Annotated in this window: 114 protein-coding genes and 2 riboswitches (2 of these 116 running past the window's edge); of the genes, 77 read left to right on the top strand and 37 right to left on the bottom strand. The window is 52.0% G+C overall.

Annotated features, from left to right (window positions below):
- Positions 1-314: the 3' portion of a 50S ribosomal protein L13 gene (gene rplM, locus HCN83_RS00355; protein ID WP_168004325.1), read on the top strand. The gene continues 124 nt to the left of window position 1, outside the view; 314 of the gene's 438 nt are visible here — the last part of the coding sequence; its start codon lies beyond the left edge, outside the window; the stop codon is at positions 312-314.
- Positions 315-334: 20 nt separating this feature from the next.
- Positions 335-727 (top strand): 30S ribosomal protein S9, encoded by a 393-nt coding sequence (rpsI, locus tag HCN83_RS00360; protein ID WP_168004326.1) that lies wholly within the window; start codon positions 335-337, stop codon positions 725-727.
- A gap of 276 nt (positions 728-1,003) precedes the next feature.
- Here rpsI and HCN83_RS00365 read toward each other — a convergent pair whose 3' ends face one another.
- Positions 1,004-2,170, bottom strand: coding sequence for a hypothetical protein (locus tag HCN83_RS00365; RefSeq protein WP_168004327.1), 1,167 nt, complete (start codon positions 2,168-2,170; stop codon positions 1,004-1,006).
- Positions 2,171-2,509: 339 nt separating this feature from the next.
- On the opposite strand from HCN83_RS00365, the gene HCN83_RS00370 reads away from it, so the two are divergent.
- Complete coding sequence (locus HCN83_RS00370) at positions 2,510-2,980, top strand: GIY-YIG nuclease family protein (RefSeq protein ID WP_168004328.1); 471 nt, start codon at positions 2,510-2,512, stop codon at positions 2,978-2,980.
- A 122-nt stretch (positions 2,981-3,102) separates the two neighbouring features.
- Positions 3,103-3,459, top strand: coding sequence for a hypothetical protein (locus HCN83_RS00375; RefSeq protein WP_168004329.1), 357 nt, complete (start codon positions 3,103-3,105; stop codon positions 3,457-3,459).
- Positions 3,460-3,549: 90 nt separating this feature from the next.
- Here HCN83_RS00375 and HCN83_RS00380 read toward each other — a convergent pair whose 3' ends face one another.
- Complete coding sequence (locus tag HCN83_RS00380) at positions 3,550-4,902, bottom strand: amino acid permease (RefSeq protein WP_168004330.1); 1,353 nt, start codon at positions 4,900-4,902, stop codon at positions 3,550-3,552.
- 406 nt (positions 4,903-5,308) lie between these two features.
- Positions 5,309-5,414, top strand: a riboswitch (guanidine-I (ykkC/yxkD leader).
- Between the two features lie 53 nt (positions 5,415-5,467).
- On the opposite strand from HCN83_RS00380, the gene HCN83_RS00385 reads away from it, so the two are divergent.
- The 6 genes from HCN83_RS00385 (at position 5,468) to HCN83_RS00410 (ending at position 12,868) form a co-directional block, all read left to right on the top strand.
- Positions 5,468-6,187, top strand: a complete 720-nt coding sequence (locus tag HCN83_RS00385) for an urea amidolyase associated protein UAAP1 (RefSeq protein ID WP_168004331.1) — start codon at positions 5,468-5,470, stop codon at positions 6,185-6,187.
- A complete protein-coding gene (locus HCN83_RS00390) occupies positions 6,184-6,819 on the top strand; it encodes an urea amidolyase associated protein UAAP2 (protein WP_168004332.1) in 636 nt (211 codons plus the stop codon). Before HCN83_RS00385 ends, HCN83_RS00390 begins: the two co-directional genes overlap by 4 nt.
- A 25-nt stretch (positions 6,820-6,844) precedes the next feature.
- Positions 6,845-10,456, top strand: coding sequence for an urea carboxylase (gene uca, locus HCN83_RS00395; RefSeq protein WP_168004333.1), 3,612 nt, complete (start codon positions 6,845-6,847; stop codon positions 10,454-10,456).
- Positions 10,453-12,183, top strand: a complete 1,731-nt coding sequence (locus tag HCN83_RS00400; protein ID WP_168004334.1) for an allophanate hydrolase — start codon at positions 10,453-10,455, stop codon at positions 12,181-12,183. The genes uca and HCN83_RS00400 overlap by 4 nt, the downstream gene beginning before the upstream one ends.
- 176 nt (positions 12,184-12,359) lie before the next feature.
- A complete protein-coding gene (relB, locus tag HCN83_RS00405) occupies positions 12,360-12,590 on the top strand; it encodes a type II toxin-antitoxin system RelB family antitoxin (protein ID WP_168004335.1) in 231 nt (76 codons plus the stop codon).
- Entirely contained in the window at positions 12,587-12,868 is a 282-nt protein-coding gene (locus tag HCN83_RS00410) for a type II toxin-antitoxin system RelE family toxin (RefSeq protein ID WP_168004336.1), read from the top strand. Before relB ends, HCN83_RS00410 begins: the two co-directional genes overlap by 4 nt.
- 109 nt (positions 12,869-12,977) lie before the next feature.
- Here HCN83_RS00410 and HCN83_RS00415 read toward each other — a convergent pair whose 3' ends face one another.
- The 5 genes from HCN83_RS00415 to HCN83_RS00435 all read right to left on the bottom strand — a co-directional run bounded on the left by HCN83_RS00415 (position 12,978) and on the right by HCN83_RS00435 (position 16,390).
- Positions 12,978-13,538, bottom strand: coding sequence for a TetR/AcrR family transcriptional regulator (locus tag HCN83_RS00415; protein ID WP_168004337.1), 561 nt, complete (start codon positions 13,536-13,538; stop codon positions 12,978-12,980).
- Entirely contained in the window at positions 13,535-13,735 is a 201-nt protein-coding gene (locus HCN83_RS00420; RefSeq protein WP_168004338.1) for a hypothetical protein, read from the bottom strand. Before HCN83_RS00420 ends, HCN83_RS00415 begins: the two co-directional genes overlap by 4 nt.
- Before the next feature lie 152 nt (positions 13,736-13,887).
- A riboswitch (cobalamin riboswitch) is annotated at positions 13,888-14,087 on the bottom strand.
- Between the two features lie 71 nt (positions 14,088-14,158).
- Positions 14,159-14,338 carry a hypothetical protein gene (locus HCN83_RS00425; RefSeq protein ID WP_168004339.1) on the bottom strand — a complete coding sequence of 60 codons (180 nt, stop codon included), beginning with the start codon at positions 14,336-14,338 and terminating at the stop codon, positions 14,159-14,161.
- Between the two features lie 351 nt (positions 14,339-14,689).
- Positions 14,690-15,730 (bottom strand): NAD(P)-dependent alcohol dehydrogenase, encoded by a 1,041-nt coding sequence (locus tag HCN83_RS00430; protein ID WP_168004340.1) that lies wholly within the window; start codon positions 15,728-15,730, stop codon positions 14,690-14,692.
- A 120-nt stretch (positions 15,731-15,850) separates the two neighbouring features.
- Positions 15,851-16,390 (bottom strand): cupin domain-containing protein, encoded by a 540-nt coding sequence (locus tag HCN83_RS00435; RefSeq protein ID WP_168004341.1) that lies wholly within the window; start codon positions 16,388-16,390, stop codon positions 15,851-15,853.
- Positions 16,391-16,576: 186 nt separating this feature from the next.
- On the opposite strand from HCN83_RS00435, the gene HCN83_RS00440 reads away from it, so the two are divergent.
- The 8 genes from HCN83_RS00440 to HCN83_RS00465 all read left to right on the top strand — a co-directional run bounded on the left by HCN83_RS00440 (position 16,577) and on the right by HCN83_RS00465 (position 21,225).
- The gene (locus HCN83_RS00440) at positions 16,577-16,879 is read left to right on the top strand and encodes an alpha/beta hydrolase (RefSeq protein WP_168004342.1); all 303 of its coding nucleotides are present in this window, start codon (positions 16,577-16,579) and stop codon (positions 16,877-16,879) included.
- Complete coding sequence (locus HCN83_RS00445; RefSeq protein ID WP_281351663.1) at positions 16,880-17,224, top strand: alpha/beta hydrolase; 345 nt, start codon at positions 16,880-16,882, stop codon at positions 17,222-17,224.
- A complete protein-coding gene (locus HCN83_RS00450) occupies positions 17,205-17,939 on the top strand; it encodes a GTP cyclohydrolase II (protein WP_168004343.1) in 735 nt (244 codons plus the stop codon). The genes HCN83_RS00445 and HCN83_RS00450 overlap by 20 nt, the downstream gene beginning before the upstream one ends.
- A gap of 55 nt (positions 17,940-17,994) precedes the next feature.
- Entirely contained in the window at positions 17,995-18,819 is an 825-nt protein-coding gene (locus tag HCN83_RS00455) for a VOC family protein (RefSeq protein ID WP_343033620.1), read from the top strand.
- 273 nt (positions 18,820-19,092) lie between these two features.
- A complete protein-coding gene (locus HCN83_RS18210; RefSeq protein ID WP_205774427.1) occupies positions 19,093-19,359 on the top strand; it encodes a GmrSD restriction endonuclease domain-containing protein in 267 nt (88 codons plus the stop codon).
- The gene (locus HCN83_RS18215; RefSeq protein ID WP_205774428.1) at positions 19,360-19,656 is read left to right on the top strand and encodes a hypothetical protein; all 297 of its coding nucleotides are present in this window, start codon (positions 19,360-19,362) and stop codon (positions 19,654-19,656) included.
- A gap of 296 nt (positions 19,657-19,952) precedes the next feature.
- A complete protein-coding gene (locus HCN83_RS18220; protein WP_205774429.1) occupies positions 19,953-20,963 on the top strand; it encodes a hypothetical protein in 1,011 nt (336 codons plus the stop codon).
- A 115-nt stretch (positions 20,964-21,078) separates the two neighbouring features.
- Positions 21,079-21,225 (top strand): hypothetical protein, encoded by a 147-nt coding sequence (locus tag HCN83_RS00465; protein ID WP_168004345.1) that lies wholly within the window; start codon positions 21,079-21,081, stop codon positions 21,223-21,225.
- A 62-nt stretch (positions 21,226-21,287) separates the two neighbouring features.
- Here HCN83_RS00465 and HCN83_RS00470 read toward each other — a convergent pair whose 3' ends face one another.
- The 4 genes from HCN83_RS00470 to HCN83_RS00485 are packed head-to-tail and all read right to left on the bottom strand — an operon-like array spanning position 21,288 to position 26,023.
- Positions 21,288-22,310, bottom strand: coding sequence for an HNH endonuclease domain-containing protein (locus tag HCN83_RS00470; RefSeq protein ID WP_246238040.1), 1,023 nt, complete (start codon positions 22,308-22,310; stop codon positions 21,288-21,290).
- 53 nt (positions 22,311-22,363) lie between these two features.
- Positions 22,364-23,704 (bottom strand): GntP family permease, encoded by a 1,341-nt coding sequence (locus HCN83_RS00475; RefSeq protein WP_168004346.1) that lies wholly within the window; start codon positions 23,702-23,704, stop codon positions 22,364-22,366.
- A 22-nt stretch (positions 23,705-23,726) separates the two neighbouring features.
- Positions 23,727-25,148 (bottom strand): four-carbon acid sugar kinase family protein, encoded by a 1,422-nt coding sequence (locus tag HCN83_RS00480; RefSeq protein ID WP_168004347.1) that lies wholly within the window; start codon positions 25,146-25,148, stop codon positions 23,727-23,729.
- On the bottom strand, positions 25,145-26,023 hold the full coding sequence (locus HCN83_RS00485) for an NAD(P)-binding domain-containing protein (RefSeq protein WP_425483574.1): 879 nt from the start codon (positions 26,021-26,023) through the stop codon (positions 25,145-25,147). Before HCN83_RS00485 ends, HCN83_RS00480 begins: the two co-directional genes overlap by 4 nt.
- 188 nt (positions 26,024-26,211) lie before the next feature.
- Between HCN83_RS00485 and HCN83_RS00490 the strand changes: the two genes are divergently transcribed.
- Positions 26,212-26,817, top strand: coding sequence for a GntR family transcriptional regulator (locus HCN83_RS00490; protein ID WP_168004348.1), 606 nt, complete (start codon positions 26,212-26,214; stop codon positions 26,815-26,817).
- Between the two features lie 15 nt (positions 26,818-26,832).
- Here HCN83_RS00490 and HCN83_RS00495 read toward each other — a convergent pair whose 3' ends face one another.
- The 3 genes from HCN83_RS00495 to HCN83_RS00505 all read right to left on the bottom strand — a co-directional run bounded on the left by HCN83_RS00495 (position 26,833) and on the right by HCN83_RS00505 (position 29,788).
- Positions 26,833-27,288 carry a GNAT family N-acetyltransferase gene (locus tag HCN83_RS00495; protein WP_168004349.1) on the bottom strand — a complete coding sequence of 152 codons (456 nt, stop codon included), beginning with the start codon at positions 27,286-27,288 and terminating at the stop codon, positions 26,833-26,835.
- Positions 27,289-27,369: 81 nt separating this feature from the next.
- The gene (locus tag HCN83_RS00500; protein ID WP_343033622.1) at positions 27,370-28,905 is read right to left on the bottom strand and encodes a gluconokinase; all 1,536 of its coding nucleotides are present in this window, start codon (positions 28,903-28,905) and stop codon (positions 27,370-27,372) included.
- A gap of 25 nt (positions 28,906-28,930) precedes the next feature.
- A complete protein-coding gene (locus tag HCN83_RS00505) occupies positions 28,931-29,788 on the bottom strand; it encodes a MurR/RpiR family transcriptional regulator (protein ID WP_168004350.1) in 858 nt (285 codons plus the stop codon).
- A gap of 168 nt (positions 29,789-29,956) precedes the next feature.
- On the opposite strand from HCN83_RS00505, the gene gnd reads away from it, so the two are divergent.
- From gnd to HCN83_RS00555, 10 genes are all read left to right on the top strand, one after another.
- Positions 29,957-30,853, top strand: a complete 897-nt coding sequence (gnd, locus tag HCN83_RS00510) for a phosphogluconate dehydrogenase (NAD(+)-dependent, decarboxylating) (RefSeq protein WP_168004351.1) — start codon at positions 29,957-29,959, stop codon at positions 30,851-30,853.
- 54 nt (positions 30,854-30,907) lie between these two features.
- Entirely contained in the window at positions 30,908-32,038 is a 1,131-nt protein-coding gene (locus tag HCN83_RS00515; RefSeq protein ID WP_246238042.1) for a TRAP transporter substrate-binding protein, read from the top strand.
- A gap of 171 nt (positions 32,039-32,209) precedes the next feature.
- The gene (locus tag HCN83_RS00520) at positions 32,210-32,785 is read left to right on the top strand and encodes a TRAP transporter small permease (RefSeq protein ID WP_168004352.1); all 576 of its coding nucleotides are present in this window, start codon (positions 32,210-32,212) and stop codon (positions 32,783-32,785) included.
- A gap of 13 nt (positions 32,786-32,798) precedes the next feature.
- Positions 32,799-34,079: a TRAP transporter large permease subunit gene (locus tag HCN83_RS00525; RefSeq protein WP_168004353.1), complete on the top strand. Its 1,281-nt coding sequence runs from the start codon at positions 32,799-32,801 to the stop codon at positions 34,077-34,079.
- 75 nt (positions 34,080-34,154) lie between these two features.
- The gene (locus tag HCN83_RS00530) at positions 34,155-34,412 is read left to right on the top strand and encodes an HPr family phosphocarrier protein (protein ID WP_168004354.1); all 258 of its coding nucleotides are present in this window, start codon (positions 34,155-34,157) and stop codon (positions 34,410-34,412) included.
- 11 nt (positions 34,413-34,423) lie between these two features.
- Complete coding sequence (gene dgoD / locus HCN83_RS00535) at positions 34,424-35,572, top strand: galactonate dehydratase (protein ID WP_168004355.1); 1,149 nt, start codon at positions 34,424-34,426, stop codon at positions 35,570-35,572.
- Positions 35,573-35,586: 14 nt separating this feature from the next.
- Positions 35,587-36,564: a sugar kinase gene (locus HCN83_RS00540; RefSeq protein WP_168004356.1), complete on the top strand. Its 978-nt coding sequence runs from the start codon at positions 35,587-35,589 to the stop codon at positions 36,562-36,564.
- A gap of 15 nt (positions 36,565-36,579) precedes the next feature.
- A complete protein-coding gene (locus HCN83_RS00545; protein ID WP_343033623.1) occupies positions 36,580-37,212 on the top strand; it encodes a bifunctional 4-hydroxy-2-oxoglutarate aldolase/2-dehydro-3-deoxy-phosphogluconate aldolase in 633 nt (210 codons plus the stop codon).
- Complete coding sequence (rpiA, locus tag HCN83_RS00550; protein WP_168004357.1) at positions 37,209-37,889, top strand: ribose-5-phosphate isomerase RpiA; 681 nt, start codon at positions 37,209-37,211, stop codon at positions 37,887-37,889. Before HCN83_RS00545 ends, rpiA begins: the two co-directional genes overlap by 4 nt.
- A 12-nt stretch (positions 37,890-37,901) precedes the next feature.
- The gene (locus tag HCN83_RS00555; RefSeq protein ID WP_168004358.1) at positions 37,902-38,897 is read left to right on the top strand and encodes a C-terminal binding protein; all 996 of its coding nucleotides are present in this window, start codon (positions 37,902-37,904) and stop codon (positions 38,895-38,897) included.
- A gap of 94 nt (positions 38,898-38,991) precedes the next feature.
- Here HCN83_RS00555 and HCN83_RS00560 read toward each other — a convergent pair whose 3' ends face one another.
- Positions 38,992-40,149 carry an ROK family protein gene (locus tag HCN83_RS00560; protein WP_168004359.1) on the bottom strand — a complete coding sequence of 386 codons (1,158 nt, stop codon included), beginning with the start codon at positions 40,147-40,149 and terminating at the stop codon, positions 38,992-38,994.
- 256 nt (positions 40,150-40,405) lie between these two features.
- On the opposite strand from HCN83_RS00560, the gene HCN83_RS00565 reads away from it, so the two are divergent.
- Genes HCN83_RS00565 through HCN83_RS00600 form a run of 8 tightly spaced genes read left to right on the top strand, consistent with a single transcriptional unit; the run spans position 40,406 to position 48,325 of the window.
- Positions 40,406-41,455: a TRAP transporter substrate-binding protein gene (locus HCN83_RS00565; protein WP_168004360.1), complete on the top strand. Its 1,050-nt coding sequence runs from the start codon at positions 40,406-40,408 to the stop codon at positions 41,453-41,455.
- 51 nt (positions 41,456-41,506) lie between these two features.
- Complete coding sequence (locus HCN83_RS00570) at positions 41,507-42,010, top strand: TRAP transporter small permease (RefSeq protein ID WP_168004361.1); 504 nt, start codon at positions 41,507-41,509, stop codon at positions 42,008-42,010.
- 5 nt (positions 42,011-42,015) lie between these two features.
- Complete coding sequence (locus HCN83_RS00575) at positions 42,016-43,296, top strand: TRAP transporter large permease (protein WP_168004362.1); 1,281 nt, start codon at positions 42,016-42,018, stop codon at positions 43,294-43,296.
- Between the two features lie 55 nt (positions 43,297-43,351).
- Complete coding sequence (gene uxaC, locus HCN83_RS00580) at positions 43,352-44,764, top strand: glucuronate isomerase (RefSeq protein ID WP_205774433.1); 1,413 nt, start codon at positions 43,352-43,354, stop codon at positions 44,762-44,764.
- A gap of 17 nt (positions 44,765-44,781) precedes the next feature.
- On the top strand, positions 44,782-45,819 hold the full coding sequence (gene uxuA, locus HCN83_RS00585) for a mannonate dehydratase (protein WP_168004363.1): 1,038 nt from the start codon (positions 44,782-44,784) through the stop codon (positions 45,817-45,819).
- Positions 45,820-45,833: 14 nt separating this feature from the next.
- Positions 45,834-46,682, top strand: a complete 849-nt coding sequence (locus HCN83_RS00590) for an SDR family oxidoreductase (protein WP_168004364.1) — start codon at positions 45,834-45,836, stop codon at positions 46,680-46,682.
- Between the two features lie 9 nt (positions 46,683-46,691).
- Positions 46,692-47,324, top strand: a complete 633-nt coding sequence (locus HCN83_RS00595; RefSeq protein ID WP_168004365.1) for a bifunctional 2-keto-4-hydroxyglutarate aldolase/2-keto-3-deoxy-6-phosphogluconate aldolase — start codon at positions 46,692-46,694, stop codon at positions 47,322-47,324.
- Positions 47,321-48,325, top strand: a complete 1,005-nt coding sequence (locus HCN83_RS00600) for a sugar kinase (RefSeq protein WP_168004366.1) — start codon at positions 47,321-47,323, stop codon at positions 48,323-48,325. Before HCN83_RS00595 ends, HCN83_RS00600 begins: the two co-directional genes overlap by 4 nt.
- A gap of 106 nt (positions 48,326-48,431) precedes the next feature.
- Here HCN83_RS00600 and HCN83_RS00605 read toward each other — a convergent pair whose 3' ends face one another.
- Entirely contained in the window at positions 48,432-49,751 is a 1,320-nt protein-coding gene (locus HCN83_RS00605; RefSeq protein WP_168004367.1) for a S8 family serine peptidase, read from the bottom strand.
- A 297-nt stretch (positions 49,752-50,048) separates the two neighbouring features.
- On the opposite strand from HCN83_RS00605, the gene HCN83_RS00610 reads away from it, so the two are divergent.
- The 7 genes from HCN83_RS00610 (at position 50,049) to HCN83_RS00640 (ending at position 58,454) form a co-directional block, all read left to right on the top strand.
- Positions 50,049-51,413 (top strand): aspartate aminotransferase family protein, encoded by a 1,365-nt coding sequence (locus HCN83_RS00610; RefSeq protein ID WP_168004368.1) that lies wholly within the window; start codon positions 50,049-50,051, stop codon positions 51,411-51,413.
- 416 nt (positions 51,414-51,829) lie between these two features.
- Positions 51,830-53,284: an NADP-dependent isocitrate dehydrogenase gene (locus HCN83_RS00615; RefSeq protein WP_168004369.1), complete on the top strand. Its 1,455-nt coding sequence runs from the start codon at positions 51,830-51,832 to the stop codon at positions 53,282-53,284.
- Positions 53,285-53,843: 559 nt separating this feature from the next.
- Positions 53,844-54,056: a hypothetical protein gene (locus tag HCN83_RS00620; RefSeq protein ID WP_168004370.1), complete on the top strand. Its 213-nt coding sequence runs from the start codon at positions 53,844-53,846 to the stop codon at positions 54,054-54,056.
- Positions 54,057-54,085: 29 nt separating this feature from the next.
- The gene (locus HCN83_RS00625; RefSeq protein ID WP_168004371.1) at positions 54,086-54,631 is read left to right on the top strand and encodes a hypothetical protein; all 546 of its coding nucleotides are present in this window, start codon (positions 54,086-54,088) and stop codon (positions 54,629-54,631) included.
- A gap of 42 nt (positions 54,632-54,673) precedes the next feature.
- Positions 54,674-56,326, top strand: a complete 1,653-nt coding sequence (locus HCN83_RS00630) for a sensor histidine kinase (RefSeq protein WP_343033626.1) — start codon at positions 54,674-54,676, stop codon at positions 56,324-56,326.
- Positions 56,319-56,996 (top strand): response regulator, encoded by a 678-nt coding sequence (locus HCN83_RS00635; protein ID WP_168004372.1) that lies wholly within the window; start codon positions 56,319-56,321, stop codon positions 56,994-56,996. The genes HCN83_RS00630 and HCN83_RS00635 overlap by 8 nt, the downstream gene beginning before the upstream one ends.
- A 132-nt stretch (positions 56,997-57,128) precedes the next feature.
- Complete coding sequence (locus HCN83_RS00640) at positions 57,129-58,454, top strand: CitMHS family transporter (RefSeq protein WP_168004373.1); 1,326 nt, start codon at positions 57,129-57,131, stop codon at positions 58,452-58,454.
- Positions 58,455-58,513: 59 nt separating this feature from the next.
- On the opposite strand, the gene HCN83_RS00645 is transcribed toward HCN83_RS00640, so the two are convergent.
- Together HCN83_RS00645 and HCN83_RS00650 are read right to left on the bottom strand one after the other, a co-directional pair.
- Positions 58,514-59,161, bottom strand: coding sequence for a hypothetical protein (locus HCN83_RS00645; RefSeq protein ID WP_168004374.1), 648 nt, complete (start codon positions 59,159-59,161; stop codon positions 58,514-58,516).
- Positions 59,162-59,275: 114 nt separating this feature from the next.
- The gene (locus tag HCN83_RS00650; RefSeq protein WP_168004375.1) at positions 59,276-60,088 is read right to left on the bottom strand and encodes a hypothetical protein; all 813 of its coding nucleotides are present in this window, start codon (positions 60,086-60,088) and stop codon (positions 59,276-59,278) included.
- Between the two features lie 155 nt (positions 60,089-60,243).
- Between HCN83_RS00650 and HCN83_RS00655 the strand changes: the two genes are divergently transcribed.
- Positions 60,244-61,005, top strand: coding sequence for a hypothetical protein (locus tag HCN83_RS00655; RefSeq protein WP_168004376.1), 762 nt, complete (start codon positions 60,244-60,246; stop codon positions 61,003-61,005).
- Between the two features lie 177 nt (positions 61,006-61,182).
- Here HCN83_RS00655 and phnE read toward each other — a convergent pair whose 3' ends face one another.
- The 3 genes from phnE to HCN83_RS00670 are packed head-to-tail and all read right to left on the bottom strand — an operon-like array spanning position 61,183 to position 63,669.
- Positions 61,183-61,971, bottom strand: a complete 789-nt coding sequence (gene phnE, locus HCN83_RS00660; protein WP_168004377.1) for a phosphonate ABC transporter, permease protein PhnE — start codon at positions 61,969-61,971, stop codon at positions 61,183-61,185.
- Positions 61,968-62,774, bottom strand: a complete 807-nt coding sequence (phnC, locus tag HCN83_RS00665; RefSeq protein WP_246238043.1) for a phosphonate ABC transporter ATP-binding protein — start codon at positions 62,772-62,774, stop codon at positions 61,968-61,970. Before phnC ends, phnE begins: the two co-directional genes overlap by 4 nt.
- Complete coding sequence (locus HCN83_RS00670; RefSeq protein WP_168004378.1) at positions 62,740-63,669, bottom strand: phosphate/phosphite/phosphonate ABC transporter substrate-binding protein; 930 nt, start codon at positions 63,667-63,669, stop codon at positions 62,740-62,742. Before HCN83_RS00670 ends, phnC begins: the two co-directional genes overlap by 35 nt.
- 330 nt (positions 63,670-63,999) lie before the next feature.
- Between HCN83_RS00670 and HCN83_RS00675 the strand changes: the two genes are divergently transcribed.
- The 3 genes from HCN83_RS00675 (at position 64,000) to HCN83_RS00685 (ending at position 67,622) form a co-directional block, all read left to right on the top strand.
- Positions 64,000-65,349, top strand: coding sequence for a hemolysin family protein (locus HCN83_RS00675; RefSeq protein WP_168004379.1), 1,350 nt, complete (start codon positions 64,000-64,002; stop codon positions 65,347-65,349).
- Positions 65,350-65,615: 266 nt separating this feature from the next.
- A complete protein-coding gene (locus HCN83_RS00680) occupies positions 65,616-66,533 on the top strand; it encodes a YusW family protein (RefSeq protein WP_168004380.1) in 918 nt (305 codons plus the stop codon).
- 198 nt (positions 66,534-66,731) lie between these two features.
- Positions 66,732-67,622 carry a metal ABC transporter solute-binding protein, Zn/Mn family gene (locus tag HCN83_RS00685; RefSeq protein WP_168004381.1) on the top strand — a complete coding sequence of 297 codons (891 nt, stop codon included), beginning with the start codon at positions 66,732-66,734 and terminating at the stop codon, positions 67,620-67,622.
- A 43-nt stretch (positions 67,623-67,665) separates the two neighbouring features.
- On the opposite strand, the gene HCN83_RS00690 is transcribed toward HCN83_RS00685, so the two are convergent.
- Positions 67,666-68,844, bottom strand: coding sequence for a pyridoxal phosphate-dependent aminotransferase (locus HCN83_RS00690; protein ID WP_168004382.1), 1,179 nt, complete (start codon positions 68,842-68,844; stop codon positions 67,666-67,668).
- Between the two features lie 166 nt (positions 68,845-69,010).
- Between HCN83_RS00690 and HCN83_RS00695 the strand changes: the two genes are divergently transcribed.
- Positions 69,011-70,411, top strand: a complete 1,401-nt coding sequence (locus HCN83_RS00695; protein WP_168004383.1) for an MDR family MFS transporter — start codon at positions 69,011-69,013, stop codon at positions 70,409-70,411.
- Between the two features lie 728 nt (positions 70,412-71,139).
- A complete protein-coding gene (locus HCN83_RS00700; RefSeq protein ID WP_168004384.1) occupies positions 71,140-72,648 on the top strand; it encodes an alpha-amylase in 1,509 nt (502 codons plus the stop codon).
- 81 nt (positions 72,649-72,729) lie between these two features.
- Here HCN83_RS00700 and HCN83_RS00705 read toward each other — a convergent pair whose 3' ends face one another.
- Together HCN83_RS00705 and HCN83_RS18705 are read right to left on the bottom strand one after the other, a co-directional pair.
- The gene (locus HCN83_RS00705) at positions 72,730-73,542 is read right to left on the bottom strand and encodes an STAS domain-containing protein (protein ID WP_168004385.1); all 813 of its coding nucleotides are present in this window, start codon (positions 73,540-73,542) and stop codon (positions 72,730-72,732) included.
- 76 nt (positions 73,543-73,618) lie between these two features.
- Positions 73,619-74,626, bottom strand: coding sequence for a diguanylate cyclase domain-containing protein (locus HCN83_RS18705; protein WP_168004386.1), 1,008 nt, complete (start codon positions 74,624-74,626; stop codon positions 73,619-73,621).
- 231 nt (positions 74,627-74,857) lie between these two features.
- Between HCN83_RS18705 and HCN83_RS00715 the strand changes: the two genes are divergently transcribed.
- The 7 genes from HCN83_RS00715 (at position 74,858) to HCN83_RS00745 (ending at position 81,364) form a co-directional block, all read left to right on the top strand.
- Positions 74,858-75,826, top strand: coding sequence for a S8 family peptidase (locus tag HCN83_RS00715; protein WP_168004387.1), 969 nt, complete (start codon positions 74,858-74,860; stop codon positions 75,824-75,826).
- 18 nt (positions 75,827-75,844) lie between these two features.
- Complete coding sequence (locus HCN83_RS00720) at positions 75,845-76,708, top strand: alpha/beta fold hydrolase (protein WP_168004388.1); 864 nt, start codon at positions 75,845-75,847, stop codon at positions 76,706-76,708.
- Between the two features lie 141 nt (positions 76,709-76,849).
- A complete protein-coding gene (locus HCN83_RS00725; protein ID WP_168004389.1) occupies positions 76,850-78,538 on the top strand; it encodes a methyl-accepting chemotaxis protein in 1,689 nt (562 codons plus the stop codon).
- Between the two features lie 271 nt (positions 78,539-78,809).
- Positions 78,810-79,727, top strand: a complete 918-nt coding sequence (locus HCN83_RS00730; RefSeq protein WP_168004390.1) for a transporter substrate-binding domain-containing protein — start codon at positions 78,810-78,812, stop codon at positions 79,725-79,727.
- A gap of 73 nt (positions 79,728-79,800) precedes the next feature.
- Positions 79,801-80,472: an amino acid ABC transporter permease gene (locus HCN83_RS00735; RefSeq protein WP_168004391.1), complete on the top strand. Its 672-nt coding sequence runs from the start codon at positions 79,801-79,803 to the stop codon at positions 80,470-80,472.
- Positions 80,472-81,194, top strand: a complete 723-nt coding sequence (locus tag HCN83_RS00740) for an amino acid ABC transporter ATP-binding protein (protein ID WP_168004392.1) — start codon at positions 80,472-80,474, stop codon at positions 81,192-81,194. Before HCN83_RS00735 ends, HCN83_RS00740 begins: the two co-directional genes overlap by 1 nt.
- Positions 81,195-81,199: 5 nt before the next feature.
- On the top strand, positions 81,200-81,364 hold the full coding sequence (locus HCN83_RS00745) for a hypothetical protein (RefSeq protein WP_168004393.1): 165 nt from the start codon (positions 81,200-81,202) through the stop codon (positions 81,362-81,364).
- Positions 81,365-81,569: 205 nt separating this feature from the next.
- Here HCN83_RS00745 and HCN83_RS00750 read toward each other — a convergent pair whose 3' ends face one another.
- Positions 81,570-82,556 carry a 3'-5' exoribonuclease YhaM family protein gene (locus HCN83_RS00750; RefSeq protein ID WP_168004394.1) on the bottom strand — a complete coding sequence of 329 codons (987 nt, stop codon included), beginning with the start codon at positions 82,554-82,556 and terminating at the stop codon, positions 81,570-81,572.
- Positions 82,557-82,657: 101 nt separating this feature from the next.
- Here HCN83_RS00750 and HCN83_RS00755 point away from each other — a divergent pair, with 101 nt between their 5' ends.
- From HCN83_RS00755 to HCN83_RS00765, 3 genes are all read left to right on the top strand, one after another.
- Positions 82,658-83,338 (top strand): response regulator transcription factor, encoded by a 681-nt coding sequence (locus HCN83_RS00755; RefSeq protein ID WP_343033628.1) that lies wholly within the window; start codon positions 82,658-82,660, stop codon positions 83,336-83,338.
- The gene (locus HCN83_RS00760; RefSeq protein ID WP_168004395.1) at positions 83,335-84,615 is read left to right on the top strand and encodes a sensor histidine kinase; all 1,281 of its coding nucleotides are present in this window, start codon (positions 83,335-83,337) and stop codon (positions 84,613-84,615) included. Before HCN83_RS00755 ends, HCN83_RS00760 begins: the two co-directional genes overlap by 4 nt.
- 73 nt (positions 84,616-84,688) lie before the next feature.
- The gene (locus HCN83_RS00765; protein ID WP_168004396.1) at positions 84,689-85,132 is read left to right on the top strand and encodes a hypothetical protein; all 444 of its coding nucleotides are present in this window, start codon (positions 84,689-84,691) and stop codon (positions 85,130-85,132) included.
- On the opposite strand, the gene HCN83_RS00770 is transcribed toward HCN83_RS00765, so the two are convergent.
- Both HCN83_RS00770 and HCN83_RS00775 read right to left on the bottom strand, forming a co-directional pair.
- Positions 85,129-86,106, bottom strand: a complete 978-nt coding sequence (locus HCN83_RS00770) for a quinone oxidoreductase family protein (protein WP_168004397.1) — start codon at positions 86,104-86,106, stop codon at positions 85,129-85,131. The genes HCN83_RS00765 and HCN83_RS00770 overlap by 4 nt on opposite strands.
- Positions 86,107-86,224: 118 nt before the next feature.
- Positions 86,225-86,401 carry a CsbD family protein gene (locus HCN83_RS00775; protein ID WP_168004398.1) on the bottom strand — a complete coding sequence of 59 codons (177 nt, stop codon included), beginning with the start codon at positions 86,399-86,401 and terminating at the stop codon, positions 86,225-86,227.
- Between the two features lie 140 nt (positions 86,402-86,541).
- Here HCN83_RS00775 and HCN83_RS00780 point away from each other — a divergent pair, with 140 nt between their 5' ends.
- Entirely contained in the window at positions 86,542-87,954 is a 1,413-nt protein-coding gene (locus HCN83_RS00780; RefSeq protein WP_168004399.1) for an MBL fold metallo-hydrolase, read from the top strand.
- Positions 87,955-88,027: 73 nt separating this feature from the next.
- Here the strand turns inward: HCN83_RS00780 and HCN83_RS00785 are convergent, their stop codons facing one another.
- Genes HCN83_RS00785 through HCN83_RS00795 form a run of 3 tightly spaced genes read right to left on the bottom strand, consistent with a single transcriptional unit; the run spans position 88,028 to position 90,092 of the window.
- A complete protein-coding gene (locus HCN83_RS00785; protein WP_168004400.1) occupies positions 88,028-88,735 on the bottom strand; it encodes a response regulator transcription factor in 708 nt (235 codons plus the stop codon).
- A 21-nt stretch (positions 88,736-88,756) separates the two neighbouring features.
- Positions 88,757-89,341 (bottom strand): peroxiredoxin family protein, encoded by a 585-nt coding sequence (locus HCN83_RS00790; protein ID WP_168004401.1) that lies wholly within the window; start codon positions 89,339-89,341, stop codon positions 88,757-88,759.
- A 16-nt stretch (positions 89,342-89,357) separates the two neighbouring features.
- Positions 89,358-90,092 carry a cytochrome c biogenesis CcdA family protein gene (locus HCN83_RS00795; protein ID WP_205774435.1) on the bottom strand — a complete coding sequence of 245 codons (735 nt, stop codon included), beginning with the start codon at positions 90,090-90,092 and terminating at the stop codon, positions 89,358-89,360.
- Positions 90,093-90,184: 92 nt separating this feature from the next.
- Between HCN83_RS00795 and HCN83_RS00800 the strand changes: the two genes are divergently transcribed.
- The 5 genes from HCN83_RS00800 to nagB all read left to right on the top strand — a co-directional run bounded on the left by HCN83_RS00800 (position 90,185) and on the right by nagB (position 94,149).
- The gene (locus HCN83_RS00800; RefSeq protein WP_168004402.1) at positions 90,185-90,676 is read left to right on the top strand and encodes an NUDIX hydrolase; all 492 of its coding nucleotides are present in this window, start codon (positions 90,185-90,187) and stop codon (positions 90,674-90,676) included.
- An 84-nt stretch (positions 90,677-90,760) separates the two neighbouring features.
- The gene (locus tag HCN83_RS00805) at positions 90,761-91,498 is read left to right on the top strand and encodes a GntR family transcriptional regulator (RefSeq protein ID WP_168004403.1); all 738 of its coding nucleotides are present in this window, start codon (positions 90,761-90,763) and stop codon (positions 91,496-91,498) included.
- Position 91,499: 1 nt separating this feature from the next.
- A complete protein-coding gene (locus tag HCN83_RS00810; protein ID WP_168004404.1) occupies positions 91,500-92,246 on the top strand; it encodes an SIS domain-containing protein in 747 nt (248 codons plus the stop codon).
- Positions 92,243-93,403, top strand: a complete 1,161-nt coding sequence (gene nagA / locus HCN83_RS00815) for an N-acetylglucosamine-6-phosphate deacetylase (protein WP_168004405.1) — start codon at positions 92,243-92,245, stop codon at positions 93,401-93,403. Before HCN83_RS00810 ends, nagA begins: the two co-directional genes overlap by 4 nt.
- Complete coding sequence (nagB, locus tag HCN83_RS00820; protein WP_168004406.1) at positions 93,400-94,149, top strand: glucosamine-6-phosphate deaminase; 750 nt, start codon at positions 93,400-93,402, stop codon at positions 94,147-94,149. Before nagA ends, nagB begins: the two co-directional genes overlap by 4 nt.
- On the opposite strand, the gene HCN83_RS00825 is transcribed toward nagB, so the two are convergent.
- Positions 94,150-94,836 (bottom strand): SDR family oxidoreductase, encoded by a 687-nt coding sequence (locus HCN83_RS00825; protein ID WP_168004407.1) that lies wholly within the window; start codon positions 94,834-94,836, stop codon positions 94,150-94,152.
- Between the two features lie 57 nt (positions 94,837-94,893).
- Here HCN83_RS00825 and HCN83_RS00830 point away from each other — a divergent pair, with 57 nt between their 5' ends.
- A complete protein-coding gene (locus HCN83_RS00830) occupies positions 94,894-95,580 on the top strand; it encodes a DUF1349 domain-containing protein (RefSeq protein ID WP_168004408.1) in 687 nt (228 codons plus the stop codon).
- Here HCN83_RS00830 and HCN83_RS00835 read toward each other — a convergent pair.
- Positions 95,571-95,924: a hypothetical protein gene (locus tag HCN83_RS00835; protein ID WP_168004409.1), complete on the bottom strand. Its 354-nt coding sequence runs from the start codon at positions 95,922-95,924 to the stop codon at positions 95,571-95,573. The two genes, HCN83_RS00830 and HCN83_RS00835, sit on opposite strands and share 10 nt — an antisense overlap.
- 155 nt (positions 95,925-96,079) lie before the next feature.
- Between HCN83_RS00835 and HCN83_RS00840 the strand changes: the two genes are divergently transcribed.
- The 4 genes from HCN83_RS00840 to pruA (HCN83_RS00855) all read left to right on the top strand — a co-directional run bounded on the left by HCN83_RS00840 (position 96,080) and on the right by pruA (HCN83_RS00855) (position 102,042).
- Positions 96,080-97,207: an NADH-dependent flavin oxidoreductase gene (locus HCN83_RS00840; RefSeq protein WP_168004550.1), complete on the top strand. Its 1,128-nt coding sequence runs from the start codon at positions 96,080-96,082 to the stop codon at positions 97,205-97,207.
- A 514-nt stretch (positions 97,208-97,721) separates the two neighbouring features.
- Entirely contained in the window at positions 97,722-99,071 is a 1,350-nt protein-coding gene (locus HCN83_RS00845) for a sigma-54 interaction domain-containing protein (RefSeq protein WP_168004551.1), read from the top strand.
- A gap of 185 nt (positions 99,072-99,256) precedes the next feature.
- The gene (locus HCN83_RS00850; RefSeq protein ID WP_168004410.1) at positions 99,257-100,459 is read left to right on the top strand and encodes an ornithine--oxo-acid transaminase; all 1,203 of its coding nucleotides are present in this window, start codon (positions 99,257-99,259) and stop codon (positions 100,457-100,459) included.
- A 35-nt stretch (positions 100,460-100,494) separates the two neighbouring features.
- Complete coding sequence (pruA, locus tag HCN83_RS00855) at positions 100,495-102,042, top strand: L-glutamate gamma-semialdehyde dehydrogenase (RefSeq protein WP_168004411.1); 1,548 nt, start codon at positions 100,495-100,497, stop codon at positions 102,040-102,042.
- A gap of 440 nt (positions 102,043-102,482) precedes the next feature.
- On the opposite strand, the gene HCN83_RS00860 is transcribed toward pruA (HCN83_RS00855), so the two are convergent.
- The 5 genes from HCN83_RS00860 to HCN83_RS00880 all read right to left on the bottom strand — a co-directional run bounded on the left by HCN83_RS00860 (position 102,483) and on the right by HCN83_RS00880 (position 109,211).
- Entirely contained in the window at positions 102,483-104,891 is a 2,409-nt protein-coding gene (locus HCN83_RS00860) for a S8 family serine peptidase (RefSeq protein WP_168004412.1), read from the bottom strand.
- A gap of 438 nt (positions 104,892-105,329) precedes the next feature.
- Positions 105,330-105,989, bottom strand: coding sequence for a hypothetical protein (locus HCN83_RS00865; RefSeq protein WP_168004413.1), 660 nt, complete (start codon positions 105,987-105,989; stop codon positions 105,330-105,332).
- Positions 105,990-106,125: 136 nt separating this feature from the next.
- Positions 106,126-107,529 (bottom strand): mechanosensitive ion channel, encoded by a 1,404-nt coding sequence (locus tag HCN83_RS00870; protein ID WP_168004414.1) that lies wholly within the window; start codon positions 107,527-107,529, stop codon positions 106,126-106,128.
- A 260-nt stretch (positions 107,530-107,789) separates the two neighbouring features.
- Positions 107,790-107,957, bottom strand: coding sequence for a hypothetical protein (locus HCN83_RS00875; RefSeq protein WP_168004415.1), 168 nt, complete (start codon positions 107,955-107,957; stop codon positions 107,790-107,792).
- A 108-nt stretch (positions 107,958-108,065) separates the two neighbouring features.
- On the bottom strand, positions 108,066-109,211 hold the full coding sequence (locus HCN83_RS00880; RefSeq protein ID WP_168004416.1) for an amidase: 1,146 nt from the start codon (positions 109,209-109,211) through the stop codon (positions 108,066-108,068).
- 290 nt (positions 109,212-109,501) lie between these two features.
- On the opposite strand from HCN83_RS00880, the gene HCN83_RS00885 reads away from it, so the two are divergent.
- From HCN83_RS00885 to HCN83_RS00910, 6 genes are all read left to right on the top strand, one after another.
- Positions 109,502-110,353, top strand: a complete 852-nt coding sequence (locus HCN83_RS00885) for an FAD binding domain-containing protein (RefSeq protein WP_168004417.1) — start codon at positions 109,502-109,504, stop codon at positions 110,351-110,353.
- Positions 110,331-110,756 carry a hydroxyisourate hydrolase gene (gene uraH, locus HCN83_RS00890; protein ID WP_168004418.1) on the top strand — a complete coding sequence of 142 codons (426 nt, stop codon included), beginning with the start codon at positions 110,331-110,333 and terminating at the stop codon, positions 110,754-110,756. The genes HCN83_RS00885 and uraH overlap by 23 nt, the downstream gene beginning before the upstream one ends.
- A gap of 99 nt (positions 110,757-110,855) precedes the next feature.
- On the top strand, positions 110,856-112,403 hold the full coding sequence (pruA, locus tag HCN83_RS00895; RefSeq protein WP_168004411.1) for an L-glutamate gamma-semialdehyde dehydrogenase: 1,548 nt from the start codon (positions 110,856-110,858) through the stop codon (positions 112,401-112,403).
- 279 nt (positions 112,404-112,682) lie between these two features.
- Positions 112,683-113,489: an alpha/beta hydrolase gene (locus tag HCN83_RS00900; RefSeq protein ID WP_168004419.1), complete on the top strand. Its 807-nt coding sequence runs from the start codon at positions 112,683-112,685 to the stop codon at positions 113,487-113,489.
- 365 nt (positions 113,490-113,854) lie between these two features.
- Positions 113,855-114,370 carry a signal peptidase I gene (lepB, locus tag HCN83_RS00905; protein WP_168004420.1) on the top strand — a complete coding sequence of 172 codons (516 nt, stop codon included), beginning with the start codon at positions 113,855-113,857 and terminating at the stop codon, positions 114,368-114,370.
- A 147-nt stretch (positions 114,371-114,517) separates the two neighbouring features.
- Positions 114,518-115,343, top strand: partial view of an Mrp/NBP35 family ATP-binding protein gene (locus HCN83_RS00910; RefSeq protein ID WP_168004552.1) — the 5' portion only. Its footprint extends 230 nt past the window's final position; 826 of the gene's 1,056 nt are visible here — the first part of the coding sequence; its start codon is at positions 114,518-114,520; its stop codon lies off the right edge, out of view.

Genomic DNA, 115,343 nt, shown 5'->3' on the forward strand with positions numbered 1-115,343 from the left:
AGCCAACATTCACCCCGCACATCGATACTGGTGACAATGTCATCATCATCAATGCTGACAAGATCCACCTGACAGGTAACAAGCTGCAGGACAAGTACTACTACCGTCACAGCCGTTACCCAGGTTCCCTGAAGGCGACTTCTGCAGGCGACATGCGTGCGAACAAGCCGGAGCGTCTGCTTGAGCTTTCCATCAAAGGAATGCTTCCAAAAGGCCCGCTCGGCCGTCAGACAGGAAAGAAACTGCACGTGTATGCTGGAAGCGAGCACCCACACGCAGCACAACAACCAGAAGCGTACGAGCTACGCGGATAATTTAAAGGGAGGGAATTTTCTTGGCACAAGTTCAATACAATGGAACAGGTCGTCGTAAAAACTCCGTTGCCCGCGTGCGTCTCGTACCAGGTGATGGTACGATCGTGATCAACAAGCGCAGCATCGATGACTACTTCGACCTCGAAACACTCAAAGTAATCGTAAAGCAGCCACTGGCTGAAACTCAAACAGAAGGCACGTACGACATTCACGTGACTGTAAACGGCGGCGGCTACACAGGCCAGGCCGGTGCAATCCGTCACGGTGTTGCACGCGCACTGCTTCAAGCAGATCCGGAATTCCGTCCGGCTCTGAAGAAAGCTGGCTACCTGACTCGTGATGCACGAATGAAAGAGCGTAAGAAATACGGTCTTAAAGCAGCACGTCGTGCACCTCAGTTCTCGAAGCGATAATTTCAATCAACAGCGGCTGGGCGCCTGTGGACGGCGCCCAACTCGTCAAAACCCTCTGCTACCAACCCGGCAGAGGGTTTTTTGTAGTTTGGTAGTAGGTGTTGAGGTGCTTACATCGTACGGTATAAAAAACGCGCAGAGCCTTTATTCGGTTTCTTGTGAATTTCAAGAAAGGAAGAGACACTGCGCGTTGTTTGATTAGTTAATGAAGAGTAGAAACGTGATAACTGTTGGAATGGAATGCATATGAAATAGTTAAATTTATAGAGGCTCGACTTAATTCTTAATATCATAACCTCCGAACATTTTAGGAGAGGCTAAATCTGCGCCATATTCGTCTTTGAAGTAAACTCCTACAGATCGTTGCTCTGGGTAGGCATTTAAAATCATATTCTCTACGGTGCTTCCTATTTGTTCTGCAAACCGCTCTTTTTCATAATCTGGACTGTAATACCAATCGTCACTGACGATAACATACGCCACCTCTCTTTCGTCTCCAATAAGTTCAACGTCTACGACTATTCCCTCGGTAATCTCAATTAACTCGGTGATCGATTCATTCAGAAGCTCAGCCGATTTTTCGGCAACGGCTTCTTCATCAGGAAAAGCAAATTGATTATGTTCCACTACTCCGTTATATCCGCCAAGATTGTTCTCATGAGCGAGAGAGCCAGACATGTTTTCACCTGTTTCCCCATAGCGATCAAGAATATGTTCAGGCTGTGGTTCGTCATCTAAATTGAAGCGAAACTGGACTAATGTAGACAGATATCCAGTGTGAAAATTTTCTGTAGAAAAGCGTTCTTCAATGACGCCATTCTCAATTGCGACAAAGGAACTTTCTACATTTAATTCATTGTCCAAAATGGCTACTTCAAAAATCCCTCCATCCGGCACATTAGAAGTGACAGTTACTACTATCTCATCGTTATGCACCTCGACCTCTGTTTCACCTTCGAATTCTAATACTTCCTTCTCTCTTTCTAGAGCAGCATTTTCTTCCTGGAGACTCCAGAATTCGTCAGCAGCCTTTGATAGCGAACCTGCTTCTAAAGATTCTGTATTCAATTCGTCTATGGTGGAAGTGGAGAAAGAATACGTAAGAATATGCTCTGCTTCATTCATGATAATGAAATTTGTATCCAGAACGGCTTCTAGTTCCTGATAGGATGAAATAAGTTCAATTAAGTCTTCTTCTAACTTTTCTTTTGTGCTTTCATAACGAAATAAATAACTCATTTCTACTTCTATAGTAACCGTATCATCTTCTTCATAATTAATTAAGTCATCTCCTAATACAGCGTTGGTTGCTTCTTGCTGATTCAGAGGCTCTAACTCTTCATTGTTCTCGTTATGGTTTGCAGTTGCTTCATCTCGATCAGTCTCAACCTCGTTGTTATATTCTTCAGCGGCAGCTTCTCCTTCCTCACTTACATAACTCATCCTCATCTTCTGAGATGATCATACTTAGGATGACGACTGAGACTAACGAAATAAACCACCAACGCTTAAAAAACGGCTTTTTTGTTTTTTTCTCTTGAGCTTCCATCATTTCTATCCCCCTCATAAGTGTTAATTACATATGATAAAATCTTAAAGTGAACCAGAGTGACATATTATAGTAAAAGAACACATAATGTCATATTCAAAGACACTTCTTATGTAAGTTTTTGTTTCAAAAATATTACAATTTATCTAATCATATCATATACTTTAATAAGTACTAGAGAAACAATCATGATTAATCGTTTTAAATACATGATACTCAGAGGGAGGTTCATGATGAATAATTGGGACCAAGTTAAAGCATTTGCTGATGAAACGGGATTATTGCCCACTAGTAATAAGAATTGGGTCGAAGTATACATAGTGCTGTTTTCAACATCACCTCTAAACGAATATATGGAGCTAAAAAAACGAATTTTACATGAACTGCAGCCAAAGAAAAGCGGGATTTACGTTATTTTGAAAGATGAGAGAGTGTTATATATAGGAGAAAGCAAAGACATTGGAAAACGATTGTTAAGACACCTTGCTAAAATTTACGTAAGAAAAGATGGGAGAGCTGAGTTCTTTAAACAAACAGAGAATCAAGGAAAACTTTCTATACGTTATTTAAGCTTAAATTCAACTGAAGTATCTATACGGTTAAGCATTGAAAATATTTTGACATACATATTAGAGCCTGAATATGAGCTGTGGAAAACACAAAAAAGCATGCAAAACGTAAAGAATATTCGGCTGTTTCCTTAGAGGTCACTTGATCAATAGGCATACCCCATCAAACGAAACCCTTGAAGGAATACTAGCTTCAGGCTAGAAGAAGGAAGGGACAGGAAGAGATTGACAACAAAAATGGAGAGGTGTTTCTGTAAATGGGTTTTGTGCGATTCATAGCAGGTTTAAGCTTACTGTTGGTGCTGGGTGCTTGTTCTTCTGATCAGGGGAACTTGGTCTATCAGGAGCTGCTGGCGGACAGTGAAGGGGAGTACGCCGTCTTTGCGATCGGGGAACCGGAGGCAGTTGATTTTGTTGAAGCTGAAGTGTATGAAGAAGAGACAGCGATTCGCGTGTTTCGAGCCAATCGTGATCCAGATCCGGATAACCTTGATTATCCAGGACTCGATTACGAGGAGCTGCCGGCATTTTTCTTGTTCGATCATGAGGAGGTTATTCTGGAGTCCCATGATCCAGATGATTTTGAGGAACAAGTGCAGTCCTATCTGGAATAAAGAGCGTTTCCGAAATCCAAAGAAACTTGCAAAAAACACCCCCTTCCTGCTTTCCTGCAGTGAGGGGGTGTTATCGTCGTATAGCATTTTCTACTCGGGCTGTGCTTTTCGGCTGATCTGCGGGAGCGGCTTGGAGAAGACGTTGGTCATGTAGAGCAGATAGCCGACGCCGACTGCGGTCCAGATGAGACCGACCAGAACGGCCGATGGCTCGATCATCATGATGAGCAGCAGCATAAACGCTGCTCCGCCAAGCGGTACATAGAGATTAGCGAGCTGATATTTAAAGCTGTTGTTGTACGATGTTTTCTCCTTCAAATACAGGTTGATCACGGAAATATTGACGAATAAAAACGTCGTCAGAGCGCCGAAGTTGACGAACAGCATGGCGGTATCGAGCGGGATAAACAGAGCGCCAAAAGATAATACAGAAATAATAAGAATGTTGTTTACCGGTGTTTTCCGCTTCGGGTGCAGCTTAGCAAAAATCTGCTTCGGCAGAATTTCATCCCGGCCCATGACAAACAGCAGGCGGGAGGCGGCTGTGACAGAGGCGAGTCCCTGGGCAAAGATTGCTGCGATCAGCACGGTGATGAATACGGCGGAGAGTGCTGAGCCGCCAACGACCATCATCAGCTCCATCGCTGCCGAATCCGGATTCGCAAACGTGAAGGCCGGATAGGCGAGATGTCCGAAGTAGGAAATGCCGACGTGCGTCGTCCCGACGATGCCGATCATGATAAAAATCGCACGAGGGATCGTCCTTTTGGAATCGATCGTTTCTTCCGATAAGGTCGTCATTGTATCAAAGCCGAGGAACGAGAACACGACAACCGACGCGCCGGCAACAGCCATCGGAATCGTCAGCTCCGGACTCAGAAACGGGGCTGCGGAAAGCAGCGTGCCGGAACCGGTGCCCTGCGTCAGCTGTACGATAAGAATGCCAATAAACGCGACTAGAAAGACAAGCTGCGAGAGTACGATGACGCGGCTCACGTTCGCCGAGGAGCGGATGCCCATGATCGCAATGAAGGCGAGTGCACCGACGAGCAGTGCCACCCATGCGATCGTCGGAACGGCCGGAAACTGGGCGCCGAGAAAGATACCGAACGTGATGGCTGCGATGATCGGGGCAAACAAGTAGTTCAGCAGCAGCACCCAGCCGACGAGAAAGCCGACGTTTGGGTGAATGGCCTTCTTCGCGAAGGTGTAGGCCGATCCGGAAATCGGTATTTTCTTTGCCATCACCGCATAGCTTGCTCCGGTTAAGAGCACTGCAAGCACGGCAAGCGTGTAGGCCGGCGTTAAATAGCCGCTCGATCCCTCCACTGCCACTCCGTATACGGAAAAATAGATCATCGGTGTATTCCAGGCCATCCCCAGAAACACCACCTGCCATAATGTTAACGTTCGCTTCAAACCGGGTTCATTCGTCGATGCCACGTTTGTCTCCTCCTCAAAATGGTAAAATCAGAATTTTCTGTTTCGAGCTACGTTGCCCATTGTTAGGGAGGAAACCGACAAAAAACAACAAGTTCGTCACGAAACCTGACAACGTTTTTCGATTTCCAGCGCGCAAAAAAGCACGCTGAACCTGCGTCAGAAGCGCGCTAGCAGCATGATCAAACAAAACGGACTTTATTTGTAAAAATATAGGTGGTGGCGCACAGTTGCTCTGAAAAACGGTGGTTGAGGAAAAAAAGGAAGGTCAGAATAGTCAGAAACCTTGTCGCATTTTCTGACAAGGTTGTAGATACGCCCGGAGCAGCACGGTACACTACGACTCATAGCCAATCGCATACTGGTCTTTTCTCACTCACACTACGCCGATTGACAACGGGGAGAGATCAAAATAGCTTTCTAGGGTTCCGCCGCTGATGCGTCAGCGGGGCAGGTCCGAGAGAAAGCGTGCAGATTCGTTTCTGCATACACGGAGGGATAAAAGCCCGGGAGGTCACATTGCTGATCTTCCGGGCTTTTTTATATTTTTTTAAAGGAGAGATAGTCGATGTATGAACATACGCTGAGTCCAGGAGCCAAATGGTCCGAGAAGATCGCAGCCGGAAAACAGGTGACGCTCCGTGCAGAAGGAGACGGCGCCAACGTAAGCGCCCTGCTATACGCGGCAGCTCATCCGTTTGCGGAGCGCTACAACATGCCGGATACGTTAAAGGCACAGCACACGTCCCACCTGACAGCGGAACACCAGCTCATGAGCGACAACGGCCGCACGATGGCGGTGCTGACGCATGACTCCGTCGGATGGCACGATCCGATCGGCGGCTACTCGACAAGAGAAGCGGTCAATACGCACTACGGCACGACGTCCTACCAGGATCACTTAAACGACTGGCTTCGCTGCGGCGAGGAAAACCTGCAGGTCGAGCTGTTCCGTCACGGATTGACGGCACGGGATCTGGTTCCAAACATCAACTTCTTTTCCAAAGTGCAGGTGCAGGAAGATGGGAAGATGCAGTTCGTTCCCGGCCACAGCCGGACAGGCGACGAGGTGACCTTCGTTACGGAAATGGACGTGATTCTCATTCTTTCCAATACGCCGCACCCGTTTGATCCGGCAGAAACCTATCCGTCCCAGCCGGTGACGCTGACCGTCGCCGATGCGCCGGCGTCAGAAAAGCCGGAGCCGCTCGGCGAAAACAAGCGCGCAAGGGAAAACACCGCAGCCTATCACGAGCTGCAGCGAAAAAACAAGGAGGTACTCGCATGACAACCCACACGATTCGACGAGAAGCCGATGCCGTTTATCAGTATGATCTCCCGGCAGGGGAAGGCTGGATGCACGACCTGAAACCGGGTCAGTATTTCCGCATCGTGGATGTGGAAGGCAACCAGGCAGCGGACACGCTCTTTTATCCGACGAATCAGCCGGACGACCGCTACAGTGCGATCCAGACGATTGCCTCCCAGGAAAACGTTTATTTATCGACGGGAAGCGTGCTGAAGTCCGAAGTAGGACGCAGCCTGCTGGAAATCGTCGATGACACGGTCGGGCGCCACGACACGCTCGGCGGAGCCTGCTCAGCGCAGAGCAACACCGTCCGCTACGATCACGACCGGCTCGACATGCACAACTGCCGCGATACCTTCATGTACGAGCTCAGCAAGCGCGGCGACTACACGAAGCGGGACCTGGCACCGAACATTAACTTCTTTATGAACGTGCCGGTCAGTCCGGAAGGCGGCCTCGCTTTTGCAGACGGCTTAAGCGGACCGGGAAAATACGTGGAGATGAAAGCATTGGAAGAGGTCACCGTTCTCATCAGCAACTGCCCGCAGCTGAACAACCCATGCAGCGGCTATAATCCAACCGTGCTCAGACTGCTCGTCTGGGACGCCTAAACCATCATTCGGAAGGAGCTCGACTATGTTTCAGAAAGTACTCATTGCCAACCGCGGTGCGATTGCGTGCCGAATTGAAAGAACGCTGAAAAACATGCAGATCGGATCCGTCGCCGTTTATGCCCAGGCAGATGAAGACAGCCTGCACGTGAGCGGTGCAGACGAAGCGGTCTTTCTCGGAAAGGGGACGGCGCAGGAAACGTATTTAAACCAGGATGCCGTGATCAACGCGGCGAAGGAGACCGGCGCAGAAGCGATTCACCCGGGGTACGGCTTTCTCAGTGAACATGCGGGCTTCGCCGAACGGTGTCGACAGGAAGGGATTGTCTTTATCGGCCCTGATCCAGAGCACATGAACCTCTTCGGCAAAAAGCATTCGGCGCGGGAGCTCGCCGCTAAAGCGGACGTCCCGCTGCTGGAAGGCACCGATCTGCTTCAGAGTAAAGAGGAGGCAGTGCGGCTTGCGAAAGAGGTCGGCTATCCGCTCATGCTGAAAAGTACCGCCGGCGGAGGCGGCATCGGCATGCGCGTCTGCTACAGCGAGCAGGAGCTCTTGGACGCGTACGACAGCGTGCTGCACCTGGCGGAAAGCAACTTTTCCGACGGCGGCATGTTTTTAGAAGCCTACATTGAAAAGGCCCGCCACATTGAAGTACAGATCTTCGGGACAAAATCGGAGACGATTTCACTTTTGGAGCGGGACTGCTCGACGCAGCGCCGCAACCAGAAGGTGATTGAGGAAACGCCGGCGCCGGGACTGTCAGAAGACGTGCGCGCCCGGATGCTGGAGAGCGCAGAAACGCTCGCCCGCACAGCAGGCTACCGTTCTGCAGGGACAGTCGAATTTTTATATGACGACAGCCGCGGGCAGTTTTACTTTTTGGAGATGAACACGCGGCTGCAGGTGGAGCACGGCGTCACGGAAGAAATTTTCGGCGTCGATCTCGTGCAGTGGATGATTGAAGAAGCAGCCGGCACGCTGACAAACCTGAAAAACCGTCGTCCAGAGCCGTCCGGTCACAGCATTCAGGCGCGCGTGTATGCAGAAGACTGCCAGCACGATTTCCGTCCGAGTGCGGGGCTTGTGGACCGCGTTGTCTTTTCCAAGCGCTCGCGTAATGAGACGTGGCTCACAGACGGTGTGGAGGTGACGACGCTGTATGACCCGATGCTCGCGAAAGTTATCGTGACCGGCAAGAGCCGCGACGAAGCGCTGGAAAAGCTGGACGAGGCGCTTTCGGAAACGAAAATCTACGGGATTACGACAAACATTGCCTATATCCGCCACGTGCTGCAAGATGAGCGGTTTACGGCCGGAAGCGTTTTTACGAAGCTGCTCGATACGGTAGAGCACGAGGAGCCGGCACTTGAAGTCATCGACGGCGGCGTGCAGACGACGATTCAGGATTACCCGGGCCGTACCGGCTACTGGGGAGTCGGCGTCCCTCCGTCCGGTGCGATGGATCCGCTCGCTTTTCGGATCGGCAATGCGCTGCTCGGCAATACCGATGAGGCACCGGGTATGGAAATGACGCTTGAAGGCGGCACGTACCGCTTCCGTACCGACGTCACCGCTGTCGTGACCGGGGCTGATATGCAGGCGGAGCTGGACGGGGAAAATGTAGCCCCGTATACCCCGTTTAGCGCCAAAGCCGGGAGCATGTTAAAACTGAAAAAAAGCGCATCCGGCATGCGTACGTATCTACTCGTTACAGGCGGCTTTGACGTTCCGAAAACGCTCGGAAGCGCTTCGACCTTCACGCTTGGCCAGTTCGGCGGTCACAGCGGCCGGGCGCTTCGTACCGGTGACGTCATCGGACTCGCAGCTCCTTCTATTGAAAAGAAGGCGCCGCTCGCCGAGACAGCGCAGCCGCAGACGACAAAGACGTGGACGATCGGCGTCATTCCCGGACCGCACTGCACAGCAGAATTTTTAGAGCCGGCGTACTTGAAGCAGCTGGAGGAAACGGAATACGAAGTACACTTTAACAGCTCGCGCACCGGCGTCCGTCTTATGGGACCCGCTCCGCTCTGGGCACGGGATGACGGCGGCGAAGCCGGACTGCATCCATCGAATATCCACGACAACGCCTACGCCGTCGGCACGCTGGATTTGACCGGTGACATGCCGATTCTGCTCGGGCCGGACGGGCCAAGCCTCGGCGGTTTCGTCTGCCCGGTGACGACCGCATCGGCAGAGTTCTGGAAGCTAGGGCAGCTAGCACCGGGAGACAAGGTCCGCTTTCAGCTCATGACGCTGGAAGAGGCAGAGCAGCTCCGTCTCGATCAGGAAGCTTTTCTTCAGGCGCTTCCGGAGCGAGTGTCCATGCCAATGCTGGAACCGTCGACGGAAGCGCTCAAGCCGGACTATCCGCTGCTCGTACAGGAAACCGACGGACGTCGTTTTCCGATGACGATCCGGGCCAGCGGCGACCGCTACCTGCTCGTCGAATACGGCGACATGGAGCTAGATCTGAAGCTCCGCTTTCAGGCGCATGCCCTCATGCAGGCCGTTGAAAACGAAGCTTCATCTGCTGTCGTGGAGCTCACCCCGGGCATTCGTTCGCTGCAGATCGGGATCGATCCGCTTCAGACGTCTGTTAAGGAAACAGCCGCCTGGCTGCAGGAGCTGGATCATTCGCTCCCGCCGCTTGAAGACATTCAGATTCAATCACGGATCGTTCGCCTGCCGCTCTCGTGGGACGACCCGCAGACGCAGCTTGCGACCGAGCGCTACGCGAAAAACGTACGTCCGGATGCCCCGTGGTGCCCGGATAACCTGGAATTTATCCGCCGCATAAACGGACTGGATTCCATTGAAGACGTGAAAAACATCGTCTTCGACGCGAAGTATCTCGTCATGGGGCTTGGAGACGTTTACCTCGGCGCACCGGTAGCCGTGCCGGTCGATCCGCGTCAGCGGCTTGTGACAACAAAGTACAACCCGGCCCGGACGTGGACGCCGGAAAACGCCGTCGGTATCGGGGGATCGTACCTCTGCATTTACGGCATGGAAGGACCCGGCGGCTATCAGTTTGTCGGGCGCACCGTGCAGATGTGGAACCGCTACCGACAGACGGACAGCTTCCGCGACGGCAAACCGTGGCTGCTTCGCTTTTTTGATCAGATTGAATTTTATCCGGTAAGCTCCGACGACCTGATGCAGATGCGCGAGGATTTTCCACGAGGCCGCATGGACGTGGAGATTGAAGCGACGAGCTTTGCCTTAAAAGACTACCTTGCCTTCGTCGACGCACACGAAGAAGGCATTGCTTCCTTTAAACAGCATCGAAACGACGCGTTTCAGGCAGAGCGGATGAGCTGGAAGAAGCAGGGCATTGCCGAGTACGTCTCGGAACAGCCGGAGACAGAAGAAAAGCCAGAGAACACGATACCGGACGGCGCAGAAGCCGTGCGCAGCTCGATGCCGGGCAGCATCTGGAAGGTGGAAGTCGCTGCCGGCGACGTTGTGGCTGAAGGTGACGTGATTGCGATTCAGGAAAGCATGAAGATGGAATTTCCGGTATACGCCCCAGCGGCAGGAACGATCGTCCAATTGGAAGTAAAGCCTGGAGATGAAGTGCAGCCGGGGCAGTTAATCGGAGCGGTAGCAAAAGAGGAGGTGCCCGTACCATGACGGCACATACGATTGCAGTATTACGTGCACAGTATATAGAAGGAACTCGCACACCGGAAGAGGTGATCGACGAGCTCGTGCAGGCAGCGGCGGACGATCCGGGCAACATTTGGATTGATCCTCCAAAGATGGAGGCGCTGCAGCCGTATCTTGACGCGCTTCACGAGCTGAACCCGGAAGAGGCACCGCTCTGGGGCATCCCGTTTGCGGTAAAAGATAACATTGATGTAGGAGGTATGCCGACGACAGCGGGGGCGCCGGCCTACGCTTACACCCCGGCCGAGCACGCACCGGTTGTCGCCGATCTGATCCGGGCTGGCGCGATTCCCGTCGGCAAAACGAACCTGGATCAATTTGCGACCGGTCTCGTCGGTACGCGCAGTCCTTACGGGGAAACGCATAACACCCTGAAGCCGGAGTTGATCAGCGGCGGGTCAAGCTCCGGGTCGGCCGCAGCTGTTGCAAGCGGACAGGTGCCGTTTGCACTCGGCACCGATACCGCAGGCTCCGGCCGCATTCCGGCTGCGCTTAACGGACTGTACGGCTGGAAAGCGTCGCTTGGCGCCTGGTCGACACGAGGCGTGGTGCCGGCGTGTGAAAGCCTCGACTGTGTGACGGCCTTTGCCCGCACAATGGAGGATGTGACGCGGATTGATCACGTCGTGCGCCGCTACGATCCGGAACACGCCTGGAGCCGGCCGCTTGCCGACCCTGCTGTCAAGAAGCCGGAGCGGATTTTTGTGCCGGAAGAAGCGCCGAGTTTTTTCGGACCGTATGCAGACGCCTACCGAAAGGCGTGGGAGCGTGCGCTGAAGCAGGCGGAAACGCTCGGGATACCGGTTGAAACGCTCGATACGTCCGGTATGGAAGCCGTCGCAGAAGAGCTGTACAGCGGTCCGTTTGTTGCGGAGCGATGGGCGGCGCTCGGTGCGTTTACCGAGCAGCATCCGGGAGCGGTGCACGAGGTGACAGAAGCCGTTCTCCGCACCGGTGAAGACGAAAAGCACAGCGCCGCTTCCCTGTTTCAGGCACAGCACCGGACGGAAAAGGAGAAGGCGAAAACGAAGCAGGCACTCAGCAAGTCCGTGCTCATGCTGCCGACGGCTGGCGGAACGTGGAGCCGGGACGAGGTGCGTCAAAATCCGATCAGCACCAATTCGCAGATGGGTGCGTACACGAATCACTGCAACCTGCTCGACTTAAGCGCGATTGCGCTTCCGGCAGGAGAAGCGGCCGCCGACGTTCCGTTCGGCGTCACCTTTTTTGCGACAGCGGAAGAGGAGGGGCTCCTGTTTGCAGTCGGTCAAGCGTGGGAAAATGCCAAAGCGGACACGATGGACCTCATCGTCTGCGGGCTGCACATGCGCGGCTACCCGCTTGCCTCGCAGCTGGAAGAGCTCGGCGGCACGTTCGTCGAAGAAGTGACGACCGCACCGGCCTATCAGCTGTATAAGCTTCCGACAGAGCCCGCAAAGCCGGGACTCATCCGCAGTGAACAAAACGGCTCGGCAATTGAGGCCGAGCGCTGGCGACTGCCCGTTGACCGGTTCGGGGAGCTGCTCGCTCACATTCCGGCACCGCTCGGCATCGGCAGCATCACCTTAAACGACGAATCGACAGCTCCCGGATTTCTTTGCGAAGCATACGCTGCAAAGGGCGCAGAAGACATCACAACGCTAGGCTCGTGGCACCGGGTCACCCAGAAAGGGTATCTATCAACGAAATAGAGAAAAACCAGCTGTTACATGCAGCTGGTTTTTTGTGCAGGTTCACGGTAAACGGGTTGCAATAGAACAGAGTCCGCTTGGTTCCTCGTATTGATTTCGCTTTTAGAATGAGCGGATTGACGAATAACATGATTTGTATTACAATGTATTACAAACAGAAAGGGAGGCGATGAAAAATGGCTGCATTGTCTTTGCGTGTGAGTAAAGAGGAAGAAAAAGTCATCAGGGAGTACGCCAAAAACAAAAATTTATCGTTATCAGACTTGGTTCGTTCCGCTGTATTCGAACAAATTGAAAATGAAATTGATCTTCGATTGTTTAACGAAGCAAAAGCGGAACATGAATCAGAGCCTCATGATATATCATTTGAAGAAATGCTGGATGAATTGAATGATGGCGAAACATGACAGATGAAAAAAAGAAATATGAAGTCCGATTTGAGAAACGAGCAAGAAAAGCATTAAAAAAAATGGATGCTTCTCAATCACGTTTCATCATGGCATGGATCAAAAAGAACCTTCACCATACAACCGATCCAAGATCCAAAGGAAAGGGGTTAACAGGTGATCGATCAGGAGCGTGGCGTTACCGCGTAGGGGATTATCGATTAATTGCAGAGGTCCAGGACAAGAAAATAGTCATTTTAGTATTGGAAATAGGGCACCGAAAAGATATCTACGGATAAAACGTTACGTATATAAGTCGGTATGATGTCAACTTCTCGCGCCCGGTGCAGAAGCGGTAAGCTGAATTGTGAGAATGCAGCCTTCCCAATCGGAAAGGCTGCTCTTTTTTTACTTGATCCCGTGCACCATCGACGTGATAATCTCGCGATGCATGCAGGTTTCCCTGTTTTTTTGTGTGCTTCCGAGTGCAGTAAAGGAAGCGTGCAGGGCGAGAATGATGCTTTCTATCGGCAGCGACTGCCGGAACTCGCCGCGCTGGATGCCCTCGCGGAGAACGCTCTCAAACATCATATACTCCGGGCGGATCAGCGTAAACACGCTCTCTTTTGCAGAGGCCGCTGCGAGGTACTCCGGGATCACGTTCGAAAGGGAACGGTGTGCGTGCGTTTTGTAATAGTCACCGAGCAGATACAGCTTGTCGGTCGCGTGCTCGGCCTCGTGAGACAGGGCCAGCCAATCTTCATACATATCACGCGTAGTTGTTTTCACGCAGGCAAGGAACAGCGCCTCTTTGCTTGTAAAGTGGTAATACAGCGTGCCTTTGCTGACGTCTGCCAGCATGCGGATGTCGTCCATCGAAGCCGCCGCATAGCCCTTTTCAACAAACGCCTCGTGAGCGGCAGTCAGAATTTCCTGTCTGGTCGTGTTTCGCTGCTTCAGCCCGGTCATGTCGTCTGCCTGCTTCCGGCGATGTGCTGCAGCACGAGTTGATAGGCAGCCTCCAAATGCTGCTTTTCGGACGCATCCAGCTCCTGCTGCAGATGCTCGACGTGTTCTCGCAGGGAGGCGGTGTTTTCCAGGTAAAGCGTTTGATACATGAAAAATGACGTCAGCTGCTCCTCATAGTGTTCGATTCGCTCGTTCATACGTGCCCTCCTTGTCATCACAATAAAAAAACAACTCCCTTGAGGAAGCTGTTAAGAAGAGCGCACGCTTAACTAAGCGCTGGAGCGGCGCAGCAAGGCGCACGGGTCCATACGGTATACTCACACTTAACATCTCCTATCCTCGTAGGTACGAATGTCTGTTGAAACAGGCAGGTCTCCTGGCTTACGCTCATCGCTTCCCGGCTCCTTCCCATCTCCGCTCTCAGCAGAAACAGTGGCAACTCCGGGTCGCTCACGAATACAGTTGCGGGACAGCATCGGACTCTTCACCGATTTCCCTTTTAAGCAGCAAAGCAGAACGCCTCGCTGCACCTGAATCACATACTTATGCAGTTGTCTGATACATGGAACATCATTACTATAGCACGACTAACAGCGGCAGTGCTACGATGAGCCAGCGTATCAGCCTTCCGTCTGCTTTTGACGCGGTTTCGTCAAATAGCGCCCAGCAAACGTGAACAGGACGACGAAACTTAATACTGCGATGCTGTCGATCAGCGTATACGATCCGCCCGTCCACTGACTCATGGCAGTCAGAAACGGAACGCCGATAACGAACAGCAGTACTGTTTTCCAAAGCATCGTTCCACCTCCAATAAAGGTCGGTTACCTGTAGTGTAGCACGTGCAAATTTTCCATGAAGAGGGAAGTAAAAAGATAAGACGATGGTCATATAGCTGTTTTTCTGCCAGGGGGCTATGCTGAATGTACGAACGCAATGTGGGAAAGGAGCAGGAAGATGGAACCTGTCATGTTCATCATCATTGCTGCAGTGCTGGTTGCTGTTCTCATGTACGGCCTGCGAAAGAAGAAGGATTAACGAGGCTCTTTGTATACAGGAGCCATGAGAAAGAGGACGTCCGGTCCCTTTGTCAGCTCCATACGCTAAGTAAGCCCTCTGCATTTTCTCGCAGAGGGCTCCTTTTTTATCAATTAAAGCGTGCTAGTATCAATGACAAAGCGATATTTGACGTCTGATTTCTGGACGCGTTCGTAAGCGTCGTCGATGTCGTCTGCGGAGATGACTTCGATTTCCGGCATGATCTCGTGCTTGGCGCAGAAGTCGAGCATTTCCTGCGTTTCACGGATGCCGCCGATCAGCGAGCCGGCAAAGGAGCGGCGCTGCGGAATCAGGGAAAAGACGTGCACATCAAGCGGCTCTGCCGGAGCACCGACGTTGACGAGCGTTTCGTCCAGGCGGAGCAGGGAGAGGTAGTCGTTGATGTTGATTTTCGCGCTCACGGTGTTGATGATCAGATCAAACTGTCCGGCGAGTGTATTAAACGTCTCTTCATCCTTCGTTGCATAATAGGCGCTTGCACCAAAGCGGAGTCCGTCATCCTGCTTGTTCAGCGTCTGAGAGAGCACTGTTACATCGGCGCCCATCGCATGCGCGATTTTGACGGCCATGTGCCCGAGCCCGCCGAGTCCGACGACGGCTACTTTTTTGCCTGGTCCGGCCTGCCAGCGGTTCAGCGGAGAAAAGGTCGTGATGCCCGCACAGAGAAGTGGCGCAGCAGCATCGAGCGGCAGGTTTTCCGGAATGTGGAGGACGAAATCCTCTGTCACGACGATGTGCGTCGAGTAGCCGCCCTGCGTTGGCTCCCCGTATTTATCAACGCCGTCATAGGTTAGCGTATTGCCTTTTAAGCAGTACTGCTCTTCCCCTGCTTCACAGTTCTCGCACGATCCGCATGATTCGACCATGCAGCCGACGCCGGCGCGGTCACCCGGTTGGAACTTTGTGACGTCAGAGCCGACTTCTTTGACGATGCCGGCGATTTCATGACCGGGAACGAGCGGGTAGTGGGCCTCGCCCCAATCGCCGTGTGCCGTATGAATGTCAGAGTGACAGATGCCGGCATAGTGGATCTCCAGTAATACATCGTGCTTGTCGAGCTCGCGGCGCTGGATGTCCGCCTTGCGAAACGACTGATGCGGTCCGTCCATCGCGCGTGCTTTTGCCATGACCATACGTATAACGCCTCCTTCAGAATAACGAAGAGCCGAAAGAGCTCCCTATTCGCTATCATAATATGGCAGAGGGACACGGCGCCAAGAATCCGGCTCGTTAAAGAGGCAGCGCACCTTCTCTTACAGCACGTCGATCAGCTCCGTATCGGTATAGATCGCAATGTACACAACAGCTTTTTCGTCACCGACGTTTTGCACGAAGTGGGGGACGCTTGCGTTCCAGCTGAAGGAGTCGCCCGGTTCAACGATGAACGAGTCTTCGCCTTGTTCGGCGAGAAGCTTCCCTTCCAGTACAAAGTGAGATTCCTCTCCTTCGTGGGAGTGGGGCTCGCCGATCGATCCGCCGGGCGGGATTTCCACGATCATCGTGCGCAGCCCGCCTTTTGAGGCGAGATGTTCGATGGTTAACCCTCTGTACTCGGAATGACGCCGTTCGCTCTGGCGTACGACGCGCATGTGGTCATTTTTCTCCAGCAGCAGGTACGGTAGCGGCACCTTCAAAAATGCTGCAATGGTCTGCAGGGTGGCGATGGAAGGAGAAGTGTTGTTGTTTTCCACGTTGCTGATAAAGCCTTTGGAGAGGCCGGTGCTCTCACTCATCTGCGCGATCGTAATCCGCTTTCGGTTGCGGATGGCCCGTATTTTTGATCCGATTTCCACAGCTGTTCACCTCAGATTATTCTAATAAGAAACTTAGTTTTATATTAACAAACAATTTCTTGACAAACCAGCGGGAAGGGCGTATCTTAAAAGTAATAAATCACTTACTAAAAGTATGTGTATTTTTTTGGTGGATTGTTTTCTTATATGAATATTAGTTTCTCAAAAGAAAAAAGGAGTGGTGTTATGACATTCACCTACAAGCTGCGAAAACCGGCCGCACCGGCCGAAGCAAATCCGGTCGTATTTTTGCTGCACGGGATGGGGAGCAATGAACAGGACATGTTAGCACTTGGGGAGGAGTTGAGTGACCGTTTTTACGTGTTCAGCCTGCGGGGGCACCTGCCACATCCGCCGGGATATGCGTATTTTACAGTCGAGGAGTTCGGCAAGCCGCACCACGATGTGTTCGCGGATGCAATGGAGCGGTTGACAGAGTTTATAGAAGACAGTTTAAACAAGCATCCGATCGATCCGGAACATGTGTAGCTGGCCGGATTCAGCCAGGGGGCAATTGCATCTCTCTCGCTCGGACTGATGCATCAAGAACAGATCCGCGGTGTCGGAGCGCTGAGCTGCTACCTACCAGCATTTATGCACGAGCATGCCGCCGCGCATCTCTCCGTTTATATGGCACACGGTACAGCCGATCCGGTGCTGCCGTATGCATGGGGAGAAGAGGCGCATCACCGTCTCGAACAGGGCGGCGTTGACGTACAGTTTACAGCGTTTGACGGCGGACATGCCGTACCGGCTGATATTAAGCAGGGCTTTCAGCAGTGGATCCGTGCTATGGTCGAAGGAGGACAACAGGATGCTTTCAAGCATAAGTAAAGACGTTTACAGTCTCCTCGACAGTAAGATACAGCTGATCGAGCGAGATGGAGAGGCGATGTATCTTGTTGGCCCGGTCCGCATGCCGGTCCATCTCGACGGCAGAACGGTTACCTTTCAGTGGTATTCCTGGCTGACGTGCAGCGAGGCCGCTGTAAACTATGAAAAGCTGCTCGAGCAGCTTGCCCAGGCCGACCTGGCAAACCTGCAGCAGTCGAGTGTACTCGTCTACGGGGATTTTGCTGAAGCAGAAGATGCGGTGACCCGTATGCACTCCATCTGCCACACGGGGGATATTTTCGGCAGCAAGCGCTGTGACTGCGGCTTTCAGCTGAAGCAGTCGATGCGTATGATTGCCGACCGTGGAGCAGGAGCACTCTTTTACCTCGCAAACCATGAAGGAAGAGGGATTGTACTGTTCAGCAAAGCAATGGCGTACCTCCTGCAGGAGAACGGCTTTGATACGATCGATGCCAATCATGCGCTCGGCTTTGCTGATGATGCGAGAAGCTACGAGGAAGCCGTCTTGGTGCTGAAGAGCCTCCGATCCAAGCCGGTGACACTTCTTACAAACAATCCGAACAAGATCGAGGCTCTTACGCGGGCCGGAATAACCCTGACAGAGCGCCAGTCGATCTGGGGCGGTGTTTCCAAGTTTAACGAAGCCTATTTGCAGACGAAAAGAACTCGCTCCGGGCATCTGGAGCAGCTGTAATCATAAACGAAAGGAACGATAAATCATGTATTTTCACCGTAAACCTGTTACACACGTGAGTCATGTCTCTCTGAAAGTAGAGGATTTAGAAAGGGCGCTCCGTTTTTACACGACCGTAATCGGCTTTCAAGTGGCCGACCAGACAGCTCGCACAGCGGAACTTACGGCAGGCGGCGCTGTACTTCTAACGCTCGAGCAGCCGGAGGACGTCATGCCGAAGCAGCCGCGCACGACCGGCCTGTTTCACTTTGCGCTGCTTGTACCGGATCGTGCCGACGTCGGCCGCTTTATCAAGCACTCGGTCAAGCACGGAAACGTGATTCAGGGGGCATCGGATCACCGGGTCAGTGAAGCGCTGTACCTAACGGATCCGGACGGGAACGGCATTGAAATCTACGCCGACCGCGATCCGTCCAGCTGGCCGTGGACGAATGATCAGGTCGGCATGGTCACCGAACCACTCGATGTGGAAAGTCTTTTGGAAGCAGCGGGTGACACCGAGTGGAACGGGCTTCCGGAGGGGACCGTGATGGGCCACATCCACCTGCACGTATCCGATATGGAGCGGGATACCGCCTTTTATACAGACGTTCTAGGCCTTGCCGTCGTCAGCTCCTACGGCGGACAGGCAAACTTCCTTTCCGACAGCCGCTATCACCACCACGTGGCCCTGAACGTCTGGAACGGCCGCAACATTCCCGCACCGGCCGAGAACAGCGTCGGCCTCCGGCACTATACGATTGCCTTTCCGAATGAAGACGCGCGTCAAAACGTGCTCTCCCGCCTTGAGCAAACGGAAGCCGCTATCACCCGTGAAAAAGACGCTATCGTCACCGCCGACCCGGCAGGCAACCGAATTCAGCTGGTGGTGGAAGGATAATATTAGAAAAACACGTGCCTCTGTTGTCTGCTGGATAACAGAGGCTTTTGAGCACGATAATTGCTTCTATGAATGTTCGAGTAAGGATAGTAAAAGAATAGAGGGTACGACATTCTACAAAGTAGTATTAAAAAATGTGCTCATATAGCTTAATGAAGATCATATTATCACAATCAAGAATAAATAGAATGAAGGCTGTTAGATTCCATTTACATTCCAATATAAAAAGCGTAAAATCATAGTAAATATAGACTGCTTTAGTAATTAATAAAAATGTATTTACTCAAACTTCCCAGTATTTTGCAAAGTTCAAAGAAATACAAGATTAATCTTGAAGGAGCCGGTGATTTGTCGAATTATCAAGTAAACAATACAAGTGTGAATATTCTGCTTAACTGGATTGAGGAAGGTATAGTTGCTATCCCAGAAATTCAACGTCCGTTTGTCTGGAAAGCAACAAAAGTGAGAGATCTATTAGATTCTTTGTACAATGATTATCCAGTTGGATACATCATTACCTGGCAAAACCCAGATGCATGATTGAAAGATGGATCTCTTTCTCAGGGGAAGCGAATTTTAATTGATGGGCAGCAGCGCGTTACCGCCTTAATGGCTGCAATTAGTGGAAAAGAAGTAGTCACTAACAATTATAGTAAACGAAAGATCAACATTGCGTTTAACCCAATTGAGCAAACGTTTGAAGTTCAAAACCCAGCTATATTAAAAGACAAAAGATGGATACCAGATATAGCTGAACTGTTTAACCCTCAGTTTAATACATTTGAGTTTATTAAACTTATTGTGAATCAAATGAAGAAGTTTCCAATAACGAGTTAAATCAAGTTATTCAAAAACTGATAAGCATCCGGCACAGTTCGTTAGGTGTTATTGAACTAGCGCACACGCTGGATATAGAAAAAGTAACAGAGATTTTTATTAGAATTAATTCAGCTGGAGTTAATTTGAGTCAGGCTGACTTTGCTATGTCTAAGGTCTCTGTAAATGACACATATGATGGACCTGCTATAAGAAAAACCGTAGATTACTTTTGCAATTTAATACGGAATCCGGCGGTATATGAGAACATTCTTGAGAATGATCAAGAGTTCTCTGCTTCGGAGAATTTTTCAAAGATGAAATGGTTAAAGCACTATAATACAAACATTTATGAGCCGAGCTATTCTGATCTCTTACGTGTGGCATTTACTTATAAATTTTTGAGGGGTAGGCTTTCTAACCTGGTAAGCCTTTTATCAGGTAGAGATTTTGAAACGAGAGAGTACAAGGAAGAAATAATTAAAGAATCGTTTGAAAAGCTTTATGATGGAGTGCACCGCTTTATAAACGAAACCAATTTTAAACGATTTATCGTTATTTTAAAGTCAGCAGGGGTTATTAATTCGAAGCTAGTTAGATCGCAAAATGCGTTGAACTTTGCTTATGCATTATATTTGTTACTAAGAGAAAAAGGGGTCAAAGAAGCTACAATTAACCAAGTAGTTCGAAAATGGTTAGTAGCATCTATATTAACGGAACGGTATTCTTCTTCACCTGAATCTATGTTTGATTTTGATATTAAGCGTTTTGCTCAACATGATGATCCCGTGGCCTACGTTGATAAAATGGAGGCTGGTGAATTGTCGGAAGCGTATTGGGATAATATAATGCCTACAAATCTCGATACATCTGTTACGAGCAGCCCTTATTTCAATCTCTATGTCATGGCTCAAATTTACGATAAAGACTATGCTTTTTTATCTAAATCAGTAACAGTTCAGCAACTGATTGAAGAACGTGGAGACGTACATCACGTGTTTCCTAAAAAATACCTTCAAAATAATGGCTACAACAACAAAAGTCAATACAATCAAATTGCAAATTATGTTTACACGGAGCAAACTGTAAATTTAACAATTAAAGCGACACCGCCCTCATCGTATATGCAGGAAGTTCAACATCAGATTGAGGATCAAACATTTAGAATTGGTGAGATTACAGATAAACAAAAATTAGCTGAGAACATGCGTATGAACTGTGTTCCAGACTCTATTAACTGGATGGACGATTCAAACTATCAAGACTTTCTAAATGAACGAAGAGAACTTATTACAGAGAAGATCAGAACGTATTATAAAAGTTTATAGCTTTAAGTCCATTGTTGATTAATACACTTTGAGAGTGATTTGTAACTTTCTCCTCCTGTTTACCGTATATATAAACAGCACTCTGCAGGTATACATGCAGGAGAGGGGGATACATGTGGATCCGATAACGTTAGTATTAGTCGTCGTGCTGGTCATCTTTTTCTTTCCACTGATCATGCGCGGCGTCGGATGCTTAATCCGGTCACTTGCGACAATTATACTCATCGTGGTGGCAGTTGCTTTAGTCATGCAGCTGTTGTAGCGGATGATAAATAAAACCTGCTGGTCTATCTTTTGGACCAGCAGGTTCTTTTTATTTTCGGGTTACGTAGCCGGTGGCACCCAGATATCGTTATACCCATTTTTAATGGAATATTGATACATCTGTCGCAGTTTGGCAGGGGCGTAAACGTCGAAATCAGCAATCTCTGCCTGTTCCTGTAATGCCTCATTTCGGTCCAGGAGCTTATCCAGATAAAAAGGCTTTGCCAGCTTGTCGGACTTGGAGCTGTTGCACGTCTGACAGCTGAGCACCAGGTTCCAAACCTGATCAGACTGCACGAACGACCAAGGGATAAAATGATCCACGTGCGTGCTTCGTTTGCCGGTGGAGACGTCTTTTCCGCAGTAAAAGCAGGATGCATCCATGTAGTGAAGCAGTATTTTTTCAAACGGCTTCAGGTTTTCCCGCTTGGACAGATCCTCCACTTTCAAAAGCAGGCCGGAAGCGGTACCGTTCAGCTTCTCGATCATACGTGCCAGGTGGAAATTGGTCAGCTGAACGAGCAGAAGCTGATACTTCAGCAGAAACGTATAAACGTTAGGATGAAAGCGGAGCTTTTCCTGCTGATGGCTGAATTCGTAAAAGGTCTCTTCCGTATCACCAAACAGCGCACCAAATACGTTTGTTTTCATCGCCTGCTTCACTTTGTGGACGATCTCCACCTGATTTGCGTCCGGCACCTTATCGAATTTCCAGCCGGGAGGAGTGGCATGTGCGGCCTGATAGTCCAAAATGATCGTCGCTGCTTTCGCATTTGCTCCCGTATTGTGCTGCGTGATCCCGTTTCCGACCACCATGTTCCAGAACATTTTGGCAAAGCTGTAAGCGAGCTGATCGTAGTTCACCTCGAGTCGGTCGTTTACGTTGTACAGATTCTCAATCAGCGACTTAAACAGCACGAACTTATACGTGGAGGATTTTGTGGATTTCGTCGACATCACCCGTGAGAAAATCCGCCAGATCTCTTCGTCTGTTATGTACGCATGCTTTAATTCGCCTTCTCGGAGCTTATGATACATCGCTGTCACCGCCCACTGGTAGTTATGTTCCAGTATAGCAGACATACATACAAAGTTGAAAAAGCAGTCCGACCGCAATAGGTTTGGACTGCTTTTTCTTATAGTCCGGGAAGAACACCGGAGAAAAGACTTAATATAAATACCATTGCAAGTGCTGTTAGACCGGCGATGAAGCCGCCGAGGCTCCAGGCAAGCAGCGTCTGCGGAATGGTGAGTCGTCCGAATTTGTTGACGACCCAGAAGCCTGAATCGTTCGGCAGTGAGAGACCGATGGCACCGGCGCAGATAGCAAGGCCGAGCAGTACAGGAGAGGTCCCCAGTTCAACGGTCAGCGGTCCAAGGATGCTGGACGTCGTGACGAGTGCTACAGTAGCAGAACCGAGAGAAGCCCGGAGGATCTGTGCGAAAATGAAGGCAAGCAGGATTACTGGAATGGCCCATCCTTGCATCGTCGTGATCAGGTGATCACCGATACCGCTTTCATTTATGACCGCTCCATATGCACCACCGGCACCGGTAACGAGAATGATCAAGCCGGCGGAGCTGATCGCATCGGCGTACATTTTCTGCTTTGGCACCGTAATATATGGGTGCAGAACGATGATGGCGACAATGACACTGATAAAGAGGGCGACGTTCTTATCTCCAATAAAGCCGAGAACCGAAGCCGCTGTATTATCAGCAAGAAACAGCTGGGACACGGTATTGGAGAGAATGAGAAGGATCGGAAGCAGCAGGATGCTGATAGAAAGCGCAGTGCTGATTTCCTTCTTCGGAGCCGGAATGTCGGATTGATCGAGCTCCCCGGTTTCTCCAGAATGATGAATGTGTTTACCGATAAACATGCCGTACAGGTAACCCCCGACAATAGTGGCCGGGATTGCTGCGATCAGCCCGTAGATGATGAACAGGCCAAGATCGGCCCCGGTGTTCTCAGCTACGATTAACGGGCCGGGAGTAGGCGCGATCATGCTGTGGGAAACAATTAACCCGACCCCCAGTGCTGTAACGAAGCTGATGATGGAGATGCCTGTCTTCTTTGACAGGCTTTTAACGAGACCGCTCAGGATAACGAATGCTGCATCAAAGAATACCGAAATGGATACGGCGCTTCCTGTCAGCCCGAGGCCCAGCGGAGAACGCTGCACGCCAAAGACGCGAAGGACTGCCTGAGCGATCTTTTCAATCGCGCCTGAAGCAGCGAGAAATTGACCGAACATGACGCCGAGACCGATTAGAATCCCGACTCCAACTAATGTATTTCCGAAGCCGCCGGCGACGATGTCCGGGGCATCGGCCAGTGGAATCCCAACGACCACAGCGGTAGTCAGAGCCACGGCGATGAGCGCGAGAAATGGTTCAAGCTTTACTTTTAAAATCAGAAAAAAGAGTACGGCAAGTGAAAGTAGAAAAATGAGCAGCAGTATGTTGCCTTCCATATTGTTGACCCCCCTGAATGAATTATAAAAGCTCGGAAATGATATCTTTGAGCGTATCCTGGCTGCCGACATTACCTGGAAAAATAATATATGGCAGGCCTGCATACTTACTTTCACGACCAGTCGTCCAGACTGGGATACCTGGTGCGATCTGTCCGGCCACCATGGCTTTTTTTACGCTAAGACCTCTTGTGCCGATATCGCTTGAGGTAATACCGCCTTTGGCAATAATAAAAGCAGGACGTTCACTGAAGTCGGTGACAACATCTGTGAGAGCATTGGCAATCTTGACAGAAACGGCTAGTGCTTGATCCGGATCATCATCCGGGATCGTAACGAGCTCCCGCCGGGTATAAATCACCGCTGTCTTCCCGCCTGCGACAGCCTGTTCGGCAAGTGTCCGGATACGTGTTTGTTCTTCGGCAAACGCCTTCTCATCAAACACCAGGTGACAGTCGAATTCAATAAATTCGGGCTGGTCCAGCTGCATTAAAGCTTCCAGCTGTTCGCTGGTTTTTCGAACGTGTGATCCAACGATGACGAGACCGCCGGCATCCGATTCTTCCGGGCGGACATCCTCTCGAGTCAATAATGCCTGACTCGGAATGCTGCCAATCAGTTTTGTAAAAGAAGCACCGGTGCGGAACAAGTAATGCTTACCTTGCTGCAGAGCTTGAACGAGGGCCAGGTTAAACGCAGCCACGTCCTCTTCAGAGACAGCGTTTACAATAATCTTTTGAAAGTCAGAAGCGTTCACCAGTTTATCCGTGATCGACTGCGTAGGACCGGTGCGGAGCTCTTCAATAGAAATCGTGATAACATCGGATTTGGATACAGCTCCATTCGTTTTTTCTTCCACGTATTCGGTCAGATCACTTGCCGAAAAGCCAAATGACGCATCGTTTGCAAACTCCGTTTCACCTACCGGCAGCAAGTCGTTCTCCTGCTTTACATAATGAATATTTCCGATCGTCCAGCGTCCGCCCTGCTCAAAGAATGGCATGATGATTTCGCCGTCAATCGAATAGGAGTGCGCTTCTTCAAGTGTTTTCCGCAGCACGTCCGTCTCCAGGGGATAATGGCCGCGCAGGGTGGAATCCCCCCGGCTGATTAAGAGGTAGGGAGTGTCGCGTTTCTGGCTTGCTGCTGCAATTCGATTTGCAATTTTTCTATGCTCTTCTTCCGTTTTAGCAGCAGAGAAAGAGCGGGAGTTCGTTAAAATAAAAACAAGCTGGCTGGAATCGTCAAAAACGTTATCAATGGTAGAAGGCTCCCAGTCGGTATACACCGGCACATGATTGACTGTCTGAACGCCGGTTGGATCATCATCCAGAACGATTATTTTATGGTGAAACGATTCGGCGGTCCGGCCCCAGCTCTCAAGAGGGGATCCCTGATGAGCGGGCAGACTCGCCAGTGTTTCGTCTGCGAGTAACGGATTCATGATGTTTCCTCCTTGCCGGGCGTATGCTTTTCATAGTATTTGATTAAACCTGCGTGATCGAGCTGTGCATGCCCATCTTCAATTAATTCCGTAAACATATCGAGCACCTGATTTGTCAGCGGAAGCGGCACGCCGAACGATTCGCCGGCTTCCACTACGTTGGTCAGATCCTTTGCGTTAATATCGATTCGGCCGCCTGCCTTCAAGTTCTGTTCAATTAACAGCGGCACTTTTGCTTCCATCACAGCGCTGCCGGCAAGTCCGCCGCGAATGGCTTCGAATACATTGGCAATATCAAGACCTGCCTGCTGGGACAGGTTAACAGCTTCTGATAAAGCAGCAATGTTTGCGTTTACAATTATTTGATTGGCAAGTTTTGTCGTTGTTCCCGCTCCGCTCGGTCCTACGAGGACAAGAGAAGAAGCGAAACAGTCTATAACAGGCTTTACACGTGCAAAAGCAGACTCTGAGCCGCCAGCCATGATAGATAGAGTACCGTCGATTGCTTTCGGTTCGCCGCCGCTTACTGGAGCATCGATAAATTCTCCACTTTTAGCCGCCAGATCCATCGCAAGCTTTCGTGACATAACGGGTGAGATTGAACTTAAATCGACTACTGTGCTTCCATCTCTGATTTCCGTAAGCATCGCAGCGACGACTTCTTCCACATGTTCCGAGTTTGGCAGCATGGTGAAAAGAATGTCACATGCGGCGGCTACCTGTTTAGGTCCCTCAGCAGCAACTGCTCCTTCATCTGCGAGCTGGTTTACTGCTTCTGTATTAATATCAAATACGACTGTATCGTACCCGGACTTCATCAAATTACGTACGATCGGCCGTCCCATAATCCCTAAACCAATAAATCCAATTTTCACGATCTAACACCCTTTCGTCAAAATGATAAGGCTTTCATAAATGGAATTGTACACAATATTTATAAAAATGTATACATTAAATTATAAAATGTATACATTTTTATTTGTGCAGTTGTTCTGTGAGGCGTGAACGTATAGTATGAAAAGAGGGAAACAGACATCAGGTGATTCATGGAAGGAGCAGGTCCATGCTGAAAAAAGGATCCGCCTCACAAAAGGCATATGAACATATTCGCGATAAAATTTTGAACGGCGACTACGAGAAAGGGAAAAAGCTGACAGAGGTTATGCTGGCTGAGGATTTGGGCGTCAGCCGAACGCCGATCAGAGAGGCCTTGAAAAAGCTCGAGGAAGAGGGATTGCTCGTAAACAAGCGTGTGATCAATCCGTCAGAAAAAGATTTGATTAACACGTTTGATGTACGAATTCTGTTGGAAGCGCATGCCTGCAGATGCGCGGCTTCTTTTATGGATGCGTCAGAGTTGCAAGAGCTTTCTGCATGTATTCATGAGGCCAGGACGGGGAGCAATGAAGAAATCATGGCTGCGAATAAGCGGTTTCATGACTTAATTGTCCATTCAAGCCGAAATAAGGTATTGATTGAAACGATTGAACGCATGCAGTCGATCATCTTTCTTTTTAGACGCACCGTTGTCTACCACAAACGTCCGCACTTAATTGATGAACACGAAGAAATATTTCAAGCTATAGAAGCGCGGGATCCAGCTCTGGCAGAACAGCTGATGAAGGACCATCTGCGAGCAGATTTAGAATTCTCTCTCCATGCCTGGTAGGATGGAGAGAGTTTTTTAATGACAGGAGAAGACAAACATCTCTTCCCCATCTTCCGGATTTACTCGCTCCAGATCCACAAACCCGTGCTTTTCATAAAATTTCTTTGCGGGTTCGTTCTCGGGGATGACGCTCAGCACGATTTCGTTCACGTTGTGCGTGTCGCGGATGAAGCGGATCGCTTCGTGGAGAAAGGCGCCGCCGAGTCCACGACCCTGAAAGCGGTGGTCAATCATGAAGCGGTCGAGCCAGATGTAGGAATCGTCGCTGCTTTTGGCGCCGATCATAATAAAGCCGGCGGGGGTGTCATCAGTGTAAAGGCCGTAGCACTGATAATCGTGCTCGTCATCGTAGACGGCTTCGAGCATCGAGAAGGCGTTTGCTTCGATAAACGGTTCTTGTGACGGGTGCGGTGCAAGCTCGGCGATTGCACGCCAGTTGTCGGCCGTTACAGGTCGGATGGAAAGGGTCATCGTCATCGCTCCTTTGGCTTTAGTGTAGCATGAGACATAGAAAAAACGCCTCCTTTCCAATAGTGGAAGGAGGCGTTTTGCTTACCGCTTGGAAGCGGAGGCCATTGTCGTATCGGTGGAGAGGGCGTGCAGCTCGTGAAACGTCGGGCGCAGCGCCTCGTACAATCCGGAGAAAACCGGATAGAGCCTGCTGTACACGGCGTGCACGTCTGCTCTCGGCGCGACGGAGTCACGCATCGGAATGTGCGCTTTGATCGAGGCGAGGTCATCGACTTCACCGATCGCATAGAGGCTGATCCACGCTGCTCCCCAGGCCGAACTCTGATGGGAGAGGGGCAGGTGAATGTCTTCGCCGAACATGTTCGCAAGCATTTGCACCCAGACGTCTGAGCGGGCGAAGCCGCCGCTTGCGTAGATGATGCCGGCTTCGCCAGTGAGGCGCTCGAGCGACTTAGAGATGCTCTGAATGCTGAAGAGCACGCCCTCCAGCCCGGCCCGCGTCATATGGGCGTCGGTGTGGCTTACGGTCAGGCCGACGTAGGCGCCTTTTGCGGCCGCATCCCAGTACGGGGCACGCTCGCCGTTTAAGCACGGCAGGAAGAGAAGGTTATCGGCGCCAGGTGCGACGTGCTCGATGTCGGTGAACAACGCCTCGTACGGATCCTTCGTGCCGGCTTCTGCTGTGTGGATGTGCTGCTTGATCCACTCGAGCACGTTGCCGCCGTTGTTCGTCGGACCGCCTAAAATCCACAAGTCATCGGTGAAGGCGTAGCAAAACACTTCCTGGCGGCTGTCGGTGCGCGGGGCGGACGCCATCTGGCGGATCGCGCCGCTCGTGCCGATCGTAATCGCGGCTTCTCCGGCGTTGATTGCGCCGATTCCAAGGTTCGCAAGCGGCCCGTCGCTGCCGCCGGCCGCAAACGGGGTATCGGCTTTAATCCCGATCGCTTCAGCCTTTTCCGGATCGAGTCCGCGGAAAACAAAATGGGGCGGTACCGGTTCAGACAGCTGCGCTTCCGTAATGCCGGCCGCTTCCAGCGCGAGCGGCTCCCACGTGCGCTCGTGAATGTTAAAGAGCCCGGAGGCGGAGGCGACGGAATAGTCGACGTGGTATACGCCGAACCAGCGCGCCGTGATCCATTCCTTTACGGATAGAAAGCGGGCTGCCTGTTTATATGGCGCGTAGCCGGTGTCACGCATCCAGCTGAGCTTGACGAGCGGTGACATCGGATGAATCGGTGTGCCGGTGCGCAGGTAGATCTCCGTTCCGGCCGAGGATTCTTTCAGCGCGTCAGCCTGGCTGCTGCTGCGGCAGTCGGCCCACGTAATCGCAGGAGAGAGGGGCATGGCGTCAGCGTCGGCGCAGATGAGTGAATGCATCGCGGACGAGAGGCCGACCGAAAGCAGCTCGCCGGGACCGGCGTCAGCGACCGCTTCTTTCAGTGCTTTGACAGCGGCCGCTTCAATCGCAAACGGATCCTGTTCCGCCCAGCCCGGCTGTGGGTGCTGGACCGGATAGCTGCATTCTGCTTCACCGGCGACTTCACCGGCTTTCGTAAATAGAACAGCCTTGGCGCTCGTTGTTCCGAGATCCAGGCCGGCAGTAAACTGTGTCACGATCAAACGACTCCTTTATGAACGGTTAAATTCTCGTGCGGGCGATGGCTTCGCGCATTTTTTTCGTGGAATGCTGCACCTGCTCTTTTTTCTGCATGCTAACGTTTACATAAAGCGCGTCGATAAAGCTGAGCTGCGCAAGTCTGGATGATAGTGCTTCTGAGCGGTACTCGGTTTCTTCGGACACGGTAAACAGCGCCACATCGACCCGTTCGCTGAGCGGCGACTTGGCGATCGTTGTGATCCCGATCGTCGGGATGCCTGCGCTCTGCACAATATCGACGGCTTCTAATATGTTATGGTTCGTTCCGGAATGCGAGATGAACACGACCGCATCCTCCGGCGTCAGCTGAGACGCAGACATGAGCTGCAGGTGCGAGTCGCTGTAGGCAGCAGTCGGAATACCGGTGCGGATAAACTTATGGTGCGCATCCATCGCCACAATCCCGGAGCCGCCGTTTCCGTAGAACTCGATCCGGCGAGCGCCGACGAGAATGTCGACCGCCTGCTTCATCTTTCCTTCATCAATGACGGAGAGCGTATCTTCTAATGTACGGGTGTTTGCCTTGAACATTTTTTCGGCGATCGTTTTTTCGTCGTCGCCCTCCTGAATCGTTTCGTGAATGTCTTTCACGCCTTTGACGAGTTCGGAGGCGAGGGCAATTTTCATCGCCTGGTAGCCTTTAAAGCCGATCCGCTTGCAGAAGCGGAACACGGTCGCTTCGGCGACGTGCAAGTTATCTGCCACCTGGCTGATCGTCGAGTGAATAATCTCTTCCGGATGTTCTAAAATGTAATCTGCAATGACTTTTTCCTTCGCGCGAAACTCGTTATAGGATGCGCGGATGCGATGTTTACAATGCCCCTGTGCGAGCTGCTGCATGTCACTGCCTCCTTTGTCAAAGTGGTGTGGTATGAGACCAGTATAAACCATTTTAGAAAATAAAAAAATATTTTTTCTTAATTAGCTATTGAAAAAGAAATTTTTTATCTTATAATAGGATACAGGAAGAAAACATATTTCTTTTTTGTTTTCGGAAGGAGTGGCTGTATGAAGATAGGGTTTATCGGCCTTGGAAAAATGGGCTACAACCTGGCATTGAATTTAATGGACCACCAGCACGAGGTTGTTGCAAATGACGTGAATACCGAACAGATCCGTGCACTGGCAGGTGAAGGAGCAGAGCCGGCCTGGAGCTTGGAAGAGGTCGTGCAGAAGCTGGAAGCACCGAGAACGGTCTGGCTGATGGTACCGGCTGGAGAAATCACCGGTACGCTGATTGATCAGCTGGCAGAACTGCTCGAGCCGGGTGATACCGTGATCGATGGAGGAAACTCCAACTATAAAGAATCCCTTGCACGAAATGAGAAGCTGCGCGGACTTGGCATGCACTTTGTTGATGTCGGAACGAGCGGCGGCGTGGAAGGTGCGAGAGATGGCGCCTGCATGATGGTCGGCGGCGATGAGGAGATTATCAGCCGCATTGAACCGATTTTTACCGACACCACAATTGAAAACGGTTACCTGCATGCAGGGGCGCCGGGCAGCGGTCATTTCCTGAAAATGATCCATAACGGAATTGAGTACGGCATGATGCAGTCGATCGCAGAAGGGTTCGACATTCTCGAGAAAAGCCAGTTTGACTACGACTACGAGCAGGTAGCGAAGCTGTGGAACCACGGATCGGTTATCCGCTCCTGGCTCATGGAACTGACGCAGAACGCGTTTTCCAAGGATCCAAAGCTCGACGGCATCCGCGGCGTGATGAACTCGTCCGGTGAAGGCAAGTGGACGGTGGAATCGGCACTGGATCTGGAAGTACCGGCACCGGTCATCGCCCTTTCCCTGATGATGCGCCACCGGTCCCAGGAAGACGACACGTTCACAGGCAAGGTAGTGGCAGCGCTCCGAAACGAATTCGGCGGCCACGAAGTTGTAAAGAAGTAGGCATCACGAGGGGAGCGTGCTCCCCTCCAACTATAAAAAAGAGGTGACGTATTCATGAAAAAGAAAACATTTCTCTCCGTAACGATGGCGTTTGGTCTTATAGCAGTGCTTGCAGCTTGCGGCGATGCGGAAAACAACAATGGCGGCGCGGACAATGGTGCGGACAACGGCGCAAATAATACAGAAGAAAATGTAAGCGATAACAACGAAGCCGATGCAGCGAACTCCGAGTACTCCAGCGGCGATGCCTCCTACGTCATCGAAGCCGGCATCGGGCTGAACAATCAGCACCCGCAGTACGAAGGGCTTCTCCGCTTTAAGGAAATCGTAGAAGAAGAGACGGACGGCGATGTGTACGTTGAGACGTACCACAGCTCCCAGCTTGGTGACGACCGTGAAATGATGGAGGCACTGCAGCTTGGCAGCCAGGAAGTGACCATTCCGTCCACGGCACCAGTGACCAACTTCGTCGATGAGTATGCGATTCTCGACTTCCCATTCCTGTTTGCCAATGAAGAAGTGGCGATGGAAGTATTAAACGGCGAGATGGGCGACGAACTGCTTGATTCTCTTGAGGATCAGGAAATGGTCGGACTTGCTTGGTGGGAGAACGGCTACCGTGATCTGACGAACAGCACACAGCCGGTTGAAACGGCGGAAGATTTCCAGGGTCTGACGATCCGCACGATGGAAAACGAAGTGCACCTGGAAGCCTTCTCCGAGCTTGGAGCGAACCCGACACCAATGGCGTTCGGTGAACTGTTTACCGGTATGCAGCAGGGAACGGTAGACGGCCAGGAGAACCCGCTTGCGACAATTTACCTGGAAGGGTTCTATGAAGTGCAGGATTACTATTCCGATACGAACCACGTTTACAGCCCGTTCGTCTTCCTTATGAGCAAGTCGTTCTATGATTCCCTTCCGGATGACTACCAGGAGCTCGTAGGTGATGCCGCTCAGGAAGCCGGTGAATTCCAGATTGAACAGAACCGTGCCCAGAACGAAGAGATGCTGGAATCCTTAATTGATGAAGGTATGGAGCATTCCGAAGTAACGGATGAAGCCCGTGAAGAAATGGCGGAAATCGTTCAGCCGGTTAACGACCAGTTTGCAGAGCAGCTGGATCAGGACTTCGTAGAGCGCTTTTTCCAGGCAGTTGAAGATGCAGAGGAAATGCATCAGTAAGCGAGGAAGCCGGAGTGTGTTGCACTCCTGACATATTCCGCCCCTACCCCCTTGGGGCGGCTTTCCAGCACGAGCAAAGCCGGACGCCGCTGAGGCGGCGCCCGGAACTGGCCGTGCTCCATTTATTTAGTCGTACTTAAGCTTGGCTTTGTATATAAAGGCGGTGGAAGCATGCGTATTATCCGATGGCTGGACGAACATATCGAGGAAGCACTGCTCGTCGTTTTTTCCAGTATTATGATCATTATTATCGCTCTCCAGGTATTCATGCGCTACGTAATCGGCGATTCGCTGGCATGGTCGGAAGAGCTCGCCCGATTTTCGTTTATCTGGCTTGTCTATATCGGGATCAGCTACGGGATTAAAAAGCAGCGGCACATCAAAGTGGATGTGATGCTGATTGTCTTCAAGCACCGTGGCAAAATCATCCTTAACATGATCTCCAATCTGATTTTCCTTGGGTTTGCGGTCGTGGTGATTTATTACGGCACCGATATCGCTACGCGGATTCTGGAGCTTGGTCAGCGTTCACCGGGTCTCGGTGTGCCGATGGGGCTTGTCTACATGGCGACGCCGGTCGGAATGGGGCTGACGGTCATTCGCCTTCTGCAGCAGCTGTACCAGCAGGGACGGGCACTGGCAGGCAAGGGCGACTTCTCCGTGGAGCTTGAGCATGACAAAGCGCTCGACACCCAGGAGGACCTGATTGAGAAAAACGAAGAAGACCAACCGAAGGTAGACAGGTAGGAGGGATGTAGCCGTGACAGAAGCGATATTATTTATTAGTTTTGCCGTACTGCTCCTTTTGAGCGTGCCGGTCGGGATCGCACTCGGTGTGGCGACCCTGCTTACCATTGTGTTTGCCGACGTGCAGACGATCGATTTCCTCGTGCAGGCGATGGTCACCTCGATTGACTCCTTTCCGCTGATGGCCGTCCCGTTCTTCATCATTGCCGGTGAAATCATGGGACGCGGCGGGATCACGGAACGATTGTTTGGCGTCGCCAACTCGCTTGTCGGGAATAAAACAGGCGGTTTTGCGATTGCGACGATCGTGACCGCACTCTTTTTTGCCGCGATTTCCGGCTCCGCTCCGGCGACGGTTGCCGCGATCGGCGGGATGATGATCCCGGCGATGGTCAGCCTCGGCTATGATAAACGGTTTGCGACAGCGACGGTCGCAGCAGCCGGGTCCCTCGGCGTCATGATTCCGCCGAGTATCCCGATGGTCATGTATGGGGTGACAGGTTCCACGTCCATTGGGGACATGTTTATCGCCGGTATTATTCCAGGCTTCATCGTCGCCGGGTTCCTGATTGCGTTTGCCTATTTCTATTCGAAGAAAATGGGCTATAAAGGTGACTCGGAAGAGCCGTTTACGTTTAAGCGGTTCGGGGCGGAGTGCTGGAGAGCGAAGTGGGCGCTCTTGATTCCGATCATCATTTTAGGTGGTATTTACGGAGGAATCTTCACGCCGACAGAAGCTGCCGTTATCGCCGTCGTCTACGGGATTCTGATCAGCGTGTTCGTTTACCGCGAACTGCCGATTAAAAAGCTGCCGAGCGTACTCGCAGCCGGGTCGCTCACAACCGCAACGGTGCTCATCGTGGTTGGCTCTGCTACCGCGTTCGGCCAGCTGCTGACGCGTCAGCAGGTACCGACACGTATCGCAGAAGCAATGGTGCAGGTGTCGGAGAATCCGGTTATCATCATGCTGCTCATCATCGTGCTGCTTTTGATCGTCGGCTGTTTTATGGACACGCTCGCATCGATCATCATTCTGACGCCGCTGCTGCTTCCGGTAGCCATCGAATTCGGCTACGATCCGGTGCACTTCGGGATGGTCATGATCATCACGCTTGCCATCGGCTTTATTACACCGCCGCTTGGGGTTAACCTGTTCGTCAGCTCCGGTATATCCGGACTGCCGATCATGACGATCGCCCGCGGCGTGATTCCGTACTTCTTTATGATGCTGATCGCACTGCTGATCATCACCTTTATTCCGCAGCTTTCGCTTTACCTGCCGTCGTTCAGGTAGCGATCTGACAAAAGCCGTCCAACCAGCTTTTGGACGGTTTTTCTTTATCATTATGTAACGAGGAGTGCTGTAGATATGGAGATTGCCAAACAGGATATTACGATCCGCCTGGATGAAACCCAGACGATTGTCGAACTGACGAATCTGCTGACACCGTATGAATCGGACATTTATATCGTGAACCGCTCCGGCGGCAACGTGATCGAGGCAAACGTCAAAAGCCTGCTCGGGCTCGTCAGCCTGCGTATCGGCAACGGAGACCGGGTCTCGGTCAGGGCAGAAGGAACAGACGCAGAGGCGGCACTCGAGGCCGTCGTCCAATTTTTAACGTAGGAGGAATCACGATGAAGGTTACGTCTATGGAATGTTTTATCGTACCGCCGAGGTGGTGCTTTCTGAAGGTGGAAACAGACGAGGGAATCACCGGCTGGGGCGAACCGGTCGTGGAAGGACGTGCCGCTACGGTGAAGGCGGCAGTGGAGGAACTGAAGGAATACGTCATCGGCCGGGATCCGCGGCTGATTGAAGATACATGGAACATGCTTTACCGGAGCGGCTTTTACCGCGGCGGACCGGTGCACATGAGTGCACTGGCGGGTATCGATCAGGCGCTCTGGGACATTAAAGGCAAGTTTCACGGCGTGCCGGTCTATGAGCTGCTTGGCGGAGCGTGCCGCGAAAAAATGCGTGTCTATTCGTGGATCGGCGGCGACCGCCCGGACGACGTCGCAGAACACGTGAAACAGCAGCTCGCACAGGGCTTTACCGCGGTCAAAATGAATGCGACTAACGAGATGCAGTACATTGATTCCTATAAAAAGGTCGATGAAGCGGTGGATCGGATTGCAGCAATACGCGACGCCGTCGGGCAGGATGTGGAAGTCGGGCTCGATTTTCACGGAAGGGTGCATAAACCGATGGCAAAAGTGCTCGCAAAAGCACTGGAGCCATACCGGCCGATGTTTCTGGAGGAGCCGGTGCTGCCGGAAAACAATGAGGCGCTTGCGGAAATTGCACGCAGCACGTCGATCCCGATTGCGACCGGAGAGCGGATGTATTCGAGATGGGATTTTAAGCCGCTGCTTGAAGGCGGCTACGCTGACATCATCCAGCCGGATCTCTCGCACGCGGGCGGCATCACCGAATGCCGGAAAATCGCAGCGATGGCGGAAGCGTACGATGTGGCGCTCGCACCGCACTGTCCACTGGGGCCGGTTGCACTCGCTTCGTGCCTGCAGGTGGACGCCGTCTCGCACAACGCGTTTATTCAGGAGCAGAGCTTTGGGATTCACTACAACGTTGGCAATGACTTGAATGACTACTTAAAGGATACGTCGGTTTTTGCGTTTGAAGACGGATTTGTTCATCTGCCGAAGGGACCGGGTCTTGGTGTAGAGATGGATGAAGATAAAATCCGCCGCGCTGCAGACGATGCGTTTGCGTGGAAAAACCCGGTCTGGCGCCACGCAGATGGCAGCATTGCAGAATGGTAAGGAGGAGAAGCGATATGACGTCACCGGAAGTGATAACGATGGGGGAAACGATGGTGATCATGAACCCCCAGCAGGATCTGCCGCTTGAATATGTGGATACCTTCCGCAAGCAAATCGGCGGCGCGGAATCGAACGTGGCGGTTGGTGTGGCAAGGCTCGGACATACGAGCGGCTGGATCAGCCGAGTAGGCGACGATCCGTTCGGCACGTATATTGAGAAAACACTCCGCGGGGAAGGGATTGATCTGTCACACGTGGCACGGGATACGCAGGCGCCGACGGGATTCTTTTTTAAAGAACGCCGCCGCGCAGACAGCGTTAACGTGTACTACTACCGGGCCGGTTCGGCAGCTAGCAGGCTGCAGCCGGGTGATGTGGACCCGGATTACGTGGCCGGCGCGAAGCTCGTGCACGTGTCCGGGATTCTGCCGGCGCTTAGCATCGACTGCCGTCACGCAGCCGATCAGCTGTTGGAAACCGCGAAAAACGCAGCTGTTCCGGTTGTATTTGACCCGAATGTACGCATGAAGCTGTGGAACAGCCGCGAGGAAGCGGCTGAGATCTTAAACCGCTATGCGCTTGCAAGCGACTACGTGCTGATCGGTCAGTCAGAAGGGGAACTTCTCGCAGATGAACGCGAACCAGAGGCGATCGCCTCGTTTTACCAGCGACAGAATCCGGAGCTGACGGTCGTAGTCAAGCTCGGAGAAGACGGAGCGTTCGTCTCGGCACCTGATGAGCAGTTTCACGCCGCCGGCTACCCCGTTCAAACCGTGACTGATCCAATCGGAGCAGGCGATGCGTTTGCGGCTGCCTTTATGAGCGGACTGCTGCACGGAGAAACGCTCCCGCGATCGGTGCAGCTTGGTAACGCTGCTGGAGCATGTACGGTTCAGGCAGCAGGCGATATTGAAGGATTCCCATCTCGACAGGAGCTGGAGGCGCTTCTTCAGGCCGAAGGAAAACGGCCCGCTGAAGACGTGAACCGGTAACAAGGAGGAAAAGCTGTGCATACATTTCCAATGTTTGAAACGTCACCGATTATTGCCGTGATTCGCAAACCGCCGAAGGAGCACGTGTTTTCGCTCGTTGAAGCGCTGCTGAAAGGCGGGGTTACGAATTTGGAGCTGACAATGCAGGAGCATGATTCTGCTGATACGATACATGAACTCGTGCACCGCTACGGGAAGGAAGCCTGGATCGGCGCCGGCACCGTGATTGACGAAGCGCAGGCTGCAGCTGCTGTGCAGGCGGGAGCCTCGTTTATTTTTTCACCGAACATGGACAGGCGCGTGATTCAAACGGCGAAAAAGCTTGGTGCAGTCTCGATTCCCGGCGTACTGACACCGACAGAAGCGCTGCAGGCGGTGGAGGCTGGCGCTGACTGTGTCAAAGTCTTTCCGGCGTCCGCATTCGGACCGCGCTACATCAAGGAGCTGAAAGGGCCACTTCCGCATGTGCCGATCATTCCGACAGGCGGCATCGACCGGACGAACATCGCGGACTTCCGCGAAGCAGGAGCAATAGCCTGCGGACTTGGAGGCTCGCTCGTCGACCGGAAGCTGATCGACTCTGGAAACTTTTCCGAACTGACGAGCCGTGCAGAAGAGCTGGTGGCACTTGCCGGAGGCCATTCATGAGCCGGGAGCGGGAAAAAGAACTCGCGGCTTGGACTGCCGTCGACTGGGTGAAAGACGGAATGACGATCGGTCTCGGCTCGGGCAGCACGATGAACGTCTTTATTGAAAAGCTTGGCGAACGGGTGCAGCAGGGGCTGTCAGTTGAAGCGGTTTCCTCGTCGGTGAAGTCTGCCCGGCTGGCTGAACAGCACGGCATTCGCGTTCGTGCAATGGAAGAGGCGACTGCCGTCGAGCTTGCTGTTGACGGCGCCGATGAAGTGACGACGAAAGGACTGCTCGTTAAAGGCGGGGGCGGATCGCTGCTGCGGGAGAAACTCGTACTGGAAGCTGCAGAGAAGCGGCTGATCCTGATTGATGCAGGGAAATACGTGCAGGCAGCCGGAGCCTTTCCGCTGCCGGTGGAAATTGTTCCGTTTGCATACAGGCAGACGATGGAGCGGATCCGCCGGACGGGCCTTGAGCCGGAGCTGCGTGTACGTAAAGACGAGCCGTTTGTGACGGACAATGGCCTTTGGATCGTGGACTGTCAGACGAAAGGCGTCACGGTGAATGAATCGCTGCACGAACAGCTGAAGCAGCTGACGGGCGTCGTTGAAACTGGTATTTTCGCGGCGATGGCAGACGATGTGCTGATTGGCAAAACAGATAAGGTTGAGCACCTGACATTTTCGAGGTAGGAGGAGATTCACATGACACAATGGACAATTGCCGTTACCGACTATGACTATACGACATTTGAACCGGAGCAGAGCGTGATAGACGATCAGAATATAAAGCTGGAGCTGCATCAGTGCAAAACAGAAGCAGAGGTCATTGAGGCGTGTCAGCATGCGGACGCGCTCTTGAATCAGTATGCACCGATTACACGACACGTATTGGAACAGCTGCCGAATGTAAAGGTGGTCGCCCGGTACGGGATCGGAGTGAATACGATTGATGTCGAAGCTGCAACGGACCATGACGTGCTCGTCTGCAACGTCACCGATTACTGTCTGGATGAAGTTGCGGATCATACGATGGCTTTTGTACTGGAGCACGCCAGAAAGCTTGTCACCCTGCGCGACTCGGTCCGCAAAGGCGAATGGCACTTTCAAAAGGCGGCACCGATTCCGAGGCTCCGAAAACAGACGCTCGGATTAGCCGGATTCGGCAACATACCGAGAAACGTAGCGGAAAAAGCGAAGCCGTTCGGCCTGCGCGTGCTGGCCTATGATCCGTTCGTCGACGAAGCAACGGCCGCAGCAGCAGGAGTCAAGCTCGTTTCGTTTGAAACCCTCTGCCGCGAGTCGGACTTCCTTTCGGTACACCTGCCGCAGACGAACGAAACTGAAGGAATCTTCAACAAGGAAGCATTTCAGCAGATGAAGGAGAATGCGCTGATTATCAACACATCACGCGGACCGGTGATCGATGAACATGCGCTGATCCACGCGCTGAAACAAGGAGAAATCGCCGCAGCGTCTCTGGACGTGCTGGAGCAGGAGCCGGCAGCTGCCGACCACCCGTTCCGCACGATGGATAACGTCATTCTGACACCGCACTCCGCCTTCTATTCAGAAGAATCCGTGATTGAGCTGAAACAAAAGACCGCTCAAAACGCGGTGGACGTCCTCCAAGGCCGGTTTCCCGCTTACATCGTGAACCGGGATGTGAAAGAAAAGCTGGCGCTTGCGGAGCGATCTTAAAAAACATTTTGGCAAAAAAAGAAACCGAGCTATTTATTGAATCTCTTACCAGAGTTTCATTCATAGTTCGGTTTCTTTAGTTTCGTAGTCTGATTTAGTTACTCAATGTTAAGTGAGAGATATTCAAAAACGTTTGAATGGAGAGGGCGCAGGCTCCCAGTACGCAGGAATTGCCGCCTAAGCGTGAAAGGCAGATTTCTTCACATGTGCTGACGTTTGATACGAGATTATCTTTAATTCGCTCTATTGCCCGGGGACACCAGGAGAGGACGTCACTGTTGAGAACGAGAGTTTCCGGATTATACAGATTTATAACGTTGTTTAAGCCAATCGAAACGTTCCGGATGAAGCTGTCCATATGCTTTTGTGCAGTAGAGTTACCATCTTCTAACAGCTGTTGCACGTCAGGAGCTGTCAGACGGGATTCCCCAAGTTCTTCAGCCAGGTGGTCAAAGAAACTAGACTCCGAGGCATACCGTTCCCAGCAGCCTGAGTTGCCGCATTTACAAGGTCTGCCTTCCGGATAAATAATCATGTGTCCCATTTCGCCGGCATATCCATGATGACCCTTCTCCAGTTCGCCATGGATAATCATACCTGAACCAATGCCTGAAGATAAAATGACTGTCATCAAGTGATCGCTTTGCTGATGTGAAAAGACACGCTCAGCATAAGCTGATAAATTAGCATTATTTTCAAAAGTGAGTGGAATCGAAACTCGCGTCTGCAGATCAGACTTGATAGATTTTCTTCTCCATCCTAGTTTTGGAACGAACAGAATTTCTTCGTCATTGGAAACAGTACCATGGATGCCGATTGTTGCCCGAATCAATCCATACGTGGCCTCAGCGAATCGGGAAGTATACATTTCAATATCGGCTGCAAGAATACCTAAAACAGCTTCATAGTCCTCTGTCTCTATAATTTTCTTTTCGTTAAGAACCGTGTTTCCAGCAAGGTCAGACACGTGATATAAAATCGCACCTTTATCCAAATCCGCTCCAAGCACGTAGCCTGCTTTTTCATTAATGGAAAGCATGATCGGTCTGCGTCCGACGGCATAATGCTCTGCTTCTGTTTCATAAATCAGCTCTTCTTCAAGAAGCTGAGCAACCTGTGCTGAGATCGTCGCTTTATTCAAACCAGTTACTTTGGATAGGGCAGCGCGTGATATTTTTTTTTGATCGCTGATCTCCCGGAGCAGCAGTCCGCGGTTTAACTGCTTAATGTAAGCCGCATCGCCTGTAATCATATGCATCCTCCTGATGTACCCAATTAGTTTAGTAAGTAAATTATATACTATATGGACGTGGAAGCAATAGTGCTAAGGTTTATAAAGCGGAAAACAAATGACTGGTCGATTAAATTCTGAAAAATAGCAAAAAGGGATTGAATATTTAAGCGCTTTCATTTATGATATAGCTATTCAGTTAATTTGTTTGGCAAACAAATTAATTAGTAAGCGGATTTTGAATTCTTCATTATAAACAGGAGAAAGGGGTAGTATCATGAAGAAAATGAACTGGCGACTCGTATCAGTAGCGCTGCTTGGAGGCACGCTGCTTGCCGCGTGCGGAAACGATGAAGATGGTGGTAATGATGGTCTGAACGGCAACGGAAATGGAGAAGAAAGCGCAGAAGCAGAAGAGTCAGATGCAGATACAACAACTTTGCGACTCGCAGAAAACCACCCGGATGATTATCCAACCACAATCGGCAACGAGGCTTTTGCAGAAAACGTTTATGAATACACGGATGGCCGATACGAGGTTGAAGTATATGCAGGAGGACAGCTTGGAGAAGAATCAGAAGTCATTGAGCAACTTCAGCTGGGGAGCTTGGAGATTGCCCGTGTCAATTCGGTCCCGCTAACAGAATTCTCAGATGACATCGGTGTTCTGCTCATGCCTTTCCTCTTTGAAGACGAAGAGCAAAAATGGGACCACCTGCTTGGAGACGCAGGTGATGATCTGCTGGACACCCTTGACGGTTCGGGCCTCGTCGGTCTGACATACTATGATTCCGGTGAACGAAGCTTTTATAACTCGGAACGACCAGTCTCTTCCCCATCAGATATGGAAGGGTTACAGATTCGCGTTCAATCTTCGGATCTCGCTATTGCGATCGTAGAAGCACTTGGAGCGGAAGCAACCCCGATGGAATATGGCGAAGTATATTCAGCGCTGCAAACGGGTGTTATTGACGGAGCTGAAAACAATTTCCCAAGCTACTACACGTCCAATCACTATGAAGTAGCAGAATACTTTACGCTTGCGGGCTATCAGGGAGTACCGGAAGTAGTGATCGCTTCAGAAGATTTCTGGCAGGACTTAAGTGAAGAAGATCAGGAAGCCTTTGAGCAGGCTGCTAGGGATTCTGTAGATGTTCAGAGAGAAGCATGGGCAGAACTGACAGAGGAATCCAGAGAAGCAGTTATAGAAAACGGCAATGAGCTGATTGAAGTGGATGACCTTGGTGAATGGCAGGATGCGGTAGAACCAGTTTACGATGAGTTCGGAGACGAATACAGTGAATGGATCGAACGGTTTCAGCAATAGGAATTGAGGGGGGAGGAGGTTGCCTCCCTTCTTTTATAAGAGGTGATGTCCATGAAAGAGTCGATCCTGAAGGTGAAGCGGGGGATGGATAAGAGTCTGTTGGTGCTCTCTCTTCTCATGCTTTTATTGACCGTGCTCGTTATTTTGTATCAGGTGTTTTCAAGACAAGTCCTTGGGACGAGCCCTGCCTGGACGGAAGCCCTGTCTAGAGTTTTATTCGTATGGGTTGGTTTTCTCGGGATAGCCTACGGGTTTAAAGCAAAGCTTCATATCGGTGTCAGCATTTTTGTGAAGCAGCTTCCGGTATCTTGGCAGAACGGTCTTGAGTTTTTCTCTAAGCTGCTCGTGATCACGCTCGGGGGTATTCTGCTTTACTACGGAACGACCTATACAGTACTGATGTGGAATTCCAACATAGCAGGTCTAGGTATTCCTTCTAGCTTTTTGTATGCTGTTCTGCCGATCACCGGTTTCTATGTGCTTCTGAATGGCATTGAACTGCTGTTCACAAAAGGAATGCACCAGGAATACGGGATGGACGAAGGGAGGGCCTGACGAATATGGAAATTGCACTGCTGATTGGCAGCTTCGTGCTGTTTTTAATTATTCGAGTTCCAATTGCCCTGGCACTCATTTTTTCGTCCCTTATCACTGGTGTCTATATGGATTTGAGTCTGTCTGCCTTAATTCAGCGCATGGTTGCAGGGTTGAATTCGTTTACGCTGCTGGCCATCCCGTTTTTTATTCTGGCAGGTGAAATTATGAACGCAGGCGGAGTGACAAGGCGGCTGATTAATCTTGCAAATGTAATCATCGGCAAGATCCGCGGAGGGCTTGCGATGGTAAATGTACTTGCGAGTACGCTGTTTGGCGGTATTTCAGGCTCTGCGCTGGCGGATACATCAGCTGTCGGTTCTGTGATGATTCCAATGATGAAAAAGAACAACTATCATGCTGATTATTCGGTATCAGTTACCATTTCCAGTGCGGCTCAAGGAGTGCTTATTCCACCTAGTCATAACATGATTATTTATTCAACCGCTGCAGGCGGTATTTCGGTCGGCGCCCTGTTTATGGGCGGGCTGCTTCCGGGGCTTCTGCTGGGACTGGCATTAATGGTTCTTGCGTATGTAATTGCTGTAAAGCGCAATTACCCAAAAGGTGACGTTGTAGAAGCAAAGGATATTCCGCGCATTGTATGGGAAGGGCTGCTTGGTCTTTTCACCGTGGTGATCATCATCGGTGGTATTGTGAGCGGCTTTTTCACAGCAACAGAATCCGCGGCTATCGGTGCTCTTTATGCGTTTATCATTACGTTTTTTGTCTACCGTGAAATCCCGTTGAAAGCGATGGCCGGCATTCTTCATTCGACCTTTAAAACGCTGTCGATGGTTTTGTTTTTAATCGCTGCTTCATCTTCGTTCGGCTGGCTGCTCTCGCTGCTGCAGATTCCAATGCTTGTATCTGAAGCACTTATCAGTATTTCACCGAACGATATTGTAACTATTCTGCTCATTATCTTGATTTTACTTGTACTCGGTATGTTTATGGATATGGCACCGCTGATTTTGATTGCAACGCCGATTCTGCTGCCTGTTGCTGTTACTGTCGGCATGGACCCTGTACATTTTGGAGTGCTTATGATGCTGTGTCTCGCCATTGGATTGGTGACGCCACCAGTAGGCTCAGTACTTTTTGTCGGCTCTGCGATTGGCGAGCTTACGATCGAGAAAGTTTCGAAGGCGATGCTTCCATTTTATGGAGCCATGTTGGTCGTAGTTCTCTTAGTTGCTTTTTTTCCGGATCTTGTTCTATGGCTGCCGGGCGTTTTTGACCAATAACCGTGCGTATCCTTTTCTGAAATGAGAAAAGATGCGCGAGGAGTGAGGGATAGACATGTTTACGAATGATTTCCTGCTTCGTACCGAAGCATCGAAAAAATTGTATCACCAATTTGCGGAGGCAATGCCGATCATTGACTACCATAATCACCTCAGTGCCAAAGATATCTGGGAAGATCGGAATTATCAGAATATGACTGAGATTTGGCTGGAAGGAGACCACTATAAGTGGCGGGCAATGCGAGCAAATGGCATAAAGGAGCATTTCATTACCGGAGAAGCAACAGATAAAGAGAAATTTGACGCTTGGGCAGAGACCGTGCCGAACTTGTTTGGCAATCCGCTCTATCACTGGACGCATCTGGAGTTGTCCAGATTCTTTGGAATCGAGAAACCGCTGAACGGAGACACAAAAGATGAAATCTGGGAAGAAGGAAATAAAACGCTGGCTTCTGGGGACCTTTCTGTGCGAAGCATGCTGAAGATGCAGAATGTGGCTTTTGTTGGTACTACAGACGATCCAATCGACAATCTGGAGTTTCATCGAAAGCTGCAGCAGGATCGGTTTCCTGTTACGGTAGCTCCCTCTTTTCGCCCCGACCGCGGACTGAATCTGGATCATCCCGATTTTCTAGACTGGGTCGGTGAACTCGCAGTAGCTGCAGAACGTGACATCGCTTCTTATGATCAACTGCTTAACGCATTAGATGACCGTATAGCATTCTTTCACGAATGCGGCTGCAGAGCATCCGATCATGGGATTAATGAAATGTATCACGTGCCGGCTTCTGAAAAGGATGCGGCTGCCGTGTTCCAAAAACGAATGGAAGGCTCTCCTGTGACAGGAGAAGAAGTGCTTCAGTATAAAACTGTCACCCTGCAAAAACTGGCGGAGATGTATTACGTAAAAGGATGGGCGATGCAGCTGCATATCGGACCGCTGCGTAACAATTTTACAGCTATGCACGAACAGGTCGGCCCGGATGCAGGATTCGATTCAATGAATGACGCTCCGGTTGCAGAACCACTGAACCGTATGCTGGACGAAATGGCGAGCGCAGGCAGACTTCCAAAAACAGTGCTGTATACGCTCAATCCTCAGGATAATATCATTATGGCAACTGCCGCTGGCAATTTTCAGAGCGCGGAGGAACCGGGACGGATACAGTTCGGGACTGCATGGTGGTTCAATGACCATCTGGACGGCATGCTGGATCAGATGAGAACGCTGGCTAATGTCGGTGTTCTGCGCCATTTTATCGGAATGCTGACCGACTCAAGAAGCTTTCTCTCCCTAACGCGACACGAGTATTTCAGAAGGATTCTCTGCCGCATGCTCGGCGAATGGGTGGAAGAAGGCATGGTGCCGGAAGACTGGAAGCTGTTGCAGGAGTATGTAGAAGGCATTTGTTATCAAAATGCCGAACGCTATTTTCAATTGCAGCCGAAGCATTCATCAACACTATAAGGCAGGAGGATACTGGCATGGAAATGAGTTTCCGATGGTACGGTGAAAGCGATCCGGTGACACTGGACTACATTCGCCAAATTCCGGCGATGAAAGGGATCGTATCCGCGATTTACGATATTCCGGCAGGTGAAGTTTGGCCGGTTGAAGATATTATCAAACTGAAACAACAAATCGAATCCATGAACCTGCGATTAAACGTGATCGAGAGCGTCCCGGTTCACGAAGAGATTAAACTCGGTCGCCCCACTCGAGACAAGTGGATTGCGAATTATAAAAAGACGCTGCAAAATCTTGCGGAAGCAGGGGTGTATACGGTCTGCTATAATTTTATGCCAGTGTTCGACTGGACTCGCTCAGAGCTTGATGCGCCACTGCCCGACGGATCAAATTCACTGAAATATAATGAGAAAACGGTGACTACTCTTGACCCGCTGAGCGGCGAACTGACGCTTCCTGGCTGGGATCTCTCTTACCAGACAGATGAACTGCAGCAAATTATGGAAGAGTACCGTGGCATATCCGAAGCTCAGCTGATGGATAATTTAATTTACTTTCTTGAAGAGGTTATTCCCACTGCGACAGCAGCAGGAGTCAAGATGGCGATTCATCCTGACGATCCGCCCTGGGGGATCTTCGGCCTGCCTCGCGTTGTTACAAATGTGGACAGCGTGAGAAAAATTCTCTCTGCTGTTGACGCAGATGAAAACGGGATTACATTTTGTACAGGATCGTACGGCGCAGATCCGGCAAATGATTTGCATGAGATTGTGAAGGCGGCCGCTGGACGTATTCATTTCGTCCATGCTCGAAACGTAAAATGGACAGGAGAGAAATCGTTTCAGGAAACGTCTCATTCCATTCATGACGGGTCTCTCGATATGGTCGGTGTTATGCAGACGCTCATACAAGAGGGATACAGCGGGCCTATTCGTCCTGATCACGGCAGAATGATCTGGGGAGAAACCGGCAGACCGGGGTACGGTTTGTACGATCGAGCTCTCGGTGCAGCTTATTTGAACGGCATCATGGATACAATTCACCACAAGCAGTGAAGGAGGCGGATGGCATGTCAGTCCCGTTTGAGGTAGATGTAAAAGATAAAGTGGTCGTCATCACAGGAGGGTCCGGAGTGCTGGGCTCAGCGATGAGCCTCGCAATGGCACAGCTTGGAGCGAAAGTAGCTGTGTTGTCATTAAGGCGTGAAAAAAGCGCGAAAGTAGTAGATGAAATTCGAGAGGCAGGGGGTAGAGCTCAAGGCTTCAGCGTTGATGTTCTCGACAGGCAGGCCCTGGAGAAAGTCAGGCTGGAAATTACCGATACGTTCGGCACATGCGACATCTTAATCAATGGAGCCGGCGGAAATCACCCGAAAGCGACAACGTCGGATGAAAAGCTGACGGTCGAATGGTCGGAAGAAGGATTGGACCGGACTTTTTTCGATCTTGATCCTGAAGCAGTAGAATGGCTGTTCAGACTTAATTTCATCGGAACACTTCTTCCTACCCAGGTTTTTGCACAAGACATGGTTGGGAAAAAGCATGCTTCGATTATAAATATTTCGTCAATGAATGCGTTTCGCCCCCTCACAAAAATACCGGCATACAGCGGAGCTAAAGCAGCTGTCAGTAATTTTACACAGTGGTTATCTACGTATTTTGCCGATACAGGTATTCGCGTCAATGCGATCGCACCCGGCTTTTTTCTTACTGCGCAAAATGAGGAGCTGCTGTTGAATAAGGACGGCAGTTATACAGATCGCGCCGAAAAAATCATAAGCCAGACTCCGCAGGGCAGGTTCGGGGAGCCGAAAGAACTGATTGGTACGCTGCTTTGGCTCGTAGATGAGTCATCCAGTTTTATTAACGGCATTGTCGTGCCAGTAGACGGCGGTTTCTCAGCTTATTCAGGAGTATAGGAGGAGACTATGCAGCTACTTTCTACCGTGCAGGATATGACTAACGAGAAGCTGGCAGTCGTGATCCGGGGAGATTCGGCTGAACAGGCGGAACAAACAGGAGCGGCCTGCTACGCGGGTGGTGTAAAGGTTCTGGAAGTAACCTTTACTGTCGATGGTGCAGAGAACGTTATCCGACGGCTGAAACAGCGGTTTTCTGATGCGATTGTCGGAGCTGGAACAGTCCTTGATGCAGAAACGGCACGAATTGCGATCCTGGCAGGTGCTGCCTTTATTGTAAGCCCGGGATTCGATAAGCAAACGGCTTTGTTGTGCAACAGGTATCAGGTGCCTTACTTACCTGGTTGCATGACGATTACGGAAATGATAACGGCAATGGAATACGGTGCTCAAGTTGTGAAATTATTCCCCGGTGGAACGTTCGGTCCTCCTTTTTTGAGCGCGGTGAAAGGTCCGCTCCCTCACGTGAATATTATGCCGAGCGGCGGTATTACAGTCGATAATACAGCAGAATGGCTCGAAGCTGGGGCGGTCATGGTAGGAGTAGGCGGAGACATGACAAAAGGGGCTAAAAACGGCGATTTTGATGCTGTAACAGCAGAAGCAAGGCGTTTTATGCAGGCGGCAGGTGGCGTCCAATGAGTCGAATTGTCACGATCGGTGAAATGCTGGTCCGCTATCAGACAGCAGACAACAATCCTTTGTCACAATCATCCAGACTTGACGCTTATTATGGGGGAGCTGAAGCGAACACAGCGGTCACCCTTGGTTATCTGGGACACGATGTTCATTATGTAACGGCGCTGCCGCATGAACATCCACTCACGAAGGCTATGAAGAAGCACCTCCGTCAGGCAGGAGTTCATACGGATATGATCTATGCTTCTGAAGGAAGGATTGGCACTTATTATTTGGAGAAGCCGGTTTCTGTGAAACAAGCCGAGGTCTACTATGATCGAAGCGGTGCCTCTGTTTTAGGCCTTCCGGAATTGCCGATCAACTGGGAGAAACTGTTTTCAGAAAAAGACTGGCTGCATGTAACCGGAATTACATCTGCCTTGTCCTCTGAGCTTCGTTCCTTAGTAAAGGAAGCACTTCAGCAAGCGCGCCATTACGGCGTAAAGACGAGTTTTGATTTCAATTTCCGAGGCAAGCTCTGGACACCAGAAGAGGCTGCTGAGGCTTTCCGGGAAGTGCTTCCGCTTGTTGATCACTGTTTTGCAGGCTGGAAAGATTTCGCCTGGCTCTTTAACTGGGAGAAACAAGGAAGCAGCTATGAAGAAGAGCTGACTCACTTTTACCAAAGACTGCATCACGAGTTCGGCGTTGCTTCTGCTGCATCCACTAAACGGGAATTGCTGGAAGATGGCTCGCATCGGCTGACAGGTTATTATTTCGATGGAGAGAGTCTGTCGGCTAGCTTACCAGCTTCGTTTAAACCTCTCGACAGAGTAGGCGGCGGGGATGCATTTGCTTCCGGTGTACTTCACGGCACAATGACGAATATGCCTGTTGATGAACTGCTTGCATTTAGCATCGCCTGCAGCACCCTGACCCATCTAGTTCAAGGAGACCAGGGGGACTACGAAGTACAAGACATCCTTCGCTTTATGCAGAACCAGCGGCAGGACGTATCCCGCTGAAAAAACAAGTACGGGATCACATGGAATAGTTTAGCAAGAAGGTGTAAAATCTCGCTGTTCAAAAAACGTCCGCTCTCCTTCTCGGGGAGCGGACGTTTTTAATGGTCTAGCGCAGTGCTTCATACACGTCGACAATGCCGTGGCCGAATTCGTTGCTGCGGCCGTTGCCGTCCACCTGATCAGCTGTCTGCTGCAGGTGCGTGATCACGCGCGGGCGCTGCATGTTCGGGTTTTCTACTTTCACGAGCGCAGCAGCTGCGGCTACTTTCGGAGCAGCCATGCTCGTACCCATCGCCCAGCCGTAGGAGCCCTGATCAACCGGGATCGTGCTGTAGGCGCGGGATTCCTCTTCCAGCAGCGACTGATCCTGCTCCGGGTTCGGCCAGTTTGGACCGTAGTCACCGCCTGGAGCAGCGAGGCTCACGTTGGACGTGCCGTAGTTGGAATAGTAGGCGAGCGTATCACGGTCGGTGGACGCAGATACGCTGATCACGCCCGGAATATCTGTAAACGTGTCAAACAGTGGTCCGTACTGGCGGCCTTCGCCCGGAACGGTATGAACGGCTTTTCCGAGATCGAGTCCGTCATTGCCGTTTGCACCGACGATAATCATGCCTTCTCGATGTGCATACTGTACAGCGCGCTTGGACGACAGGTGAAGCAGGCGGTCTGCTTCTTCATTGATAAAGCTGTACGTGCCAAGGCTCAGGTTAGCAACGTCGACACCGTCATCTGCGGCGGTCGTAATTGCATCCAGAATGCCGGTCCAGTTCATGCGTCCCTGATCATTCGTGACGCGGTACGAGGCGATGCCGAGCTCCGGTCCGACACCGAGCACCCGTCCGTTACCGGCAATCGAGCCGGCCACGTGCGTTCCGTGCATACCGGAGTCTTCGTAGGCATCTTCCGGAGATGAATCCGGGTGGAACGTTTTACCGTACAGCAGGTTGTCTTCTAAGTCTGGATGGGAAAAATCAACGCCGGTATCAATCACACCGACGACAACGGAGTGATCCCCCTTCGTCACATCCCACGCTGCGCCGTCGTTTGTGACGCGTTTAATATCCCACTGATACTGCTCAAACAAATCTGCCTCTGCTGCTTCATCCGGAACCACTTCATCGGCTTCCAGCACGAGGTCTTTCGTTTCAATTCGTACGTCTTCGACAGCTGAAGCGGCGATTCCGCTCGCTTCCACATCTTCTAAAAAGCTTTCTCCAGCAGCCACATGCACGAGTCCGATCGCTTCCGCATCGGCGACGACCTCAGCCCCGAGTGCTTCCAGTTCTGCCGTGCCTTCCTCGATACTCACATTTCCATTTAACAGCACCATATAGTCGGCTTCTTCTTCAGCTGAAGCGGCTCCAGCAAATGCTCCTGCGCCGATCAGTCCCGCTGCAGATACGATAAACAACTGCTTTTTCATCGATTGTTTCCTCCCCTTTTGTTTTCTTTCGGATGACGAATAAAATCAGCATAGCATATCCAATTATCTGAATAGTTAAAATGAGGCAGGTTCACGAAAAGGTACCAGTTACATTTGTTTACAATTTATTCCTTGCAGGCAATTAGTATGCCAAACAGGCAGGACTTTTTAAAGCGAGGGGTGACTTTCGCATTAATTTCCAAGAAACTGTCCACATTTGATGTATTTACTCCATTTTTAATATAAAATGGAGTAAATAATTCATTTTGAATAAAAACATGGAGGAATGGCTCACGAATGGAAAACGTAACGGAAACCGCAGCGGAAGTCAGTACAGCGAAATCACAGGCGCTTTTTGAAGAAGCGATGGACGTGATGCCAGGGGGCGTAACGGCAAATATTAAATATTTTAAGCCGCACCCGATTGTCATGGAGGAAGGGCACGGAAGCAGGCTGTATGACGTGGACGGCAATGAATACATTGACTACCTGCTCTGCTACGGGGCACTCATGACCGGTCACGGCCATCCGGCTGTCTATACGGCAGTAACCGAGCAGATGTATTCCAAAGGCACGACGATCTTTGGCGCGCCGCACCGGCTGGAGATCACGATGGCGCAGAAGCTGCGCGATCTTTACCGCGGCATTGACCAGGTCCGCTTCTGCAACTCTGGGATGGAGGCGACGCTTCTAGCGGTGAGGCTCGCTGCTGCTTACACCGGACGGCACAAGATCGCGAAATTTGAAGGACACTACCACGGCGGCTACGATCAAGTGCTGATGAGTGTGAACCCGGATGAAACAGAAGAAGGAACAGCGGAGAATCCTGCGTGTGTTCCGGATTCGAGCGGAGTGTCGAGCGAATGCGTAGCTAACACGGTCGTCCTTCCATTTAACGACATCACCGCATGTGAAACGATTTTGCGAAAGCAGGCGGACGACGTTTCCTGTGTGATTATGGAGCCGATTCAGTCCGGTTTCATTCCGGCTTCACCTGATTTCATGAAGCAGCTGCGTGCGCTCACAGAGGAGCTTGGCATCGTGCTCATTTACGACGAGGTCAAAACTGGCTTTCGGGTCTCCCTCGGCGGAGCGCAGGAAATCTACGGCATTAAGCCGGATTTGACGACGCTTGGAAAAGTGCTCGGCGGCGGTTTCCCGGTCGGCGCACTCGGCGGAAAACGCGAGATCATGGAGCTCTGTTCACCGGCATCCGGGCGTGACATTCTCACAGCAGGCACATCGGGATCAGAAAAAGCATTCTTCCACAGCGGCACATACAACGGACACCCGACAACACTTGCTGCGGGGCTCGCGACGATTCAGCTGCTGGAAAAGCGTGGCGGCATTGCAGATGTTTTTCGGAAAACCGAGCAGCTAAAGCGCGGTTTGACAGAGCTGTATCAAGAATTTAACGTGCCAATGCAGGCGATGGGGGTAGGCAGTATTTTTAACATTGTATTGACGGATGAGCCGATCCGCAACTTGCGCGACATGCGTAAAGCCGACACCGATCTGCGCCGCCGTATTGATGAAGCGCTGCTGACGCTCGGCATCTACTCCAAGCCGATGAACCGCTACTCGATGTCGACAGCACATGACGAAGCAGATATTGAAAAGACGATCGACGCCCATCGCAAGGCGCTGGAACGCGTCCTGTAGGCGTAAAGGGAAGCTTCCGGCTGAGTGTCGGGAGCTTTTTTACGGGACTCGTCAGGTGTGATAACTTGGGAGGTCATCATGAAAAGTTTGATGCAGCAAATGATCAGATTTTCGCTATCGAGAACGCCACGTGATAACACGTATAAGCTTCTTCCTGACAATGATAAGTTCTAGCAGTTTGATGAAAACTTCTGCCCTGCAAATGAAACGTTATCGAAGCAGAATCATAACGTTAGAGCAAAAATCGAACAGACAAATAAAACCTCAGGCAGCCATCCGTTCGTTCTTAAAGCCGTAAGCTGTCAGTAACGATTCAACCGCCACCCCCGGTGGTTTTTTTCGTGAAATCAATGATTAGCGTCTCCTGTTAAAGGGGTATGGGAAAAAGAGTCAATTATACAGGAGGAGGCGGAACAATGGGCAGAACACCAGTCACAGTTGCGCGCGGAGACGGGATCGGGCCGGAAATTATGGATGCTGTCCTGCGCATATTGGAAGCGGCAGATGCACCAATTGAACCAGAATACATCGATATCGGGAAAGAAGCTTACTTAAACGGGTGGACGACGGGTATCACAGATGATGCCTGGAAGTCGCTCAACCGCACGAAGCTATTTTTAAAAGCACCGATTACAACACCGCAGGGCGGCGGCTATAAAAGCCTGAACGTGACGATCCGCACGACGCTCGGACTGTATGCAAACGTGCGGCCGACGATGTCGCTTGCTCCGTTTGTGAAAACGAAGCATCCGGAGATGGATCTCGTCGTGATCCGTGAGAACGAAGAGGATTTGTACACGGGCATCGAGTACCAGCAGACGCCGGAAGTCGTGCAGAGTATGAAGCTGATCACGCGTCCCGGCACGGAGCGGATCATCCGCTACGCATTTGAGTACGCGAAAAAGCACGGTCGGAAAAAGGTGACGTGCATTACGAAGGATAACATTATGAAGCGCTCGGACGGGCTGTTTCACGAGGTGTTTGAAGAGGTGGCGAAGGAATATCCGGAGCTGGAAACGGACCACTGGATTGTGGACATCGGTCTTGCGAAAATTGCCGATACGCCGGAGGATTTCGACGTAGTCGTTATGCCGAACCTGTACGGTGATATCGGATCCGACATCGCAGCCCAAATTTCGGGCAGCGTCGGGCTTGCCGGCTCCGCCAACGTCGGCGATGAGTATGCGATGTTTGAAGCGATTCACGGCAGTGCACCGGACATCGCCGGAAAAGGCATCGCCAACCCGTCCGGCCTGCTGAATGGCGCGGTGCAGCTGCTTCTGCATATCGGAGAAGCGGAGGCAGCGGAGAACATTCAAAACGCTTGGCTGAAAACATTGGAAGACGGCGTGCATACCGGCGATATCGCGAAAGGCGGTAAATCCGTCGGCTCCAAGGAGTTTGCCGATGCCGTGATTGAGCGTCTCGGCAGCCGTCCTGAAAAGCTGGAAGCTGTTTCATTTGAAGCGACTTCCGGGAGCATGCCGGAGCCGCTGCCAAAGAAGGCGTCCGAGCGGGCGGAAAAGTCTCCGAAACGGGAGCTCGACGGCGTCGACGTGTACGTGTATAACCAAGATCTGTCGGCTGATCAGCTGGCGATGCTCATCTCGCGCGCAGCTGAGCCGGACTATGAGCTTTCCGTCATCACCAACCGCGGCGTCAACGCTTACCCGACGGAGCGGGACGATCTGTTTACGACCGATCACTGGCGCTGCCGCCTGCTTCCGGCTGCCGGCGTGAAGACGGATCAGGAAGGCATTTTGAAGCTGCTTGCGAGACTGACCGGCGCAGACGTCGACTGGATTCAGGTCCAGAACCTCTACAGCTTTGATCAAAAGGAAGGCTATTCCGAAGCAAAACGGGATCGCTGATCGCAGAACCGCTCCTTTTACGGGGAGCGGTTTTTCTGTTTGGGGGAGTGCGAAATAGTTGAACGTTTCAGGAGTAAGGTTAACGCTTTACCCTGGAAAGTTGAACATTTTCCTAATGGAGCAATTTCATCATCCACCTTCGCAGGCTGCGCCTGCCTCTGATTACACCATTCATAGAACACACCCAGCGACGTTTTTTTCACTGGTTATGCTTTTTCCGCCGGTCAGCTTGAACGACCAAGCTGCTGCGTGTTCTTCGTGTGATAACTTTCGCCATGAAATGATAACTTCACCCATCAGCTTGAAAACTTTTTCGTTATTAAGAACGAAACTTGATAACCGTAATAAGTTTGAGGCTGAGAATGAAATGTTTTGCGATAAGAATGATAACTTGCGGCCGGCAAATGAAAACATTCCGCACCAGTATAATAACTTTCACTGGAAGGTATAGCATCAGCAAGCATGTTCACAAAAAGCCCTATGTTAGAAATCAGCGAATGCGGGAATAAAGGAAATACTGATGCCGCTAAGAAAAAATGGAAAACAGGGAGGGATAACCATGATACCTGAAGAAGAGTATGAGAACGAGCTGGTTGAGCTTGTTTCCAAGGCGCAGGAGCGCTATAAAGAATTGACGGAGCAGATCGAAGAGGAGAAGCGGAAGCTGGAATATGAGGTTCCGGGTGAGCCGGAGGACCGTGTTGCCGTTGAGCAGACGATCGAGCGTCTCGAGGAAGAGCGCCGCCGTATTTCAGAGGGAGGACCGCTTTAACAGACTGCTTCGCAAGCGGGGAGGCTGTCATGCAACGTCTACGTACGGCTGCCGTGATCACGGCAGCTGCTTTTTTAGGTGGATGTGGAAGCGATGAACCGATGGAAGTCTGGGAGCCGGACGAATCAGAGACGGAGACCGTGCTGACGATCATGTCGGATACGTGGATTGGTGTGTCATTTGAGTCAGAGCCCAGGCGTATGGTGATGGCGGAGATGGAGCACTATACATATGGTGAATTGGAGGAAGAAACGAGCGGAGGCGTAGGAGTGGAGCTGGAAGGAGAAGAAGGCTTTGCATTTGGATCGGTGCGCGATGAGGAGGATGCGCTCTTATTTGATGTCGGTATCCACTCAGGTGGAACCACTGGATCGGCGCGCCCGAGAGTTGAAAAAGATGCTTTACATGAAGACAGTTTCGGCCTCATTTCGATGAGAGAAGAAAATTTTCATGAGGCTTCGCTTGAAGACGGCTCCCATGCAGTCGAATCCAACCTGCTCACAGGTGTCGCTGACAACCCGGATATGCTGGATGACTATCCGGCGGCTTTTTTACTGAAGCTCTCTTATGAATAAGATGCTGATGCGGTATACTGGCATCAGAAGGGGGAGCGGGCCGTGGGAAACCTGACGAGGCATGACATGAAAAAGTATATCAGCCGGCCGCCGCAGCGGATCAGTCTGCTTGCAAAGCTGACGATTATGACGGCGGTGCTCATCACAGGCACGCTGCTTGTGCTCGGGCTTTTTTTTTACCAGCTGCTCGCTGATTCGCTTGAGGAGCAGATGGGAGAACGCGCGCTGAGCATGTCCCGCACGGTCGCGGAAATTCCCGAGCTGCAGGAGGAGATGGGAAGCGATAGTCCATCGGCAGAAGCGGTGCAGGCGCTTATTGCGCCTCTCCACGAAGCGTCGGAGGCGGAGTTTATCGTCGTCGGTGACACGGAGGAAATCCGCTATTCTCATCCAAATCCGGACCGGATCGGCGAGCGCATGGTCGGGGAAGACAACGAGCGGGCGCTTGTACTTGGGGAGTCGTACATATCACAGGCGGAAGGATCGCTCGGCCCCTCGATCCGCGGCAAGACGCCGCTTATATCAGACGGGGAGATCGTCGGTGTCGTATCGGTCGGGTTTCTCATGGAAGACGTGCGCTCCGTCGTCGGGCCGTACCGGAACGAGCTGCTGCTGTCGCTGGCGCTGATCACCTCGTTCGGTGCAGGGGGCGCGTGGCTTTTATCGCGCTATATTAAGCGTCGCCTGTTTCAGCTGGAGCCGGAGGAAATTTCCTACCTGCTGCTGCAGAAGGAAACGATGCTCCAGTCGGCGTACGAAGGCATTATCGCCGTCAACCGAGAAGGGAAAATCACGCTCATGAACCGGGCTGCCCAGAAGCTCGTGGAAGGCGCGGAGGAAGCTTCCGCCTGGATTGGACGTCCGATTCAGGACGTGCTGCCGCTCTCCAGGCTTCCGGAAGTGCTCGAGACGGGGGTTGCTCAATATGATGAAGAAATGGCGTTCGGGGCGAACGTCGTCCTCGTCAACCGGGTGCCGATGTATGACGGGGATAAGCTGATCGGCGCGGTATCCACGTTTCGAAACAAAACGGAAATTGAGAAGCTTTCCAATGAGCTCGCACGCGTGCGTGAATATGCTGAAGGGCTGCGTGCTCAGACGCATGAATTTTCCAACAAGCTGCACACGATTTCCGGACTCCTGCAGCTGGAAGAGATTGAAAAGGCAAAGCGGTACATTAAAGAAGAGAGCGTGAATCAGAAAAACTGGATCCGCCGCTTGATTCATAACGTGAAGGACCCGATGCTGAGCGCGATTTTGCTCGGGAAGCTGAACCTGGCGCATGAAAACGGGGTGAAGCTGGAAATTGATGAATCGAGTCATTTGGCAGAGGAGCTTCCGGAAAATGTCCGGCAGGCGCTCATCACTGCGGTCGGCAACATCATCGATAACGCGATTGAAGCGATGCAGGAGCTGCCGCGCGGCGAGAGGCTGATTGAGGTTTATTTCAGCGATGCCGGAGCGGATGTGCTCATAGAAGTGGAAGACGTGGGGCCGGGTATTCCTGAAACGATGGAGCACTCGCTGTTTGAGCAAGGTGTATCCAGCAAAGCCGGGGAAGGACGCGGCTTCGGCCTGGCGTTATCGAAGGCGCAGGTGGAGGCGTGCGGGGGTACCATTTTTGCCGAGAAAACCGACGAAGGCACGTGCTTTGTCGTGACGATTCCGAAGCAGAGGAGGAAGCTGCATGGCTGAACCACTGAAGGTCATGATCGTAGAAGATGATTTCCGGGTAGCGGAAATCACGCAGACATACGTGGATAAGCTGGACGGCTTTTATACGGCCGCACAGGCAAAGACAGCGGCTGAAGCCGAGCAGGCGGCTGACGAGGTTAAGCCGGATATCATTCTGCTTGATATGTTTATTCCGGACACGCGCGGGCTGCAGCTGTTTTATTCGCTGCAGCAGAAGCTGCCGGACGCAGCACTGCTCGTCGTGACCGCCGCGAAGGAGCAGGACATTGTCAGGCGTGCGCTTCTTGGGGGAGCAATCGACTACATGATCAAACCAGTCGAATTCAACCGGCTTGAGAGCGGCTTGAAGCGTGCGGCGCACTGGCTGCATGTGCTGAACGCTTCGGATGAGATGCCGCAGCAGGACATTGACCAGCTGCTTCACCTCGCCGATCAAGCCGGTGCGAAGGACGAGCTGCCGAAAGGGATTGACCGGATCACGCTGGAGCAGATTTTTGAGCTGCTCGCGAGCGATCGCGGCGTTACAGCGGTCGAAGCAGGGGAAGCCATCGGTGCGAGCCGTTCGACAGCACGCCGTTATTTAGAGTATCTCGTCACCGAAGGAAATGCGGAGGCGATCTTAAAATACGGGGATGTCGGCCGTCCGGAGCGGCGCTACATCCGCTCGTGAACAAAATGAACAAAATAACATAAACGACGAATATACGGTTTATGTTCGTTATATTTTCTTTCAAAACCTCTCCTGATACGCTTAGTGCAATCAACTCGTAAGCGTTTTCAAAAAAACAGGAGGGGTTTTCCTATGCTCAGTATTATCGGTATTCTGACGATTGGTGTCATTGTCGCCCTGTTGATCAGTGGCCGCATCACGCCGATTGTCGGACTCGTACTCGTTCCCGTGATCGGCGCTCTGCTTACCGGCTTCTCGGTGGAAGCGATCGGCGGCTTCTTTAACGAAGGGATCGATTCTGTCATCAGCGTCGTTATCATGTTCATCTTTGCGATTCTCTTTTTCGGCATCATGCAGGACACCGGACTGTTTGACCCGTTCATTAACCGTGTGATCTCGCTCACTCGCGGAAGTGTCGTCGCGGTTGCCGTCGGTACGGTGGCGATCGGAGCGGTGACGCACTTAGACGGATCCGGTGCGTCGACGTTTCTGATCACGATTCCAGCGCTGCTGCCGATTTACTTAAAGCTCGGCATGAGTCCTTACCTGCTTTTGCTGCTCGTCGGTCTCAGCGCAAGTATCATGAACATGGTGCCGTGGGCCGGACCGATCGGCCGGGCTGGTGCTGTACTGGGCGTGGATCCGACGGAGCTGTGGCGTCCGCTCATTCCGGTGCAGATCAGTGCGATGGTGCTGCTCATCGGTCTTGCTGTCTTCCTCGGTCTACGTGAGAAAAAGCGTATTGCCAAGCGCGGTCATGACGCAGCAGACGAAGTGTCGGAGGAAGTGGCAGCAACGCTTGATACCGCAGATGCCGAGTGGAAGGACGAAAAAGACGATTTGCGCCGTCCGAAGCTGATCTGGCTGAACGCGCTCATTGCGATCGCCGTTGTCGTGACGCTCGTCTGGGGCATCATCCCGTCTGGATTCGTGTTCATGATTGCCCTCAGTATTGCGCTGCCGCTCAACTATCCGAAGGTGGACCAGCAGATGGACCGGATCAAAACACATGCACCAAATGCGCTGATGATGGGTTCCATCATTCTCGCAGCCGGTTCCTTCCTCGGTATTATGAACGGAACAGGTATGCTGGATGCGATTGCCGTTGATATGGTCGCAATCCTGCCGGCCTTTATCGTGCCGTACCTGCACGTGATCATGGGGGTATTCGGTGTCCCGTTTGACCTGATTTTAAGTACAGATGCCTATTACTTCGCACTTCTCCCAGTTGTGGAGCAGATTGTGAGTGCGAACGGCATCGACTCGATTACGGCTGCCTACACGATGATTATCGGCAACATCATCGGCACGTTCGTCAGTCCGTTCTCTCCGGCGCTCTGGCTTGCGCTCGGACTTGCCGGCCTCGAAATGGGCAAGCACATCCGCTACTCGTTCTTCTGGGTATGGGGCTTCAGCATCGTTCTGATGGGAGTTGCGTTTTTGCTGGGAGTTATTTAATCAAAGCAGACCTCGGGGTGACGGAATAAGTCATTCTGAGGTCTTTCTTTACGCAGCGATCAATTGATGTTGTCATACGACTCCATCTGCTCGTTAAAAACGAATTCCACCATAGTAAAGTCGTATCCCCAGTCTCTGAAGGCGCGTTCGAGCTGGGTGGCTTCCACCTCGGTTGTGATGGAAAGGTTTTTCAGGGTGCTGTAGGCTGCCTGCTGCTCTCCGATTACAAATTCCTGCATGCTGTAATCATCGGCCCAGTCGGCTTCTGCCTGCTTTCGGATTTCCGCTTCCACGTCGGAGGCTGAAAGCGCGGCGATCACGTTCGTGTAGCTGCCGCTTTCGGTCTCTTCCTCAGCAGCCTCTTCGCTCGCTTCTTCCGGTTCGCTTTGCCCGGACTCGGCCTGAGCCAGCTTTGATTCCAGGCTGCTGTGGTTATCCTCAAGCGTTTCGTAGTCGGTTTCCAGCTCCTGATATGCGTCCTGAAGCTCTTCCAAATCCGCTTCTAACGCCGCATAGGCGTCTTTTAATTCCTCGTGATCGGCAAGCAGATCGGGATTGGACAAGTCGCTCAGCAGCTGTTCGAGCTCGTCATTTTCCACGTGTAACGCTTCAATTGCTGCTTTTTGTTCGGCGGCTTGCTCCTCTGCTTCCGCATTGGAACAGGCTGCAAGCAGGCAAATCGCTGAGAGTAGGACAGTTTTTTTCATGGTTTCCTCCGGCATGAACGTTTTTCTTTTTAATCATAGCCGAGGGAAGCGCAGCACACAATCATTTTTAGGTATATTATCCTGGTCATAAAGGATAAAATGGTGCGGCATCGACTAGTTAATGTTTTCGTGAGATTTCATCTGTTCCTCGAACACGAATTCGACCATGATAAAATCGTAGCCCCAGTCCCGGTAGGCGCGTTCAAGCTGTGTCGCCTCCACGTCTGTTGAAATGGTCAGGTTTTTCAGCGTATGGTAGGCAGCTGTTTGTTCATCGATGACAAATTCCTGCATGATAAAATCATCCGGCCAGTCGGCTTCTGCTTTTTTACGAATTTCATTCTCGACTTCTGATGCGGAAAGACCGGCGATGACGTTGTCGAGCGAGCCGCTGCTCGTACCGGACTCGCTTTGTTCGCTGGAGTCAGAGGTGCTTTCAGGAGATTCGTCTGAAGCACTGGCGCTCTCAGCTGCTTCTGCCTCCGCTGTCAGGCGGCTGTTCTCAGACGTCAGCGTCTCGACCTCGTCTTCTAAGGCAGACAGGTTATCCTGGAGTGTTTCTTTCTCGGAAGAAAGCGACGCGGCTTCTTCTTCCAATGAGGCAGCGGTGTCCGCCATTTCGTCATAGGCTTCCTCCAGCGCGCTCATTTCCTCCTGCAGCTCAGCGAGTTCTTGCTCCAGTTCGGCACTGTCGTCTGCTTCTGCTTCGCTCAGCTCTTTTTTCAGCTCACTGATCTCGTCCCGGCGTTCCCGTCCGCGGTTCCGCTCGCGCTCCAAGTCCTCCTCCAGCTTGTCCACCTGCTCCTCCAGTCCGCTGATCTCTTCTTCTGCCTGCAGTGCCTCTTCCTGTCCATCCGCTTCCTCATACGTCTCACTGCATCCGGCGGCAACCAGCATCATCGTGAACAACCAGACGGCTCGTCTCATGGGTCTATCCCCTTTCTATTTCTCTGTTAGCTTAAGTGTAAGGGAATTGCAGGCAAGCTTCCATCATTATTCTGATTTTTCTGTAAATTAAGGCAACAGGAACTTTTCCCCTCTTTTATCGTATCAAGTAGCAGAGAATTCGGAGGGGATGCGTCATGAAAAAGGGATGGGCTTCGGTGCTGCTGCTTCTGCTGACTGCTTGTGGGGAGGAAGAGCAGGACGTGATAACAGGATATAATTTGGGAAGCCACGTGCTTGAACACGGGAAGATTACGGTATTTGTGGAAGATAACGAATTTGGAACGGAGCTCCCTCCGCATGTTACGAGTATGACGGCGAATATGGAGGAATACGAAGTAGAAGCGTACACGGTCGTATATAACGAGGACACGGAGATCATCGACAGCGAAACGGGAGAGCGAATGGAGGACCCGCCGAATCTGTTCACCCCGGTTTCCCAGCAGATACACGTTGTGCCGGAGGAAGGCTTTGAGCAGATCGTCTCGACGAACCGGGACAATCATATTCTTCATGACCGGACGCTGCTCCCTGCAGTCAGAGCAGAGCGGATCGAGCTGGAGCCGCTCAGCCTGGAAGACATTCATGCGTACGTGGAGGAAACGGCGTGGGACCATTTTACAGATGGATTTGTGCTGGCTCTCTTAGAGGACGGGACGCAGGAAGCGATTGATTTTGCGACACGCCAGCAGACCTATCACGAGGAGCTGAGAGAAATCAGCGGGGGCAGAGATCGCTGGTCGATCGGAAGCTTCGGGGAATCCTATGCGGATGCGATGAGCGGCGGAGAAGTCGAGTTCCCTTCCTATTTCATTTATCAGGAAGGCGAGGAGCCGGTTCGAAAGGAGTCGATTGATGAGGTAATGGCTCTTGTGGAAGAGGCGGGCAGGACGGAGTAACAGCAGCCGGATCGCGCGCATGAGCTTAACTGGGTCTGCATTCAGCACCTGCGATAAAAGCCGGCATCCCCCTAAGGATAGCCGGCTTTTGCATTGATTCCTGGAAAAGCGGAAGATGCTTTCGATCCTCCAATGTTCTCCATACTATTAGAAAACCGTTGTGCAGATGACACCGGTTCAAATCACTTTTTTACGGATGGCAGAAGAAAGCTGTTCAAAGGCAATGACAACAATCAGGATGAGAATAATGATCATCAGCGCTTCGTCAAAGTTGCGCAGCGTAAAGGCAGTCGACAGCTCGACGCCAATGCCTCCCGCCCCAACGAGACCGAGTACAACAGCCGCCCGGATCGATTTTTCAAATGAGAATAAGCTCGTGCCCACAAAAGACGGGAAGCTGATTGGAATAATCGACCCTGAGATTACCCCGAGCTGTCCGCCGCCTGTTGACTGAAGCGCCTGGGAAGGGCCTTTCTGTACTTCTTCGATGCGCTCGGAGAAAAAGCGGGCACAAAAGCCGATCGTGTCGACGATAATGGTCAGAATGCCTGCAAGCGGACCGAGACCGACAGAAATGACGAAAATAAGCGCCCAGATCAAATCAGGAATCGTACGCATCGCGGATACCATGCCGCGCGCAGCCCAGCGGATAGAAGGATGCGGGGCCGTATTATGAGAAGCGAGCAGGGCTACCGGAAGACTCAGAAGGACGCCGATCACCGTGCCAACAAGCGCAATTTGAAAGGTTTCGTACATCGCTGCCGAAATTGGCGCAATTCGTTCCGGATTGGGCGGAAACGCAGAGGAGATAAACCCAAACATGTTCAAAATTCCGCTGAATAGTCGTTCCAGTGAAATTTGTGCGTGCTGCACGCCAAGTACGAACAAACCGGCAAAGATACCTACTGTGACGACCGTCACCCAGGATGGTCGTTTGAATCTGGCAGGAGCAGTAAGAGTCGTCATGCATGAGCCGCCTTTCTGCCCGATCCGTAGTAAAGCTGATCAAGTTCTCCGGCAGAAATGGAGGAAGCAGGTGTGTCGAGAACGATTTGGCCCTTATGCAGACCAATAATACGGTCGGCAAAGTTTTTGGCGATCTCTGTTTGATGGAGAATACAGACAACTGTCAGGGACTGTTCCTCTACGATATCCCAGAGCAACTCCATTACTTCACGGCCGGCTTTAGGATCGAGGCTTGCGATCGGTTCGTCAGCCAGAACGATTTCAGGCTCCTGCATGAGCATCCGCGCGATGGCGACTCGCTGCTGCTGTCCGCCTGAAAGCTGGTCTGATCTGCGGTCGGCGAGATGCGCAAGGCCGACCCGGTCCAGACACATCATGGCCCGGTCCCTGTTGTCAGATGAAGCGAAGGGAGCCATGACCGGCAGAATGCTGCGATGGTGGCCCATCCGCCCAAAGAGTACATTTTGAAATACGCTCAAATTGTAAACAAGGTGAAAATGTTGAAACACCATGCCGAGCTTTTTGCGTACTGGCTTAAACGACCTTCTGCTGAGGGAGGCAAGATCTGTGCCCTGCAGGTAAATCGACCCGGAAGTCGGGCGCTCAAATCCGGAGAGACACTTGAACATCGTAGATTTTCCGGATCCATTGTGACCGAGCAGAGCAACAGCTTCTCCTTTATTTACATGAAACGATATGTTCTGCAACGCCGTTGTTCCATCCGGGTACGTTTTGGTTACATGCTCAACGTGCAGATCGGAAGTGACGTTACTCTTCATCGAAAGAAAGTCCCAATGTTTCATAGGCTCTTCTCATTGGATCGTAGTCCTCATCGGATGCTTCGAGGAAGCGTGCCTGCATGTATTTATCGTTCTCGCCGGTCACGAGAATGCTGTCGATGATTTCTTCCTGCGCCTCAATCATCGCCTCCTGCATTGCGGCAACGAAATCTTCAGGAAGCTCAGGACTTGCGACAAACACATCGTTTGGAAGCGGCGGTCCTTCATGAATCAGACGGTACTGGCCTTCTCCGTCTTCCTCCACCATTTCGTGGTAATCTTTAATGCCGGTTGCAAGTACGTCAACGTCATGGTTTTTAAACGCTTCAATGCGGACATTATCAAGCAGCTGAATATCAAAATCGGCATCCAGATCGTATCCTTCTTCAATCAAAATGGAACTTGGGCCAATATGACCGCTTGTTGATCCGGCATCTTTCATGGCGATGGAAGTACCGACAATATCGTCGAGCGTTTCATAGTCGCTGTCCTCGTGAACGATAAACGCAGCATGGTATTCGTCGCGCTCAATTCCGACAAAGGGATAGGAGTCCGGTACGACATTATTAATCTGCACATACTCTGAAGGGCCGGCCAGCATCACGTCCACCTGATCATATTCCAGAGCCGTTGCGCCGACGATTCGGTCTGATACCGCAAAAAACTCTACCTCGATATCGAGTACTTCTTCCAACTGCTCCTTAAATGGTTCAAATTCGCGCTGTAGTTCTTCCATGCCTTCCACACCAGTATCGGCAAAACGGAGCGTCTCCGGCCACGCTTCTTCATCTTCCGCCGCTTCAGGAGCGGTATTTGCCGCCTCCTCCGCTTCAGCTGTATCATTCTCCTCATTTGCCCCACAGGCTGTCAAAGCGATAGCCGCCAGCGACATACCAGTAATTGTCCATGCTTTTTTCATTGTAAATTCCTCCTCGGTTATGTAATCCGGTGCCTACACTACAGCAGGTTTGTAAAGGCGGCGGTAAGGCAGTGTTAAGGGTGTATGAAAGATTGTGAATAAAAGCGTGAATAATGAATGAAGCATGAAGATTGTGAATGGATGAATCAGGAAGGTCTGCGCAGGGTAAGGCAAACAGGGCAAATGATTGTAAAGAACATGAATGGCATATCTTTTATCTATGTCCGCTGCTTTTCAGAAATGGAGCGTCATTTTTACATTATTTTCATGCGGAGAGGTGCTATAATAAATTAATTTCATGTTGGAGGTGGCTCCCCTAAAGGGGAATAAATGGACATAGTCTTAGGAATGAATCTGCTGCTCGTAGCACTGCTGATCGGTCTCACCGCCTTTTTTGTCGGTGCAGAATTTGCGATTGTGAAAGTCAGAATGTCGCGGCTTGATCAGCTTGTTGCAGAAGGCAGCCGAACGGCTGTAACGGCGAAAAAAGTAACATCAAATCTGGACTACTACTTATCAGCCTGTCAGCTCGGTATCACCGTTACGGCACTCGGTCTCGGCTGGCTTGGCAAACCGACAGTAGAACGACTGTTATATCCGGTTTTTGATGTACTGGGCATTCCGGCTGCGGCAGCAGCCGTCGTTTCATTCGTAATTGCGTTCTCATTTGTAACGTTTTTGCATGTCGTCGTCGGTGAGCTCGCTCCAAAGACGCTTGCCATCCAATTTTCTGAAAAGATGACCCTTCTGCTGGCACCGCTGCTGTATATGTTCGGAAAAGTGATGTTTCCATTTATTTGGACGCTGAATGGCGCTGCCAGACTGCTGCTGCGTACAATCGGCGTTCGTCCGTCACCTCATGAGCAAGCACACTCGGAGGAAGAACTACGGATCATTATGGCTCAGAGTTTGGAAAAAGGGGAAATCGACCAGCATGAATATGTATTTGTTGAAAATGTGTTTAAACTCGATACACTGACAGCAGAGCAGGTGATGGTTCCACGCGTCAGAATGATCACACTTCCGGACAATGCAGATACGCCTGCGGTGGCAAAGCTGCTGGATACGCATCATTTCAGTCGTTATCCGGTTACGGTAAATGGAAATAAGGATCAGATCCTGGGCTTTGTGCATACGAAGTCGTTGATTTTCCAATATAAAGAGACGGATCATGTTTATATTAAAGACGTGCTGCAGCCGCTGCCGACCGTAGCTGAATCGGCTAATTTACAGCAGACGCTGCAAATGATGAGGCAGACGCATACGCACATGGTGCGCGTTGTCGATCAGTACGGAGGTACAGCGGGTATTGTAACGATGGAAGATATTTTAGAGGCTCTTATTGGTGACATACAGGATGAATTTGATGAAGAACCGGTGCTTTGGAAACAAGTGGATCCACACACGTATATCATTGATGCAGAAATGTTAGTGACGGATGTCGACCGTCATCTGGGTATCACAAAAGCGGCACCTTATGAAGGCCTTAAGGCAGGGGAACTAATGCAGCAATCGGGTCAGTTTGATGGTCCGGGAGCATCGCTGACTGTAGGAAACTGGAAATGGTCAGCGGCAGAGTTGCATGAGGGACAGGTGAAACGGATCAAAATTCAGCCTGAAGCCGGGACAGCGGGTGCTCCTGCTGCTAAACGCAGCGAAGAAGCAATTCTCTCCTCCTGATAAAAACCAGTTTGGACATAGCATTCAGTACGTTTACACAGGCGCTGAAGAAGGGAAATTCCTCTTCTTCAGCGTTTTTTACTTCAGGATGCCAGTCGTCTGTGTCAACAGCATGTTGCCAGAAAACGTCCCTTCTATAGCCCCGGACCCAGTAAATGATAAAGTCTTCATCTATTCTCATCAATTTCTAATCTGAGATTCATTGTACGCTCATCTTTTCAGGGTACGCTTTATACTGTAATCAATAAACGAAAGGGTGACGCGACATGAAAAAAGTAATGACAGGACTGGCAGCAGTAACACTGCTTACAGCATGCGGAGGACTTAATTCTGTAGAGCCGGAGCAAAATACAAGCACAGCAGGCCAAGAAAATGAAGTAGAGACAGAAATCAATGACCCGGCAGCGGACAGCTCAGACGAGAATGAAGCAGTGAATGAAGAAAATGAAGAGAATCAAGCCGAGACTAATACAGAAACCAATGAGGATAACACAGCAGATCAGGAAAATAACGAGACAGCCGGTGAGGAAGAATCTGCCGCAGCGGACGTGATCGAATTTGACCTGCACATTGAGTTTCTGGATGATACGGAGTGGGAGTACGAGTTTGAACGAAACGATCTGGATGATACGGAAGTAGAGCGTGACGGGGAAGAAACGCTTACTGGAGAAGCAGCCGCTGCTGAGATCGAAACGCTGCTGGCGGAGCTGGATATGACGACAGACCGTCCGCTGGAAGAGATGATTCAGGAAGTGCTGGAAGCAGCAGGTGCGCCGCTGGATGAAGTAGACGATGTCGATGTGGAAGTAAAGTATGCGGACGGGGAAGAAATCGTCATCGACCATGAAGGCAGACAGCAGTCCGGAGATCTCGGAAGTGTCAGAGAGTTTGATCTGGATATTGATTTCTTTAATGGCGAAGACCTCGAATATGAGTATGAAACCGATGGCCCGGAAGGAGAAATTGAGCGCCGTGACGGCTCCGAAACAGAGGGACCTGAAGCTGTAGAGGAAATTGAGGAACTGCTTGGCAGCATTTCCATTACGATGGACCGTACAATTGCGGAAATGAAGCAGGAAGTCCTGGCGGAGCTGGATATCGAAGAAGATGAAGTAGAAGACTTTGATATCGATGTAGAATATGAGAATGGGCAGACGATTAAATTCAAGCACGATGTGGAATAAATGATCGATTTGGAACAGACGGCAGGAGGAGACATTCCTTCTGCTGTTTTTTTTCTTGCGAGCAAAAAGCAATACGTGAGAGCAGCATTTCTCTTTACAAATCTAACGAAAGCAGATAAGATGGTCTCAACAATAAAAGTTTCCTTCGGGAAACATCATGGCTATACATAAACTTTTGTATAAAAAGAGGGATGACAAATGAAAAAGATGGTTTGGCTGCTGCCGGCACTGTTGCTGGCCGCTTGCGGGGAAGCAGAATCCGGAGGCAGTGAAGAAGAGCAGGATTTATATATTACCACAAGCTTTTCCGTACTCGGCGATATTGCCGCAACGGTTGCAGGCGAGCACGCGGAAGTTGATTACATCGTGCCGATCGGCGAAGAGCCGCACGAATATGAGCCGGTACCGAGTGATTTCCGTAACGTGAACGAAGCAGATGTGTTTTACGTCAACGGTCTGGGACTGGAAGAGTGGCTGCAGCGCGTCGTCGAAAACGCAGCGGACACAGATGTGGTGGAGACGTCCACCGGCGTCGAGGAAATTCCGCTTGAAGGAGAAGATGGGGTCGACCCGCACGCATGGCTGAGCCCGGCGAACATTCCATACTACGTGGACAACATCGTTGCCGATTTGTCGGAGCGGGCACCGGATGCCGCTGCTGATTTTGAAGCAAACGGCGAACAGCTGAAGCAGGAAGCAAAGGAGCTGTCGGCTCAGATTGAAGAAGAGCTTGCGGACATACCGGAAGAACAGCGGCTGATCGTCGTCAGTGAAAATGCCTTTAAGTATTTCGGGGCTGATTTTGATATCGACACAGACGGCATCTGGGAGCTGAACTCGCATGAAGAAGGCACAACCGGCCAGATGAACCGGATCATTGACGTGATTCAGGACCGCGGCGTCCCGGCAGTGTTTGTCGAGTCGACCGTGGATCCGCGCTACATGGAGACCGTATCTGATAACTCCGGCGTGCCGATTGCCGGCGAAGTTTACACCGATGCTGTCGGTGAAGAAGGAAGCGGGGCAGAAACGTACCTTGACATGCTGCGCCACAATGCCTCGGTGTTTGCAGAGGGACTAGCAGAATAAGAAAAGAAGAGGAGTCGGCAAGCTGCCGCTCCTCTTTTTGGTGCTATGGCTGAAACACGTCCAGCTTGCTGATCCGTTCGACGGCTTCCTGAATCCGTTCTTCCGGCTGGACGAGACCGACGCGCAGAAATCCTTCTCCTGAAGGTCCAAAGCCGCTGCCTGGGGCGGTGACGACATGAGCTTCGTGAAGCAGCTTGTCAGCGAACGCTTCCGAGGTCCAGCCGTCGGGAACGGGGAGCCAGGCGAAAAATGATCCCGCCGGAGCAGGAACCTCCCAGCCGGCGTCGCGCAGGCCGCTGATAAGCAGATCCCGTCTTTTTTTATACGTATCCGTCAGTTCCCGCACGCTGTCCTGCGGTCCGTTCAGCGCATCAGCGGCAGCATGCTGCACGGCACCGAACAGGCTGACGTACAGATGGTCCTGCAGCAGGTTCAGGTGCTTGATGACGGAGGCGTTGCCGACGGCGAATCCGATCCGCCAGCCTGCCATGTTAAACGCTTTGGACATCGTAAACATTTCCACCCCAATGTCTTTCGCGCCCGGCGTCTCCAGAAAGCTGGCGGGCTTCTCGTCGTAGCCGATAGTCCCGTACGCAAAATCGTGGCAGACGCAGATGCCGTACCGTTCGGCGAGGGAGACAGTCTCTTCAAAAAAGCGGCTGTTTGCAACCGCCGCGGTCGGGTTGTTCGGGTAGTTTAAAAACATCAGCTTTGCTTCATCCAGCACGCTGCTGTTGAGCTGACCGAAGTCCGGTAAAAACTGATTTTCCTGTTTGAGCGGCATAAACGTAACGGCTGCACCGGCCATCGACGTACCGGAAAGGTAGTCGGGGTAGCCGGGATCCGGGAGCAGCGCACGGTCGCCCGGATTCAACAGGCACTGGCTGATTTCAACGAGGCCGGTTTTGGCACCGGAGAGCACGGCGACCTCCGTTTCCGGATCGAGCGTGACACCGTGCTCGCGCTTATAATAAGCGGCAACAGCTTCCTTTAAAAACGGCCAGCCGGTGAACGGAGAATATTTATGGTACAGCGGACTTTCGGCAGCATTCTGGAGAGAATGGACGACGTGTCCTGGTGTCGGCAGATCCGGGTTTCCCTGTCCAAGATTAATGACATCGTGGCCTTCCTGTTTCAGAGCGGCAGCAGTGCCGGCAAGCTTGGCAAAAAACTGCTCCGGCAGCTGCTGGAGCATCGTTGATGGTGCAAATGTGCGGCTCATAGCATCGGTCCTTTCTTCGTCTGTTTCCTTTAGTGTACGGAAAAGAGAGCGGTATCGTAAACAAAAGCTTCGACTCTCGTCAGGCAGAACCCTTTTTCGGGTAATGAGAAAAGAGTAAGATAGAAGAAGGCGCGTTCCAGCCAGGAACCAGACGGGAGAGGACATCATGCCAGACGACATACGAAAAGGACCGCTCGTCGCCGTGCTGCTGACAGGTACATTTGTCGCGATCTTAAACCAGACGCTGCTTGTCACGGCGATCCCGCCGATTATGCGCGATCTCGGAATCGATGCGAATACGGCGCAGTGGTTGAATACGATATTCATGCTTGTGAACGGAATTATGATTCCGATTACAGCGTTTTTAATAGGAAAGTATACGACGAGAGCATTGTTTATGACGGCGATGAGCCTGTTTGCACTCGGTACACTTATTGCAGGCCTTTCGCCGAACTTTGAAATGCTGATAGCGGGACGGATCGTACAGGCATCCGGAGCCGGGATTATGATCCCGCTCATGCAGACGGTGCTGTTTATGGTCTTTCCAGTGGAAAAGCGGGGGCAGGCGATGGGGCTTGTCGGACTTGTCATTGCGTTTGCCCCGGCGATTGGACCGACGCTCTCCGGATGGGTCGTCGATCAGTATCCGTGGCGGGCGCTGTTTTTCATCGTGCTGCCGATCGCGATCATTGATTTGATCGTTGCGTACTTCGTACTGAAAAACGTCACGAAGCGAACGTTCCCGAAAATTGACCGTCTTTCGATCATGCTGTCCACGCTCGGCTTCGGCGGTTTGCTGTATGCCTTCAGCAGCGCCGGTTCAACGGGCTGGGGAAGCACGCAGGTGCTTGCCTCCGTATCCATCGGCGCCGTGGCGCTGTTCTGGTTCATCAGCCGTCAGCTGAAGCTGCCGGAGCCGATTCTCGAATTCCGCGTGTTCCGCTACGGCATTTTCACGATTTCCAATATCATCGGCGTCGTGCTGTTTATGTCGATGATCGGAGCAGCGACGATCCTGCCGATTTACATGCAGGACATGCTCGGCTTCAGCGCATTCCAATCAGGGCTTATGCTGCTGCCGGGTGCGATATTAATGGGCGTATTCAATCCGATCACCGGGAGAATTTTTGATAAAGTCGGGGCAAGGTGGCTGTCGATCAGCGGCATGGCACTGCTGACGGTGATGACGTTTCTGTTTACGAGACTGACCGAAGATACATCGTTTGCCTACATGGCGACGGTGCACGCCTTCCGCATGCTGGCACTCGCGATGGTGATGATGCCGGTGACAACGGCAGGCCTGAACCGGCTGCCGGAGCACCTGATTCCGCACGGAACGGCGATGAACAACACGCTCCGCCAGGTCGGCGGCTCGCTCGGCACGGCCTTTCTCGTGACGATGATGACCGTCGGGGCAGCCGCCTCCGGAAACGGCATCTCCGAAAACGAGGCGATGATTCAAGGGGTGAACATCTCCTTCTGGGTCGCAACCGGCCTGTCGTTCGTCGGCTTCGTGATCGCGATGTTCATTAAAAATCCAGCTCCAAAACAACAGGAAGAAGCATAAAAGAGCGGTGCCGGAGATTCATTCCGGCACCTTTTTTTTACATGGAGGCGGCAGTTTCACATAAAACGAGTAAACCTCCTCACAACAAGCAGAAGCATACGCATTAAAAGGGAATGGATACGCATAAGAGAGGGAAGCATACGCATAAAGCAGGAACCAGTTACGGATAAGGACCTCCAGTTACGCATAAGGAGGCGAAGAATGCTCATTATAGACGAAAGCATGCTCATCAGCGGTCGTTCTGTGCGCATAATCGCAACCAGCTGCGCATAAGGAAAGAACGATGGGTAATAAAAGATCCCCGTCGGCAGTTTCACATAAAGCGGCAGAGCTTCCTCGTAAAACGAGAAAACTTCCTCATAAAGTGCGGTCTCCTCCTCATAAAAAGTAGAAGCATACGCATAAAGCGGGAACCCGCTGCGAATAAGGACCTCCAGTTACGCATAAGGAGGCATAGCGTGCGCATTACAGAAGAAAGCATGCTCATAAACGGTCATCCTGTGTGAATAACGCTCCCTTCTCCTGCGATTAAGCAAATCTGCTTTCCGAAAGATCTGCATGTCTACAATAGTCCTGTGTAAACCGCGCTGTTGCACAATCGTTTGCACACCCTTAGCCGCAACGGGCCGTATGACATTCTGCTGAACGTTGCCAGCGGCGTTGCATGAATCGCGAAAACAGGCTAACGTCGTAAATGAAAGCGATTTCATAACAGGGAGGATGTTTTCATGAAAAAGACGTTGCTGACTGGAATGGCGGCCTTCATGCTGATGCCGGCGGGTACGACGCTGGCGGAATCGGAAAATGGCACGATGATGCAGTATTTTGAATGGCACCTCGAAAATGACGGAGAGCACTGGAACCGGATGAACGCGGAAGCTGAGGCGCTGAGTGATGCCGGCATCACGGCACTCTGGATTCCGCCGGCTTACAAAGGATCCGGGCAGGGGGATGTCGGCTACGGAGCCTACGACCTGTACGATCTTGGGGAATTTGATCAAAAAGGAACCGTACGGACGAAGTACGGTACAAAAGCAGAGCTGGAATCAGCCATCGATGAAGTGCAGTCGCAGGGTATTCAGGTGTACGGCGACGTCGTCATGAATCATAAAATGGGTGCTGATTTTACAGAAGCGGTAGAGGCGGTGCAGGTCAACCGTTCCAACCGGCTGCAGGACATTTCCGGTGCTTATGAAATTGAAGCGTGGACCGGCTTCGACTTTCCGGGAAGAGACGGTGTTTATTCCGATTTTCAGTGGCGCTGGTTTCATTTTAACGGCGTAGACTGGGATGCCCGATATGAAGAAGATCACCTTTTCCGGCTGGCACATACGGGCTGGAATTCCGATGTCGACCTGGAATACGGCAATTACGATTACTTACTCGGATCGAATATTGATTACAGCCACCCGGAAGTGCGGGAAGAAATGATGAGCTGGGGCAGCTGGTTTACAGACGAGCTGAATCTGGACGGCTACCGGCTGGATGCGGTGAAGCATATGCCCGCCTGGTATATGAATGACTGGGTCGGCTTCCAGCGTGACGAAGCGGATCAGGATTTGTTTGTCGTCGGTGAATACTGGGCGGACGACCTCGGCGCAATCGAAAGCTATCTGGAGCGGATGGACTGGGACGTCTCGATGTTCGACGTGCCGCTGAACTATAATTTCTATGAAGCATCGAGAACAGGCGGCAGCTACGATATGCGAAACCTTTTGGACGGCTCGCTCGTTGAAACGCATCCGATGCATGCGGTGACGTTTGTCGACAATCACGACACGCAGCCGGGAGAATCTCTGGAATCATGGGTGGACGACTGGTTCAAGCCGCTTGCCTACGCCGTTATTTTGACGCGTGAAGGCGGTTATCCGTCAGTCTTTTACGGGGACTATTACGGGATTCCAAACGACGGCATCGGCGCAAAGCAGGAGATGCTCGATACGCTGCTGGAAGCAAGGCAGGACTATGCGTACGGCACGCAGCATGACTACTTTGACCACTGGGATGTGGTCGGCTGGACGCGTGAAGGAAGCAGCAGCCACCCTGGCTCCGGCATGGCAGCCCTCATGTCCAACGGTCCCGGCGGAGCAAAGTGGATGTACGTCGGCAGAGACCGTGCCGGTGAAACGTGGACCGATCTGACGGGTAATCACGGTGCGTCTGTCACCATTAACAGCGACGGCTGGGGCGAATTCCATACGGACGGCGGTTCTGTATCGATTTATGTGCAGCAATAGGGAGTCGGCTCATACTTAATAAGCGCTGAAACAGGGGACAACCTTGTTTCAGCGCTTATGTTATAGAGACTGCTTATCAGTTCAGTTTTCGTGACCGGCGATGTCGTTTAAAACGGATTTCACGCTCTGATACGTCGGGTAGTCGGCGAGACTTATGTTTTGTGCGATGATCATCTGGGCCGTTTCGGAGCGAATGCCGCTCACGATTACCTTCAGTCCGACGAGTTTCATCGAATCGAGAATCATAAACAAATGATCAGCTACCTCCTGGGTGATTTCATATGCTCCCGAAAAATCAACGATGACCGTCTGTATTTGCGATTCGGTCAGGCGCGGCAGCGTGTTCTCGAGCAGGCTGCTCGTACGCCGCTGGGTCAGATTGCCGATGAGCGGCAGCACGGAAATGCGGTCCCGTACAGGAACGATTGGCGCGGACAACTCCAGCATTTCTTTACGCATCTGCTCCAGCTGCTCCTGATAGCGGCTGTTGTAGTTCGCTGTCGTGCTGTTAATCACTTCATCGAACACTTCGACGATGCTGTTGATCAGCTGATAGCAGCTCGTCGACGTATGTTCCGCCTTACCCTGCAGCCGCTTCAGCAGTTCCATGCGCATCTGGTTTAAGTAACCGGTCATATCTTCAATTTCCAGTCCGCCTTCTGCAGCGCGGTTATGTGTATCATAGTCCAGTTTATCGAGCGGTGTGGCCCCGTTTTTCCCTTCAAGCCGGCGCCGGATCGTCTCCATTAACCCATAAGATAAACGGTAATGCATCTCGTAGCTGTTTTCGTCCTCATGTAAAAATGGTGAGCTTTCCCTCAGACTTTCCATCAAATCGGCGGTTAAGCCGTCCAAATCCTCAAATATTTCCGCTTCCTGAACAGACATCGTCATTTGATCACCTATATTCTTAGTAGATTCAGAGTCTATATTACTAGATGAAGGAAGGGATTACAATCGATGACTGCGCTTATGGCGCACCCGGGGCAGGCAGAAACGTTACTTGGTTTTTGCCAAACTGTTTGCCCTCAATGAGCGCCTGATCAGCTCTCGACAGCGTTTGCTCCAGAGAAGAGTCGACCTCCGTCAGACCGCCTGTGAAGGAAAGCCCCTGCGGCTCTGGCAGCTCATTCATCGCAAGTGCCATACGACGTACGGCCTGCTCGACTTCCGCCTGCTCGCCATCAGGGAAGTAGAGCAGAAATTCTTCTCCTCCCCACCGGGCCGCCATAGCGGGTGCCGTCATTTCTGCTTTTATAATCCCGGCCGCATGCGCTAAGGTGTGATCTCCGCCGGTGTGCCCGAACTCTCCGTTCACCTTTTTAAAATCATCCAAATCGAGCAGCGCGAGATATCCGGATTTCCCCTGATCGAGTGCTTCCTGAAGCTGCACGTACATCCAGCGCCGGTTGTAAAGGCCTGTCAGCGGATCAAACCGTTCGGCGGCTTCCAGTTCTATGCTTTTTTGATCGTGCATGCGCTTGTAAAACAGCAGGCAGATAAAAAAGATTGTAAACACCATAAATACGTTTACCGTTAAAATGGTCTGCAGCACATTCGGTGGAAAATAGCCGGTATTGGCGGGTGCGATGAAGAAGATAGAAAAGAAAAACGTGACGGCAGCGGTGTTTAGAACAACCTGCCAGGCAAGTGGAAGGAAAATCAGCGTCAGTACTGGGAAGTTCAAAATAAACAAATGGAGGCCGGCGGCAGTGCCGACGAGGTAGGAGCCGATCGTAATATGGACAATCGTGTTAACGAGCTGGGTGACTGCAATCTGCTTATACTGCTCCTTTTGCACGAGCGGAAGCAGCAGGAAAACGACGATCGTGCTGACCACGTGCGCACTCGCCAAAATCCAGTCTCCAGAAAAAATGTTGAGGATCATCAGAATCAAGTGGACCGACCAGTTTAAATAAAGAAAACGGGTCATCAGCTTCTGCAGCGGCGTGTAGGCGTTAGTTGCAGCATGATTCACAGCACTCATCCTCCAAATTTGATAAGAAAAACAAGTCTCCGGACCTATTGAAAAATAGTTCGTTACTATAATAATAACGTAAATAATGAAAAAATCAATCTTTCCTTTTTCGCAGAAGTGCTGACGGTCGACGGGAATGCGCTGTGTTGTAAGGTCGTTTCGCTTATCTGAACGGGTTTGTGCAAATTTATGGAAGGGAATGAGAATGGAAACAGGAAAGGAGTGTCCTGAATGAGCGATGTAAGGCTGATTCCATATAAGGTGGAAAAGCGGTTCCGGACGATGTCGAACGTGCCGCGGGGAATTGAAATGGTTGAAGCTCCTGCTTTCTGGAACGAAGCAGGAAAAGGAAGCGGACACGTTACAGCTGTTATTGATACAGGCATCTCGCTGAACCATCCGGACTTAGAGGACCGGATTGTAGGAGGAAGGAACTTTTCACAGGACGACGGTGGAGGCCCGGACAGCTATGACGACTACAACGGTCACGGTACGCATGTTGCAGGTACGATCGCAGCAGCCGAAAATGGGTCCGGCGTAATAGGTGTGGCTCCGGAAGCGAAGCTGCTCAGCTTAAAGGCACTCGATCAAAACGGAGGCGGATCGATGCAGTCCGTCGTCGATGCGATTGATTACGCGGTAGACTGGGAAGGTGCTGACGGGGAGCGTGTACGCGTGATCTGCATGTCGCTCGGAGGCCCGGAGGATATCCCGGAGCTGCACGAGGCGGTAAAGCGGGCTGTTTCCGAGCGAATTGCGGTAGTTGTTGCAGCCGGCAACGAAGGCGATGGCAATCTGGATACAGATGAGTTTGCCTATCCGGGTGCTTATAATGAAGTAATTCAAGTCGGTGCCGTCAATTTTCAAGGTGAGCTGACGGAGTTTACAAACACAAACGATGAAATTGATCTCGTTGCACCTGGTCATAACATTCTCTCCACCTACCTCGACGGCGGCTACTCGGAGCTGAGCGGAACCTCGATGGCAGCTCCGCACGTAGCCGGTGCGATGGTCCTGCTGCTTCACTGGGCAGAAGAAGGCTTTGGACGGCGTATCTCAGAGGCAGAAATGTACGCACAGCTGATTCGCCGTACGACGCCGCTGGGTCATCCATTGACGGCTGAAGGGAACGGTCTCCTTACGCTCGGTCTGGTGGAACGAATTGCCGCCTGGACCGGTGAACAGCCGGCGGCCCCATAAGCAGAGGAGGAACGAAACATGGCAGTTGATATAGAGTTTACGTTTATTGATACGAATCACGTGACCCTGCACACAGCACTAGCTGGACCGGAAGATGGGGAGCTTGTCGTTTTACTGCACGGCTTTCCGGAGTTCTGGTACGGCTGGCGTCATCAGATCGAAGCGCTTGCGGAAGCGGGTTACCGGGTTGCCGTGCCGGACCAGCGCGGCTACAATCTGAGCAGCAAGCCCGATGGTGCATCGCTTTACACTGTTGATTTGCTCCGCGACGACATCGCCGGTCTGATTGAGCAGCTCGGTTATGACGAGGCGCACTGGGTCGGCCACGACTGGGGCGGCGCGGTTGCCTGGTACGCGGCAGCCACAAAGCCGGAGCTCGTCAAAAAGCTGACGGCGATCAACATCCCTTACCCCGGGGCGATGGGCAAGGCACTGCTCCGCTATCCGCCGCAGCTGTTAAAAAGCTTGTACATGGCGTTTTTCCAACTGCCGGAGCTTCCCGAAAAGCTGATGCAGACGGATGATCTGGAGCAGATGAAAAAAGGCATCGCGATGACAGCAAACCCGGGAGCGTTTACCGAAGACGATCTCGAGCGCTACAAAACCGCCTGGGCGCAGCCCGGTGCTTTGACCGGCATGCTGAACTGGTATCGTGCCATCTGGCGAAAAGAGATCCGTCCCGATCTCGTGCAGGTGCCGGTGCGGATTCTCTGGGGGCTGGGGGATCCGTTTCTGCACAAAACGACGGCGAAGGTGAGTCTTGAGTACTGCGCGAAGGGCGAGCTGATCTATATTGACGATGCCACCCACTGGGTTCATCATGAACAGCCGGACGTCATCAACCGGCTGATGCTGGAGTTTCTGAAGCAGGAAAAAACGTAAAACCAGAAGTCACTAAGGTATCTTTCGACTTACGAAAGGTGCCTTCTTTTATGTCTGCCGCTTCCAATTAAGTGCTCCGGTGCCGATATTAGAACCGGAGGACAAGGGCCTCTGCCACCATATAAAGAGGGGGAGAAGATCGTGACGCTGAAAGCAAAGCTGCTTGGCGCTTTTTCGATCGTTGTTGTCATTATTTTTGTCATTGGAGGGCTGGCGCTTTCAAGCCTCAGTTCGATGAATCAGAACGGGGAAACGATGTATGAGGATCGGGTGATGGCGTTAAGCCACTTGATTGACGTGGTTCAATTTGCCGAGAGAGCCCGGGGTGAAATGCTCACGTCGCTGTTGACGGATGACCCACTGCGGGCAGAGGAAGCACTCGTTGAACTGGCTTACATTGATCCTATTTTAGAAGAATACGCAGGCACATATTTAACCTCTGATGAAGCAGAAAAATTAACTCAGTTTCAGGGGGAGGTAGCGAATTTCTCCAGTGCATTGGAATTTATGAATGAGGAAATTCAGGCGGGCAATATGGAGGCAGCCACGAGAGTTACAGAAACGGCTGCGATGGAGTTTGCACAGGTTGAGGAAGCGCTGGAATCGTTGATCGTTATTAATGAGGAAGTTGCGGCGGAACTCAATGCAGCAAACCAGTCATTATTTGAGCAGAGCCGCGTTCTGATGATCGCAGCGGCTGTCGCGGCGGTTCTGGCTGCAGCTGGACTGGGTATTTTTCTCGGACGTTCCATCGGCGGAGCAGCCGGCAAGGTGTCGGATTATATGAAAGCAGTGGCTGCCGGGGATTTAACAAGAGAGCCGCTTCACGTAAACCGGAAGGATGAACTTGGGGAGCTGATGGCGTCGGCGAATTCGATGCAACGAAATCTGAAAGATGTCCTGCGTGGTGTCACAGAAGCATCGCAGGACGTGACGCAGAACAGCGAGGAGCTGCTGCAGTCCGTCGACGAAATGCGGAACGGCAGCGAACAGGTAGCTTCTACGATGGAAGAGCTCGCGTCCGGGGCTGAACTTCAGGCCGGAAGCGCAGGTACGCTTGCAGAAAGCATCGAAGCGTTTCTCGATCAGATCGAATCAAGCCGTCTTGCTGGTGAAGCAGCATCAACGGAGACGAAGGCTGCTGATGAGGCAGCGGAGATCGGACGGGAACGTAGGGTGTCTTCTCTAGCTTCTATGGAGGAAATTCACGAGGCTGTGCGCGCTGCGGTAGACGATGTGCGCGGTCTTGATGAAAAAACGAAAAATATTACCTCTCTCGTCGATATGATTCAGGGAGTCGCGGATCAGACGAACCTGCTTGCCTTGAACGCTGCGATCGAAGCAGCGCGGGCCGGCGAGCACGGACGCGGGTTTGCGGTTGTAGCTGACGAGGTGCGCAAACTGGCGGAGCAGGTCTCGGTATCTGTAGCGGAAATAACGAGCATCGTCCACGCGATTCAACAGGAGTCAGCCGTTGTAGCGGCAGGGCTCGAAGGTGGTTTTAAAAAGGCTGAGGCCGGTGCTGAACAGGTGCGCCTGACTGGAGAGGCATTTGAAACTGTTCAAAAAGCAGCAGCCGCTTCTGCAGAACGGATGCAGGAACTGACTGGCCGGCTGGCAGAGGTGACGGCCGGAAGCGGAAAAATCCGCAGCTCGATCAGCGAAGTAGCTTCGGTGTCGCAGCAGTCTGCAGCGGGAATTGAAGAGACAGCGGCTTCGACCGAGCAGTCTCTCAGCTCGATGGAAGAGATCGCCTCAAGCTCATCCGATCTTGCCCGTCTTGCTGAAAATCTGCAGGAAAAAGTCCAGCAATTTCAGCTTCGTGCATAATTACGAACATTTTCGATTAAAAATGTATACATCAAGGTGCTTTCGTCAGGTGATGTGACATAGAATGAACGGGAAAACGGCTGATATCAGCCGTTTTTTATCTGTTAATGGAGCCAGAAAGTGTGTGAGGTAATGTGACATACTTTTCAGCTTATTCATAAAAATGTTTTATCAGAATATTGATAATTATGTAATTGTATGATACGCTCTTTTTTATCAGTAATCATTTTCAAGTTAATTAAACCATTAGGACGAGAGGGGATCAGTACACATGAAAAAGAAATGGGCAGGTATCGTTTTAGGTACAGCAGCAGTTACAGCACTTGCTGCCTGCGGGGGAAATGAAGATGGGGATATGCCTACATACACGGTGGCGACAGACTCCAACTACGTCCCTTTTGAATTTCTGAATGACGAGACAGGGGAAATGGAAGGCTTTGATATTGACCTGATCAATGCGATTGCCGAAGAAGTCGGCTTCGAAATCGATCTGGAAGTAGTCGAATTCGACGGTATCGTTTCCGGAATGGGAACAGGGCGCTATGATATTGGAATTGCCGGCATGACGATCACAGAAGAGCGCGCAGAGAACTTTGAATTCTCCCGCCCTTACTACAGCGCCGGTCTGATTCTTGCGGTCCAGCCGGGTGAAGAGGACATTCAGTCGATCGACGATGTCGACGGGCTGCGTGTCGCAACGCGGGCTGCTACAACGAGCCAGACGTTCCTTGAAGAAAATACAGATGCAGAAGTAGTCACGTTCCCGGATATCGTGAACGCGTACCAGGATCTGCAGGCGGGTCGTGTCGATGCGGCGATTTATGACCTTCCAAACGTGCTGTACTACATTGAGACAGAAGGTGTAGGCGAGATGGAAACCGTCGGCGATACGCTCACTGGTGAGCAGTACGGGATTGCCTTCCCGGAAGGCTCCGAGCTGCGTGAAGACGTTGATGCTGCATTGGAAACACTGATGGATGACGGTACGTATGCAGAAATTTATGAAGAATGGTTCGGCCAGGAGCCAAATATTGATCAGCTTGCCGAAACAGCAGAAGATGCGATGAATCTGGAGCCGGACGATGCAGAGGATGCGGACGACGCGGATACTGCAGATGAAGAAGTAAACGACGGCGAAGATGTTGAAAACGATCCAGCAGAAGACAACGAAGAAGACAACAACGAGTAACACACTGCAGGCAGTTGACCCGGTCTGATCACTCGTCGGACCGGGTTTATTTCGTAGAGGAGGTCTGAAGGACATGCTTGAAAATTTACAGGAAATTTTCTCGAGTCCACACTACACGAACACGCTCCCGTTTTTGTGGCGCGGCATGCAGCTGACGCTTCTCGTCACGTTCGTCGGGGTATTTATCGGGTTTATCATCGGAAGTTTCATCGGCTTGATGCGGCTTTCCAAAAACAAAGTCATTTACGGCATCGCCACGGTATACATAGAGGCATTCCGCGGTACGCCGATTCTCGTACAGGCGCTCTTCCTGTACTTCGGTTTCTCCGATTTTCTCGGGATTAACTTTACGGCGATCCAGGCTGGTATTCTCGTTATCGCTCTGAACGCCGGGGCGTATATCGCAGAAATCGTCCGCGGTGGTGTTGAGTCGATCGATAAAGGACAGATGGAAGCCGGCCGCTCCATGGGCATGACATCTACGCAGACGATGCGCTACATTATCTGGCCGCAGGCGTTCAAGCGGATGATTCCACCACTCGGCAACCAGTTCATCATCAGTCTGAAGGATACGTCCATATTTGCGGTTATTTCTCTCGGAGAGATGACCTATCTGATGCGGCAGTATGTTAGTACGACCGGGGATCCGTTTGTCCCGTATATCATGCTCTGTCTCGGGTATCTGATTATCACAATTCCGAGTATGGTCATTCTGCGACGCGTTGAACGGAGGTTGGATGTATAATGATCACAGTTAAAGATCTGCACAAAAGTTTTGGTGATAACGAGGTTCTTTCCGGCATCGATGCTCAAGTGGAAGAGCGTGAGGTCGTCTGCGTCATCGGCCCATCAGGCTCCGGAAAAAGTACGTTTCTCCGCTGCATGAACATGCTTGAGGAAATTACAAGCGGTGAAGTGATCATCGACGGTGAAAGTCTCACCGATCCGAAAACGAACATTAACAAGCTTCGCGCCCAAGTCGGTATGGTGTTCCAGCACTTTAACCTGTTTCCGCATATGACCGTGATGGAAAACGTTACGCTGGGACCTCGTAAAGTAAGCAGCAAAGATAAAGCAGAGGCCGATCAGCTGGCTAAAGCGCTGCTGGATAAAGTAGGACTTGCTGACAAGGCACAGGCCTATCCAGGCAGCCTGTCCGGCGGTCAGAAGCAGCGGGTCGCAATTGCGCGAGCGCTTGCGATGAACCCGAAGGTGATGCTGTTTGATGAGCCAACTTCGGCTCTCGACCCGGAGCTCGTCGGCGACGTGCTCGGCGTTATGAAGGACCTTGCCAAGGAAGGAATGACGATGGTCGTTGTCACGCACGAAATGGGCTTCGCGCGTGAGATGGGCGACCGCGTCATCTTCATGGACAAAGGTGTCATTCAGGAAGAAGGCAAGCCGGAGCAGATCTTCGACAATCCGCAGAACGAACGGACCCAGTCCTTCCTGAGCAAACTGCTGTAACGAGCATGACAAAACCCGGCCGCTGCGCCGGGTTTTTTTATGTTGAATTAAGGAGCGGGCGGTTGGGTCTTTGGGATCAAAAGAAACTTAACGAATGGGAAAAGCTGCACAACGCAGTTCAAAAGCGATTTAACAATGCTGAAAGAGAACACAGCAGCGGGCAAAAGTGATTTACGCAACGTAACAGTTCATGATAACGAATAAAACAACACAAGCACCTTCAAACGTTACACAGCGTTCCTCAAAACGAACACTACCCATTCATACGGACATCGGGCCGGCGCCCAATCCTCTTTTTAATAACACCCTTTCATCAAATGAACGCACGAAAAGCCCGGCGACAGCATTCGCCGGGTTTTTCAGGTGCCGTGCCGTCTATTCGTCGGTCATCGGCTTATACAGCTTTCCGAGAGGAAACACTTTCGTGAATTCGCCTTCCGGTGCATCCTTTAATCCGCGCTCGACCATGTTGACGCGGGAGTCGATCATATCGACGAGATGGATGATGTGCGCTTCGAGTGTTTTCGGCTCGACCGGCGAGCCCCACTCGAGCCTGCCGTGATGGCTGAGGATGCAGTGCTGCAGCTGGTACACGGCTTCCTGCTCGAGCTTGGTCAGCTTGGCATTGTCGGCGCGTTCGCTCAGAATACGCTGCACTTCCCGGTCGACGAGCATGGAAGACATCGAGATATGACCGATAAATTCGCCGGGTACGCTATACTGCGGGGCGATATGATTCGTATATTCCATCACCTTCGACGCATCGTGCAGCGTGATGCCGCCGATGATGAAGTCTTTGTTGATCGCAGGGTAGCGGGCAGCGATGTCGAGTCCGAGCCGGACCATGCAGACGGTGTGATACAGCAGCCCGCCGACGAAGGAATGATGGTTTTTCGTTGCAGCCGGGTAGCTGCTGAACGGCTTTTTATAGCGGGTGTAAATGCTGGAGACAATGTCCTGCAGCAGCGGATCTACTATCTGGTCGATCGCCTGCTCGAGCTCCTGCTGAAGTGATTCGATCGGCTCCGGCGGCATTTCGAGAAACTCGTGCAGGTCGACTTCGTTTTCCTGCATCGGCCGGAACGAGCGCGCCGTCATTTGCAGCTGGTCCTGATACGTAGACGTATCGCCTTCTATGTAGATGATCTTTCCTTCCTGCAGCACCTGCTTTACTTCATCTTCGCGGCCGCTGATCTGATCGCTCCAAACTTTAACGGGGATTTCTTTTGCTCCTTTTGACACAGACAGGTTGTAAAACGGGTCGCCTTTTTTCGTCTGTGCCAGATTGGCGCTGCGGATGAGGCCGAAGCCTTGAAACTGCTGATTCGCTTCTTCAAGCAGAGCTAAATCTTCTACTGCCATCGTGCATCCCTCCTCATGTATCTTTCTTTCCAGTTTATCATACAGGCTGTTCATCCGGTGTTCATAATAATCTGCTACACTGCAGGCAGGAGGTGCTGAACGTGTACAAACTGCTTATGGTGGAAGACGACGCTCACATTTGCGAGCTCGTATCGCTCTATACAACGAAAGCAAAGCTTGCGCTCATTACGGCAGCGGACGGGGAAGCCGGGCTCGCTGCTTACTATGACGAGGAGCCGGACTTAGTGCTGCTCGATATTATGCTGCCGGAGCGAAGCGGCTGGGAGCTGTGCCGGGAAATGAGAAAAGACAATCCGCTGCTGCCGATTTTGATGCTGACCGGCAGAGGGGAAGCGGAAGACATCGTACGTGGACTGGAAACAGGTGCCGACGACTATGTCGTGAAGCCATTTGATCCGAATGAACTGATGGCGCGGATTCAAGCGCTTCTTCGCCGGGCGCACCCGTTCTCGACAGGAAACCTGCTTTCAAGCGGGCGCTTGCAGGTGGACATGCAAAACCGGGAGCTGACGGCTGCCGGAGAAAAACTGCTGTTTCCGCCGCGGGAGCTGGAGCTGCTTGCTTTTTTTATGCAGTGCTCCGGACAGACATTGACGAGAGAGCAGCTGCTCGATGCCGTCTGGGGACGGGACTTTGACGGTGATCCCCGGACGGTGGACGTACATGTAAAGCGCATCCGCAGACGACTTGATACGGTTGAGAGCGGCGTTCAACTCGTCACGGTGCGGCAGGCGGGCTACCGGCTTGAGGAGATAATATGAGAAAGCAGTCGCTGTTTCGGAAGCTGTTCTCCACGTACGCTGCTGTCATTCTTGGGTCGTTTCTCGTCTTCGGTGCCGCCTATATTATTCAGTTTCACTATACGCTGTACGACGATTTCGAGCAGCGGCATGCCGACATCCGGGAATCAGTGGAGAGCCAGCTGCAGACAGCTGACCGCTACGGTTGGTCGCTGGATGAACGGGAGGAGAGCCTGTCCGCGGTGCTGAGCGGCTCTGATTACGAGGCAGAGCTGCTGGATAGCGGAAGCGAAGCGGCCTCCGGCTACTGGACCGGCGGCGAGCTGCATTACGAGGTCGTATCGCCGTTTGACGAAGGCTATCTCCGTACGGTGTTCACCGGTCTGGAGCATGATTACATCCGCGCTGTTACGGCGATTGCGGGCACAATCGGCGGTGTTTTAATGCTTGCAGCAGGGATGGTCTGGGTCGTTTCCAGGCGCCTTGCAGATCCGCTTCGTGAGATGAGCCGGGCGGCGTCTGCTGTAAGCGGCGGTGATTTCTCAGTGCGTGTCGAGGAGCACGGACCGCTTGAGATCAGCCGGCTCGGTCGTTCTTTAAACCAGATGGGGGAAGAGCTTGCCGAGACGGAGCAGCTCCGGAAGGCGTTTCTAGCCAACGTGACCCACGATCTTCGTTCTCCGCTGACGTCGATAAAAGGGTTTTTAACGGCGCTGGAAGACGGTACGATTCCGGACGAACGGCGCCCCTATTACTTTACACTCATGCGCGGAGAAACAGAGCGGCTGATTAAGCTTGTGCACGATCTGCTCGACCTCACGAAGCTGGAAGGCGGAAGAATCGAGCTCGATTGTGCACCGGTAGCACTTAAACCTGCTCTCGAGCGGGTTCTGGAAACTGCCGGTCCTGAGCTTGGAAGCCGCCGCACGGTGCTGACAGGAGAAACAGAAGCGGTTGTCTGGGGGGATCGAGAGCGGCTGGATCAAGTCTGGATCAATCTGCTGGCGAACGCTGCAGCATTTTCGCCGGAAAACAGTACGATTACGCTTACGCTCACGGAGCACCGGGAATCAGTTTCCGTTTCGATACGTGATGAAGGAAGCGGGATGACAAAAGAAGCGCTGGAGCAGATGTGGGATCGGTTTTACAAAGCGGACAGCTCCCGCTCCGGGAAAGCAGGCACCGGGATCGGTCTCTCAATTGTCCGTTCATTGACGGAACTGCACGGAGGCACTGTTTCTGCCGACAGCAGTGTAGGAGAGGGAACGACAGTCACGGTGACGTTGCCGAAAGCATAACAGTTGTTCATTTGCTGTTCATATTCGCCTGGTACGCTGAGTTGGACGTTATCAGCAGAAAGGATGAATGAACATGGTATATGAAGCAGCATACAGCTTGCACATTGGAGGTATTGCGCTCTGGATCGGCTCCTTTGCAGCCTTCTCCTGGCTGCTCAGAGGAATGGCGCAGCAGGAAGAGTTAGCGGAAACAGAAAAGCGGCAGATCCGCCGGATTACAAAATTTGTAAATCTTGGCGTTCTGCCTGCGGCAGGGATTGTCCTCTTTACAGGCGTGTATATGATTTTACAGCTGAACAGGGAGACGCTCCCGCTTTACATGCTCGTCATGGAGCAGGCCGGGGCACTGATCATTCTCGTGACCGCTGTCGGCACAGGTCTTTACAGCCGCAGATTAGTGAAGCGGCTGCATGGAAAAGGAGCGCGGGCAGCCACAGCCAGCTACAGTGTGGCACTGCTGCTGTCTGCGGGCCTCGCGCTCGCGGTAGTCGTGTTTGTCGGTCTGCGGATCGGTTAAGGCGTCAAGATCATTTTTCCGCTCGTGCGCCGGTTTTCCATGTCTTCGTGAAGGGAAGCCGCCTCCCGCAGCGGATACGTACCGCCGATGGTCAGCTTCAGCTTGCCTTCGGCAGCGAGCTGCATGATCGTCTCCAGGCTTTCCTGAAATGCTTTAGGTCTTGCCATCATCTGCGGCAGAAAGAAGCCGATGACGGACTTGTTTTTTTCGAGCAGGCTGAACGGACTGAATTCCGGCAGCTCTCCGCTCGCGGCGCCAAAGAAAACGAGACGTCCAAACGGAGCTAAAATCTCGAGCGTATCGTGAAAGATGGAACCGCCGGCCATTTCAAGAGCCACGTCGATACCCTTGTCACCGGTCAGCTTGAGCACCTCCTCCTTCCAGTCGTCTTTCGTATAATCAACGGCGTGATCGGCTCCGAGATCGAGCGCGGTCTGCCGTTTTTTCTCTGTGCTCGCAGTTGCAATGATCGTGCCGGCCCCAGCTTCCTTAGCGAGCTGGACAGCGAGAGTGCCGACACCGCCTGCAGCCGCATGAATAAGAATCGTTTCCCCGGCTTCAAGCCGGCCCATCGTATGGATAATGTGGTAGGCGCTCAATCCCTGCAGCGGAAGGGCAGCCGCCTCTTCGTCGCTCAGGTTTTCCGGTACCGGAATGAGCGTCTTTTCGTGCGCGGTGACCTGCTCTGCGTAGGCGCCTTCTCCGATGAGGGCAGCTACGCGCTGTCCTTCCTGAACCTGTCCGGACACGCCATTTCCTTTTGCGGATACGGTTCCGACGACCTCGGAACCAGGGATAAACGGCAGCGGAGTCTCGACGACATAGGCATCCTGCCGTCTCATCGTATCGGCGAAGTTGACGCCGATCGCCGTGACGTCGATCAGCACTTCCTGTTCTCCCGGGGTTGGCGTATCAAGCTCTTTGTATTCAAGTACATCCGGACTTCCAAACGTTTCAATCTGTACAGCCTTCATCGAAAAACCGACTCCTTTTATATGACATTACTGTAAATTTAGTGGCAGAGCAGAGCCGCCCAGCTTGATTGTGGACGGCTTCAGCCCTCTGCGAGCATTCATGTTTAAACAGGCAGTGCTAGTCTTTGTTTTTAATATCGCCTTTTTTATCTTCCACGCTGCCCTTTACCTTTTCCTTCGTACCTTCGCGCTTCGTTTCCTTGTCGTCTGTCCACTCGCCAACCTTTTCTTTCGTCTTGCCCTTTGCCTTTTCAAACTTTCCTTTCGTCTTATCTTCCATGCCGTCTTTACTCATCTAAAGCCCTCCTTAAAAAGTGTGTTGGTAGGACTTTCCCCTTTTTATTTCCAGATAAACCGTGAGATTGACGTTTAGGTCAGGCACGAAACGGTGAAAGTACCACTATGGGTATTTTATTCTGAAGGAGGAGATAGGAGATGTTACTGCAATACTTTTACGATGACAAACTGGCTCAAGCCTCTTACCTCGTAGGCTGTCAGGCTGCGAATGAAGCGGTCGTGATTGATCCTGCGAGGGATGTGCAGCCGTATATCAAGGCGGCAGAAGAGCACGGGATGACGATCACCGGCGTGATGGAAACGCATATTCATGCCGATTATTTGTGCGGCGCACGTGAGCTTGCCGACCGAACCGGAGCTGTCCTGTACGTGTCCGATGAGGGGCCGGCTGAGTGGAAATACGAGAACATTGATAAGCTGAATCATCAGCTGTTAAAGGATCAGGACCAGATTAAGCTGGGAAAGATCCGATTTGATGTTATGCATACACCAGGGCATACGCCGGAAAGTGTTTCCTTTCTTGTCACAGACGGCGGAGCAGAAGCGGATGAGCCGCTCGGGATTTTCACCGGTGACTTTGTGTTCGTCGGAGACATCGGCCGGCCGGATTTGCTGGAAAAAGCGGCCAAACAAAAAGATACGGCCGCAGCCGGAGCGGAGGATATGTTTCATTCGCTTGAGAAATTTAAACAGCTGCCGGACTTCACCCAGGTGCTCCCCGGACACGGTGCAGGCAGCGCCTGCGGCAAGTCGCTCGGTTCCGTGCCGAGTTCGACTGTCGGCTATGAGAAGCGCTTCAACTGGGCGCTGCAGTATACGGATAAGGAGCAGTTTAAGCAGGATCTGGTGGAAGACCAGCCAGAACCGCCGGTTTATTTCGCAGAGATGAAGAGAGTGAATAAAGAAGGCCCGGCGTTTCTGAAGGATCTTGCCGACCCGGAAGTGATGGGCAAAGAGCTGCTCCAGGAAGCGGTCTCAACCGGACAGGTGATCGACACACGGCCGCCGGAGCAGTTTGCGGCTGCCCATATGGAGGGCGTCATGAATCTTCCGCTGAACAAATCATTCACGAACTGGGCCGGCTGGCTGTTGAACTACGAAGATCCAATTTACGCGATCGTCGAAGAAAACCAAGTAGACGAGCTGAAGACGGCGCTTCGTTCCATTGGACTGGATCAGCTGAAGGGATGGGCGAATCCATCGATTGCGATGACGATTGGCAAGCCGCAGTCGTTTGACCAGCTGACACCTGAACAGGCGTCGGACTGGATTGAAAGTGGGAGCGTGCACGTGCTGGATGTGCGCGGTGCAGCCGAACGGAAAAACGGATATGTCGAAGGCTCGACGCACATCATGCTTGGAGAACTGCCGCACCGGATAAAAGAAGTGCCGACAGACAAACCGGTGCTCGTGCAGTGCGGAACCGGCCTGCGTTCAGCGATCGGGGCGAGTATTCTTCAGAAAAACGGCATCACCGACGTGAAAAACATGATGGGCGGATTCGGCAGATTTGCGAAAATGGGAAGTGAAGACGTCATTGTTGACGGGTAGAACGTAAAAAGACGGCAGGCCAATATGGCTTCGCCGTCTTTTTTTGGAAAAAGAGAGAACGTCCGTGCAGCGTTCAGCTTTTTTCCAGTTCTTCTGGACGCTCCGGACGATACATGTAGCCGTGCCCGCGCACGGTAATGATTCGCTTAGGTGAGGACGGATCTGCTTCTATTTTCTCACGCAGTTTTTTAACGTGAGCATCAATGGTCCGGTCCATCACCGTATCTTCTGCGTTAGGATACACTTGGTTGATCAGCTGATTTCGGGAATGAACTGTATCGGGATGATCCATCAGATAAAAGAGAATTGTAAATTCAATGCGCGTCATCGGAATGGTCCGTCCGTCGATCAGCACCTCTCCCCGGCGCGGCTTCATCACGAGGCCCCGGTCGCTGATTTTCTGGCAGAACTGGCCGCTGCGGCGCAGCACTGCTTCTGCGCGGGCTGCAGCCTCTTCAGCATCCACCGGCTTTGTCATGTAATCATCGGCTCCGAGGCGCAGGCCTTCAATCTTATCCCGTCCGGCCGCGAGGGAAGTAACCATAATGATCGACACATGGTGCTGCTTCTGCTCCAGAATCCACGTGCAAAACGAGTCGCCGGAAGCATCCTCGAACGTACGCTCTGTCATGACCAGACAAGGAATATAACGGTTAAACTGTTCTTTTGCCTGCGCGACCGTTACAGCTTCAATGATGTCGTACCCTTCCTTTTCCAGTTCCTCGCGAAGACTGGAACGGATGTCCGGATCACGGTCGGCAAGGAGGATCGTCTGCTGCATAATAGTCCCTGCTTTCATTGTTTACTCCATCGTATCAAAAATTCTTGCAATCATCTCTTCATTCATCGGACCAAAAGAGGCGTGGGCGATTCTGCCTTCGGTATCAACCATATACGTCGTCGGAACCGGCTGAATGTTATACAAGTCGGCGGTATCTGTCTGTTCGTCTAAAAGAATAGGGAACGTCAGCGACCGCTCGTCGCGGAAGCTTTCCACGCGTGAAAGGGCAGCTTCGGTATCCGTCAGATTGACAGCGAGAATTTCGACATCATCCCGGCCTTCATATACGCGCTGCATATCCGGCATTTCAGCCCGGCACGGCGGACACCATGTTGCCCAGAAGTTCACCATGACTTTTTTCTCCCCGCGAAAATCGGAGAGTGAGACGATTTCTCCGTCAAGTGCTTCCAAGGTGAAATCAGGGGCATAATCGCCCTCGTCCAGACCGATCTCTTCTTCCGGTATGTCCTCCAGTACTGCATCGTCAGGCGATTCATCCGACACAGAAGTCTCCGGGGAAGCTTGTTCGCCAATATCAAACTGGGAATAAACGGTCCATCCGATCATGCCAGCAAGCAGCAGTGAAACAATAATTGTTTTCAGCATGTTGTTTCTCCTTTCCTTATCCAAGCCGCTCAAGCGGCGTTCCTTCGATCATACGTAAAATCCATACAGAAATATCGGTCAGCTGACCGGTGAAGAGCAGGATGCCCATGCCGATCATAACGGCGCCTCCAGCTTTCATGACAATGCTGCTGTAAGCAGTCAGCCAGCGGACAGAGCCCAAAAAGAACGTCAGCACGAAAAAGGGAATGGCAAATCCGGCTGTGTACATGGCCGTATACAATAAGCCAAGAGACGGTTCCGAGGCAGCAAGCAGTAATACAGCGCCGAAAACAGGACCGATACACGGCGTCCAGCCGGCCGCAAACCCCATGCCGACAAATACCGTACCGGCCATCCCCGCGGGTTTTTTCGCCGCGTGAAATCGTTTCGTCTGCATCAGAGCCGGAATCGTCAGCCAGCCTGCGGTGATGAGTCCAAGCATCACGATAAAAATGCCGGCCAGCTGCTGAATCAGCACGCCGGATGAACCGAGCATCAGATTTTCCAGCCATCCGCCTGCTGCTGAGGCGCCAAAGCCGAGAGCGAAGAAGATCATGGAAACACCCGTAAGAAACAAGGCGGTATGCAGCATCAGCCGGCTGCGAAGTCCGGATTCACGCTGCAGCTCCTTTACGCTGCGACCGGTTATGTACGATAGATAAGCGGGAAACAAGGGCAGCGTACAGGGGGATAAGAAAGAAATCACTCCTGCAAAAAACGCTGCCCAAATGGTTAATTGTCCAATATCCAAACGACATCACTCCTGCTATCCAGTATAATACGGGAATGTGAAAGTTTGATGAAAGCCGCCTGATGAATAGCTGAAAAAAGGAGCGGAAACAAATGGAAATATGGGATTTGCTTGACCAGGAAGGGAAGAAGACGGGGCAGACGATCCAGCGCGGCAAACCATTGCCGGAAGGGTACTATCACTTAGTCGTGCACACGTGGATCGTCGATCAGGATCATGTGCTGGTAACCCGGCGGGCTCTTGAAAAGCCGCACCCTGGAATGTGGGAAACACCAGGCGGATCGGCGCTTTCAGGGGAATCGTCCCGGGAGGCAGCTGTCCGGGAAGTGAAAGAGGAAATCGGAATGGAGCTAGAGCTATCCAAGCTAGACCAGCTGACGCGAACATGGCATGACAGCTACGTCCACGATATCTGGCTTGTGGAGCGATCGTTTTCTGTGAAAAACCTCGTTTTGCAGCGTGAGGAAGTGTCCGAGGCCCGCTGGATAAAGCTTGAAACGCTGGACGAGTGGCTTGGACAGGGCTGCCTGATTGCCGGACTTCAGGCTTCAGCCAACGAAATGGTTGAAAGAGCAGGGAAATAAATGCCCTGTATGTATAGTGGTATAGACAACCATACATAAACTTGCTACACTAACAGAAAGACAATAACTTCAGGAGGGAACGCTATGGTGAACAAGGAATCGTCCATACCGATCTATTATCAGCTTGCTGAGCAGCTGAGACGACGGATCGAGCAGGGAGAACTCAAGGCCGGAGATATGATGCCATCTGAACGGGAGCTCTCGGAGCAGTTTGCAATCAGCCGCATGACGGTCAGGCAAGCGATCGCTTCTCTCGTAGATGACGGGATCGTCTATCGCAAAAAAGGCACAGGCACCTTCGTCGCCGAAGAAAAAATTGAGCAGCACCTCAGCGGCCTGACAAGCTTCAGTGAAGACATGCGCGCTCGCGGGATGGAGCCTTCGGCTACGGTATTAACGTTTGAAAAGCAGGGATGCCCGGCAGAGGCTGCTTCGTTTCTCGGGCTGGAGCTGAATGAGCCTGTTTATTACATGAAGCGCCTGCGGCTTGCAGATAAGGTGCCGATGGCGCTTGAAGAAACGTGGCTGTCGGCCGCGCTTTCAGGGCCGATGCCCGAAGAAGCTGCCTCAGGGTCCCTCTATACGTGGCTGGAAGAGCGGGCCGGAATCCGGATCGGCCGTGCGGAACAATGGATGGAGGCCGCGGTGCTGAATGAAGCAGAGGCGATGCATCTTCAGACGAAAGCCGGAGGGCCGGTGCTCGTCATGGAACGGCAGACGTACACTGCTGACGGTCGCCCGCTCGAACTCGTCCGCTCCCGCTACCGGGCAGACCGCTACCGCTTCCATCTTGATCTGCCCCGGTCTCAGGGAGGGAAGTAAGATGCTGCTTGCATATACAGAGAAAGTCCGGGTGCTGCTGACCGATATGGAACAGGAAGAGACCGCCATTCATCAAGCGGCGCAGCTTGCAGCAGAAGCGATTGCAAAAGGAGGCATCCTGCACTGTTTTGGAGCCGGACATTCCCACATGATCGGGGAAGAGTTGTTTTTCCGAGCCGGCGGACTCGTCCCGGTCCGTCCGGTCTGGATAGATGAGCTGCTTCCGCAGCACGGTGCGCTTCGATCGATGGAGGCAGAACGAAAGAACGGCTGGGAAGCAATTTTCACCGAACAGCTTGATCTGCGTCCGGAAGACGTGATGATCGTTGTATCGACTACCGGACGAAATCCGGCTCCGCTCGCAGCGGTGCGGGCAGCGAAAGCAGCCGGGGTGCCGGTGATCGGCATCACGTCTGTCAAGGCGTCCGCGGAAACAAAGCCGCGAGGCGACGCCGGCATGCGTCTGTACGAGGCGGCTGACGTTGTGATCGACACGCACGTTCCTCCGGGTGATGCCGTATTACAGGACGAGCGGCTTGACGTCCGCTTTGCCCCGGTTTCCACGGTGGCAGCGACAACGGCCGGGCATGCTGTTGCTGCTGAAACGGTTCGTCTGCTGCTGGATTGGGGCGAAGAAGCGCCGGTGCTGCTCAGCAGCAACATCGATGGCGCTGATGAATGGAACGAAAGGCTGATCAGACGCTGGGAAACACGCATTCCCGAACTGCGCAGAGGAGGACACACATGACTACGCTGATCTTTAAAGGAGCACATGCTTATACGGAGCAGGGGGTGATCCCGGATCCGCTCTTCCGTCTGGAAAAAGGTGTTATCGCTGAACTGCGCCCTGCACAGGAGGAGGATGAAGGAGAGCGGATTGACGCTGAGGAGCTGCGGATCGTTCCCGGTTTTATCGATATTCATATTCACGGAGCCGCCGGGGCTGACGTCATGGATGGCACAGAGGAAGCACTTCATACGATTGCACGGGCGCTGCCGGCAGAAGGAACAACGTCTTTTTTGGCGACGACGCTCACACAGTCAACAGCAGATACGAAGCAGGCGCTTGCAGCAGCAGCTTCGTTTCAGTCTGATAACAGGTGCGCTGAGATGCTGGGTGTTCATCTGGAGGGCCCGTTTATCCATCCGGCGAGGAAAGGGGCGCAGCCGGAAGCCTTTATCGTACCGCCTTCAACCAGGCTGTTTGAGGAATTTCAGCAGGCCGCGGAAGGAATGATCCGGCTCGTGACGATGGCACCTGAACTCGACGAGGATGGATTAACGGAGAAACTTGCCGGACAGGGTGTCATCGTCTCGATGGGCCATACGGATGCGACGTGCAGCGAAACGGCTGAAGCGCTGGCGCGCGGCGTATCGCATGCGACTCATTTTTATAACGGCATGAGAGGGTTTCATCACCGGGATCCGGGTGTTGTCGGCGGGGTGCTCATGAACGGCAGCGTCCGGGCAGAGCTGATCGCAGACGGCGTGCACGTCAGTCCGGAAGCATGCGCGTTTACGTACCAGCAGCTCGGTGCAGAGCGGCTGCTGCTGATCACCGATGCTATGCGGGCGAAAGGAAAAGAAGACGGCACCTATCAGCTCGGCGGCCAGCAGGTAACGGTGCGCGGCAGCGAAGCTGTCCTGGAAGATGGGACGCTTGCCGGAAGTGTCCTTCGTATGAATGAAGCTGTGCGCAACATGAGCAGGTTCAGCGGCGCTTCATTTGAAGAAGCAGTGCAGATGGCCTCGCTTCAACCTGCGAAGGCGCTCGGTATTTCCGGCCGGAAAGGGAGCCTTGCCACGGGAAAAGACGCAGATTTCACAATGCTTGATCCGAATGGGGACGTAGCTAAAACATATATTAAGGGAGTCTGTGTGTATAACGGAGGTGAGGACAAATGAATATTATCGAGACGAAAAACTATGAAGATATGAGCGAAGCAGCCGCCGGATATGTATGGCTGCGCCTGCAAAGTGGTATGCGGGTGCTTGGTCTTGCAACAGGAGGCACGCCGATCGGATTTTATGAGCGGCTGACAGAGCGGATTAACACGCACAGCCATTCGTTAAAGGATCTGACGACGGTCAATCTCGATGAATATATCGGGCTTGGGGCAGCGCATCCGAACAGCTATCACGTCTATATGCAGGAACATTTTTTTAAGCACGTCGACATCCCGCCCCAACAGACGTATTTACCAGATGGGAAGGCAGCTTCGCCGGAAAAGGAAGCTGACGACTACGAAAAGCTTGTAACCGAGCTTGGCATCGACCTGCAGCTGCTCGGTATAGGTGCAAACGGGCATATCGGGTTTAACGAGCCGGGCAGCCCGCTTGATGGACGGAGCCGGGTGGTTGATTTGACAGAAGAAACGATCGAAGCCAATGCTCGTTTTTTCGAAAAAGAAGAGCAGGTGCCTCGTCAGGCGGTTACAATGGGAATCGGAACAATCATGGAGGCCGAGGAAATTCTTCTTCTCGCTTCCGGAGCGGAGAAAGCAGAGGCGGTGAGGGATATGATAGAAGGGCCCGTAACAGAAGAAGTGCCAGCAACGGTTTTGCAGCGGCACCCGAATGTAACGGTGATTGCCGACCGGGACGCGCTGTCGCTGACGCAGGCCTCCCGATCGGTATTTCCCGGGAAATGATTACGGATTTAAGATCAGTTCCATCTCTCCGGCATCGTCTTGAAGCTCCAATGTCTGCACGATCGTCCGGGCAACTGTTTCCGGGTGCAGGCCGCTGCTTTTTTCCGATGCGCTGACGCCGGCGAAATCGGTTTGCACGAGTCCGGGAGAAACGGTTGATACTCGGATATCGTAGGCCCTGCCTTCCTGATTAAGCGTTTTGGAAAAGCCGACAAGCGCCCATTTGCTCGCGCAGTAGGCAGAGGCTTTTTCCCGCACCTCGTAGCCAAGGTTGGAGGCGATGTTTACAATCTGGCCGCCGTCTTTCTTCATCATCCGGAACGCTTCCCGCGCACATAAAAATGCACCGCGCGTATTGACATTCAGCTGCTGATCCCAGTCATCCGCCGTCATTTCTTCAACCGGTTTAAAAACGCCGACGCCGGCATTGTTCACAAGCGCATGCGGATTTCCGCATCTGGAAGCAACGTCCTGAAAAAGCTGAAGAACATCTTCTTCCGAGCCTACGTCTGCCTGAAACGTGTGCAGGCTGCTGCTGTTGAGTTCGCGCTGCAGTTTATCCAGCGATTCGTTCGTACGTGCAGCGGCGGCAACGACCGCCCCTTTGTCCAGCAGCTGGCTGACGACTGCACGGCCGATGCCGCGCGCCCCGCCGGTTACGATAATTACTTTGTCTTTGAGATTCATCTGCTCCACATCCTTTCGTCGTGCTATTCCCCTTTAAGCAAGCTTAAAAACAGTGGGTTGAGCTATCGTAAAGCGGGTAAAGGTGAGTACATACCAGTTTCAGAAAGGGGCGGGATGGAGATGGCAGAGCTGCTGGCAGAAACGGATTTTAAGGATGGGATTCCGGAAGGCTTCACGTGGAGAAACGAGCCAGAATGGCACGTTGGGGAAAAAGGTCTCTGTATTGCCCCGGCTGCTGAAACGGATTACTGGCAGCGGACGCACTATGGCTTTTGTCATGACAACGGACCATTTTTATTTAGGCGGATGAAGGGTGATTTTCGTCTCACGGTCCGCTGCAGCGGTCGTGCAGAACATCAGTATGACCAGGCAGGCATCTACCTGCGTCATTCAGAGGAGACTTGGGTCAAAGTATCGCTGGAATACATCGAAAAGGGACCATCCAAGCTTGGAGCTGTCGTCACAACGCACGGCTACTCAGACTGGTCCTCCCAGCCCGAGGCTGATCCGGATAAACCGATTTTCTTCCGGATCAGCCGCGTCGGAAATGAAGTATTCATTGACACCTCAAAAGATGGCGACAGCTGGTTTCAAATTCGTATCGCCCATTTGGAGGAGAGCGCTGGGCAGCCGCTTGAGGCCGGGATTTACGCCTGCTGTCCGGGAAAGAATGCCTCGTATGAAGCTTGTTTTTCCAGCTTGAAGCTGGAGCGGCTGTCAAAAGACGATTCGGTTTACCTTTGAGTCCGAATCAGCAGGTACCGCTCGCGAGCATCGTCTGACTTTTTATAGACATCTGTATAGTCGATTACCTGAACCGCCTCTTCAATCGAAGGGGCGGTTTCTATATATTCAGCATCAAGCTTTTGAATGAGCGTGTAGACGTGCATCGGATCCAGGTTGAACACTTCGGATGCTTCCAGCACGGGCGGATTGCGGCGGGCCGCCTCGAGCAGATCACTTTCTGAATCAGCTGCATCGGCCAGCTGCAGTTCCCGCTGATAGACGTATTCATAGACACTTCTGAGCGGCTCCGGAACCGATTCGAGCCATCGCCGTCTTGCAAACTCCTGTCTCGCAGAGAGCATCGTCATCTCCTCCTGATCAACGTTATAAATCGAAATTATTACGATTTAAAGTTTCGCACATTCGCTGAGAATCTGCAAGAGGAATGAGCAGATCATTTCTCATTCCCCGTAAATCTGCTTACAATAAGAAAGGCATGAACGATTTAAAGGAGGAAATGAACATGAGACGATTTATGGAACCTTATACATTTGGAAACGGGGCAGAGCTGCGCAACCGGATAATGCTTGCTCCAATGACTAATTTTTCTTCAGCTGAAAACGGGGAAACGACGCAGGCCGAGCGCGATTATTACCGGGAGCGTTCCCGCGGTGTCGGTGCCGTTATCACTGCATGTGCTAACGTCACGCCTGGCGGACAGGGCTTCCCGGGCGAGATCGGCGTAGAACGCGACGAGCTTGTTCCGAGCCTCAAGCAGCTGGCAGATACGATTAAGGGAGAGGGCGCAAAAGCGATCCTGCAGATTTTCCACGGCGGTCGTATGGCACCCCCAGAGCTGCTGCCGGACGGCCAGCCGGTCAGTGCCAGCGCTGTAGCGCCGGTAAGAGAAGGGGCCGTTACACCTCGCGAACTGGAGCCGGAGGAGATTGAGGAAATGATTGAAGCGTTCGGTGAAGCAACGCGCCGTGCGATCGAAGCTGGCTTTGACGGGGTCGAAATTCACGGCGCCAACACGTATCTGATTCAGCAGTTTTTCTCGCCGCATTCCAACCGCCGCACGGATAAATGGGGCGGCACGCTGGAAAAGCGGATGGCATTCCCGCTCGCAGTTGTCGAAAGCGTGCTGAAGGCTGCTGAAAAAGCCGATGACAGCTTTATCGTCGGATACCGTATTTCGCCGGAGGAGATGGAAAATCCGGGGATTACGATGGAAGATACGATGCAGCTCGTGGAGCGTCTGAGCAGCGAAAAGCTCGATTACCTGCACATTTCCGTTCAGGATTTTCACGGAGGATCGATGCGCGACAAGAGTGACTCCCGTTCCCGTGTGCAGATGATTCAGGACGCGGTCGGTGAACGAATCCCGGTCGTCGGCGTCGGATCGCTGCACACACCGGATGACGTGGACAAAGCGATGGAAGGTGGCGTTCCGCTCATCGCAATCGGACGCGAGCTGGTCGCAGAGCCGTACTGGGTTGAAAAAGTGGCAGAAGGTCGTGAAGATGAAATCCGTACCGAGCTGTCTGTCGATGACCGCGAAGAACTGGTCGTACCAGAGCCGCTCTGGAATGCGATTGTAAACACACCAGGCTGGTTCCGTGTAAAGGAACACGCTGAAAAGTAAGGAAACGCAGCCTTTTTTAGACAGGCCGTCACCCCGCTGACGAACAAAGAGCCGGAGGTCCGACATGGACCTCCGGCTCTTTTTTGAAATGCTGTAAACCATATTGGAGGTCTGCTTTATTACATAAGCTTTGTTAATGAACGTTAACAGAGACACTCATGCAACGACAACCTGCACCATGAAAGAATAAAATCAAGAGAGCCGTGAAGCGAAGGCGAGGCACACCTGAAGGATCAGCGCAGTGCGAGATCCATGTTGGCGACACGCTCTTTCGCCAATAGGAGTCGAGAACAAGCCCTTTGTAAGCCTTCGCCGATGACGTACGTTGTTTGAACGAGCTATTTTCAAGGCAGCTATTACATTATTTATCTTCTTCTCATCAAGCTTACCTGTTAATTCGGCGATTTGAGATACGACAGGTTTTTTTGCTTTTTCCCGTATTACCTGCTATGATGACAAAAAAATTTGCTGTAGAGGGGGCTTGCCGGTGAAGGAGCATGAGCGGAACTTAAAAATGTATGAAAAGCTGATGGAGGAAATTGATGTTGGCGTGCATGCAATTGATACTGACGGCAGAACGATTATGTATAACCGCAAGCTGTCCGAGATCGAAAACATGGATCCGGAGGAAGTAATCGGCCAGCCGATCCGGGAGGTGTTCCGCTTCACCGATGACGGTGGCAGCACGCTCCACCGGGCGATGGCGGAGGGAAAAGAAGCACGAAACGAAAAGCAGACATACATGAATAAGCGCGGAGTGGAGATCACGACGATCAACCATACGTTTCCCGTACGGGACGGAGAATCGATCATTGGGGCGCTCGAGGTTACGAAGGATATCACCCGGCTGGAGCGGCTCGTTCAGGAGAACATGCGAAACGGAAGCCGGCGCTACAGCTTTGAGGATATTATCGGCGTAAGTCCCGCATTAAAAGAAGTGATTGATCACGCCCGCCGCGCCGTCCGGACAACTTCCTCCGTTCTGATCGTAGGGGAAACCGGTACGGGAAAGGAGCTGTTCGCTCAAAGCATTCATAACGGCAGCAGCCGCTCGCCTGGTCCGTTCATCAGCCAGAACTGTGCGGCTCTGCCGGAAAGTCTGATTGAAGGCATTCTTTTCGGGACAGTGAAGGGAGCCTTTACCGGGGCGGAGAATAGACTTGGCTTATTTGAGCAGGCTGAGGGAGGGACGCTTTTACTGGATGAGCTGAACTCGTTAAGTCCGGATCTGCAGTCGAGGCTGCTGCGAGTCATTCAGGAGAAATCGGTGCGCAGGATCGGCGCGCAGGAAGAAAAAAAGATCGACGTCCGTCTGATCGCAACGATGAACGAAGACCCGATTGATGCGGTAACAGAAGGCCGGCTGCGAAAAGATCTCTACTACCGCTTGAGCGTCGTAGCGCTGTTTGTCCCGCCGCTCAGGGAGCGTATGGAGGATCTGCCGGTGTTGACGGATTTTTTCATCACCAAATACAATGATCTCTTTCAAATGGATGTGCAGGGAGTCAGCGCACAGACCGAGGGGCTGTTAACCGACTATCACTGGCCCGGCAACGTACGCGAGCTGGAGCACGTCATTGAAGGTGCGATGAATATGATGACCGAAGAAGACCGCATTGAAGTTCGCCATCTTCCGCTACATTTTCAGAAAAAACGGCGCCGTGAAGCTATTGTACCGGAGCCGGCAGCGGTGGAAAACATTACGCTGAAAGACTATTTGCATGAAGCCGAGCGCCGGTTTGTACTCGAACAGCTGGAACGCCATCGTTTTAAGATCCAGGAGACGGCTGAAACGCTCGGATTGAGCAGACAGAGTCTGCAGTACCGTATGAAAAAACTCGGCATCCGGAAAACGATGCGCTGACGCAAAAATGATTGGCATGCTTTTTTCTGCTTAAGACAAATAATTTTGCGATCCGAAAGTTGAAACCCCTTTCATGTAGCGCTTTAAAAGTTGGCATCCTTCTTGCATAGTAAGAGTGATGGAACATCATGATGGCATTCTGTTTGTTGATGAACGCCTTATGATCAATGGAAAGGGTGATAAACATGGCAACGACAGTAAGCACGAAGGAAGTTATTACTCAAACGGAAAAACACGGGGCGCGGAACTATCATCCGCTGCCAATCGTGATATCGAAAGCAGAAGGGGTCTGGGTGGAAGATCCGGAAGGCAACCGCTATATTGACATGCTCAGTGCATACTCTGCATTAAATCAGGGTCACCGCCATCCGAAAATCATCCAGGCGCTGAAAGATCAGGCTGAAAAGGTGACGCTGACATCCCGCGCGTTTCATAACGATCAGCTCGGTTTCTTCTATGATAAAGTCAGTGCGCTGACAGGCAAAGAGCTTGTGCTTCCAATGAACACCGGCGCAGAAGCAGTTGAAACAGCGATTAAAGCAGCCCGCCGCTGGGGCTATCAACGGAAGGGCATTGCGGACAACCAGGCAGAAATTATCGCCTGTCACGGCAATTTCCACGGTCGTACGATGACAGCTGTCTCACTCGCTGCCGAAGAAAATGATACGACTGGATTCGGACCGATGCTTCCAGGTATCAAGACGATCCCGTACGGGGACATTGAAGCGCTGAAGCAGACGATTACGCCGAACACGGCAGCGTTTCTCGTTGAGCCGATCCAGGGAGAAGGCGGCGTGGTGCTGCCTCCGGAAGGCTTTTTGAAAGAAGCACAGAAGCTCTGCAACGAGCATAACGTGCTCTTCATCGCAGATGAAATTCAAACCGGTCTCTGCCGTACCGGCATGACATTCGCGTGCGACTGGGAAGAAGTAAAGCCGGATATGTACATTCTCGGGAAAGCGCTCGGGGGCGGTGTGTTCCCAATCTCCTGCGTAGCGGCAGATGAAGATGTACTCGGCGTCTTTGATCCAGGTTCGCACGGCTCTACTTTCGGGGGAAATCCGCTCGGCGCAGCTGTCGCTGTTGCTGCTCTGGACGTTCTGGAAGACGAACAGCTTGCTGACCGCTCCCGCAGACTCGGCAGCTACTTCCGCGAGCGCCTTGCTAAAATTGATAACGACAAAATTAAAGAAATCCGTGGACGAGGCCTGTTTATCGGTGTCGAACTGACAGTGCCTGCCCGTTCCTACTGTGAAGAACTGAAAGCAGAAGGCCTGCTTTGTAAAGAAACGCGCGAGAACGTGATCCGTTTTGCTCCTCCACTCATCATTTCGGAAGAGGATCTCGACTGGGCACTGGAGCGCATTGAAAAAGTACTTGCTAAGTAAGCGGTTAGTTTATTCTATTTGAAGGAGTGATTGCGGTGTATACAGATTACAAGCACGAACCATTTACGGATTTTACGAAGGAAGAGAATCAGAAGGAATTTTTAGAGGCCCTTGCGGTCGTGAAGCAGGATATCGGGAAAGAGTACCCGCTCGTCATCGACGGCAAGGACGTCACGACCAAGGACAAGCTCGTCAGCTACAACCCGTGCAACCACGACGAAGTCATCGGCAGCGTCTCCAAGGCGTCCACGAAGGAGATCGACGCGGCATTTGCCGCCGCGAAGAAGGCGTTCCCGGCCTGGAGCCAGACGAACCCGGTCGCGCGCGCCGAGCTGTTGTTCCGTGCGGCTGCGATCATGCGCCGCCGCAAGCATGAGCTGTCCGCGACGGTCGTCAAGGAAGCGGGCAAGCCGTGGGTGGAAGCGGACATTGAAGTCGCGGAAGGGATCGACTTCCTCGAATACTACGGCCGCCAGATGATCGAACTAAAAGACGGCAAGAAGATCGAGAGCCGTGACGGCGAAAGCAACCAGTACATCTACACGTCGGCCGGTGTGGCCGTGACGATTCCGCCGTGGAACTTCTCGGCCGCGATCATGATGGGGACGACGGTGGCGCCGCTTGTCGCCGGCAACACGGTGCTCCTGAAGCCGGCGGAACCGACGCCGATTATCGCCGCGAAGTTTGTGGACATCATGCGCGAAGCAGGCGTCCCGGACGGCGTGCTGAACTTCGTGCCGGGTGAGCCGCACGAAATCGGCGACTACCTCGTTGATCACAAGGACACGGCGCTGATCACGTTCACCGGTTCGAAGGCCACCGGCCTTCGCATCATGGAGCGGGCGGCGAAGGTGCAGGAAGGCCAGCGGCACTTGAAGCGCGTGCTCGCGGAAATGGGCGGGAAGGACACGGTCGTTGTCGACCAGGATGCCGACGTGGAAACGGCGGTCAACGCGATCGTCACGGCTGCGTTCAACTTCTCCGGCCAGAAGTGCTCGGCCGGCAGCCGTGCGGTGATCCATGAGGATCTGTACGACACGGTCGCGCAGCGCGTCGTCGAAGAGACGGAAAAGCTGACACTCGGGGACAGCGAAAAGTACGAGAACTACCTCGGCCCGGTCATCAACCAGAAGGCGTATGACAAGGTGACGAGCTACATTGAGATCGGCAAAAAGGAAGCGACGCTGCTCACCGGCGACGAGTCCGATGACAGCACCGGCTTCTTCATCAAGCCGACGATCTTCGGCGATGCCGCACCGGATGCGCGCATCATGCAGGAGGAAATCTTCGGACCGGTGCTTGCTCTCTGCAAGGCATCGAGCTACGAAGAGGCAATCGACATTGCGAACAACACCGAGTACGGCCTGACCGGCGCGGTGATCTCGAACAACGTCGACCACCTCGAGTACGCGAAGCAGAACTTCCACGTCGGGAACTTGTACTTCAACCGTAATTGTACCGGGGCGATTGTCGGCTACCACCCGTTCGGCGGGTTCAAGCTGTCCGGCACCGATTCGAAGGCCGGAGGCCCGGACTACCTGCTTCAGTACCTGCTTCCAAAATCGATCAGCCAGATGCTTTAAGGTACAAATGAAAGGGGCTCTCCCATGCGGAGGGCCTTTTTTGTATGGACCATGCGAGCGGAAGCGGGGAAAGTTCGGTTGATGACCTCGTTACGTTGCTTTTGCAGCGCCTTGTGTCATTTCATTCGTTATCATGATCTGTTACGTTGCCTGAATCGCTTTGGCATGCCGTTACATTGCGTTCAGACGGCGCAGTGTTCAGTTTGGGCAAGCTGTAAGTTGCATGTGCGACGAGTTGTGCAGCTTTTCGTTCCTGAAAGAAAGAGCTAAGAAGGAGGCTTCCGGACTCCGAAAGCGATCCATATAATATGTGCTTAAAAAGTCGTTTTTTATCATATGAAAATTTGCTCTGTCACAAAAGAGCAGTTAAAAATTCCGTTCAATGAAAAAACCGTTCCAAGGAGCTTTTCGCTCCCGGAACGGTTTTTATAAAATCATTATTAGTTAAGTGTCAATACTCCGCCGGACATGTAAAGTTCCTGCTCACCCAGCTTCGCATAGGTGATAATTTCATAACTTCCGGCAGGAGGGGTTTCACCGCCGAATGTCAGGTCCCATGTAAAGCCGTGGATCCCATTGGAGACATCCTCTGAAACCGCAGTCTCATAAGGAGCTACTGCACCAGTAGTTTCGACGATCCATGCACTGAAGTAATCAGCGCCGGCCGGCAGATTCACCGTTCCAGCAAGGTCTCCGGCACTGTTAATGCTGAGAGAAAGCTGGCTCATGATCGGGTAGTCCGGCTGCTGGACGAAGAGGATCGTCGGTACTTCAATGGTAGAAGATCCGTCGCTCAGCTGAATGGTACCTTCGTGATAGCCAGGCTCGAGTGAAGATGCATCAACCTGTACGCCGAAGTTCAGGTTTTGAGACTGTCCAGGCTGTACGCGCAGGTTGTTGCTGTTCTGCAGGCGGACGCCTTCCATGCCAGTCAGTTCCAATGAATAACGCTTTGCTTCATCAGACGTGTTATGAATTTCAAAGTGCTGACGCTCCACCTGGCGGCCATTTTTCTTTTCAAAAATACCGAAGGAGTGGCTTCCCGGAACAACGAGTACTTCTGTTTCAATCGCGTCCAGCACGCGGATGCTTCCTGCACCTTGTGAGTTATGTGCATAAGGATTGCCATCGCGGTCCACCATGTTTTCCGCTGTGTTCATAAGAGAAGATTTAACAAAATCAACGCCCCAGTCCGGGTTTGCTTCCAGGATCAGTGCTGCTGCACCTGCTACGTGCGGTGCGGACATGCTCGTACCCTGCAGGGAAGCATAGCCGTGCGGCTCTTCTTCATTATGAGTTGGAACGGTGCTGACAATTCCGACACCAGGAGCGGAAACGTCCGGCTTAATCATCCACGTGTCCATAACCGGTCCGCGGGAAGAGAAATCAGCCATCGTTTCACCGACTTCACGGTCAAACTCGATCGCGAAGGAGACGGTGTTGTTGCCTGCCTGGACATCCGACAGCAGCTGCTGGCCGTCATCCTGGTTCAGCATGAGAGTCGGCAGCGCCATTCCTGGAATTTCAGGCATGGAGCCTGCTACGTTGTTATACATGACAACACCGACAGCGCCTTCTGCTGCAGCATTTGTTACTTTATCAACGAATGCAAATTCGCCACGTTCCACCAGCGCGATGTTCCCTTCAAGGTCAGCTTCTGCAACCTCTTCTTCGCTGGCAAGACCTGCATCAACAAGCTCGTACTCACCTTCATTCAAGGCAAGGAGATCATCTACGTCTGTGTATCCCATTACCTGAGCGGAAGACAAATCCAATCCGCTTTCTGTGACAACTTCAGCTGTGTAAAGATCAAAAGGAAGCTGTGTTGCGCCAACAGAAATCGCATCTCGGGATGTACCAGGAGATCCGACCGTCCAGTTGTTTGGTCCGCTGTTTCCGTTCGAGGATACAGCAACGACCCCGTCAGCCATCGCCTGATCAAGCGCGAGGCTTGTCGCGAAGTCCGGATCGTTTGTTGCGTTTCCGAGAGAGAGATTCATGACGTCTGCGCCATCTTCAACTGCTCGCTCGATTCCGGCAATAACGCCCTGTGTAGATCCGCTTCCGCCTGGTCCAAGTACGCGGTAGGAAAGAAGCGTCGCGTCAGGTGCTACACCGGTGAACGGGCTGTCAAAGTTTGCTGCTACTGTTCCCGCTACGTGCGTTCCGTGATTCGTAGAACCGCCGCGTGGATCTCCAGGAGGTGTTTCCTGTGGGTCATCGTTGTTATCGATGAAGTCCCAGCCTTTGTAATCGCCAAATGCGTGTGCCAGATCAGGATGCGTATAGTCTACTCCGGTATCGAGAATAGCAACCGTCACACCTTCACCCGTATAGCCTGCCTCCCATGCTTCATCAGATCCGATGAAAGGAGCGCTCTCATCCATTTCAGGTGATACTTCGCCCATGGAGAATTCGTCAGACTGGACGCTGTCTACTTCATATTCAACATCCGGGTATACGGCTTTAATGCCTTCAACAGAGGAAAGCTCATACAGCTCTTCACCAGGAAGCTCGAGAGAAAATCCGGAGAATACCGTATCGTACTCGTAATTTACTTCAGCCTCCGGAATGGTTTCTGCCAATTCTTCAAAAATATCGGCACGTGCCTGCTCAAGTGCTTCTGCCGATTGAGAGCGGCCGCTCTGTTCTGCAGCGAGAACAGATTCTTCATCAATTTCCACGACAACGGAAATGTCGCCCTCTGTAACGCCATCTGCATCGAGATGGAATGTGGCAACGGAAGCTTCATCAGAAGATTCCTGCGCTACTGCGGTGCCGCTGAATCCGGAACCGGCAACTAACGCTGCTACTGAAACAACAACACTTTTACGAAATGCTGCTTTCATCAAAACGCCCCTTTTCCTCAAAATAGTATGTGCGGATAATATCCAGACAGACAACTTCCCCCTATCAAGGAAGGATCAGCCGCATTGATTAGAATTTTACAATTATTTTCACAATAAATCTATTGAATTTTTAGAATTGAGAAAATACTACCGAAGTGCCGTGTCTATGCACGTTTTGTGTGCAAATAAAGGCATAAAATCGATAAAAGCCCCGCCTGTTATAAGGGGGGAAATATACAATAAGGGTCTATATACCTAAATATATATTTCGAAAATCGTAATATATAAGAATAAGGTAAGAGAAATGGCAGATTACCTGACTGAATATTCATTCAAGTGCAGAGTACCTGATGTAAAGCTGTTCAGCAGAGGGTGAAGAGGGAAAAGACTATTCAATAAAACCCTGCGAGCAGAAGGCTGCGCAGGGTCTAACGATGATTAAGACGAATAGGACGGCGCGTTTCTCACCCGGGCAGATAGGTAAACAGCGGTGAGCAAACCAGCTGCAGCATAGCTTAAAAAGAATGGCGGCGGCACGATCATGACGAAATATACGGGCGGAGCAGTCACATAGGCTGCGGCTGTCATGGTGAGTCCCCAAAGAGCGATCGTTGATCCTGTCCAATTCGGCTTTTGCCTTACTATGATCCAGGCACCTGCTGAAGCGATCAGCATGTAAAGTGCGGCTGGATGTATTCCAATGCCGGTGGGCTGGGAGAAGACGGTATATACCGCGTGCGTCATCAGAAACAGCAGAGCAGCAGCTGGAATCAGCTCTCGAATGGCTGCTTTTCGCTGTGCGCGGTAGAGGATAACTCCGGCCGCAGCCAATCCTGCTAAGGCCTCTCGCCAGCCGCTCGGATAGGTAAGCACGGTCATCGGATCTTCGAGAAGTATTGGGAATCGAAAAATGATTTTGCTGAAAACCGTTACGAGAATACCGGTCAGCAAAGCATTCAGTGCTTCTTCACGTGCGTTTGGATGGTGACGATAAACGGTAAGCCAGCGAAGCACCACCCAGGATATAGTGAGGGCGATACCGAAATAAATCCAGCTGAGCTGGATCAGAGCAGGTCCGATCATCCATGCTTGGTTCATAAAAGAACCTCCTTGCGTAAATGGATTGCTACTAGCCAATATACAGAATGGGGTATACTGGCGCAACCGGAGAGTACATGAAAAACAAAAAACGCCGCTCAGCATCAAGCTGAACGGCGTTTTCGTCGTTAGGTTATTACGGACGCGGGTGGTCCGGATGATCAGGATCGTCCGGGTCAACCGGCTTTGGAGCTGCGTCTTCTTCAGGTGGACGAGGCGGGTTCACCGGCGGAGTACGGTCTGAACCGCCAGCCGTACCGGATGCTCCTGAAGGACCGCTCTGGCCGCCTGGTGTTTTTGGTCCGGCAGACGGGTCAGCCGGCTTGTCGTTTTCTTTCTTCATTTTGCGATCAAGCTCTGCAAGCTTCGTCTTGGCATAGTCACGTCCGCCGACACCAAAGGCAATAGCAAAGGCGACGGAAACCGCACCGAGAATCAGCAGGAATGCCAGATTCACAATCGTTGTAGCGAACTGCAGCTGATCAAACGTCATAAACGCTGCAAACACGATGATTGTATACTTCACAAGAGAAGCATAGAATCCGCTTCCGGAGTACTTCTTTACAAGTGCACCAAGATAATGGCCTGCGAATAAACCGAGAAGCAGGATCAGCAGGGCGCTGACGAGCAGCGGCAGATAAGCAAGCACTGCTCCGCCGATATTATTCAATACTTCCAGCTGCAGCACGTTCAGTGCTTCAACCGTGAAGAAGATAATGATGACTACTTTTACAATCTGTCCAAGAATGGTGGACACACGGAAGGAATTGCTTTTTGGCCCGTCCATTTCAAAAAAGCTGTATACATTGTCGACACCAGTTCGCTGCAGCAGGTTGATAAGGAGATCACCAACAAAACGGGCGATAAAGTAACCTACCAGTACGAGAATGATGGCAACAAAGACATTCGGAATCATAGCAAGAATGCTGTTAAAGACGTTCGTGATCGGCTCGGAAATCATCTGAATGTTCAGCGTCTCAAGCGCGACCGTAATGATCGGGATCAGGAGGAAAATGAACACGATATTAGCAAGAATCGCTGACAGCTTCATTGAAGAAGAGCCTTCGAAGCGAGTCCATTTATTAAACCAGTGATCGACCTTCAGACTTTCAAGAGATCGGTAAACAAGGTCCTTAACGAGTCGTGCAATAAATATACCGACAAATAGAATAATAGCAGCTGCAAATATGTTTGGCAGGAATGCCAGGAACGTTTCGGTCATGTTGGCGATTGGACCAGCGACCGACTCCATGTTAAGCGCATCTAAAATAGCCGGCAGGAATAAAATGAAGACTAGAAAATAAACCAGCTTAGAGGTCGCTTCCAGTATGTTTGCACCTTGTTCTTCGCTTTTGACGAGCGGAGTTTTAGCGAGGCCTTTATGAGCGCCAAGCTTTTTAAGACCCTTTGAAATAATATTTTTTGCGGCGAGTGCAATGACCCATGCGAGCAGCAAAAGCAAAAGTGCGACGACAATATTCGCAAGAGAGCCAATGAGATCGCTGAGCAATGCCTGAAATTCGTTGGTTACATCGTTCATACGCTGTTCCCTCCTATTAATGTGATAGTTAACTATATCCAGAAACCTGTGGGAGTAAACGTATTTAGAGGGAATTACATAATGCTAATGTAATGGGCTTTTAGATAACGTCTGTGTCACATAGCAAGAGCAATCGATGTTATCTGAAAACATATAAAACAATCGGAAAGTGCAGCGCATCGTCATGCAGATTTATAAAAGGGCTGCAGAAAGCCCCGGACAGAAAAAATGTCCGGGGCTTTCGATTTTGATTATTTTCATTAGCGGATGCGCTGATTGATCGCATGCACCTGGGCCAGTCCTTCCTGATAGCTGCGGGAACGGCGGCGTTCTACGGTAAGCTTTCGTTCAATGCATTGCTCATATTCCTGAAATGAATAGCCGTGGTTCAAATGCATCGAGCGCTCAATTAATTCTGTCGTTTGCAAAGTAGTGTTCCCCTTTCCAATAGTCTTACTTTGGTATATTTCCTGACGAAGGAAACCGCAAACGAAAAAAGGGAAAAATAAGGAATTAGCAGGAGGATCCGCTTCTTTTTAGAGTAGAATGCTGAGTCTTTGTTCATCATTAGAAATGTGCTTTCGTACCCAGTTAAAAAGAGATCCTTCCGATCCCGGGGCACCGATTACAGAAATACTGATCTGCCGTCCGGCAGATTTAACAGGGATCGTAAGCTGGGGCAGACCGCCAATTCCGGCGATCGCACAAAGCTGAAGGCTGCGGCTGCGAATCTCATCGACCTGCTCCGGTGACAGGTTTTTGGCAGGAGCAGCCCCCGGAGCGGTCGGAATGATTATCACGCTTTGTCCAATCAACTGATGAAGTTGATCGCGAAGCGCGTTCCGTTCTGCGATGGCCTCAGCCGCTTCTTCGTTAGAAATGAGGGAAGCGGCGTCAAAGCGCTCTTTAATGCCGGGACCGAATGCCGGCTGGTGCTGTGTTACCCAGCTGCCGTGCTGCTTCCAGATTTCCGCGGCCTGCACAATCCGGAACGTTTCCTGAAGGTGTGGAAGAGATAGGCCGCCTGATCGAGCAGGAAGCGGGGCGAGGTCACTGATAATCTGCTGATCTTCAGCAAGGTCCCAGGCTTCCTGCAGCAAATAAACGTCGGCTGGTTCCTCCTCTGCCTCCGGATAAAAAAGCGAGGCAGCCTGCTTCAGCATGTTGAAATCCCTGCTCAAGAAGCCGACCGTGTCAAAAGACGGGGCAAGCGGAATCAGGCCTGCGGTGGAAATGCTCCCGTGTGTCGGTCGAAGTCCATAAAGCCCGCAGTAGGCGGCCGGAATGCGGATCGAGCCGCCGGTGTCGGTTCCGACTGCGAAATCGCAGTCTCCCGAAGCGGCCGCAGAAGCAGAGCCGCTTGACGACCCTCCTGGAATACTGTCCGGTGAAAGCGGATTGAGCGGTGTGCCGTAGTGTTTATTTTCGCCGTGAAGGCTGTACATCAGCTCGTCTGTCACTGTCAGTCCCTGCAGGGAGGCGCCTGCCTTCAGCAGCACGTCCAGCGCCGGAGCTGTTGTGACGGCAGGCGGATGCGTACGAAGCCAGTCCGGACTTCCCGCAGTGCTCGCGATCCCTTCAACGTGAAACACATCTTTTACTGCAAAGGTCTTGCCCTTCAGCGGTCCGCTCCTCTCTCCGGCTATATGAACGTCTGGCTGCGTATATGCTGTTTTTTCCATGGTCAATCATCCTTTCTGTCGGTTAGCACATGCTTTTCATACAAGTATAGCGTGAGCAGAGGGTCTGTTCGTTATTTTTGCGGACGGGAGCATAGCGTAACGCAGATGAAGCACTGGCAGAACTGGAATCAAGCCGTGAAAAAAGTGCGTCAGAAAATATGACGAAATAAAAATTCCTGTCAGCTGATCTGACGAAATGCCGGTAATTTGGAAGGGCGGGGATTATAGTAAGTGGTACACTCCGCCGTTCCTGTCATCTGCGACCTATCATATTAGAGGAGGGTATCATCATGACGACGAAACACGTGTGGAAGCCGGATCATTTAAAGGCTGTTTGGGAACTGACTGAGCAATTTCAGGAGGACTGCTGCTACACTGTTGATGGTATCCGGGTCACAGCCGGAGCCGGGCGTGAAACGATCGCCCTGGACGCGTTAACGGAGCTGCATCAGGGGCTTTATGAACGCAAAGGAACGATATACGCCGGACCGCTCGTTACGTATGAAGAACTGATGCATCATCCACTGATTCAGCGGGAAGCACCTCTTCTGGCGGAAGCGTGCAGAAAAGGTCTGCTGGAAAGCGAGCGTGACACGGCGTTTTCTGTTGATGTGCTGCTTCAATCGGGCGCGGCCCTGCTGCCTCTGCTGCTTTATGATGCTGTGCTGATATGGGCACTGCCCCAGGGGGTGAGGCAGCAGCCGTTGGAAGAATGGTTGAAAGAAGAGACAAATGAAAAACGGGTTCTGCTTGCAGTGGAAATACACCCGGTACCGGTTTATGGAGAAACACTGCGCTTTTTCCGGACATCCGGAAAGCCGGATATGTTCAGTTCAAGCCGGGTGACAGCAGCTGGTGTGGTGACTTTTACGATGGAGGGGGACGTATCGGACGTACGTCTCGCTGCAGGAAGCGGTCATCATGCTCCGGTCAGGCTCCGTGGAACAGAAGATCTGTTTAGGCGTTCCTCAGGGCGAAAGCTGTTTCCGGCACTCGTTTACCAGCAAATAAAAGAAGAGTTTAAGCCGCCGCATGATCTGTTCGCGTCTTCCGGCTATTTAGGAAGCCGGACAGCTAACCTGATCGTCACAGAATGGCAGCGGCGCGGGAGGGATCATCATGCAGAAACCGTTCACGGGTAGTGCTGGCAGAAAAGCAGACAGAAGTTTTACCCTTCAGCAGCTTGCTGGAGGATGTACGCTGACGACCTGCGTCTGGGATACGAGCATCGGCCAGCCGGCTGCGGGGCTGATGGTGGAGCTATGGCGGTATACGCCCGAACGAGGGGAATACGTTAAATTAAAAGATGGACGGCTGGATGATTCCGGCCGTCTTCTTCATCCGCTTCTTGAAGGAGAGACGTTTCAAAAAGGAAAATATGAGCTGCTCTATGATGTACAGGCCTATTTTGAAGAAAGGGGCCTGCTGCAGACGGATGCTTTTTACAGCGTCATTCCGATCAGCTTCTCGATCAGCAGAGCAGAAAGCTGTCACATTCCCATGTACATTTCACCGGGAGGCTACAGCACGTACCGGACGTCTTAAATTCAGAATTGCAGGAATATTTCTGTTTAGGAGGATCGCCCTGTCCTGATGTCGAAATGAGCTTATGCTGATTTTTACAAATGAAAGGGGACAGGATGTATGTATACAGATTACAAGCACGAACCATTTACGGATTTCACGAAGGAAGAGAACCAGAAGGAATTTTTAGAGGCCCTCGCGGTCGTGAAGCAGGATATCGGCAAGGAGTACCCGCTCGTCATTGACGGCAAGGACGTCACGACCAAGGACAAGCTCGTCAGCTACAACCCGTGCAACCACGATGAAGTCATCGGCAGCGTCTCCAAAGCGTCCACGAAGGAGATCGACGCGGCATTTGCCGCCGCGAAGAAGGCGTTCCCGGCCTGGAGCCAGACGAACCCGGTCGCGCGCGCCGAGCTGTTGTTCCGTGCGGCTGCGATCATGCGCCGCCGCAAGCATGAGCTGTCCGCGACGGTCGTCAAGGAAGCGGGCAAGCCGTGGGTGGAAGCGGACATTGAAGTCGCGGAAGGGATCGACTTCCTCGAATACTACGGCCGCCAGATGATTGAACTGAAGGACGGCAAGAAGATCGAGAGCCGTGACGGCGAAAGCAACCAGTACATCTACACGTCGGCCGGTGTGGCCGTGACGATTCCGCCGTGGAACTTCTCGGCCGCGATCATGATGGGGACGACGGTGGCGCCGCTTGTCGCCGGCAACACGGTGCTCCTGAAGCCGGCGGAACCGACGCCGATCATCGCCGCGAAGTTTGTGGACATCATGCGCGAAGCAGGCGTCCCGGACGGCGTGCTGAACTTCGTGCCGGGTGAGCCGCACGAAATCGGCGACTACCTCGTTGATCACAAGGACACGGCGCTGATCACGTTCACCGGTTCGAAGGCCACCGGCCTTCGCATCATGGAGCGGGCGGCGAAGGTGCAGGAAGGCCAGCGGCACTTGAAGCGCGTGCTCGCGGAAATGGGCGGGAAGGACACGGTCGTTGTCGACCAGGATGCCGACGTGGAAACGGCGGTCAACGCGATCGTCACGGCTGCGTTCAACTTCTCCGGCCAGAAGTGCTCGGCCGGCAGCCGTGCGGTGATCCATGAGGATCTGTACGACACGGTCGCGCAGCGCGTCGTCGAAGAGACGGAAAAGCTGACACTCGGGGACAGCGAAAAGTACGAGAACTACCTCGGCCCGGTCATCAACCAGAAGGCGTATGACAAGGTGACGAGCTACATTGAGATCGGCAAAAAGGAAGCGACGCTGCTCACCGGCGACGAGTCCGATGACAGCACCGGCTTCTTCATCAAGCCGACGATCTTCGGCGATGCGGCACCGGATGCGCGCATCATGCAGGAGGAAATCTTCGGACCGGTGCTTGCTCTCTGCAAGGCGTCGAGCTACGAAGAGGCAATCGATATTGCGAACAACACCGAGTACGGCCTGACCGGCGCGGTGATCTCGAACAACGTCGACCACCTGGAGTACGCGAAGCAGAACTTCCACGTCGGGAACCTGTACTTCAACCGCAACTGTACCGGGGCGATTGTCGGCTACCACCCGTTCGGCGGGTTCAAGCTGTCCGGTACGGATTCGAAGGCCGGAGGCCCGGACTACCTGCTTCAGTACCTGCTTCCAAAATCGATCAGCCAGATGCTGTAAAGCACGAACGAAAGAGGCTCTCCCTTGTGGAAGGCCTCTTTTGTGTGGGAAAAGCAAGGCAGATGCTTTCGTTATCCGGAAGCCCGGCACCAGGGATAGTTGGTTTGACGGGCTGGTAAGTTGCCTTTCCCCCGCGTTGTGCAGCTTTTGATACAAACGACTCATAAATAAAAAGAGATCTGTTTTGCATCGGTCGCTTCATATCCCTGACGCTGAAAGCAGCTTTGAGTGTCCTCGGATTCGGGTAGGAGGGTATATAGAGATGAGGAGGGAGTGCGAATGGGAACGCTGGTGAAGCTGATACTGACTGCCGGCGGGGCAGCCGGCTTGCTTTTACTGCTCGTTTATTTATTTCAGGATCGGCTGCTGTTCTTTCCGCAGACGATGACCGAACAGGAAGCAGAGCTAGCTGCAGAGCACGAACCGCGTGCAGAGATGGTGCAGTTCGACAGGGAAGACGGCACAACGCTGCACGGATGGCTGGTGCAGGCAGCAGAACATCCGGGAGAGCAGCTGCTCATTTATTACGGAGGCAACGGCGAAGAAGTGTCCGGTCAGATCATGGAGATGGCCGGTCCACTTTCAGACTGGGATGTGCTGCTTGTCAATTACAGAGGGTACGGCATGAGCGGAGGTACCCCGGAGGAAGAAGCGCTCTATCAGGACGCGGAACATATATTTGAAGAAGCGGCTGCTGGCTACAGCCGCACAGCTGTGATGGGAAGAAGCATAGGAACGGCGATAGCAGTGAGGACAGCTGCCATTTTTCAACCGGATGATGTCGTGCTGATTTCGCCTTTTGACCGTTTGGAAGAAGTTGCAGCAGAAGCATACCCGTTCCTGCCGGTGCGGACGCTGCTGCGCTCTGAATTTGATACGGCGTCGCGTATCAACGAGCTGGAGCACATGCTCGTGCTCGCCGGAGGCGACGATCAGATTATTACGCCTGCCCGGACAGAAGCGCTCATGGAGGTGTATGAGGGAGAAGCGGTTTATCAACTGCTCGAAGGCAGGGGACACAATGACCTTCATCTGCACCCGGAGTATTGGCCGCTGATCGGAGACTATTTACAGGAACGTTCATAAGGAAATCATCGTTTGAACTATGTAAAAAATGAGGTAGCGGTTTATTTTTTTCATAAAAAAGGAATGGAGCAATAATTACTTATAAGGAGGACTTTTACTATGCTTCGAACAATTTTAATGGTTATTGGTGCGCTGGTTGTTATCAGCTTGATCCTGAGTCTGCTCTAATTGCTATCATCTCTTTATAAGCGTACATAGAAATACTATGTACAAAAAAGGGCCCCGGTTTAGGGGTTCTTTTTTTATGTGCGAACAATCTTTATGCAATTTTTCACAGGCTTTGACCGTGTATTTCAAGTGGAAATATGCTATTATGATGGGCGAAACTAACGACGTTCACGGAGTGGACAGAGGAGGATGCCGACGTGGCAGAAGAGAAGAAAAAAGGGTCATGGCTCGTTCCGATTATTGTAGCTGTGGCTGTGGCGTTTGTTGTGCGTTCGTTTTTTATCGCTCCGTATGTGGTGGAAGGAGCTTCGATGGAACCTTCCTTATATGACAGTGACAGAATTCTGGTAAACAAAACGGCAACGTGGCTCGGTGAATTTGAACGAGGCGATGTTATCATTATAGAGGGTGAAAATAACCGTCATTACGTAAAGCGTGTCATTGGACTTCCAGGTGAAACGCTTGAAATGGAAGACGGAGAACTGTTCGTTGACGGAGAGCTGATTGAAGAGCCGTATTTGGATGATCTTTATGAATATAACGAAACGATTGACGAGGTGACTCTCCCTGACGGTGAATTTTATGTGATGGGGGACAATCGCGGCAACAGTCTGGACAGCCGAAACGGTCTCGGACTGATCGATGAAGAATTTATCGTAGGCCGTTCCACGGTCGTCTTTTTCCCGTTTACAAACGTACAGCTTACAAATTAAATCCGTGTGACCTTCATGAGCCTTTTCATGAAGGTCATTTTTGGGAGAAGTGAATTTTTGGAGAGCGGGACACTGAAGCACAGCAGTGTCTGTGTTATAATGGCAGTTGTTGTAATCGAATTCATACACGTAAAGGAAGGTGTCCGCATGATCACGGAAGAACAAGTCAAAAACGTGCTCGAGGGCATTAATGACCCTCACCTGCATACATCGCTTACAGAAATCGGCGCCATTAAAGAAATTAAAATAAAAGAAAAGCTTCTCAGCCTGAAGCTCGCGATCGCCCAGCCCGGAACGGCCGAGCAGATGCAGCTTCAAAATGAAGTAGTGACGGCACTAAAAGAAGCAGGTGCAGACTCTGTCGGCCTCCGCTTTGAGAAGTTGTCAGACGACGTTATTGCCCAGTACGCTTCCGAGCAGGAAGAAGAAGGCGGTTCTCTGCTGGATCGTACGGATAAAACGACGTTTATTTCCATAACGAGTGGTAAAGGGGGTGTCGGTAAATCGACGGTATCCGTAAACCTTGCCGTTTCGCTTGCTCGTGAAGGGAAGAAGGTCGGCATTATTGATGCAGACATTTACGGCTTCAGTGTTCCCGATATGATGGGAATTGAAGAACGTCCCCGCGTGGAAGGCGAACGGATTTATCCGGTAGAGCGTTTTGGCGTTCAGGTTATTTCCATGGGCTTTTTCGTTGAGGATAACTCGCCAATCATCTGGCGCGGCCCGATGCTCGGGAAAATGCTCAATAACTTCTTCAATGAAGTAGAGTGGGACGACCTCGACTATCTGATTCTCGACCTGCCGCCGGGAACAGGAGATGTGGCGCTTGATATTCACTCCATGCTGCCGCAGACGAAGGAAATTATCGTCACGACACCGCACGCAACAGCAGCCTTCGTTGCAGCGCGTGCCGGCGCAATGGCGCTGAAAACGGAGCATGAAATTCTTGGTGTTATTGAAAACATGGCGT

It is taken from the genome of Alkalicoccus luteus, from assembly GCF_012034335.1.
Lineage (GTDB): Bacteria > Bacillota > Bacilli > Bacillales > Salisediminibacteriaceae > Alkalicoccus > Alkalicoccus luteus_A.

Bases quoted from the DNA above. Each gene is read 5' to 3' on its own strand.
- HCN83_RS00365 (WP_168004327.1), bottom strand. From the start codon at position 2,170: ATGAGTTATGTAAGTGAGGAAGGAGAAGCTGCCGCTGAAGAATATAAC.
- HCN83_RS00370 (WP_168004328.1), top strand. From the start codon at position 2,510: ATGAATAATTGGGACCAAGTTAAAGCATTTGCTGATGAAACGGGATTA.
- HCN83_RS00375 (WP_168004329.1), top strand. From the start codon at position 3,103: ATGGGTTTTGTGCGATTCATAGCAGGTTTAAGCTTACTGTTGGTGCTG.
- HCN83_RS00385 (WP_168004331.1), top strand. From the start codon at position 5,468: ATGTATGAACATACGCTGAGTCCAGGAGCCAAATGGTCCGAGAAGATC.
- HCN83_RS00390 (WP_168004332.1), top strand. From the start codon at position 6,184: ATGACAACCCACACGATTCGACGAGAAGCCGATGCCGTTTATCAGTAT.
- uca (WP_168004333.1), top strand. From the start codon at position 6,845: ATGTTTCAGAAAGTACTCATTGCCAACCGCGGTGCGATTGCGTGCCGA.
- HCN83_RS00400 (WP_168004334.1), top strand. From the start codon at position 10,453: ATGACGGCACATACGATTGCAGTATTACGTGCACAGTATATAGAAGGA.
- relB (WP_168004335.1), top strand. From the start codon at position 12,360: ATGGCTGCATTGTCTTTGCGTGTGAGTAAAGAGGAAGAAAAAGTCATC.
- HCN83_RS00410 (WP_168004336.1), top strand. From the start codon at position 12,587: ATGACAGATGAAAAAAAGAAATATGAAGTCCGATTTGAGAAACGAGCA.
- HCN83_RS00415 (WP_168004337.1), bottom strand. From the start codon at position 13,538: ATGACCGGGCTGAAGCAGCGAAACACGACCAGACAGGAAATTCTGACT.
- HCN83_RS00420 (WP_168004338.1), bottom strand. From the start codon at position 13,735: ATGAACGAGCGAATCGAACACTATGAGGAGCAGCTGACGTCATTTTTC.
- HCN83_RS00425 (WP_168004339.1), bottom strand. From the start codon at position 14,338: ATGCTTTGGAAAACAGTACTGCTGTTCGTTATCGGCGTTCCGTTTCTG.
- HCN83_RS00430 (WP_168004340.1), bottom strand. From the start codon at position 15,730: ATGGTCATGGCAAAAGCACGCGCGATGGACGGACCGCATCAGTCGTTT.
- HCN83_RS00440 (WP_168004342.1), top strand. From the start codon at position 16,577: ATGACATTCACCTACAAGCTGCGAAAACCGGCCGCACCGGCCGAAGCA.
- HCN83_RS00450 (WP_168004343.1), top strand. From the start codon at position 17,205: ATGCTTTCAAGCATAAGTAAAGACGTTTACAGTCTCCTCGACAGTAAG.
- HCN83_RS18210 (WP_205774427.1), top strand. From the start codon at position 19,093: ATGTATTTACTCAAACTTCCCAGTATTTTGCAAAGTTCAAAGAAATAC.
- HCN83_RS18220 (WP_205774429.1), top strand. From the start codon at position 19,953: ATGAAATGGTTAAAGCACTATAATACAAACATTTATGAGCCGAGCTAT.
- HCN83_RS00470 (WP_246238040.1), bottom strand. From the start codon at position 22,310: ATGTCTGCTATACTGGAACATAACTACCAGTGGGCGGTGACAGCGATG.
- HCN83_RS00475 (WP_168004346.1), bottom strand. From the start codon at position 23,704: ATGGAAGGCAACATACTGCTGCTCATTTTTCTACTTTCACTTGCCGTA.
- HCN83_RS00480 (WP_168004347.1), bottom strand. From the start codon at position 25,148: ATGAATCCGTTACTCGCAGACGAAACACTGGCGAGTCTGCCCGCTCAT.
- HCN83_RS00490 (WP_168004348.1), top strand. From the start codon at position 26,212: ATGCTGAAAAAAGGATCCGCCTCACAAAAGGCATATGAACATATTCGC.
- HCN83_RS00495 (WP_168004349.1), bottom strand. From the start codon at position 27,288: ATGACCCTTTCCATCCGACCTGTAACGGCCGACAACTGGCGTGCAATC.
- HCN83_RS00505 (WP_168004350.1), bottom strand. From the start codon at position 29,788: ATGCAGCAGCTCGCACAGGGGCATTGTAAACATCGCATCCGCGCATCC.
- gnd (WP_168004351.1), top strand. From the start codon at position 29,957: ATGAAGATAGGGTTTATCGGCCTTGGAAAAATGGGCTACAACCTGGCA.
- HCN83_RS00515 (WP_246238042.1), top strand. From the start codon at position 30,908: ATGAAAAAGAAAACATTTCTCTCCGTAACGATGGCGTTTGGTCTTATA.
- HCN83_RS00520 (WP_168004352.1), top strand. From the start codon at position 32,210: ATGCGTATTATCCGATGGCTGGACGAACATATCGAGGAAGCACTGCTC.
- HCN83_RS00530 (WP_168004354.1), top strand. From the start codon at position 34,155: ATGGAGATTGCCAAACAGGATATTACGATCCGCCTGGATGAAACCCAG.
- dgoD (WP_168004355.1), top strand. From the start codon at position 34,424: ATGAAGGTTACGTCTATGGAATGTTTTATCGTACCGCCGAGGTGGTGC.
- HCN83_RS00540 (WP_168004356.1), top strand. From the start codon at position 35,587: ATGACGTCACCGGAAGTGATAACGATGGGGGAAACGATGGTGATCATG.
- rpiA (WP_168004357.1), top strand. From the start codon at position 37,209: ATGAGCCGGGAGCGGGAAAAAGAACTCGCGGCTTGGACTGCCGTCGAC.
- HCN83_RS00555 (WP_168004358.1), top strand. From the start codon at position 37,902: ATGACACAATGGACAATTGCCGTTACCGACTATGACTATACGACATTT.
- HCN83_RS00560 (WP_168004359.1), bottom strand. From the start codon at position 40,149: ATGATTACAGGCGATGCGGCTTACATTAAGCAGTTAAACCGCGGACTG.
- HCN83_RS00565 (WP_168004360.1), top strand. From the start codon at position 40,406: ATGAAGAAAATGAACTGGCGACTCGTATCAGTAGCGCTGCTTGGAGGC.
- HCN83_RS00570 (WP_168004361.1), top strand. From the start codon at position 41,507: ATGAAAGAGTCGATCCTGAAGGTGAAGCGGGGGATGGATAAGAGTCTG.
- HCN83_RS00575 (WP_168004362.1), top strand. From the start codon at position 42,016: ATGGAAATTGCACTGCTGATTGGCAGCTTCGTGCTGTTTTTAATTATT.
- uxaC (WP_205774433.1), top strand. From the start codon at position 43,352: ATGTTTACGAATGATTTCCTGCTTCGTACCGAAGCATCGAAAAAATTG.
- uxuA (WP_168004363.1), top strand. From the start codon at position 44,782: ATGGAAATGAGTTTCCGATGGTACGGTGAAAGCGATCCGGTGACACTG.
- HCN83_RS00590 (WP_168004364.1), top strand. From the start codon at position 45,834: ATGTCAGTCCCGTTTGAGGTAGATGTAAAAGATAAAGTGGTCGTCATC.
- HCN83_RS00595 (WP_168004365.1), top strand. From the start codon at position 46,692: ATGCAGCTACTTTCTACCGTGCAGGATATGACTAACGAGAAGCTGGCA.
- HCN83_RS00600 (WP_168004366.1), top strand. From the start codon at position 47,321: ATGAGTCGAATTGTCACGATCGGTGAAATGCTGGTCCGCTATCAGACA.
- HCN83_RS00605 (WP_168004367.1), bottom strand. From the start codon at position 49,751: ATGAAAAAGCAGTTGTTTATCGTATCTGCAGCGGGACTGATCGGCGCA.
- HCN83_RS00610 (WP_168004368.1), top strand. From the start codon at position 50,049: ATGGAAAACGTAACGGAAACCGCAGCGGAAGTCAGTACAGCGAAATCA.
- HCN83_RS00615 (WP_168004369.1), top strand. From the start codon at position 51,830: ATGGGCAGAACACCAGTCACAGTTGCGCGCGGAGACGGGATCGGGCCG.
- HCN83_RS00620 (WP_168004370.1), top strand. From the start codon at position 53,844: ATGATACCTGAAGAAGAGTATGAGAACGAGCTGGTTGAGCTTGTTTCC.
- HCN83_RS00625 (WP_168004371.1), top strand. From the start codon at position 54,086: ATGCAACGTCTACGTACGGCTGCCGTGATCACGGCAGCTGCTTTTTTA.
- HCN83_RS00635 (WP_168004372.1), top strand. From the start codon at position 56,319: ATGGCTGAACCACTGAAGGTCATGATCGTAGAAGATGATTTCCGGGTA.
- HCN83_RS00640 (WP_168004373.1), top strand. From the start codon at position 57,129: ATGCTCAGTATTATCGGTATTCTGACGATTGGTGTCATTGTCGCCCTG.
- HCN83_RS00645 (WP_168004374.1), bottom strand. From the start codon at position 59,161: ATGAAAAAAACTGTCCTACTCTCAGCGATTTGCCTGCTTGCAGCCTGT.
- HCN83_RS00650 (WP_168004375.1), bottom strand. From the start codon at position 60,088: ATGAGACGAGCCGTCTGGTTGTTCACGATGATGCTGGTTGCCGCCGGA.
- HCN83_RS00655 (WP_168004376.1), top strand. From the start codon at position 60,244: ATGAAAAAGGGATGGGCTTCGGTGCTGCTGCTTCTGCTGACTGCTTGT.
- phnE (WP_168004377.1), bottom strand. From the start codon at position 61,971: ATGACGACTCTTACTGCTCCTGCCAGATTCAAACGACCATCCTGGGTG.
- phnC (WP_246238043.1), bottom strand. From the start codon at position 62,774: ATGAAACATTGGGACTTTCTTTCGATGAAGAGTAACGTCACTTCCGAT.
- HCN83_RS00670 (WP_168004378.1), bottom strand. From the start codon at position 63,669: ATGAAAAAAGCATGGACAATTACTGGTATGTCGCTGGCGGCTATCGCT.
- HCN83_RS00675 (WP_168004379.1), top strand. From the start codon at position 64,000: ATGGACATAGTCTTAGGAATGAATCTGCTGCTCGTAGCACTGCTGATC.
- HCN83_RS00680 (WP_168004380.1), top strand. From the start codon at position 65,616: ATGAAAAAAGTAATGACAGGACTGGCAGCAGTAACACTGCTTACAGCA.
- HCN83_RS00685 (WP_168004381.1), top strand. From the start codon at position 66,732: ATGAAAAAGATGGTTTGGCTGCTGCCGGCACTGTTGCTGGCCGCTTGC.
- HCN83_RS00690 (WP_168004382.1), bottom strand. From the start codon at position 68,844: ATGAGCCGCACATTTGCACCATCAACGATGCTCCAGCAGCTGCCGGAG.
- HCN83_RS00695 (WP_168004383.1), top strand. From the start codon at position 69,011: ATGCCAGACGACATACGAAAAGGACCGCTCGTCGCCGTGCTGCTGACA.
- HCN83_RS00700 (WP_168004384.1), top strand. From the start codon at position 71,140: ATGAAAAAGACGTTGCTGACTGGAATGGCGGCCTTCATGCTGATGCCG.
- HCN83_RS00705 (WP_168004385.1), bottom strand. From the start codon at position 73,542: ATGACGATGTCTGTTCAGGAAGCGGAAATATTTGAGGATTTGGACGGC.
- HCN83_RS00715 (WP_168004387.1), top strand. From the start codon at position 74,858: ATGAGCGATGTAAGGCTGATTCCATATAAGGTGGAAAAGCGGTTCCGG.
- HCN83_RS00720 (WP_168004388.1), top strand. From the start codon at position 75,845: ATGGCAGTTGATATAGAGTTTACGTTTATTGATACGAATCACGTGACC.
- HCN83_RS00730 (WP_168004390.1), top strand. From the start codon at position 78,810: ATGAAAAAGAAATGGGCAGGTATCGTTTTAGGTACAGCAGCAGTTACA.
- HCN83_RS00735 (WP_168004391.1), top strand. From the start codon at position 79,801: ATGCTTGAAAATTTACAGGAAATTTTCTCGAGTCCACACTACACGAAC.
- HCN83_RS00740 (WP_168004392.1), top strand. From the start codon at position 80,472: ATGATCACAGTTAAAGATCTGCACAAAAGTTTTGGTGATAACGAGGTT.
- HCN83_RS00745 (WP_168004393.1), top strand. From the start codon at position 81,200: ATGACAAAACCCGGCCGCTGCGCCGGGTTTTTTTATGTTGAATTAAGG.
- HCN83_RS00750 (WP_168004394.1), bottom strand. From the start codon at position 82,556: ATGGCAGTAGAAGATTTAGCTCTGCTTGAAGAAGCGAATCAGCAGTTT.
- HCN83_RS00760 (WP_168004395.1), top strand. From the start codon at position 83,335: ATGAGAAAGCAGTCGCTGTTTCGGAAGCTGTTCTCCACGTACGCTGCT.
- HCN83_RS00765 (WP_168004396.1), top strand. From the start codon at position 84,689: ATGGTATATGAAGCAGCATACAGCTTGCACATTGGAGGTATTGCGCTC.
- HCN83_RS00770 (WP_168004397.1), bottom strand. From the start codon at position 86,106: ATGAAGGCTGTACAGATTGAAACGTTTGGAAGTCCGGATGTACTTGAA.
- HCN83_RS00775 (WP_168004398.1), bottom strand. From the start codon at position 86,401: ATGAGTAAAGACGGCATGGAAGATAAGACGAAAGGAAAGTTTGAAAAG.
- HCN83_RS00780 (WP_168004399.1), top strand. From the start codon at position 86,542: ATGTTACTGCAATACTTTTACGATGACAAACTGGCTCAAGCCTCTTAC.
- HCN83_RS00785 (WP_168004400.1), bottom strand. From the start codon at position 88,735: ATGCAGCAGACGATCCTCCTTGCCGACCGTGATCCGGACATCCGTTCC.
- HCN83_RS00790 (WP_168004401.1), bottom strand. From the start codon at position 89,341: ATGCTGAAAACAATTATTGTTTCACTGCTGCTTGCTGGCATGATCGGA.
- HCN83_RS00800 (WP_168004402.1), top strand. From the start codon at position 90,185: ATGGAAATATGGGATTTGCTTGACCAGGAAGGGAAGAAGACGGGGCAG.
- HCN83_RS00805 (WP_168004403.1), top strand. From the start codon at position 90,761: ATGGTGAACAAGGAATCGTCCATACCGATCTATTATCAGCTTGCTGAG.
- HCN83_RS00810 (WP_168004404.1), top strand. From the start codon at position 91,500: ATGCTGCTTGCATATACAGAGAAAGTCCGGGTGCTGCTGACCGATATG.
- nagA (WP_168004405.1), top strand. From the start codon at position 92,243: ATGACTACGCTGATCTTTAAAGGAGCACATGCTTATACGGAGCAGGGG.
- nagB (WP_168004406.1), top strand. From the start codon at position 93,400: ATGAATATTATCGAGACGAAAAACTATGAAGATATGAGCGAAGCAGCC.
- HCN83_RS00825 (WP_168004407.1), bottom strand. From the start codon at position 94,836: ATGAATCTCAAAGACAAAGTAATTATCGTAACCGGCGGGGCGCGCGGC.
- HCN83_RS00835 (WP_168004409.1), bottom strand. From the start codon at position 95,924: ATGCTCTCTGCGAGACAGGAGTTTGCAAGACGGCGATGGCTCGAATCG.
- HCN83_RS00840 (WP_168004550.1), top strand. From the start codon at position 96,080: ATGAACATGAGACGATTTATGGAACCTTATACATTTGGAAACGGGGCA.
- HCN83_RS00845 (WP_168004551.1), top strand. From the start codon at position 97,722: ATGTATGAAAAGCTGATGGAGGAAATTGATGTTGGCGTGCATGCAATT.
- HCN83_RS00850 (WP_168004410.1), top strand. From the start codon at position 99,257: ATGGCAACGACAGTAAGCACGAAGGAAGTTATTACTCAAACGGAAAAA.
- HCN83_RS00860 (WP_168004412.1), bottom strand. From the start codon at position 104,891: ATGAAAGCAGCATTTCGTAAAAGTGTTGTTGTTTCAGTAGCAGCGTTA.
- HCN83_RS00865 (WP_168004413.1), bottom strand. From the start codon at position 105,989: ATGAACCAAGCATGGATGATCGGACCTGCTCTGATCCAGCTCAGCTGG.
- HCN83_RS00870 (WP_168004414.1), bottom strand. From the start codon at position 107,529: ATGAACGATGTAACCAACGAATTTCAGGCATTGCTCAGCGATCTCATT.
- HCN83_RS00880 (WP_168004416.1), bottom strand. From the start codon at position 109,211: ATGGAAAAAACAGCATATACGCAGCCAGACGTTCATATAGCCGGAGAG.
- HCN83_RS00885 (WP_168004417.1), top strand. From the start codon at position 109,502: ATGACGACGAAACACGTGTGGAAGCCGGATCATTTAAAGGCTGTTTGG.
- uraH (WP_168004418.1), top strand. From the start codon at position 110,331: ATGCAGAAACCGTTCACGGGTAGTGCTGGCAGAAAAGCAGACAGAAGT.
- pruA (WP_168004411.1), top strand. From the start codon at position 110,856: ATGTATACAGATTACAAGCACGAACCATTTACGGATTTCACGAAGGAA.
- HCN83_RS00900 (WP_168004419.1), top strand. From the start codon at position 112,683: ATGGGAACGCTGGTGAAGCTGATACTGACTGCCGGCGGGGCAGCCGGC.